The sequence below is a fragment of the Variovorax sp. GW822-FHT04A09 genome, from assembly GCF_058801005.1.
In genome coordinates, this window is record NZ_JBXAMV010000002.1 from 505,780 (window position 1) to 615,126 (window position 109,347).

At 67.1% G+C, this 109,347-nt stretch carries 115 protein-coding genes and 3 tRNA genes (2 of these 118 cut by a window edge); 76 read left to right on the top strand and 42 right to left on the bottom strand.

What is annotated here, in order from left to right; genetic code table 11:
• Positions 1–75 carry the end of a DUF6587 family protein gene (locus AC1RLW_RS13405; RefSeq protein ID WP_493193421.1) on the top strand. 228 nt of this gene lie to the left of the window's left edge, so 75 of the gene's 303 nt are visible here — the last part of the coding sequence; the start codon falls outside the window, past its left edge; its stop codon occupies positions 73–75.
• A gap of 5 nt (positions 76–80) precedes the next feature.
• Positions 81–1,265 carry an FAD-dependent monooxygenase gene (locus AC1RLW_RS13410; RefSeq protein WP_493193422.1) on the top strand — a complete coding sequence of 395 codons (1,185 nt, stop codon included), beginning with the start codon at positions 81–83 and terminating at the stop codon, positions 1,263–1,265.
• A gap of 265 nt (positions 1,266–1,530) precedes the next feature.
• On the opposite strand, the gene AC1RLW_RS13415 is transcribed toward AC1RLW_RS13410, so the two are convergent.
• The 4 genes from AC1RLW_RS13415 to kynB form a co-directional block, all read right to left on the bottom strand.
• Entirely contained in the window at positions 1,531–2,784 is a 1,254-nt protein-coding gene (locus AC1RLW_RS13415) for an SMI1/KNR4 family protein (RefSeq protein WP_493193423.1), read from the bottom strand.
• Between the two features lie 94 nt (positions 2,785–2,878).
• Positions 2,879–3,736, bottom strand: a complete 858-nt coding sequence (kynA, locus tag AC1RLW_RS13420) for a tryptophan 2,3-dioxygenase (protein ID WP_369629777.1) — start codon at positions 3,734–3,736, stop codon at positions 2,879–2,881.
• A complete protein-coding gene (kynU, locus tag AC1RLW_RS13425; protein ID WP_493193424.1) occupies positions 3,733–5,013 on the bottom strand; it encodes a kynureninase in 1,281 nt (426 codons plus the stop codon). Before kynU ends, kynA begins: the two co-directional genes overlap by 4 nt.
• A 13-nt stretch (positions 5,014–5,026) precedes the next feature.
• Positions 5,027–5,671: an arylformamidase gene (kynB, locus tag AC1RLW_RS13430; RefSeq protein ID WP_159273237.1), complete on the bottom strand. Its 645-nt coding sequence runs from the start codon at positions 5,669–5,671 to the stop codon at positions 5,027–5,029.
• Between the two features lie 175 nt (positions 5,672–5,846).
• Between kynB and AC1RLW_RS13435 the strand changes: the two genes are divergently transcribed.
• Positions 5,847–6,323, top strand: coding sequence for an Lrp/AsnC family transcriptional regulator (locus tag AC1RLW_RS13435; protein WP_493193426.1), 477 nt, complete (start codon positions 5,847–5,849; stop codon positions 6,321–6,323).
• A gap of 12 nt (positions 6,324–6,335) precedes the next feature.
• On the opposite strand, the gene AC1RLW_RS13440 is transcribed toward AC1RLW_RS13435, so the two are convergent.
• Genes AC1RLW_RS13440 through AC1RLW_RS13455 form a run of 4 tightly spaced genes read right to left on the bottom strand, consistent with a single transcriptional unit; the run spans position 6,336 to position 9,388 of the window.
• Positions 6,336–6,653 carry a YkgJ family cysteine cluster protein gene (locus tag AC1RLW_RS13440; protein WP_062477195.1) on the bottom strand — a complete coding sequence of 106 codons (318 nt, stop codon included), beginning with the start codon at positions 6,651–6,653 and terminating at the stop codon, positions 6,336–6,338.
• Complete coding sequence (locus AC1RLW_RS13445) at positions 6,650–7,210, bottom strand: hypothetical protein (protein WP_493193428.1); 561 nt, start codon at positions 7,208–7,210, stop codon at positions 6,650–6,652. The genes AC1RLW_RS13440 and AC1RLW_RS13445 overlap by 4 nt, the downstream gene beginning before the upstream one ends.
• Before the next feature lie 34 nt (positions 7,211–7,244).
• The gene (gene argF / locus AC1RLW_RS13450; RefSeq protein ID WP_489058009.1) at positions 7,245–8,180 is read right to left on the bottom strand and encodes an ornithine carbamoyltransferase; all 936 of its coding nucleotides are present in this window, start codon (positions 8,178–8,180) and stop codon (positions 7,245–7,247) included.
• Complete coding sequence (locus tag AC1RLW_RS13455) at positions 8,177–9,388, bottom strand: aspartate aminotransferase family protein (RefSeq protein ID WP_139706505.1); 1,212 nt, start codon at positions 9,386–9,388, stop codon at positions 8,177–8,179. The genes argF and AC1RLW_RS13455 overlap by 4 nt, the downstream gene beginning before the upstream one ends.
• A gap of 160 nt (positions 9,389–9,548) precedes the next feature.
• Here AC1RLW_RS13455 and AC1RLW_RS13460 point away from each other — a divergent pair, with 160 nt between their 5' ends.
• Positions 9,549–9,887 carry a DUF3579 domain-containing protein gene (locus AC1RLW_RS13460; protein WP_062477206.1) on the top strand — a complete coding sequence of 113 codons (339 nt, stop codon included), beginning with the start codon at positions 9,549–9,551 and terminating at the stop codon, positions 9,885–9,887.
• Between the two features lie 167 nt (positions 9,888–10,054).
• Here AC1RLW_RS13460 and rpsT read toward each other — a convergent pair whose 3' ends face one another.
• Positions 10,055–10,369 (bottom strand): 30S ribosomal protein S20, encoded by a 315-nt coding sequence (rpsT, locus tag AC1RLW_RS13465; protein WP_056571937.1) that lies wholly within the window; start codon positions 10,367–10,369, stop codon positions 10,055–10,057.
• 118 nt (positions 10,370–10,487) lie between these two features.
• On the opposite strand from rpsT, the gene murJ reads away from it, so the two are divergent.
• The 5 genes from murJ to AC1RLW_RS13490 all read left to right on the top strand — a co-directional run bounded on the left by murJ (position 10,488) and on the right by AC1RLW_RS13490 (position 14,406).
• On the top strand, positions 10,488–12,041 hold the full coding sequence (murJ, locus tag AC1RLW_RS13470; RefSeq protein ID WP_493193430.1) for a murein biosynthesis integral membrane protein MurJ: 1,554 nt from the start codon (positions 10,488–10,490) through the stop codon (positions 12,039–12,041).
• A gap of 64 nt (positions 12,042–12,105) precedes the next feature.
• Positions 12,106–12,957, top strand: a complete 852-nt coding sequence (locus tag AC1RLW_RS13475) for a SirB1 family protein (RefSeq protein WP_062477211.1) — start codon at positions 12,106–12,108, stop codon at positions 12,955–12,957.
• A gap of 23 nt (positions 12,958–12,980) precedes the next feature.
• The gene (locus AC1RLW_RS13480) at positions 12,981–13,409 is read left to right on the top strand and encodes a bleomycin resistance protein (RefSeq protein WP_056571928.1); all 429 of its coding nucleotides are present in this window, start codon (positions 12,981–12,983) and stop codon (positions 13,407–13,409) included.
• Between the two features lie 123 nt (positions 13,410–13,532).
• Positions 13,533–13,955: a YciI family protein gene (locus AC1RLW_RS13485; RefSeq protein ID WP_062477217.1), complete on the top strand. Its 423-nt coding sequence runs from the start codon at positions 13,533–13,535 to the stop codon at positions 13,953–13,955.
• A 31-nt stretch (positions 13,956–13,986) separates the two neighbouring features.
• Positions 13,987–14,406 carry a YciI family protein gene (locus AC1RLW_RS13490; RefSeq protein ID WP_493193432.1) on the top strand — a complete coding sequence of 140 codons (420 nt, stop codon included), beginning with the start codon at positions 13,987–13,989 and terminating at the stop codon, positions 14,404–14,406.
• Between the two features lie 7 nt (positions 14,407–14,413).
• Here AC1RLW_RS13490 and AC1RLW_RS13495 read toward each other — a convergent pair whose 3' ends face one another.
• Positions 14,414–15,409 (bottom strand): formylglycine-generating enzyme family protein, encoded by a 996-nt coding sequence (locus tag AC1RLW_RS13495; protein ID WP_493193433.1) that lies wholly within the window; start codon positions 15,407–15,409, stop codon positions 14,414–14,416.
• Between the two features lie 41 nt (positions 15,410–15,450).
• Between AC1RLW_RS13495 and AC1RLW_RS13500 the strand changes: the two genes are divergently transcribed.
• Positions 15,451–16,743, top strand: coding sequence for an RNA polymerase sigma factor (locus AC1RLW_RS13500; protein WP_493193435.1), 1,293 nt, complete (start codon positions 15,451–15,453; stop codon positions 16,741–16,743).
• Here AC1RLW_RS13500 and AC1RLW_RS13505 read toward each other — a convergent pair.
• The 5 genes from AC1RLW_RS13505 to purM form a co-directional block, all read right to left on the bottom strand.
• Entirely contained in the window at positions 16,740–17,735 is a 996-nt protein-coding gene (locus AC1RLW_RS13505; RefSeq protein ID WP_095950560.1) for a GlxA family transcriptional regulator, read from the bottom strand. The two genes, AC1RLW_RS13500 and AC1RLW_RS13505, sit on opposite strands and share 4 nt — an antisense overlap.
• Positions 17,705–18,334: a DJ-1/PfpI family protein gene (locus tag AC1RLW_RS13510; RefSeq protein WP_493193437.1), complete on the bottom strand. Its 630-nt coding sequence runs from the start codon at positions 18,332–18,334 to the stop codon at positions 17,705–17,707. Before AC1RLW_RS13510 ends, AC1RLW_RS13505 begins: the two co-directional genes overlap by 31 nt.
• 61 nt (positions 18,335–18,395) lie before the next feature.
• Positions 18,396–18,968 carry an isochorismatase family protein gene (locus AC1RLW_RS13515; RefSeq protein ID WP_493193439.1) on the bottom strand — a complete coding sequence of 191 codons (573 nt, stop codon included), beginning with the start codon at positions 18,966–18,968 and terminating at the stop codon, positions 18,396–18,398.
• A 106-nt stretch (positions 18,969–19,074) separates the two neighbouring features.
• Complete coding sequence (locus AC1RLW_RS13520; RefSeq protein WP_487848945.1) at positions 19,075–20,145, bottom strand: AI-2E family transporter; 1,071 nt, start codon at positions 20,143–20,145, stop codon at positions 19,075–19,077.
• A gap of 50 nt (positions 20,146–20,195) precedes the next feature.
• Positions 20,196–21,236 carry a phosphoribosylformylglycinamidine cyclo-ligase gene (gene purM, locus AC1RLW_RS13525; RefSeq protein ID WP_062475090.1) on the bottom strand — a complete coding sequence of 347 codons (1,041 nt, stop codon included), beginning with the start codon at positions 21,234–21,236 and terminating at the stop codon, positions 20,196–20,198.
• A gap of 152 nt (positions 21,237–21,388) precedes the next feature.
• On the opposite strand from purM, the gene hda reads away from it, so the two are divergent.
• From hda to AC1RLW_RS13550, 5 genes are all read left to right on the top strand, one after another.
• Complete coding sequence (gene hda / locus AC1RLW_RS13530) at positions 21,389–22,078, top strand: DnaA regulatory inactivator Hda (RefSeq protein ID WP_493193964.1); 690 nt, start codon at positions 21,389–21,391, stop codon at positions 22,076–22,078.
• A 39-nt stretch (positions 22,079–22,117) separates the two neighbouring features.
• Positions 22,118–23,755 (top strand): polynucleotide adenylyltransferase PcnB, encoded by a 1,638-nt coding sequence (pcnB, locus tag AC1RLW_RS13535; RefSeq protein WP_493193441.1) that lies wholly within the window; start codon positions 22,118–22,120, stop codon positions 23,753–23,755.
• Positions 23,752–24,387, top strand: a complete 636-nt coding sequence (gene folK, locus AC1RLW_RS13540) for a 2-amino-4-hydroxy-6-hydroxymethyldihydropteridine diphosphokinase (RefSeq protein ID WP_369629769.1) — start codon at positions 23,752–23,754, stop codon at positions 24,385–24,387. The genes pcnB and folK overlap by 4 nt, the downstream gene beginning before the upstream one ends.
• Before the next feature lie 221 nt (positions 24,388–24,608).
• Positions 24,609–25,253 (top strand): DUF47 domain-containing protein, encoded by a 645-nt coding sequence (locus AC1RLW_RS13545; protein ID WP_056571891.1) that lies wholly within the window; start codon positions 24,609–24,611, stop codon positions 25,251–25,253.
• Positions 25,254–25,269: 16 nt separating this feature from the next.
• Positions 25,270–26,280, top strand: a complete 1,011-nt coding sequence (locus AC1RLW_RS13550; protein ID WP_153282544.1) for an inorganic phosphate transporter — start codon at positions 25,270–25,272, stop codon at positions 26,278–26,280.
• A 51-nt stretch (positions 26,281–26,331) separates the two neighbouring features.
• On the opposite strand, the gene AC1RLW_RS13555 is transcribed toward AC1RLW_RS13550, so the two are convergent.
• Entirely contained in the window at positions 26,332–26,778 is a 447-nt protein-coding gene (locus AC1RLW_RS13555; protein WP_070062592.1) for a TM2 domain-containing protein, read from the bottom strand.
• 8 nt (positions 26,779–26,786) lie between these two features.
• Positions 26,787–27,311 carry a GNAT family N-acetyltransferase gene (locus tag AC1RLW_RS13560; protein ID WP_493193443.1) on the bottom strand — a complete coding sequence of 175 codons (525 nt, stop codon included), beginning with the start codon at positions 27,309–27,311 and terminating at the stop codon, positions 26,787–26,789.
• Positions 27,312–27,490: 179 nt separating this feature from the next.
• On the opposite strand from AC1RLW_RS13560, the gene rpsP reads away from it, so the two are divergent.
• The 8 genes from rpsP to AC1RLW_RS13600 all read left to right on the top strand — a co-directional run bounded on the left by rpsP (position 27,491) and on the right by AC1RLW_RS13600 (position 33,650).
• On the top strand, positions 27,491–27,754 hold the full coding sequence (gene rpsP / locus AC1RLW_RS13565) for a 30S ribosomal protein S16 (protein WP_007831311.1): 264 nt from the start codon (positions 27,491–27,493) through the stop codon (positions 27,752–27,754).
• 15 nt (positions 27,755–27,769) lie between these two features.
• The gene (rimM, locus tag AC1RLW_RS13570) at positions 27,770–28,324 is read left to right on the top strand and encodes a ribosome maturation factor RimM (RefSeq protein WP_095950554.1); all 555 of its coding nucleotides are present in this window, start codon (positions 27,770–27,772) and stop codon (positions 28,322–28,324) included.
• A gap of 16 nt (positions 28,325–28,340) precedes the next feature.
• On the top strand, positions 28,341–29,087 hold the full coding sequence (trmD, locus tag AC1RLW_RS13575) for a tRNA (guanosine(37)-N1)-methyltransferase TrmD (protein WP_095746395.1): 747 nt from the start codon (positions 28,341–28,343) through the stop codon (positions 29,085–29,087).
• A 110-nt stretch (positions 29,088–29,197) separates the two neighbouring features.
• Positions 29,198–29,581 carry a 50S ribosomal protein L19 gene (gene rplS / locus AC1RLW_RS13580; RefSeq protein WP_056572437.1) on the top strand — a complete coding sequence of 128 codons (384 nt, stop codon included), beginning with the start codon at positions 29,198–29,200 and terminating at the stop codon, positions 29,579–29,581.
• 127 nt (positions 29,582–29,708) lie between these two features.
• A complete protein-coding gene (locus AC1RLW_RS13585) occupies positions 29,709–30,452 on the top strand; it encodes a CoA pyrophosphatase (RefSeq protein ID WP_174250200.1) in 744 nt (247 codons plus the stop codon).
• A gap of 58 nt (positions 30,453–30,510) precedes the next feature.
• On the top strand, positions 30,511–31,512 hold the full coding sequence (locus tag AC1RLW_RS13590) for a CobD/CbiB family protein (RefSeq protein WP_062475069.1): 1,002 nt from the start codon (positions 30,511–30,513) through the stop codon (positions 31,510–31,512).
• A gap of 4 nt (positions 31,513–31,516) precedes the next feature.
• Positions 31,517–32,602 carry a histidinol-phosphate transaminase gene (hisC, locus tag AC1RLW_RS13595; protein ID WP_493193445.1) on the top strand — a complete coding sequence of 362 codons (1,086 nt, stop codon included), beginning with the start codon at positions 31,517–31,519 and terminating at the stop codon, positions 32,600–32,602.
• Positions 32,603–32,624: 22 nt separating this feature from the next.
• A complete protein-coding gene (locus AC1RLW_RS13600) occupies positions 32,625–33,650 on the top strand; it encodes a hypothetical protein (RefSeq protein ID WP_493193447.1) in 1,026 nt (341 codons plus the stop codon).
• A 25-nt stretch (positions 33,651–33,675) separates the two neighbouring features.
• On the opposite strand, the gene rsgA is transcribed toward AC1RLW_RS13600, so the two are convergent.
• The 3 genes from rsgA to AC1RLW_RS13615 are packed head-to-tail and all read right to left on the bottom strand — an operon-like array spanning position 33,676 to position 36,295.
• Entirely contained in the window at positions 33,676–34,635 is a 960-nt protein-coding gene (gene rsgA / locus AC1RLW_RS13605; RefSeq protein WP_493193449.1) for a ribosome small subunit-dependent GTPase A, read from the bottom strand.
• A gap of 12 nt (positions 34,636–34,647) precedes the next feature.
• Positions 34,648–34,998, bottom strand: a complete 351-nt coding sequence (locus AC1RLW_RS13610; RefSeq protein WP_095746391.1) for a 4a-hydroxytetrahydrobiopterin dehydratase — start codon at positions 34,996–34,998, stop codon at positions 34,648–34,650.
• A 31-nt stretch (positions 34,999–35,029) separates the two neighbouring features.
• On the bottom strand, positions 35,030–36,295 hold the full coding sequence (locus AC1RLW_RS13615) for a M48 family metallopeptidase (protein WP_493193450.1): 1,266 nt from the start codon (positions 36,293–36,295) through the stop codon (positions 35,030–35,032).
• 62 nt (positions 36,296–36,357) lie between these two features.
• Between AC1RLW_RS13615 and orn the strand changes: the two genes are divergently transcribed.
• The 6 genes from orn (at position 36,358) to AC1RLW_RS13645 (ending at position 43,069) form a co-directional block, all read left to right on the top strand.
• Positions 36,358–36,954, top strand: a complete 597-nt coding sequence (orn, locus tag AC1RLW_RS13620) for an oligoribonuclease (protein ID WP_493193451.1) — start codon at positions 36,358–36,360, stop codon at positions 36,952–36,954.
• Positions 36,955–37,202: 248 nt separating this feature from the next.
• Complete coding sequence (locus AC1RLW_RS13625) at positions 37,203–39,110, top strand: DEAD/DEAH box helicase (protein WP_070062330.1); 1,908 nt, start codon at positions 37,203–37,205, stop codon at positions 39,108–39,110.
• Positions 39,111–39,326: 216 nt separating this feature from the next.
• The gene (locus tag AC1RLW_RS13630) at positions 39,327–40,400 is read left to right on the top strand and encodes an NAD/NADP-dependent octopine/nopaline dehydrogenase family protein (RefSeq protein ID WP_307637405.1); all 1,074 of its coding nucleotides are present in this window, start codon (positions 39,327–39,329) and stop codon (positions 40,398–40,400) included.
• Complete coding sequence (locus AC1RLW_RS13635; RefSeq protein ID WP_354343916.1) at positions 40,390–41,394, top strand: 3-hydroxybutyryl-CoA dehydrogenase; 1,005 nt, start codon at positions 40,390–40,392, stop codon at positions 41,392–41,394. The genes AC1RLW_RS13630 and AC1RLW_RS13635 overlap by 11 nt, the downstream gene beginning before the upstream one ends.
• On the top strand, positions 41,391–42,194 hold the full coding sequence (locus tag AC1RLW_RS13640) for an alpha/beta fold hydrolase (RefSeq protein ID WP_493193452.1): 804 nt from the start codon (positions 41,391–41,393) through the stop codon (positions 42,192–42,194). Before AC1RLW_RS13635 ends, AC1RLW_RS13640 begins: the two co-directional genes overlap by 4 nt.
• Entirely contained in the window at positions 42,191–43,069 is an 879-nt protein-coding gene (locus tag AC1RLW_RS13645; protein ID WP_493193453.1) for a quinone oxidoreductase family protein, read from the top strand. The genes AC1RLW_RS13640 and AC1RLW_RS13645 overlap by 4 nt, the downstream gene beginning before the upstream one ends.
• A 21-nt stretch (positions 43,070–43,090) precedes the next feature.
• Here the strand turns inward: AC1RLW_RS13645 and AC1RLW_RS13650 are convergent, their stop codons facing one another.
• Entirely contained in the window at positions 43,091–43,567 is a 477-nt protein-coding gene (locus AC1RLW_RS13650; RefSeq protein WP_062475035.1) for a MarR family winged helix-turn-helix transcriptional regulator, read from the bottom strand.
• A 144-nt stretch (positions 43,568–43,711) separates the two neighbouring features.
• Between AC1RLW_RS13650 and AC1RLW_RS13655 the strand changes: the two genes are divergently transcribed.
• The 24 genes from AC1RLW_RS13655 to AC1RLW_RS13770 are packed head-to-tail and all read left to right on the top strand — an operon-like array spanning position 43,712 to position 71,551.
• Positions 43,712–45,904, top strand: a complete 2,193-nt coding sequence (locus AC1RLW_RS13655; protein ID WP_307637401.1) for a thiamine pyrophosphate-dependent enzyme — start codon at positions 43,712–43,714, stop codon at positions 45,902–45,904.
• A gap of 4 nt (positions 45,905–45,908) precedes the next feature.
• Positions 45,909–47,414, top strand: coding sequence for an indolepyruvate oxidoreductase subunit beta family protein (locus AC1RLW_RS13660; RefSeq protein ID WP_493193455.1), 1,506 nt, complete (start codon positions 45,909–45,911; stop codon positions 47,412–47,414).
• A gap of 13 nt (positions 47,415–47,427) precedes the next feature.
• Complete coding sequence (locus AC1RLW_RS13665; RefSeq protein WP_493193456.1) at positions 47,428–48,414, top strand: PDR/VanB family oxidoreductase; 987 nt, start codon at positions 47,428–47,430, stop codon at positions 48,412–48,414.
• A 32-nt stretch (positions 48,415–48,446) separates the two neighbouring features.
• Positions 48,447–49,760, top strand: coding sequence for an aromatic ring-hydroxylating dioxygenase subunit alpha (locus AC1RLW_RS13670; protein ID WP_492680855.1), 1,314 nt, complete (start codon positions 48,447–48,449; stop codon positions 49,758–49,760).
• On the top strand, positions 49,760–50,248 hold the full coding sequence (locus AC1RLW_RS13675) for an aromatic-ring-hydroxylating dioxygenase subunit beta (RefSeq protein ID WP_493193458.1): 489 nt from the start codon (positions 49,760–49,762) through the stop codon (positions 50,246–50,248). Before AC1RLW_RS13670 ends, AC1RLW_RS13675 begins: the two co-directional genes overlap by 1 nt.
• Before the next feature lie 7 nt (positions 50,249–50,255).
• Entirely contained in the window at positions 50,256–51,881 is a 1,626-nt protein-coding gene (locus AC1RLW_RS13680; protein ID WP_493193459.1) for an AMP-binding protein, read from the top strand.
• Positions 51,878–53,053, top strand: a complete 1,176-nt coding sequence (locus tag AC1RLW_RS13685; RefSeq protein WP_487848927.1) for a thiolase family protein — start codon at positions 51,878–51,880, stop codon at positions 53,051–53,053. Before AC1RLW_RS13680 ends, AC1RLW_RS13685 begins: the two co-directional genes overlap by 4 nt.
• On the top strand, positions 53,050–54,303 hold the full coding sequence (locus tag AC1RLW_RS13690) for an SDR family NAD(P)-dependent oxidoreductase (RefSeq protein ID WP_493193461.1): 1,254 nt from the start codon (positions 53,050–53,052) through the stop codon (positions 54,301–54,303). The genes AC1RLW_RS13685 and AC1RLW_RS13690 overlap by 4 nt, the downstream gene beginning before the upstream one ends.
• A 16-nt stretch (positions 54,304–54,319) precedes the next feature.
• Positions 54,320–55,135 carry a cyclase family protein gene (locus tag AC1RLW_RS13695; RefSeq protein ID WP_493193462.1) on the top strand — a complete coding sequence of 272 codons (816 nt, stop codon included), beginning with the start codon at positions 54,320–54,322 and terminating at the stop codon, positions 55,133–55,135.
• Complete coding sequence (locus AC1RLW_RS13700; protein WP_493193463.1) at positions 55,132–55,866, top strand: SDR family oxidoreductase; 735 nt, start codon at positions 55,132–55,134, stop codon at positions 55,864–55,866. Before AC1RLW_RS13695 ends, AC1RLW_RS13700 begins: the two co-directional genes overlap by 4 nt.
• A 56-nt stretch (positions 55,867–55,922) precedes the next feature.
• Complete coding sequence (locus tag AC1RLW_RS13705; protein ID WP_139701997.1) at positions 55,923–57,089, top strand: ABC transporter substrate-binding protein; 1,167 nt, start codon at positions 55,923–55,925, stop codon at positions 57,087–57,089.
• Positions 57,090–57,126: 37 nt separating this feature from the next.
• Positions 57,127–59,583: a penicillin acylase family protein gene (locus tag AC1RLW_RS13710; protein WP_493193464.1), complete on the top strand. Its 2,457-nt coding sequence runs from the start codon at positions 57,127–57,129 to the stop codon at positions 59,581–59,583.
• Positions 59,584–59,626: 43 nt separating this feature from the next.
• Entirely contained in the window at positions 59,627–60,769 is a 1,143-nt protein-coding gene (locus tag AC1RLW_RS13715; protein WP_062474995.1) for an ABC transporter substrate-binding protein, read from the top strand.
• Between the two features lie 26 nt (positions 60,770–60,795).
• A complete protein-coding gene (locus AC1RLW_RS13720) occupies positions 60,796–62,115 on the top strand; it encodes an aromatic ring-hydroxylating dioxygenase subunit alpha (protein ID WP_493193465.1) in 1,320 nt (439 codons plus the stop codon).
• Positions 62,112–62,576 carry an aromatic-ring-hydroxylating dioxygenase subunit beta gene (locus AC1RLW_RS13725; protein ID WP_493193466.1) on the top strand — a complete coding sequence of 155 codons (465 nt, stop codon included), beginning with the start codon at positions 62,112–62,114 and terminating at the stop codon, positions 62,574–62,576. Before AC1RLW_RS13720 ends, AC1RLW_RS13725 begins: the two co-directional genes overlap by 4 nt.
• Positions 62,577–62,615: 39 nt before the next feature.
• Positions 62,616–63,779, top strand: coding sequence for an ABC transporter substrate-binding protein (locus tag AC1RLW_RS13730; protein ID WP_070062348.1), 1,164 nt, complete (start codon positions 62,616–62,618; stop codon positions 63,777–63,779).
• Between the two features lie 55 nt (positions 63,780–63,834).
• Positions 63,835–64,890: a branched-chain amino acid ABC transporter permease gene (locus tag AC1RLW_RS13735; protein WP_070062349.1), complete on the top strand. Its 1,056-nt coding sequence runs from the start codon at positions 63,835–63,837 to the stop codon at positions 64,888–64,890.
• A complete protein-coding gene (locus tag AC1RLW_RS13740; RefSeq protein ID WP_095746373.1) occupies positions 64,887–66,674 on the top strand; it encodes a branched-chain amino acid ABC transporter ATP-binding protein/permease in 1,788 nt (595 codons plus the stop codon). The genes AC1RLW_RS13735 and AC1RLW_RS13740 overlap by 4 nt, the downstream gene beginning before the upstream one ends.
• Positions 66,671–67,402: an ABC transporter ATP-binding protein gene (locus AC1RLW_RS13745; protein WP_095950531.1), complete on the top strand. Its 732-nt coding sequence runs from the start codon at positions 66,671–66,673 to the stop codon at positions 67,400–67,402. The genes AC1RLW_RS13740 and AC1RLW_RS13745 overlap by 4 nt, the downstream gene beginning before the upstream one ends.
• On the top strand, positions 67,392–68,981 hold the full coding sequence (locus AC1RLW_RS13750) for an ATP-dependent acyl-CoA ligase (RefSeq protein ID WP_493193468.1): 1,590 nt from the start codon (positions 67,392–67,394) through the stop codon (positions 68,979–68,981). Before AC1RLW_RS13745 ends, AC1RLW_RS13750 begins: the two co-directional genes overlap by 11 nt.
• Complete coding sequence (locus AC1RLW_RS13755) at positions 68,978–69,727, top strand: SDR family NAD(P)-dependent oxidoreductase (protein WP_493193469.1); 750 nt, start codon at positions 68,978–68,980, stop codon at positions 69,725–69,727. The genes AC1RLW_RS13750 and AC1RLW_RS13755 overlap by 4 nt, the downstream gene beginning before the upstream one ends.
• 53 nt (positions 69,728–69,780) lie before the next feature.
• A complete protein-coding gene (locus tag AC1RLW_RS13760) occupies positions 69,781–70,557 on the top strand; it encodes an SDR family NAD(P)-dependent oxidoreductase (RefSeq protein WP_493193471.1) in 777 nt (258 codons plus the stop codon).
• On the top strand, positions 70,554–71,087 hold the full coding sequence (locus tag AC1RLW_RS13765; protein WP_062473285.1) for a MarR family winged helix-turn-helix transcriptional regulator: 534 nt from the start codon (positions 70,554–70,556) through the stop codon (positions 71,085–71,087). The genes AC1RLW_RS13760 and AC1RLW_RS13765 overlap by 4 nt, the downstream gene beginning before the upstream one ends.
• Positions 71,084–71,551, top strand: a complete 468-nt coding sequence (locus AC1RLW_RS13770; protein ID WP_493193472.1) for an acyl-CoA thioesterase — start codon at positions 71,084–71,086, stop codon at positions 71,549–71,551. Before AC1RLW_RS13765 ends, AC1RLW_RS13770 begins: the two co-directional genes overlap by 4 nt.
• A gap of 14 nt (positions 71,552–71,565) precedes the next feature.
• Here AC1RLW_RS13770 and AC1RLW_RS13775 read toward each other — a convergent pair whose 3' ends face one another.
• On the bottom strand, positions 71,566–71,982 hold the full coding sequence (locus AC1RLW_RS13775) for a hypothetical protein (protein ID WP_369629744.1): 417 nt from the start codon (positions 71,980–71,982) through the stop codon (positions 71,566–71,568).
• Positions 71,983–71,985: 3 nt separating this feature from the next.
• Complete coding sequence (locus AC1RLW_RS13780; RefSeq protein WP_493193473.1) at positions 71,986–72,315, bottom strand: hypothetical protein; 330 nt, start codon at positions 72,313–72,315, stop codon at positions 71,986–71,988.
• Between the two features lie 283 nt (positions 72,316–72,598).
• On the opposite strand from AC1RLW_RS13780, the gene AC1RLW_RS13785 reads away from it, so the two are divergent.
• From AC1RLW_RS13785 to AC1RLW_RS13800, 4 genes are all read left to right on the top strand, one after another.
• Positions 72,599–72,675 (top strand) — tRNA-Pro (locus tag AC1RLW_RS13785).
• Between the two features lie 116 nt (positions 72,676–72,791).
• The gene (locus tag AC1RLW_RS13790; RefSeq protein ID WP_493193475.1) at positions 72,792–73,028 is read left to right on the top strand and encodes a short-chain dehydrogenase; all 237 of its coding nucleotides are present in this window, start codon (positions 72,792–72,794) and stop codon (positions 73,026–73,028) included.
• Between the two features lie 35 nt (positions 73,029–73,063).
• Positions 73,064–73,137, top strand: a tRNA-His gene (locus tag AC1RLW_RS13795).
• A gap of 43 nt (positions 73,138–73,180) precedes the next feature.
• On the top strand, positions 73,181–73,744 hold the full coding sequence (locus AC1RLW_RS13800; protein ID WP_062473294.1) for an HNH endonuclease: 564 nt from the start codon (positions 73,181–73,183) through the stop codon (positions 73,742–73,744).
• A gap of 128 nt (positions 73,745–73,872) precedes the next feature.
• Here the strand turns inward: AC1RLW_RS13800 and AC1RLW_RS13805 are convergent, their stop codons facing one another.
• Complete coding sequence (locus tag AC1RLW_RS13805; protein ID WP_157627325.1) at positions 73,873–74,049, bottom strand: hypothetical protein; 177 nt, start codon at positions 74,047–74,049, stop codon at positions 73,873–73,875.
• Positions 74,050–74,158: 109 nt separating this feature from the next.
• Here AC1RLW_RS13805 and AC1RLW_RS13810 point away from each other — a divergent pair, with 109 nt between their 5' ends.
• From AC1RLW_RS13810 to AC1RLW_RS13825, 4 genes are all read left to right on the top strand, one after another.
• Positions 74,159–74,572 carry a hypothetical protein gene (locus tag AC1RLW_RS13810; RefSeq protein WP_493193477.1) on the top strand — a complete coding sequence of 138 codons (414 nt, stop codon included), beginning with the start codon at positions 74,159–74,161 and terminating at the stop codon, positions 74,570–74,572.
• Positions 74,573–74,832: 260 nt separating this feature from the next.
• Entirely contained in the window at positions 74,833–75,090 is a 258-nt protein-coding gene (locus AC1RLW_RS13815) for a hypothetical protein (RefSeq protein ID WP_493193479.1), read from the top strand.
• Between the two features lie 188 nt (positions 75,091–75,278).
• A complete protein-coding gene (gene dcm / locus AC1RLW_RS13820; protein ID WP_493193481.1) occupies positions 75,279–76,526 on the top strand; it encodes a DNA (cytosine-5-)-methyltransferase in 1,248 nt (415 codons plus the stop codon).
• Between the two features lies 1 nt (position 76,527).
• Positions 76,528–76,983: a very short patch repair endonuclease gene (locus AC1RLW_RS13825; protein WP_493193482.1), complete on the top strand. Its 456-nt coding sequence runs from the start codon at positions 76,528–76,530 to the stop codon at positions 76,981–76,983.
• Between the two features lie 72 nt (positions 76,984–77,055).
• Here AC1RLW_RS13825 and AC1RLW_RS13830 read toward each other — a convergent pair whose 3' ends face one another.
• On the bottom strand, positions 77,056–77,880 hold the full coding sequence (locus AC1RLW_RS13830; protein WP_493193483.1) for an HNH endonuclease: 825 nt from the start codon (positions 77,878–77,880) through the stop codon (positions 77,056–77,058).
• Positions 77,881–78,032: 152 nt separating this feature from the next.
• On the opposite strand from AC1RLW_RS13830, the gene AC1RLW_RS13835 reads away from it, so the two are divergent.
• The gene (locus tag AC1RLW_RS13835; RefSeq protein ID WP_493193484.1) at positions 78,033–80,147 is read left to right on the top strand and encodes an AIPR family protein; all 2,115 of its coding nucleotides are present in this window, start codon (positions 78,033–78,035) and stop codon (positions 80,145–80,147) included.
• Between the two features lie 20 nt (positions 80,148–80,167).
• On the opposite strand, the gene AC1RLW_RS13840 is transcribed toward AC1RLW_RS13835, so the two are convergent.
• The 10 genes from AC1RLW_RS13840 to AC1RLW_RS13885 all read right to left on the bottom strand — a co-directional run bounded on the left by AC1RLW_RS13840 (position 80,168) and on the right by AC1RLW_RS13885 (position 91,876).
• Complete coding sequence (locus tag AC1RLW_RS13840; protein ID WP_493193486.1) at positions 80,168–80,608, bottom strand: EcoRII N-terminal effector-binding domain-containing protein; 441 nt, start codon at positions 80,606–80,608, stop codon at positions 80,168–80,170.
• A complete protein-coding gene (locus AC1RLW_RS13845) occupies positions 80,605–82,428 on the bottom strand; it encodes a DEAD/DEAH box helicase (protein WP_493193487.1) in 1,824 nt (607 codons plus the stop codon). The genes AC1RLW_RS13840 and AC1RLW_RS13845 overlap by 4 nt, the downstream gene beginning before the upstream one ends.
• A complete protein-coding gene (locus AC1RLW_RS13850) occupies positions 82,421–83,245 on the bottom strand; it encodes an HNH endonuclease (protein WP_493193489.1) in 825 nt (274 codons plus the stop codon). Before AC1RLW_RS13850 ends, AC1RLW_RS13845 begins: the two co-directional genes overlap by 8 nt.
• Position 83,246: 1 nt before the next feature.
• Positions 83,247–84,872: an ATP-binding protein gene (locus AC1RLW_RS13855; protein ID WP_493193490.1), complete on the bottom strand. Its 1,626-nt coding sequence runs from the start codon at positions 84,870–84,872 to the stop codon at positions 83,247–83,249.
• Positions 84,873–85,307: 435 nt separating this feature from the next.
• Positions 85,308–85,383 (bottom strand) — tRNA-Thr (locus AC1RLW_RS13860).
• A gap of 25 nt (positions 85,384–85,408) precedes the next feature.
• Complete coding sequence (locus tag AC1RLW_RS13865) at positions 85,409–86,422, bottom strand: class 1 fructose-bisphosphatase (RefSeq protein WP_056571748.1); 1,014 nt, start codon at positions 86,420–86,422, stop codon at positions 85,409–85,411.
• A gap of 22 nt (positions 86,423–86,444) precedes the next feature.
• A complete protein-coding gene (pepN, locus tag AC1RLW_RS13870) occupies positions 86,445–89,144 on the bottom strand; it encodes an aminopeptidase N (RefSeq protein WP_139702014.1) in 2,700 nt (899 codons plus the stop codon).
• On the bottom strand, positions 89,128–89,817 hold the full coding sequence (locus AC1RLW_RS13875) for an HAD family hydrolase (RefSeq protein WP_070062371.1): 690 nt from the start codon (positions 89,815–89,817) through the stop codon (positions 89,128–89,130). The genes pepN and AC1RLW_RS13875 overlap by 17 nt, the downstream gene beginning before the upstream one ends.
• A 3-nt stretch (positions 89,818–89,820) precedes the next feature.
• Positions 89,821–90,925, bottom strand: a protein-coding gene (prfB, locus tag AC1RLW_RS13880) for a peptide chain release factor 2 (protein ID WP_095950518.1) whose coding sequence is annotated in 2 segments (ribosomal slippage) — positions 89,821–90,843 and positions 90,845–90,925 — 1,104 coding nt in all. Because the reading frame shifts where the segments join, the coding sequence is not laid out codon by codon here.
• Positions 90,926–91,051: 126 nt separating this feature from the next.
• Positions 91,052–91,876, bottom strand: a complete 825-nt coding sequence (locus tag AC1RLW_RS13885; protein ID WP_493193492.1) for a MetQ/NlpA family ABC transporter substrate-binding protein — start codon at positions 91,874–91,876, stop codon at positions 91,052–91,054.
• Positions 91,877–92,111: 235 nt separating this feature from the next.
• Here AC1RLW_RS13885 and AC1RLW_RS13890 point away from each other — a divergent pair, with 235 nt between their 5' ends.
• Genes AC1RLW_RS13890 through AC1RLW_RS13905 form a run of 4 tightly spaced genes read left to right on the top strand, consistent with a single transcriptional unit; the run spans position 92,112 to position 94,880 of the window.
• Positions 92,112–92,981 carry a methionine ABC transporter ATP-binding protein gene (locus AC1RLW_RS13890; protein ID WP_493193494.1) on the top strand — a complete coding sequence of 290 codons (870 nt, stop codon included), beginning with the start codon at positions 92,112–92,114 and terminating at the stop codon, positions 92,979–92,981.
• Complete coding sequence (locus AC1RLW_RS13895) at positions 92,974–93,636, top strand: methionine ABC transporter permease (protein ID WP_062473319.1); 663 nt, start codon at positions 92,974–92,976, stop codon at positions 93,634–93,636. Before AC1RLW_RS13890 ends, AC1RLW_RS13895 begins: the two co-directional genes overlap by 8 nt.
• A gap of 40 nt (positions 93,637–93,676) precedes the next feature.
• Positions 93,677–94,501 (top strand): MetQ/NlpA family ABC transporter substrate-binding protein, encoded by an 825-nt coding sequence (locus tag AC1RLW_RS13900; protein WP_070062374.1) that lies wholly within the window; start codon positions 93,677–93,679, stop codon positions 94,499–94,501.
• Positions 94,502–94,529: 28 nt separating this feature from the next.
• Entirely contained in the window at positions 94,530–94,880 is a 351-nt protein-coding gene (locus AC1RLW_RS13905; protein WP_390342121.1) for a hypothetical protein, read from the top strand.
• A gap of 43 nt (positions 94,881–94,923) precedes the next feature.
• Here the strand turns inward: AC1RLW_RS13905 and AC1RLW_RS13910 are convergent, their stop codons facing one another.
• Positions 94,924–96,225 carry a D-amino acid dehydrogenase gene (locus tag AC1RLW_RS13910; protein WP_493193497.1) on the bottom strand — a complete coding sequence of 434 codons (1,302 nt, stop codon included), beginning with the start codon at positions 96,223–96,225 and terminating at the stop codon, positions 94,924–94,926.
• Positions 96,226–96,353: 128 nt separating this feature from the next.
• Here AC1RLW_RS13910 and AC1RLW_RS13915 point away from each other — a divergent pair, with 128 nt between their 5' ends.
• The 3 genes from AC1RLW_RS13915 to AC1RLW_RS13925 are packed head-to-tail and all read left to right on the top strand — an operon-like array spanning position 96,354 to position 97,730.
• Positions 96,354–96,821, top strand: coding sequence for an Lrp/AsnC ligand binding domain-containing protein (locus AC1RLW_RS13915; protein WP_062473326.1), 468 nt, complete (start codon positions 96,354–96,356; stop codon positions 96,819–96,821).
• Positions 96,818–97,297, top strand: a complete 480-nt coding sequence (locus tag AC1RLW_RS13920) for a GNAT family N-acetyltransferase (protein WP_493193499.1) — start codon at positions 96,818–96,820, stop codon at positions 97,295–97,297. The genes AC1RLW_RS13915 and AC1RLW_RS13920 overlap by 4 nt, the downstream gene beginning before the upstream one ends.
• Positions 97,298–97,328: 31 nt before the next feature.
• Positions 97,329–97,730, top strand: a complete 402-nt coding sequence (locus AC1RLW_RS13925) for an OsmC family protein (RefSeq protein ID WP_070062377.1) — start codon at positions 97,329–97,331, stop codon at positions 97,728–97,730.
• 13 nt (positions 97,731–97,743) lie between these two features.
• Here the strand turns inward: AC1RLW_RS13925 and AC1RLW_RS13930 are convergent, their stop codons facing one another.
• Entirely contained in the window at positions 97,744–98,097 is a 354-nt protein-coding gene (locus AC1RLW_RS13930) for a winged helix-turn-helix transcriptional regulator (protein ID WP_493193502.1), read from the bottom strand.
• Between the two features lie 127 nt (positions 98,098–98,224).
• Between AC1RLW_RS13930 and AC1RLW_RS13935 the strand changes: the two genes are divergently transcribed.
• Positions 98,225–99,103 (top strand): NAD(P)-dependent oxidoreductase, encoded by an 879-nt coding sequence (locus AC1RLW_RS13935; protein ID WP_493193503.1) that lies wholly within the window; start codon positions 98,225–98,227, stop codon positions 99,101–99,103.
• Positions 99,104–99,106: 3 nt separating this feature from the next.
• Here the strand turns inward: AC1RLW_RS13935 and AC1RLW_RS13940 are convergent, their stop codons facing one another.
• Positions 99,107–100,243: an alpha/beta fold hydrolase gene (locus tag AC1RLW_RS13940; RefSeq protein ID WP_493193505.1), complete on the bottom strand. Its 1,137-nt coding sequence runs from the start codon at positions 100,241–100,243 to the stop codon at positions 99,107–99,109.
• 166 nt (positions 100,244–100,409) lie between these two features.
• On the opposite strand from AC1RLW_RS13940, the gene AC1RLW_RS13945 reads away from it, so the two are divergent.
• The 3 genes from AC1RLW_RS13945 to lpxO all read left to right on the top strand — a co-directional run bounded on the left by AC1RLW_RS13945 (position 100,410) and on the right by lpxO (position 103,510).
• On the top strand, positions 100,410–101,093 hold the full coding sequence (locus tag AC1RLW_RS13945; protein ID WP_062473337.1) for a response regulator: 684 nt from the start codon (positions 100,410–100,412) through the stop codon (positions 101,091–101,093).
• The gene (locus tag AC1RLW_RS13950) at positions 101,090–102,520 is read left to right on the top strand and encodes a sensor histidine kinase (protein WP_070062381.1); all 1,431 of its coding nucleotides are present in this window, start codon (positions 101,090–101,092) and stop codon (positions 102,518–102,520) included. The genes AC1RLW_RS13945 and AC1RLW_RS13950 overlap by 4 nt, the downstream gene beginning before the upstream one ends.
• 93 nt (positions 102,521–102,613) lie before the next feature.
• Complete coding sequence (gene lpxO, locus AC1RLW_RS13955) at positions 102,614–103,510, top strand: lipid A hydroxylase LpxO (RefSeq protein WP_159275736.1); 897 nt, start codon at positions 102,614–102,616, stop codon at positions 103,508–103,510.
• Between the two features lie 10 nt (positions 103,511–103,520).
• Here lpxO and AC1RLW_RS13960 read toward each other — a convergent pair whose 3' ends face one another.
• A complete protein-coding gene (locus AC1RLW_RS13960; protein WP_493193507.1) occupies positions 103,521–104,213 on the bottom strand; it encodes a phosphatase PAP2 family protein in 693 nt (230 codons plus the stop codon).
• 120 nt (positions 104,214–104,333) lie between these two features.
• Between AC1RLW_RS13960 and AC1RLW_RS13965 the strand changes: the two genes are divergently transcribed.
• Genes AC1RLW_RS13965 through AC1RLW_RS13975 form a run of 3 tightly spaced genes read left to right on the top strand, consistent with a single transcriptional unit; the run spans position 104,334 to position 106,601 of the window.
• Complete coding sequence (locus AC1RLW_RS13965; protein ID WP_062473345.1) at positions 104,334–105,014, top strand: response regulator; 681 nt, start codon at positions 104,334–104,336, stop codon at positions 105,012–105,014.
• Positions 105,011–106,363, top strand: a complete 1,353-nt coding sequence (locus AC1RLW_RS13970; RefSeq protein WP_062473387.1) for a sensor histidine kinase — start codon at positions 105,011–105,013, stop codon at positions 106,361–106,363. Before AC1RLW_RS13965 ends, AC1RLW_RS13970 begins: the two co-directional genes overlap by 4 nt.
• Positions 106,364–106,379: 16 nt before the next feature.
• The gene (locus AC1RLW_RS13975; RefSeq protein WP_062473346.1) at positions 106,380–106,601 is read left to right on the top strand and encodes an oxidoreductase-like domain-containing protein; all 222 of its coding nucleotides are present in this window, start codon (positions 106,380–106,382) and stop codon (positions 106,599–106,601) included.
• Here the strand turns inward: AC1RLW_RS13975 and AC1RLW_RS13980 are convergent.
• The 3 genes in view from AC1RLW_RS13980 to AC1RLW_RS13990 are tightly spaced (at most 14 nt apart) and all read right to left on the bottom strand, a layout consistent with a single transcriptional unit that may run on beyond the window.
• On the bottom strand, positions 106,565–108,076 hold the full coding sequence (locus AC1RLW_RS13980; protein WP_493193509.1) for a hypothetical protein: 1,512 nt from the start codon (positions 108,074–108,076) through the stop codon (positions 106,565–106,567). The genes AC1RLW_RS13975 and AC1RLW_RS13980 overlap by 37 nt on opposite strands.
• Before the next feature lie 10 nt (positions 108,077–108,086).
• Positions 108,087–108,890 (bottom strand): aminoglycoside phosphotransferase family protein, encoded by an 804-nt coding sequence (locus tag AC1RLW_RS13985; RefSeq protein WP_493193511.1) that lies wholly within the window; start codon positions 108,888–108,890, stop codon positions 108,087–108,089.
• Between the two features lie 14 nt (positions 108,891–108,904).
• On the bottom strand, positions 108,905–109,347 hold the 3' portion of the coding sequence (locus tag AC1RLW_RS13990) for a nucleoside deaminase (protein WP_159275739.1). Its footprint extends 34 nt past the window's final position; the window shows 443 of its 477 coding nt (coding positions 35–477); its start codon lies beyond the right edge, outside the window; it ends in the stop codon at positions 108,905–108,907.

Sequence of the window (109,347 nt, forward strand, 5' to 3'; positions counted from 1 at the left end):
CCCGCTGGCGCCGACCCGACCGACAGCCACAGCAGCCCCGCGCTGACTTCCACCACGCCCAGCACCGGACGCTGAGTCCGATGCCCGCGCACATCCTCGTCGCCGGGGGCGGGATCGGAGGGCTGGCCACGGCGCTGGCGCTGTCCCGTGCTCACCACCGTGCCGACGTCTTCGAGCAGGCCGCCGACTTCGGCGAAATCGGCGCCGGCGTGCAGCTCGGCCCCAACGCCACCCGCCGCCTTCAACAACTCGACCTCGGCCGCGGTCTCGCGGCCATCGCGGCGCGTCCGGAGGCGCTGGTGGTCCACAGTGCCGGAAGCGGCGCCGAACTGGCCCGCATGTCGCTGGGCGATGCCATGCAGCAGCGCTACGGCGCGCCGTACTGCTGCGTGCACCGCGCCGACCTGCACACGCTGCTGCTTGATGCCGTGCGCGCGCAGGGCACGGGCTCGCTGGTCACGGCCGCGCGCATCCGTCAGGTCGAGACCAGCGACGACCTGGTTTGCGTCTCGAGCACCGACGCGCGCGCGTGGGAGGGCGAGGCGCTGGTGGGGGCTGACGGTCTCTGGAGCCTGGTGCGGGCGCAGCTCGAATCCGAATCTGCTGAAGCGCCGCCGCGCGTGACCGGGCATACGGCGTGGCGTGCGCTGGTGCGTCAGGCCGATCTGCCTGCGGCGCTGCGCCGTTCGCGTGTGGATGTGTGGCTCGGGCCGCGTTTGCATGCGGTCGCGTACCCGGTGCGCGCGGGGGATGCGCTCAACGTCGTCGTGATTGCCGAATCTGCACCGGCCGGCGATGCGCGCGATTGGGATCAGGCCAGCAGCCTTGTCGCGCTGAAGCAGGCGATGGGGCGCAGCTGCGCGAGCCTTCAGTCATTGCTCGATGCGATGCCGAGTTGGCGCGCGTGGACGCTGAGCGACCGGGCGCCTGTGGCCGGGCCTGGCGACATGGCGCATGAGCGCGTGGCGCTGGTAGGCGATGCTGCGCATCCGATGGTGCCGTACCTCGCTCAAGGCGCTGGCATGGCGATCGAAGATGCGGTCGCGTTGGCGGATGCCTTGGGCGATGCCTCGGCGCTGGGTGTGCCGGCTGCGTTCGCGCGCTATGCCGAGGCGCGCTGGGAACGCAATGCGCAGGTGCAGGCGCGGGCGCGTCGCAATGGCGAGATCTTTCATGCCACGGGTGCTGTGCGCTTCGGGCGCGACATGGCGATGCGCTTGCTGGGCTCCCGGTTGCTCGATCAGCCCTGGTTGTACGGCGGCTGATTCAGGGCGCGTGCCCAGGCCACCGGGTACTTCCCTCCGCGAATGTCTCCCGGGGCTTCGCCCCTCCTCCTTGATTTCGCTGCGGGAAGCACCCAGTGTCCTGGGCACGATGGGCGCGGTCGTTGTGTTGGCCGATCAACGACTGCACTGCCCAACGCTCACGCCGATGGGGTGCCTTGCGCAGCGAAATCAAGGAGGAGGGCGAAGCCCGGGGGACATTCGCGGAGCAAGGTGCCCCGTCGGCGTGAGCGTCGCCCTGAAAGAATCAGAGCCGGAACGTCTGCAGATGCTCGATGCGCTCCGCGAGACCTTCCTGCCCCAGGTAATGCCCATGCGTCCCATCGCGCATCTGCGCGAGCGTGGTTTCCAGCTCGACCAACATCGCATCGCGATCCGCCACGAAGGCCGGCGGCACGTCGATGCCGATCTGCGTGCAGGCGTCGGCGATCAGGTGCGCGCTGGCGGGCGCACCGCAGGCCGCGCATTTCACGATGGCCGCCACGGTCGGCTCGGCGCCGTTGTCCAGCAGGGCGCTCGTGAGTTCGGGCGAGATCTGACCGTCGATGTTGCGCAGCACGTCGGATGCCACCGGCGCGCCTGCGCGCACCAGTGCTGCCGCGGCGGCGAAGGCGCTGTGTCCCACGGCCACGTCGGTGGCGAGTGCACTGCCTTCATGCGGCCCTTCGAAGTTCAGGCCTGCGGCGGCAAGTTCGGCGACCAGCGCAGCGTCGTCGGTGGCAATCGCGTGGCGCAGTGCCGCGCGTGCGAGCGCCGGGTGATGGCGCAGCGTGCCGTCTGCAAGCGGCGTGCGCCAGTCGACGATGGCGCGGCAATAGAAGGTGACCAGCTTGTCCATCAGGTCGAGGTCCAGCCCGTAGCCTTCATGGCGATCGTCGAGGTAGGCGAGCAGCGCCTGCCCCGAGAAGTAGTCGCCCGTCGGCGCCAGCGGGTCTTCGTCGAGATGCAGCGCCGCGAAGGCGCCATACAGGTCGGCCGCGACGGGGCTCAGGCCGTCTTCGTGCAGCGCGTGCGTCCAGGCCGGCGGCAGGCCCTGCTTCCACGCGATGACCTGGCCGTGCGCGGCGCCGGGCTCGACCACCGCGTAGACGCGGTCGCAGTACTCGAAGCCGCCGAAGGGCAGATGCGTGAGCTTGCCGCTCCAGGGCGTGCCGCTGTCTTCGGCCGCTTCCTCGGCGAGTTCCTGCTCATGCTCGATCCAGCCCTGCAGGTCGCGGTAGCCGTCGCTTCCGTCCCAGAACAGTTCCGACCAGCTGACGCTTTCGACATTGCCGTTCATCGGCAGCGCGAGGTCGTAGTCGAGGCGCCCGCCCGCCGTGTGCTGCCACAGCGCGACCAGCGCCTCGGGCAGCGGGCCGGCGCACAGGGCCTGCACCGCATCGATCTGCTGCTGCGGCATCGGCGGCTGCGCGTCGAAGATCACGCGTTCGGCGAACAGCACGACGCCATGTTCGCGCAGGGTGGAGAGCTCTTCGGCAGAGAACGAGGTGTTGTTGTTCATGGCGGCAGCCTCCGTGTTCTCCAAAATGTAGCGCTTTGCGCCGAGGGAGCAACCCTCGTTCGCCCGGGGCTGCTGCAAGCCCCTGCATGACGCACTACAGATCGGTGCGCAGCTTCCAGATCTCGGGGAACAGCACCACGTCGAGCATCTTGCGCAGGTAGCTCACGCCGCCCGTGCCGCCGGTGCCGCGCTTGAAGCCGATCACGCGCTCCACGGTGGTCACGTGGCGGAAGCGCCAGAGGCGGAAGGCGTCTTCGAGGTCGGTGAGTTTTTCGCCGAGCTGGTACAGGTCCCAGTGGTCGTGCGGGTTGCGGTAGACCGTGAGCCAGGCGGCTTCGACGCCGTCGCTCGATTCGTAGGGCTGGGTCCAGTCGCGCTCCAGGCGGTCGGCGGGCACCGGCAGGCCGTGGCGTGCGAGCAGGCGCAGCGATTCGTCGTACAGCGAGGGCGCGCGGTAGGCTGCGTCCACCTGCGCGAGCAGGTCAGCGCGGTGCGCGTGGGGCTTGAGCATGGCGGCGTTCTTGTTGCCGAGCAGGAACTCGATGCAGCGGTACTGCGCGCTCTGGAAGCCGCTGGAGTTGGCGAGGTAGGGGCGCATCGCCGTGTATTCGGGCGGCGTCATGGTCGAGAGCACGGTCCATGCGCTCACCAGCTGTTCCATGATGCGGCTCACGCGCGCGAGCATCTTGAAGGCGTCAGGCAGGCGCTCTTGCGCGATGCACTGCACGGCGGCGTGCAGCTCGTGCAGCATGAGCTTCATCCAGAGCTCACTGGTCTGGTGCTGCACGATGAACAGCATCTCGTCGTGCGCGGGCGACAGCGGATGCTGCGCGTTCAGGATCTCGTCGAGGTGCAGGTAGTCGCCATAGCTCATGGACTTGCTGAAGTCCAGCTGAGCCTTCTCTTCGTGGACGATGGACTCGGGGGTCTTGTTGTCGTTGTCGGTGCTCATGTCACTGCGTTCTTGCGGTTGAATTCGGCGCGTCGCCACTCGCCGGTCTCGAGCACCTGCACGAGGTGTTCGACCGAGTGCCACACATCCTCGAAGCCGACATACAGCGGCGTGAAGCCGAAGCGCAGGATGTCGGGCATCTGCGAATCGCCGGCGCGGTAGTCGCCGATCACGCCGCGCGCGATCAGCGCCTGCACGATGGCGTAGGCGCCTTCCTCGCGGCTGAGGCACACCTGCGAGCCGCGCAGTGCGTGGTCGCGCGGCGTGACGAGCGACAGGCCCTGGCCGGCGCAGCGTTCTTCGACGAGGCGGATGAACAGGTCGGTGAGCGCGAGCGACTTGGTGCGCAGCGCGGCCATCGCACCGCCGGTGCCGTTGAAGGCTTCGGCGGCCAGCACGGTGTCGAGTCCGCATTCGAGCCCGGCCAAGGCGATGACCGGTTGCGTGCCGCACAGGTAGCGGCCGACGCCCGGCGCGGGGCGGTAGTGCGGCGTGAACTCGAAGGGCGCCGCATGGCCCCACCAGCCGGACAGCGGCTGCTCGAACTGGCCTGCGTGCTTGGTGTTCACCCAGGCGAAGGCCGGCGCGCCGGGGCCGCCGTTGAGGTACTTGTAGCCGCAGCCGATGGCGTAGTCGGCGCCGCTGTCGTTGAGCGCGACGGGCACGGCGCCCGCGCTGTGCGCCAGGTCCCACACGGTGAGCGCGCCCGCGGCGTGCGCGGCGGCGGTGACGGCCTTCATGTCGTGCATGGCGCCGGTGCGGTAGTTGACGTGCGTGAGCATGAGCACGGCGACTTCGTCGGTCAGCGCAGCAGGCAGCTCGGCTGCATCGATGAGCTTCAGCGTGAAGCCGCGTTCACGGCACAGCGATTCGGCGATGTACAGGTCGGTGGGGAAGTTGCTGCGCTCGCTCACCACCAGCTTGCGGCCGCTTGCCTTCTGCTGCGAGAGCGCGGCGAACAGCACCTTGTAGAGATTGACGGAGGTGCTGTCGGTGCACACCACTTCGCCGGGCGCGGCGCCGATCAGGCGGGCCACCTTGTCGCCCAGGCGCTGCGGCAGGTCGAACCAGCTCGCGGTGTTCCACGAGCGGATCAGGCCTTCGCCCCATTCCTTGGCGACCACTTCGGCAATGCGCGCGGGCGCGGCCTTGGGCAGCACGCCGAGCGAGTTGCCGTCGAGGTAGAGCACGCCCTCGGGCAGGGTGAATTGGTCGCGCAGGGCGCGCAGCGGGTCTTGCGCGTCGAGGGCGCGGCAGTCGGCGAGGGTCGTCGTCATGGAAGGGAGGGTTTCAGCGGGGAAGTTCGCGCAGCACGGCGCGCACGGGTGAGGCATCGGCGCTCGTCAGCTTGAGCGGCAGCGCGATGAGTTCGTAGTCGCCCTCGGGCACGTCGTCGAGCACGAGGTTCTCGAGCACGCGCAGATCGAGGTGGCGGATGCGCTGGTGGCTGTCGAGCGTCTTGCTGTCGGCCGGGTCGATGCTGGCGGTGTCGATGCCGATGAGCTTCACGCCCATGGCCGCCAGGCGCTCGACGGTGGCGGGTGCATAGGCCGCGAGCTGCGGGTCCCAGCGGTCGACGGGCATGGCCGGGTAGGTGCGCACGAGCACGCGCGGGGGCAGCGTGTCGTTCACGGCATGCGCGATGTGCTCCCAGGTGACCAGCGGGCCGCGGCCGATCGCGTGGATCACGCGGCACGGGCCGAGGAAGGGCGTGAGGTCGACCTGGCCGATGGTCTGGCCTTCGGGGGCGTAGTGCAGCGGCGCGTCGGCATGGGTGCCCACATGCGGCGACAGCGTGATCGCGCTCACGTTGACCGGGCAGCCGGGGCCGATGGTGGCGCACCACTGCTGCGAATACGGCGTGTCGCCCGGGAACACCGGGCTGCCGGCGTGCACGGGGGCGGAAATGTCCCAGAGTCGGAGCGGGGCGGTCATGGCGGGCGGCAGGGCGAAGGAAGAAAAGGGCAGTGTGGGCCGGTTGGTGTCGGTCCACAAGGGGCCGTCGGGTGCCGAATGCTATGCGCAGTGGCTGCCTGGAGTCGAGAAGTTATCCATCAATCATCGAAAGATTGAATAATCTATTCAATCGACAGGAAATGGAGAACAAATCATGCAAGCCGACCTCGATCGAACCGACCTCCAGCTGCTGCGCGCGCTGCAGGACAACGCCCGCCTGACCTCGGGCGAGCTGGCGCAGATGGCGCACCTGTCGCAGTCGCCGTGCTGGCGCCGGGTGAAGAAGCTGGAGGACGACGGCGTGATCGGCGGCTACCACGCGGGCCTGAGCCGGCGCGCGCTGGGTTTCGGTGTGCTGGCCTTCGTGATGGTCGGCATCGACCACCAGACCGAGATCTCGTCGCGCGCTTTCGAGGACGCGGTGTGCGCGATTCCCGAGGTGGTGATGTTCCACGGCATCTCGGGGCCGGCGGACTTCATCCTCGTGGTGGTCGCGAAGGACCTCGATGCGTATTCCGACCTGCTGCAGCGCAAGCTGCACCGGCTGCCGGGCGTGCGCCATGTGCAGACGCATTTCTCGCTGCAGGAGTTCAAGGGGCAGCTCGGCGGGTTACCGGTGCCCGTGGCCTGAGCCGGCCTGTCGTCAGTGCAGTTCGTCGGACAGCATCGGCAGCCCATGCCGCAGGCGCGCGCGCTGGCAGGCGTCGCTGCCGGCCTGCAGTTCGTGGCAGGGGTTGGGTCGCCATTCGTAGATGCCGCAGGCCACCGACTGGCCGATCTTGCCGGTGAGCGCGGCGCAGCGCGCCGGCGTGTGGTCGGTGCCGCGCATGCGGCACAGGGCGTCGTTCACGTCGACCGCCAGGCCCGAGGGCACGCGGCCGCCGTGGTCGTCGAGCTCGTGCACGCTGAAGTCGACGCGGTAGCTGGCGCAGCAGGCGCCGCAGGTCTGGCAGGGATTCATGGGGCGAGCAGCGCGGCGTCACGCACGCGCTGCAGCATGCGGCGGCGGATCAGCCCGCTCGCGGGACGGATCAGCAGCCAGTAGGCGGTGAAGCGGCGCTGCGCGGCGGCATCGCCGCACCAGACCCGGGTACGCGTGGTGAGCCGTGTGCCCGTGCCTTCGGGCTCGGCCGTGAAGTGAAGCACCAGCTTGGCCAGGCCCGTGGCATCGAGCGCGGCGAAGGCCGGGCCGTCGGCCAGCGGGACCAGGCCGTAGTCGAAGCGCCAGAAGCGGCCGGCCAGGCCGAAGGCCAGTTCGCGCTTGCCGTCGCGCCCCAGCGGCGTGAAGTCGGCAAAACCGAAGGCCTCGCGCTGGCGCAGCGTGGGGGCGGCGAGGCCGAGCCGGCTGGCCAGCCGGTTCGGCAGTTCGCGCAGCGCGATCAGGCTGCGCGCCACGGGGTCGTCGGTGATCTCGGGCCGGGCCGCCACGTCGAGCACGCGCGCAGGCGACGCGGGCACGTGGAGGCTGTGCGTCTCCGCGAACTGGTAGCGCGGCAGGTAGCGGTTCATCAGCTCCATGCGGCGCCTGGGTGGGTCAGCGGTTCGGTGCCTGTCAGAGCCTGCCGAGCAGCAGGAACTCCATCAGCGCTTTTTGCGCGTGCAGGCGGTTCTCGGCCTCGTCCCACACGACCGACTGCGGGCCGTCGATGACCTCGGCCTGCACTTCCTCGCCGCGGTGCGCGGGCAGGCAGTGCATGAAGAGGGCGTCGGTCTGGGCGATGCGCATCATGTCCTCGTCGACGCACCAGTCGGCAAAAGCCTTGCGGCGCGCCTCGTTCTCGGCTTCGTAGCCCATGCTGGTCCACACGTCGGTGGTGACCAGGTCGGCGCCGCGGCAGGCTTCCATCGGGTCCTTGAAGACCTTGTAGCTGTCGCCCGAGCGGATGCCGGCGATCGACTGGTCGACCTCGTAGCCGCTGGGCGTGCTCACGTGCACGGTGAAGCCCAGGATCTCGGCGGCCTGCAGCCAGGTGTTGGCCATGTTGTTGCCGTCGCCCACCCACGCCACCGTCTTGCCCTGGATGGAGCCGCGGTGCTCGATGTAGGTGAAGATGTCCGCCAGGATCTGGCAGGGGTGGAACTCGTTGGTCAGGCCGTTGATGACGGGCACGCGCGAGTGCGCGGCGAAGGCGTCGATCTTGGTCTGCTCGTAGGTGCGGATCATCACCAGGTCGACCATGCGGCTGATGACCTTGGCGCTGTCCTCGATGGGCTCGGCGCGGCCGAGTTGGCTGTCGCCCGTGGTCAGGTGCACCACGCTGCCCCCGAGCTGGTACATGCCGGCCTCGAAGCTCACGCGGGTGCGCGTGCTGGCCTTCTCGAAGATCATGGCCAGCGTGCGGTCGACCAGCGGCTGGTGCTTTTCATACGTCTTGAACTTCTTCTTGATGATCGCCATGCGATCGAAGAGGTAGACGTACTCGTCGGCCGTGAAGTCCGAGAACTGCAGGTAGTGGCGCAGGGCGTTCGGTGCGGCGGCGGTCGTCATTGCGCAACGGGCTCCGAGAGGAAGGTTTTGACGATCGGCGCGAGGATCGCAACGATCTCGTCGGCTTCGGCAATGCTCAGGATGAGCGGCGGCACGAGGCGGATCACCTTGTCGGCCGTCACGCTCAGCAGCAGGCCGGCGTCGCAGGCGCGGTTCAGGATCGCGCCGCAGGGACGGTCGAGCTCGATGCCCAGCATCAGGCCCTGGCCGCGAATCTCCTTCACGCCGGGCAGGCTGCCGATTTCGCGCTCCAGCGCGGCCTTCAGGTGCGCGCCCACGGTGGCGGCGTTCTCGAGCAGCTTGTGCTCTTCCATGATGCGGATGGTTTCCACACCGGCGCGCATCGCCAGCGGGTTGCCGCCGAAGGTGGTGCCGTGGTTGCCCGGGCCGAAGATGTTGGCGGCCTTGGGGCCGGCCACGACGGCGCCGATCGGCACGCCCGAGCCCAGGCCCTTGGCCAGCGGCATCACGTCAGGCTTGATGCCCGCCCACTGGTGGGCGAACCACTTGCCGGTGCGGCCCATGCCGCATTGCACTTCGTCGATCATCATGAGCCAGTCGCGCTCGTCGCACAGCTGGCGCACCTGCTTGAGGTAGTCGACGCGCATCGGGTTGATGCCGCCTTCGCCCTGGATGGTTTCGAAGAACACGGCGACCACATTGGGGTTGCCTTCGGTGGCCTTCTTCAGCGCCTCGATGTCGTTCAGCGGCACGCGGATGAAGCCTTCGACCAGCGGGCCGAAGCCGGCCTGCACCTTGGGGTTGCCGGTGGCCGACAGGGTGGCGATGCTGCGGCCGTGGAAGGCGGCTTCGTAGACGACGATCTCGGGGCGCTCGATGCCCTTGTCGTGGCCGAACTTGCGCGCCAGCTTCAAGGCGGCTTCGTTGGCTTCCAGGCCGGTGCAGCAGAAGAAGGCGTTGGTCAGGCCCGACAGCTCGGTGAGCTTGGTGGCGAGCTGTTCCTGGCCGGTCACGTGGTAGTAGTTGGAGCTGTGGATCAGCTTGGTCAGCTGGTCCTGCAGGGCGGGCACCAGCTCGGGGTGGTTGTGGCCCAGCGTGTTGACGGCGATGCCGCCCAGGCCGTCGAGGTAGGCCTTGCCCGTGGTGTCCCAGACTCGGCAGCCCTGGCCGTGCGACAGCGCGATCGGCAGGCGACCGTAGGTGTTCATGACGTGGGGCGAGGTGGGTTGCTGGGCGGTGGCGCTCATTCGGTTCTCCAGATAGGGAACGCGAATTCTAGGCGTGCGATTTGACGGCTTCGTTGAGGATTCCGCATCACAGCAATGCCCCCCATTCAGGATGCAAAAAGGGCCCCGGATACAATCGCTTGCTGCACCGCAGCACCTGTTCCGGTCGCCTCACTTCACGATGATTTCCCCCAACGCCAAAGAAATCTTCATCCAGGGCATCACCCACGATGGCCGCACTTTTCGCCCCAGCGACTGGGCCGAACGCCTCGCCGGCGTCATGTGCTCCTTTCGCCCCGGCGGCGCCTACCCGGGCAGCCACCTGAGCTATTCGCCCTGGTGCATTCCCACGACCATCAACGGCGTGAAATGCGTGGTGGTGAACCGCGCCCTGCGCGACGCCGAGCCCATGGCCTGGGACTTCTGCGTGAACTTCGCGAAAGACAACAACCTCCAGGTGGCCGAGGCCTGCCTGGTGCCCGACCCGGCGGACACGCCGCCCCCTCCCAAAAAGACCTGACTTCCAGGTCTTTTTTTTGGGGCTGCACGGGTTGCTCGATCCTTTGGATGCTTTTCGAGCGCCCATGAAAAAACCGCCCGAAGGCGGTTTTTCACTTTTGCTTGCTGCAGCGCACCCCGATCAAACGGCGGACCGGAGAATTCCGATCCGGGCTTGCCTGACAGGTGTCAGGCGGCGGCCTTTTCAGGCGCCAGGGCGAGGGCCTTGACCTTGGCCGACAGGCGGCTCTTGTCGCGGGCGGCCTTGTTCTTGTGGAAGATGCCCTTGTCGGCGACGGTGTCGACGATGCTCTGGGCCTTCGCGAACAGTTCGCTTGCCTTGGTCTTGTCGCCAGCCAGAACAGCCTTTTCGACGTTCTTGACAGCGGTACGGTATTTGGAGCGCAGCGAGGTGTTCGCAGCGTTGAGCTTGACGTCCTGGCGGACGCGCTTGCGGCCCGACGCGAGGCGCGGGTTCTTCTTCTTGGGCTTGGCGGATGCCATATTTAGTGTTCCTTAGGTGTCTGAGGATGATGCAGCAAAGCTCTCCATTATAGGCCGGGTTCCGGTTTTTGCCGAATTGCCTGCTTTTGCCACCTTTCGCAGCCCTACACTCGCCCCCGTGTCCCTGTTCAAATCCGCCTCCACCGTCTCCCTGCTGACCCTCGCTTCGCGGATCACGGGCCTCGTGCGCGACGTGCTGTTTGCCTCGGTGTTCGGCGTCAGCGCGCTCACCGACGCCTTCAACGTCGCCTTTCGCATCCCCAACCTGTTTCGCCGCGTGTTCGGCGAAGGCGCCTTCAGCCAGGCCTTCGTGCCGGTGCTGGCCGCGCGCAAGACCGAGGCGGGGCAGGAGGGCGCCCGGGAGCTGGTCGACCACGTCGCCACGCTGCTGACCTGGGCCCTGGTGGTGCTGTGCGTGGCCGGCGTGGCCGGTGCGCCGCTGCTGGTCTGGGCCATGGCCAGCGGCCTGCAGGGCTTCGACGCCGCCGTGGTCATGACGCGCTGGATGTTCCCCTACATCGGCTTCATGTCGCTGGTGGCGCTGGCGGGCGGCATTCTCAACACCTGGCGCAAGTTCGCGGTGCCGGCGGCGTCGCCGGTGCTGCTCAACATCGCGCTGATCCTGTCGATCTCCATCGGCGCGCCGCTGTTCCGCCGCTACGGCATCGAGCCGATCTACGCCCAGTGCGTGGGCGTGATGGTCGGCGGCGTGCTGCAGCTGGCCCTGCAGATCCCGGCGCTGCGCGCATTGGGGCTCATGCCGCGCATCGGTGCCAGCTTCAAGGCGCTGCGCGCCGCGTGGACCGATCCGACCACCCGCAAGGTCATGAAGCTCATGCTGCCCGCGCTGCTGGGCGTGAGCGTGGCGCAGATCTCGCTGCTCATCAACACGCAGATCGCCTCGCACCTGGCCACCGGCAGCGTGACCTGGGTCACCAACGCCGACCGGCTGATGGAATTCCCCACCGCCATGCTCGGCGTGGCGCTGGGCGTGGTGCTGATGCCGCAGCTCGCGGGCGCCCGCGCCGCCAAGGACGACGCGCGCTATTCGTCGCTGCTCGACTGGGGCCTGCGCCTCGTGGTGCTGCTGGCGGCGCCGTGCGCGGTGGCGCTGCTGCTGTTCGCCAAGCCGCTCGTGGCCGTGCTGTTCCACAACGGCGCCTACACCGGCGAGGACGTGGGCCGCACCACCGTGGCGCTCATGGGCTACGGCGTGGGGCTGGTCGGCCTCGTGGCGGTCAAGGTGCTCGCGCCCGGCTACTACGCCAAGCACGACACGCGCACGCCCATGCTGATCGCCGTGACGGTGCTGGTGTTCACGCAGGTGCTCAACTTCTTCCTGGTGCCGCTGCTGCAGCACGCGGCGCTGACGCTGACCATCGGCATCGGCGCGCTGGTCAACGCGCTGTGGCTGCTGATCGGCCTGATCCGCCGCGGCAGCTACACCCCCGAGCCCGGCTGGGGCAAGTTCGCGCTGCAGGTGCTGCTGGGCACCGTGGTGCTGGCGGTTTTGCTGGCGTGGGGCGCGCACTATTTCGACTGGGTCGGCCTGCGCGCGCAGCGCCTGCACCGCATCGGCCTGCTGGCCGCGCTCATCGCCGGCGCCGCGCTGCTCTATTTCGCCGTGCTCACCGCCGCGGGCGTGCGCGTGCGCAGTTTCATGCGCCGCTGAAGCGCCGTTGGCGAGCCGGAAAACACTGCCTTGACGCTCCCTGCGGGCTCCTCTACAAAGCCATATGACGTTCAGCTACCAGGTTCCCACGGCACTGGAATATTTCGAGTCGCTGGTCGGCAGCGATGACCACTTTCCGCTGCTCGAAGCGGCCGCCAGCATCGCGCAGGACGAATACCCCGAACTCGACGTGCAGCAGGTGCTGGGCGACGTCGACCAGCTGCTCGCGCGCCTCAAGCGCCGCCTGCCGGCCGACGCCGCGCCGCTGGCCAGGCTGCGCGCGCTGAACCAGTTCTTCTTCAGCGACCTGAATTTCGGCGGCAACGTCAACGACTACTACGACCCCGACAACAGCTACCTGAACGCCGTGCTGCGCACCCGCCGCGGCATTCCGATCTCGCTGGCCGTGCTGTGGATGGAGCTGGCCCAGGGCCTGGGCCTGCAGACGCGCGGCATCAGCTTCCCGGGGCATTTCATGGTCAAGGTCACGCTGCCCAAGGGGCAGGTCGTGATCGACCCGTTCACCGGCAAGTCGCTCTCGCGCGAAGAGCTGGGCGAGCGGCTCGAACCCTACAAGCGCGGCAACGGGCTGGTCGGCGAGTTCGACGTGCCGCTGGGCCTGTACCTGCAGCCCGCGAGCCCGCGCGAGATCATCGCGCGCATGCTGCGCAACCTGAAGGAGGTGCACCACGCGCAGGAAGACTGGCCGCGCTACATCGCGGTGCAGAACCGCCTCATTGCCCTCCTGCCCACCGCCTGGGGCGAGCACCGCGACCGCGGCGTGGCGCATGCCGAGCAGGGCCATGCGGCGCTGGCCGTGCGCGACCTCGAAACCTACCTCGCCAACGCCGAAGACGCGCTCGACATCGACGCGATCGCCGAGCGCGTGGCGCTGCTGCGGCGCCTGGCCAACTGACCCGCCACAACAGCCCCAACGCCATGACCGACACCCGCACCGGCGTGAGCGCGGCGCCCGACCTGGGCACGCTGCACGAATTCCACGGCGTGCAGCCGGTGCTGCCGGTGTCCGACGTCTCGCGCGCCGCGCGCTGGTTTTCCGAGGTGCTCGGTTTCGAGATCGACTTCATCGCCGGCGAGCCGCCCAGCTACGCCCGCGTGATGAAGGGCGACCGCAGCTATGGCGACCCCGTGTACCTGCGCCTGTGGCAATGCGGCAGCCGCGAGGCCCGGCCGTGGCGCGGCGAAATCGTGATCCACGTCGGCAAGGACATCGACGGCCTGCACGCCGCCTACGTGAAGCGCGGCGTGACCATCATCGAGCCGCCCACTTCCCAGCCCTGGGGCCTGCGCGAATTCGCGATCCGCGAACCCGATGGCCACGTGCTGCGGTTCTGCGGCTATCTCTGAAACACAAAATTACAAGCAGATCGATGCGGCCGTGTCGATCCGTGGCCCGCTCGCGCGACGTGTGAACAGGAGCACGCAGATTCCGGCGTCTCCCGATCCCCACCCACTTTCAGGAGAAACGACATGCGATTCATGGTTCTGGTCAAGGCGAGCAAGGATTCCGAAGCCGGCGTGATGCCGAGCACCGAGCTCCTCACCGAGATGGGCCGGTTCAACGAGGAACTGGTCAAGGCCGGCGTGCTGCTGGCGGGCGAAGGGCTGCACCCGTCGTCCAAGGGCGCGCGCGTGCGCTGCGAAGGCAAGAAGCGCACCGTCATCGACGGCCCCTTCACCGAGACCAAGGAGCTGCTCGCGGGCTTCTGGCTGCTGCAGGTCAAGTCGAAGGAAGAAGCCATCGAGTGGATCAAGCGCAGCCCCTTCCAGGAAGGCGAGATCGAGATCCGCCAGGTCTTCGAGGCCACCGATTTCGGCGAGGCCATGACGCCCGAGCTGCTGGCCCAGGAAGACCGCCTGCGCGCCGAGTCGGCCGCCAAGGCCGGCCGTTGAACCTCATCCATTCCTCGAAGGAGAAACGACCATGCGATTCATGCTGCTGATGATTCCCTACGGCTACGAAAACGCCGCGCCAGGCACCGTGCCCGACGACGTCGAACGCGTGGGCTCGATGATGGCCTTCAACGAGTCCCTGCAGAAGGCCGGCGTGCTGATCGGCTGCGAGGGCCTGCACCCGCCGTCGATGGGCGCGCGCGTGAGCTTTCCGGGCGGCAAGCCGAAGGTGGTCGACGGCCCCTTCGCCGAGGCCAAGGAAGTGCTGGGCGGCTACTGGCTGATCGACGTCGCCTCGCGCGCCGAGGCCATCGAATGGGCGAGCCGCTGCCCGGGCAGCGAAGACGAGGTCATCGAAATCCGCCAGGTGCAGGAGATGGAGGACTTCTCGCCCGAGGTGCAGGACGTGGCGAGCGAGTTCACGTCGATGCAGCAGACCCTGAAGAAGTAAGCCGACCCTAGTCGTCCCGCACCAGCCGGATGCCCACCAGCGTGTAGCGCGTGTCCGGCGCATTCCAGTTGCGGTACGACGAGCGGGCATAGAAAGCCCAGGTGTGCCAGGAGCCGCCGCGGCGCACGCGCACGGTGCCCGTGGCGGGGCCCTGGGGGTCGTCGACCGGTGAGCGCGCGTAGTATTCGTCGCCATGCCAGTCGGCCACCCACTCCCACGCATTGCCGTGCATGTCGTAGAGGCCCCAGGCGTTCGGCGCGAAGCTGCCGACCGGGGCGGTGAAGGCAAAACCGTCGTCGCCCGCGAGCGCCATCGCGCGCCAGCGCGGCCAATGGGCGGCGCTGCGCGTGTCGAACACATTGGCCCCGCGCAGCAGCGTGGCCGGATCGTCCCCCGTGCTGTAGCGCGTGCGCGTGCCAGAGCGGCAGGCGTACTCCCACTCGGCCTCGGTCGGCAGGCGGTAGCGCCGGCCCTCCGTCTTGCTCAGCCAGGCGGCCAGCGCCTGCGCGTCGTTCCAGCTCACGTTGACGGCCGGGTGGTCGTCGCCCTGCGCGAAGCCCGGGTTGCGCCACGAGTAGCGCGGGTCGCGGCCCTCGAAGGCGTCGCCGCGCCGCGTGGTGGCGGGGTCGTAGTCGGCGCGCCAGCCGTAGCCGCCGGTGCCGTCGGCCACCGATTCGGGCACGTGGCCCGAGGCTTCGAGAAAGCGCCGGAACTGGCCCACCGTCACCTCGTGCCGGCCCATCCAGAACGCCCGCGTGATGCGCACCTTGTGCACTGGCCCTTCGTCGGCCAGCTGGGTGAAGCGTTCCTTGGGCAGTTGGGGGTAGTCGCGTGCCAGCGTCTCGGGCGGCTCGTCGCTGCCCATGAGGAATTCGCCGGCCGGCAATCGCACGAAGGCCATGCCCAGGCTGTTGCGTTCCACGGCGAGGTCGTCCGCCCCGGCGCCCCCGCAGGCGAGGCCGAACGCGAAACCCAGGCTCCACAAGACGAGGCGTGGTGTCATGGCCGCATGCTATCCGGCCCGCCGGGCCGCAGCGAGGCCGCATGAGCAGCGGACCAGACACAGCCGCCATCCACCGCGCCATCGAGGCGGTCTGGCGCATCGAGTCCGCGAAGATCATCGCCGCGCTCGCGCGCAAGGTGCGCGACGTGGGCCTGGCCGAAGAGCTGGCGCAGGACGCGCTGGTGGCCGCGCTCGAGCAGTGGCCCGTCGACGGCGTGCCCGACAACCCCGCCGCCTGGCTCATGCAGGTGGCCAAGCACCGCGCCCTCGACCGCCTGCGCCATGTGCAGCTGGCCGAGCGCAAGGCGCCCGAGATCGGCCGCGAACTCGACGCCCTGCACGCCATGGCCGAGGCCGACTTCGCGCAGGCGGTGGATGCGGCGCTCGACGACGACATCGGCGACGACCTGCTGCGCCTGGTGTTCACCGCCTGCCATCCGGTGCTCTCGACCGAGGCGCGCGTGGCGCTCACGCTGCGGCTGATGGGCGGCCTCACGACCGACGAGATCGCGCGCGCCTTTCTCGTGCCCGAGGCCACCGTGGCGCAGCGCATCGTGCGTGCCAAGCGCACGCTGGCCGAGGCGCACGTGCCCTTCGAGGTGCCACGCCGCCACGAGCTCGAAGCCCGGCTGGCCTCGGTGCTCGAGGTGCTCTACCTGATCTTCAACGAGGGCTACTCGGCCACCGCCGGCGACGACTGGATGCGCCCCGCGCTGTGCGACGAGGCGCTGCGTCTGGGCCGCATCGTGGCCGAGCTGGTGCCCGGCGAGGCCGAGGTGCACGGGCTGGTCGCGCTGATGGAAATCCAGGCCTCGCGCACCGCCGCGCGCGTGGGCGCCTCGGGCGAGCCGGTGCTGCTGCTCGACCAGAACCGCGCACGTTGGGACCCGATGCTGATCCGCCGCGGCCTCGCGGCGCTGGCGCGCGCCGAAGCGCTGGGCGGCGCGCTCGGCCCCTACGCGCTGCAGGCCGCCATCGCCGCCTGCCACGCCCGTGCGCGCACCGCGGGCGAGACCGACTGGGCCCGCATCGCGGCGCTGTACGACGCGCTGGCCGCGCTGTCGCCGTCGCCCATCGTCGAGCTGAACCGCGCGGTCGCGCTGTCGATGGCCTTCGGGCCGGCGGCCGGGCTGGAGGTGGTCGATGCGCTGCAGGACGAGCCCGCGCTGAAGGGCTACCACCTGCTGCCGACCGTGCGCGGCGACCTGCTCTTCAAGCTGGGCCGCCGCGACGAGGCGCGCCGGGAGTTCCAGCGCGCCGCCTCGCTCACGCGCAACACGCGCGAACAGGCGCTGCTGCGGGCGCGCGCCGAGGCCTGTGGCGACAAGCCTTAGCGGACGGGCGCAGACGTGCCCGCGGAAGGCGAACCCGGCAACCCGAACTGGTGCCACGCGCGGCGCAGCTGCGTGTCCGAGCCGAAGCCCGACAGCTCAGCCGCCCGCGTCACGCTGGCGCCCGAGGCCAGCGCCAGTTGCGCGGCGGCCAGCCGCAGCCGGCGCAGGTAGGCCAGCGGCGCCACGCCCGCATGCTCGACGAACAGGCGCGTCAGGTGCCGCGCCGAGGTGTGGGCGACTTCGGCCATGCGCGGCACGCTCCAGTCGGCCTGCGGTTGTTCGCTGACCGCGTCCTGCACCCGGTGCAGTGCCGCGTGCAGGTGGTTGCGGTAGGCGAGAAAGGGCGACAGCTCCGGGTCGTGCGGGCCGCGCCGCAGCGCCACCACCATCGCCTGCGCCACCTGGGCCGCCAGCGCCTCGCCGCAGGTGTCGGCGATGCGGTGCAGCATCAGGTCGATGCCCGTCGTGACGCCCGCACTGCTGTAGACCGGCGGGTCGATCACGAACACGCGGTTGCTCACCACCTCGCAGCGCGGCTCCACGGCGCGCAGCTCGTCCAGGTGATGGTGGTGCGTGGTGACGCGCCGCCCCGCGAGCGCGCCCGCATGCGCCGCGAGCAGCGCGCCCGCACAGACCGTGACCAGCTCGACGCCGCCGCGCGTGAAGCGCTGGCCGCGCAGCCAGTGCAGCAGGTCCTGCGCCTCGGGGGTGTCGGTCGCGATGGTGTCACCCGGCAGGCCGACCAGCACCACCCAGCCCGGGCCGTCCCACTGCGTCGGCAATGGCGACAGCCCCGAAAGCGCGACGCCGACGGAGCCTCTCATGCTCGGCCGCGGCCCCGCGAATTCGATGACAAAACGCTCGGGCTGGCCCGCCGCGCGCAGCCGCTGGTTGGCGATGCGCAACGCCTCGGCCGGCCCGGCCCAGTCGAGCACCAGGCTGTCGGGCAGGAGCACGAAGACTACGCGGACAGGGGCTCGTTGCGGGTCCATGCGTAGTCCATCTGGCGCGCGGTGCGCTCGGCCAGGTCGCGTCCGGCCAGGCGTTCGACCAGGTGCAGGCTCATGTCGATGCCCGCACTGATGCCGGCCGAGCTGACGATGCGGCCGGTGTCGACCCAGCGCACGCCCTCGTGCACGTCGAGCTGCGGAAACTGCGCGCGCAGGTCGGCGAGGTCTTCCCAGTGCGTGGTGACCGCCTCGCGCGTCACGACGCCGCTTTGCGCCAGCAGGAAGACGCCGGTGCAGACCGAGGCGACGAGCTGCGCGCCGGCCGCGCACCGGGCGATCCAGCGCAGGGTGTCGGGGCTCGCCATCGGCGCGTCGACCACGCCGCCGGGGACGACCAGCACGTCGGCGGTGGCGGCGGCATCGGCCAGCGTGTGGTCGGCGAGCAGCCGCAGGCCGGCGCGCGCCTGCACCGGTTCCCCGGCGCGGGTGTGGGCGACCGAGGCGACCTCGAACGGCGCGGGCGCACCCGGCTGCAGGCGCTGGTGGACGCGGGCCGCGGTGGTGAAGACCTCGAAAGGGCCGGCGAAATCGAGCGCCTCGACGCCGTCGTAGGCCAGGATGCGCACGCGCAGAGCGGTCATTGAAATACCTCCGTGCTTCGCACTTCGGTGCGAGCTTGCTTGGGGCGGCCCGGCGCGGCGCTCATGCGGCTGCGCCTTCCGTGGCGCGCTCAAGTGCCTGCGCCACGCTGCAGACCGTGGCGAAGCGCCCGTCCAGCACGGTCGCGGTGCGCGCCTTGATGTCGGCGGCCGACAGCGGCCGGCCGTCGGGCTGCACCATGTCGAAGGTGAGGGTGGCGTCGGTCACATAGTCGACCTCCCAGCCCAGGTCCGAGGCATGGCGCGTGGTGGTTTCGCAGCACTGCTCGGTGCGGATGCCGCTCACGATCAGGCGGCGGATGCCGTGCTGCGTGAGCCACACATCCAGCCCGCTGTTGACCAGCGCGCTGTGGCGGTGCTTGGTGAAGGTGGCGGCGGCTTCGAAGGGTGCGAGGCCGTCGATCGGGCGCACGTGGCCCGATTCGACCGCGAAGGGGTTGGACGCGGCCTGCGGCGCATCGACGTGGAAGACGCGCACGACCGGCAGTCCGGCCGCCACGGCGCCGGCGATCAGCGCGTTCTGGGCCTCGAGGTAGGGCGCGAGCAGGGCGGCGTTCCAGTAGGGGCGGTGGCGAAACGATTCCTGGGCGTCGATCACAATCAGACAGGTGGTCATGGCGGCGGCGGGCAAGGCAAAGTGGATGATGCCGCCTATTCTTGGGCGCCGCCAGCGCTTCGTCCGCGCCGATGCGGACCGGAACCGATCAGATCAGGACATCGCCCTAGACCAGGCCGCCTGCGTGCAGTTCTTTTTTCAGGTACGCGTAGTACAGCGGCGCCGCCACCAGCCCGGCGGGGCCGAACACCGCCTCGGCCACGAACATCACCGACAGCAGCTCCCACACGCGCATCTGCGTGCGCGCGCCGACCACCTTGGCGTTGATCACGTACTCGGCCTTGTGGATCAGGATCAGGAAGGCCAGGCAGGCCGCGGCCGTGACCGGCGACACCGACAGCGCCACCAGCGTGATCACCGAGTTGCAGACCAGGTTGCCCACGATCGGCACCAGCCCGGCCACGAAGGTCAGCGTGATGAGCGCGGGCGTGTAGGGCAGCTCGAGGCCCCACAGCGGCATCAGGAACAGCAGGAAGATCGCGGTCAGCAGCGTGTTGAAGGCGGCGATCCAGAACTGCGCCGCGACGATCTGGCCGAAGGCCTCGCCGAAGGTGGTGATGCGCTGGAACATCTGCTGCGCCAGCGGCCGGCGCTGGGCCGGCGCCGGCGCCACGGCGGCCAGCGCGCCGATGATCAGGCCCACGTAGGCGAACAGCAGCCCGCCCAGCCAGGCGCGCCCGGCCATGGCGAGCGAGCCGGCCTGCGTGCGCAGGTAGTTGGCGACGATGCGCTGCACCTCGGCCGCGCCCTCGGGCAGGTAGACGGCGATGTCGGGCGGCAGCTTGGAGCGCAACTCGAGCACCGTGCGGGCCGTGTAGTCGAGCAGTTCGCGGTACTGGTCGGGCGCATCGAGCACGTACTCGCGCGCCTGCGAGAACCCCAGCGTGACCAGGCCGATCGGGCCCAGCAGCACCAGCGTGACCGCCACCACCCGGGCCAGGCTGCCGGCGGCGGAACGCAGGGGCTTCAGGCGCGACAGCCAGCCGCCCAGCAGACGGGCGAACCAGCGTGCGACCAGGAAGCCGATGCACACGCACAGCAGCCCCGGCAGCAGGTGCTGCCACATCACGAGCATCAGCCCCGCGAGCATCAGCAGGTAGCTGGCCAGTACCACGTGGCGGGAGGCGGCGGCCGGGGGCGGGGCGGCGAGGGTGGCGTCGGGCAGCGGCGTGGCCATCCGGGGAGCGGGGCGTGCGGTGAGAAAAAGAAAAAAGAACGGGCGCGCGATCAGGCGACGACCACGGCCGCGCCGTCGCCGCGCTCGGCGATCACGCCGATCTCATGCACCGATTCACCGGCGGCGCGCAGCGTGGCGGCGCAGGCGGCGGCTTCGGCCGCATCGATCACCACGACCATGCCGATGCCGTTGTTGAAGGTGCGGTTCATCTCGATGTCGTCGATGCCGGCCACCTTCTGCAGCCAGGCGAAGAGCTCGGTCTGGGGCCAGCTGCCCTTCTTCAGGTGGGCGGCGGTGCCTTCGGGCAGTACGCGCGGGATGTTCTCGAGCAGGCCGCCACCGGTGATGTGGGCCAGGGCCTTGATCGGGTGCTTGCCCAGCGCCTCGAGCACGGGCTTCACGTACAGGTGGGTGGGCTCCATCACGGCTTCGCGGAAGGGCTTGCCGTCCAGGGTGGCGGGCAGGTCGGCGCCGGCGCGTTCGATCACCTTGCGCACGAGGCTGAAACCGTTGGAATGCACACCGGCCGAGGCCAGGCCCAGGACCACGTCACCGGGCTTGACGTTCTGGCCGGTGAGGATCTTCGACTTTTCGACCGCGCCGACCGCAAAGCCGGCCAGGTCGTATTCGCCGGCCGGGTACATGCCGGGCATTTCGGCGGTTTCGCCGCCGATGAGGGCGCAACCGGAGATTTCGCAGCCGCGGGCGATGCCGCCGACCACGGCCGCGGCCGTGTCCACGTCGAGCTTGCCGCAGGCGAAGTAATCCAGGAAGAACAGGGGCTCGGCGCCCTGCACCAGCACGTCGTTGACGCTCATGGCCACGAGGTCGATGCCGACCGTGTCGTGCATGTTCCATTCGAAAGCCAGCTTGAGCTTGGTGCCCACGCCGTCGGTGCCGCTCACCAGCACCGGTTCCTTGTAGCGCTTGGGCACTTCGAACAGCGCGCCGAAGCCGCCGATGCCGGCCAGCACGCCTTCGCGCATGGTTTTCTTCGCCAGCGGCTTGATGCGGTCGACCAGGGCGTCGCCTGCGTCGATATCGACACCGGCGTCCTTGTAGCTGAGCGGGGTGGGCGTGGAGGAGGTCATGGGCGGGCGGTGTCGAGAAGAAGGAGCGAAAAGGTTCGCGAAGCAGCGAGGAAGGGCGGGCAGGGGAGGCGCCGGCGACCGAGGCGGCCGGGCCGATAGAATTCCTCACGATTTTAAGGGCCCTCCGGGCCCCCTCCATGAACCTTCCCGGGATGAAACAGCTCGCGCTCGATATCGGCATTGCGACGGGCCCCAGCTTCGACGCCTTTTTTGCCGGCCCCAACGAGGCGGCGCTGCGACACCTGCAAGTGTGGGTCGGCGGCGCCGATGGCAGCCCCGCGCTGCACTCGCCGGTGCCGACCTACCTCTGGGGCGACAGCGGCAGTGGCAAGACCCACCTGCTCGAATCCGGGCGTGTCGCACTGGCCGAGCAGGGCGCAAGCGTGGGCTGGCTGCACGCCGGCCTGCTGGAGCCGCCCGAGTTCGACGAGCGCTGGGGCGCCGTCCTGCTCGACGACGTCCACCTCTACACCGCGGTGCAGCAGCACGCGGCCTTCAACTGGTTCGTCAACGCCCAGACCCTGCAGCGCGGCGTGGTCGCCGCCGGCGCCTTGCCGCCGGCCGACCTGCCGCTGCGCGAAGACCTGCGCACCCGCCTCGGCTGGGGCCATGTCTTCCACCTGCAGGTGCTGAGCGAAAGCGAACGCCGCGCGGTGCTGCGCCAGGCGGCCGACGCGCGTGGCGTGATGCTGTCCGACGACGTGCTCGACTTCATGCTGCACCGCTTCAGCCGCGACCTGGGCAGCCTGATGGAGCTGCTGTCGCAGCTGGACGGCTACGCCCTGCAGACCCAACGCGCGATCACCATTCCGCTGATCCGCTCCATGCTCGAAAACGAATAGACAGATAAGAAGCGCCTGCTCCTCCTCGAAAAACAACCAATGATCAAGAAATTCATCGACAAGCTGCTCGGCAAGTCCGCCGGCGGCACGCAGGGCAAGAGCCGCTTCGGCAAGCGCCAGGAGGTGCCGGCAGAGGTTCACAAGATCGATCCCGCCCTGGTCGACGAACGCGCGAAGAACGTGGTCACCACGCTGCAGCAGGCCGGCTACGAGGCCTACGTGGTGGGCGGCGCGGTGCGCGACCTGCTGCTGGGCCTGCGGCCGAAAGATTTCGACGTGGCCACCAACGCCACGCCCGAGCAGGTCAAGTCGCTGTTCCGCCGCGCCTTCATCATCGGCCGGCGTTTTCGCATCGTGCACGTGGTGTACGGCCGTGGCCGCGAGCACGAGGTGATCGAGGTCTCGACCTTCCGCGCCTACATGGACAGCGCCGCCGCCGAACAGGTGGCCGGCAACGAGCGCACCAGCAAGGGCGAACTCGCGAGCATGAAGCACGCCGTGGACGCCAGCGGCCGCGTGCTGCGCGACAACGTCTGGGGCCCGCAGGAAGAAGACGCGGCGCGCCGCGACTTCACCGTCAACGCCATGTACTACGACCCGGCCAACCAGGTGGTGGTCGACTATCACAACGGCATCAAGGACGCCCAGAAGCTCACGCTGCGCATGATCGGCGACCCGGTCACGCGCTACCGCGAAGACCCGGTGCGCATCATTCGCGCGATCCGTTTCTCGGCCAAGCTGGCTGCGCTCGGTTTCAAGATGGAAACCAAGACCGCCGCGCCGCTCATCGAGTCGAGCAAGCTGCTGGCCGACGTGCCGCAAAGCCGCATGTTCGACGAGATGCTCAAGCTCCTGCAGACCGGCCACGCCATCGCGACGGTCGAGCAGCTGCGCAAGCTGGGGCTCGCCACCGGCATCTATCCGCTGCTCGACGTGGTGGTGGAGCGCGCCGACCAGCCCTTCGTGAAGGCCGCCCTGCAGGACACCGACCGCCGCGTCGGCGAAGGCAAGCCCGTGGCGCCCAGCTTCCTCTTGGCCTGCGTGCTGTGGGCCGACGTGCGCGACGGCTGGGCCCAGCGCCAGGAAGGCCGCCACGGCCAGCGCCCGCAGCCGCCGTTCCCGGCGCTGCAGGACGCCATCGACGACGTGTTCAATTCGCGCATCGGCGACGTGTCGGGCCGCGGCAAGCTGGCCGCCGACATGCGCGAGATCTGGATGATGCAGCCGCGCTTCGACAAGCGCACCGGCTCCACGCCCTACAGTCTGGTCGAGCAGGCGCGCTTCCGCGCAGCCTTCGACTTCATGCGCCTGCGTGCCGACGTGGGCGAGGTCGGTGAAGCCATCGCCGAGTGGTGGCAAGAGTTCAGCACCGCCGACGACCTGCGCCGCCAGGACCTGCTCGAACAGGTCCGCGAAGAACAGAAGGTGCGCCAGCGCGTGCGCCTGCGCGACCCGGCCGCTGCGCCCAAGCCGCGCGGCGAGCAGCCGGCGCGCCAGAAACAGGCCGCGACCGAATCGGACGACGGCGACGGACCCGACATCGAGGCCGACGCCGTGCCGCCGGATGGCGAAGCCGCCGCGCCGCGCAAGCGCAAGCGCCGGCGCAAGCCGCGCCCCGTGGGCGGCGGTAGCGGTGGTGGTGGCAGCGAGGGCGGCGGGAGCGCCGCAGGCGAATGAGCACGCCCGACCGGCCGAAGGACGGCAAGAAGAGCGCCCCGGCAGCCAAGGCAGCCAAGGGGGGCAAGCCCGCGCCGCGCGCCGGAAGCAAGCCGCCATCGGCCGGCAGCAAGAGCGGCCCGCCCGCGCGCCGCGCGCCTTCGCGTCCACGCGGTCCGCGCGAGGACTACCCGACCGTGCAGGCCTTCGTCGCCATCGGCGCCAACCTGGGCGATGCCGAGGCGACCGTGAAGGAGGCCATGGCCGCCATCGGTGCGTTGCAACGCACCCAGGTCACGGCCCGCTCGTCGCTCTACCGCAGCGCGCCGGTCGATGCCGAAGGCCCCGACTTCATCAACGCCGTGGTGGCCGTGCGCACCGGGCTGGACGCAGAGCAACTGCTCATCGCGTTGCAGCGCCTGGAGACGCTGGCCGGCCGCGAGCGGCCCTTTCCCAATGCGCCGCGCACGCTCGACCTCGACCTGCTGATGCACGGCAATTCGGTGATCGAAAGCCCCACGCTGACCCTGCCGCACCCGCGCATGCGCGAGCGCGCCTTCGTGCTCAAGCCGCTGGCCGAGATTGCCCCCGACAAGGTGCCGCGCGCCGCGCTGGCACGCGTGACCGGCCAGGTCATCCAGAAAATCCGCTGACCCCCGAGGCCGCCGGCATGCGGCTGTCCCCGCCCGATCTCGCCGGCGTTGCCGCGTGCGTGCGGCTGGTCGTGGCACTGCAGCTGCCGGCCTGAGCGGGCCTGTCACGCCGGAGCCCGAAGGTCGGCCCGACCGGTCGTTCCGGTCGCGCCCGTTAAACTCGGGAAGTTTTCACGAAGGCGTCATGAAATTGTGATTGGCGCGTCCCAGGAGTTTTTTCCATGTTCGGCAAGCTGCTGCCCCGAGAGGGCAATTTTTTTGAAATGTTCAACCAGCATGCCGAGCGCATCGTGGAGGCGGCGCGTGCGTTCGAGCAGCTCGTCACCCACTATGCGGACGTGCACCTGCGCGAACAGTACAACCGCGACGTCGACAACGCCGAGCGCGCCGCCGACCGCGTGACGCACGACGTCAACCGCCTGATCCACAAGACCTTCATCACGCCCATCGACCGCGAGCAGATCCACAAGCTCATCAACACGATGGACGACGTGGCCGACCTGATCCAGGACTCGGCCGAGACCATGGCGCTGTACGACGTGCGCCACATGACCGACGAGATCGTGCGCCTCACGGCCCTGAGCGTGAAGTGCTGCGACCGCCTCAAGGATGCCGTGAAGTACCTCGGCAAGATCGCCGACCCGGCCGTGGCCGAGGCCACGCTCAAGACCTGCGAGGAAATCGACCGCCTCGAATCCGACGCCGACCGCGTGATGCGCAGCGCCATGAGCAAGCTGTTCCGCGAGGAGCCGGACGTGCGCGAGGTCATCAAGCTCAAGGCGATCTACGAGCTGCTCGAGACGATCACCGACAAGTGCGAGGACGTGGCCAACGTGATCGAGGGCATCGTCCTCGAGAATTCCTGAAAACGGGTAGCAGCCGATGACAACGGTGCAGGTCGCCCTCTGGGTGGTGGTGGTGCTGGTCGCGCTCGCGATCCTGTTCGACTTCATGAACGGCTTCCACGATGCCGCCAATTCGATCGCGACGGTGGTGTCCACCGGCGTGCTGAAGCCGGGGCAGGCCGTGGTGTTCGCGGCTTTCTTCAACCTGATCGCGATCTTCGTCTTCCACCTGAGCGTGGCCGCGACCGTGGGCAAGGGCATCGCCCAGCCCGGGGTGGTCGACGTGCACGTGGTGTTCGGGGCGCTCATCGGCGCGATCAGCTGGAACCTCGTCACCTGGTACTACGGAATCCCGAGCAGCTCGTCGCACGCGCTGATCGGCGGCATCGTGGGCGCCGTGATCGCCAAGACCGGCACCAGCGGCCTCGTGGCTTCCGGCATCTGGAAGACCGTGGCCTTCATCTTCGTGTCGCCGCTGCTGGGCTTCCTGCTGGGCTCGCTGATGATGATCGTGGTGGCATGGGGCTTCCGGCGTGCCACGCCGTCGCGCGTGGACCGGTGGTTCCGACGATTGCAGCTGGTCTCGGCCGGCGCCTATAGCCTGGGCCACGGCGGCAACGACGCGCAGAAGACCATCGGCATCATCTGGATGCTGCTGATCGCCACCGGCTATGCCTCGACCAGCGACGCGGTGCCGCCTACCTGGGTCATCGTGAGTTGCTATGCAGCCATTGCGCTGGGCACCATGTTCGGCGGCTGGCGCATCGTGAAGACCATGGGCCAGAAGATCACCAAGCTCAAGCCCGTGGGCGGCTTCTGCGCCGAGACCGGCGGGGCGCTGACCCTGTTCCTGGCCACCGCGCTGGGCATTCCGGTGTCGACCACGCACACCATCACGGGCGCCATCGTCGGCGTCGGTGCCACGCAGCGCGCCAGCGCGGTGCGCTGGGGCGTGGCGGGGAACATCGTCTGGGCCTGGGTCCTGACCATTCCCGCCTCGGCCTTTGTGGCGGCGATGGCTTACTGGTTCAGCTGGCAGATCTTCTGAAGCACTGAAGCGTCGGCGCCTCGTTCGCAGAGGTCGCCGCGCCCGATCCGGCTACTGTGAGATTTTTCGGCCTTCTTCGATCTGGTGTTCGAAGTAGTGCTGGAAGCTGTACACGATGCTCGCCATCAGGATCGAGCTCCCGAAGAACAAAGACGCGACCACGGCGCCGATCGTGAGCCAGTTGGTCTGGCCCGGCGCGGCGTCGGGCGCTGCGCCGGCGTTGAAGCGGGCATTCCATTTTTCGGGCGTCATCAGGCCGTAGATGATCGCCATCAACGCGCAGCCCGCGATCGTGAAGCCGAGCAGCGGGATCAGCGCCCAGCTCACGCCGTCGTCCACGCCGTACATGCGCAAGCGCTCGATGCCGTAGATGCCCAGCGCCGTGGGAATGGGCAGCAGCCAGCCGAGCCAGTCGCCCATGCCGCGCAGGTAGAAGCGGTGCAGGCCCAGCGGGCCGCCGAGGAAGGAGAGCCAGGCGGCCACGGTCTTGCTTTTCATCTTTTTCATCATTCGGGTTTGGTGCGGCTGCCTTCGCCGAGTACTTTTTCCATCAGGACCACGTCGCGCCAGGCGTCGAACTTCCAGCCGCAGTCTTTCAGCACGCCCACGTGCGTGAAGCCCTGACTGCGGTGCACGCCGACCGAGCCGGCGTTGGCCGAATCGCCGATCACCGCGATCAGCTTGCGCACGCCGGCCGCCTCGGCCGCCTGCGAAAGCGCCGCCAGCAGCTGCGCGCCCACGCCCTTGCCGCGCGCGGCCTCGGACATGTAGATCGAGTCTTCGGCCGAAAACCGGTAGGCCGGGCGGGGCTTGAACCAGTTGCAGTAGGCAAAACCCAACACTTCGCCGTTTTCTTCGGCCACGAGGTAGGGCAGGTTCTTGCCCAGCACGTCGGCGCGCCGGGCGGCCATTTCGGCCTCGGACGGGGGCTCGGTTTCGAAGGTGCCGGTGCCGTGCAGCACGTGGTGGGCATAGATGGCCGTGATGGCTGCGATGTCTTCGTCGCGGCTGGGGCGGAGGGTGAGGGTCATGCGGGTGGGGCAGGCGGCGCGGGGCCGGAATTCGGAGAAAAACCCGGGTCGGGCTATAATCGTGGGCTTTTCAGCGTGCGCTGGCCGGGTGGCCATGTCGCGTGTCTCGACGCTGGAAGAACATCGTGAGCGGGCCTCTTTCTATTTGAACTGGCTCGCTGACCACCCAAGGATAAATCATGGTCGTCATTCGACTCTCCCGCGGCGGCTCCAAAGGCCGTCCGTTCTTCAACATCGTCGTGTCGGACAAGCGCGTTCGCCGCGATGGCCGCTTCATCGAGCGCCTGGGTTTCTACAACCCGACCGCCAAGGAAAACGAAGAAAGCATCCGCATCGCCCAGGACCGCCTCGCGTACTGGAAGAGCGTCGGTGCCCAGGCTTCGCCTACGGTGCTGCGCCTGATCAAGCAAGCCGCTGCCGCGGCCCCCAAGGCGGCCGCCTAAGCCGCCCGCACGGCGATGCTGCCCACACTCGAAGCCGCCGAACTGCCGGCGGATGCGATCGAGGTCGGACGCATCGCCGATGCCTGGGGCATCAAGGGCTGGTTCAAGGTCCTGCCCCACAGCGCCCAGCCCGAGGCGCTTTTTTCTTCCAAGCGCTGGTTCTTGCAGGCTCCCGGAGCCTCCACGCCCGCCGCTTTCCGGCTCGCGGTCCGCGAAGCCAAAGAACATTCCGACTGCATCGTCGCCTCGTCTGAGGACGTGCCTGACCGCAATGCGGCCGAGGCCCTGCGCGGCGCGCGCGTGTTCGTGCCGCGCTCGAGCTTCCCGACCGCCGGCGACGATGAGTACTACTGGGTCGACCTGATCGGCCTGTCGGTCGTCAACCGCGAAGGCGTCGTGCTCGGCACGGTGCGCGAACTGCTCGCCACCGGCCCGCAGACCACGCTGGTGCTGACGGCCGAAGAAGACGGCAAGGCCATCGAGCGCATGGTGCCGTTCGTTTCGGTCTTCGTCGACAAGGTCGACCTGCCCGGCCGCCTCATCACGGTCGACTGGCAACCCGATTTCTGATCCGGGCCGCGCGCGCATGCGCTTCGACGTCCTCACGCTTTTTCCCGAACTGTTCGCGCCCTTCATGGCCAGCGGCGTGACGCGTCGCGCCTACGAGTCCAAGCAGGTCGAGGTCGTGCTGTGGAACCCGCGCGATTTCGCCCAGGGCAACTACAAGCGCGTGGACGACCGCCCGTTCGGCGGCGGGCCCGGCATGGTGATGATGGCCGAGCCCCTGGCTGCCTGCCTCGATGCCGCGCTGGCGGCCCGCGGCGCACTGGCGCCGGTGGTGCTGTTCTCGCCCATCGGCGAGGCGTTGCGCCACGAGGCCGTCGAGCGCTGGTCGGCGAGCGAGGGCGCGGTGCTGGTCTGCGGACGCTACGAAGGCATCGACCAGCGCTTCATCGACGCGCGTGTCACCCATCAGGTCAGCCTCGGCGACTTCGTGCTGTCGGGCGGCGAGATCGCGGCGATGGCGCTGCTCGACGCCGTGGCTCGCCTGCAGCCCGGCGTGCTGGGCGACGAGGCCAGCCATGTGCAGGACAGCTTCAATCCGGCGCTCGACGGGCTGCTCGATTGCCCTCACTACACCCGGCCCGAGCAGTGGAACGGGCAGGGCGTTCCGGCGCCGTTGCTTTCGGGCCACCATGCGCAGATCGAGCGCTGGCGGCGCGACCAGCGCCTGGCCATCACGGCCGCGCGGCGCCCCGAACTGATCGATGCTGCCCGGGCGGCAGGCAAGCTCAACAAGGCCGATGAGGCCGCGCTGAAAAAAAAGCTATAATCCGCGGTTCCCCGATCCTCTGTCCGGCCGCGCCCGGTTTCTTGGTGGCTCTTCCGCCAAAGCCCACGGCGCCTTTAGTGCAGCCCGAAACGATCGATATCCAGGAAATCATGAACCTCATCCAGACCCTCGAGCAGGAAGAAATTTCCCGTCTCGGCAAGACCATCCCCGATTTCATGCCCGGTGACACGGTCATCGTCAGCGTGAACGTCGTCGAAGGCAGCCGCAAGCGCGTGCAGGCCTACGAAGGCGTCGTGATCGCCAAGCGCAACCGTGGCCTCAACAGCGGCTTCACCGTGCGCAAGATCTCCAGCGGCGAAGGCGTGGAGCGTACGTTCCAGACCTACAGCCCGCTGATCGCCGGCATCGAAGTCAAGCGCCGCGGCGACGTGCGCCGTGCCAAGCTGTACTACCTGCGCGAGCGCAGCGGTCGTTCGGCACGCATCAAGGAAAAGCTGCCGGGCAAGTCGCAGAAGGCTGCGTCGGCCGCTTAATCAGCCGCCGTCCTTTCTGCTCAAAAAGCCGCCGCTCTGGCGGCTTTTTGCGTTGGCGCTGCGCTTCAAGACAGTTTTCCATTTTTACGCTCTACTCCTTTCATCCCGCCACAGGCCGCATCCTCTCTTGACCTCCTCCACTTCCGCCCCCACGTCCTCCGCCGTCGTCGAGCCCGTCAATGCCGTGGTGCCGCCCGCGTTGCTGCAGATCGACCCGCGCCAGGCGCCCTTCGTGGACGGAAGCGATGGTCTGCCGGCGGTGGCGCCGGCGCAGCTGACGGCAACGGCCCTGCGCGCGCGCTTTGCCTCGCCGCCCGTGTGGACGCCCGAGCTGCGCCGCGAGCCCCGCATGACCGACCGCGTGCCCGCCCAGGCCGCCGTGCTGGTGCCGATCGTGCAGCGACCGCAAGGCGCGACCGTGCTGCTCACCGAGCGCACCACGCACCTGTCGACCCATTCGGGCCAAGTGGCCTTTCCCGGCGGGCGCGTCGATCCTGAAGACGCCAACATCCAGGCCGCCGCGCTGCGCGAAGCCTGGGAAGAGGTGGGCCTGTCGGCGCAGTTCATCGAAGTGCTCGGCACCTTGCCGACCTACACGACCGTCACGTCCTTCGTCGTGACCCCGGTGGTCGCGCTGGTGCAGCCCGACTTCGTGCTGGACATCAATCCGTTCGAGGTGGCCGAGGCCTTCGAGGTGCCGCTGGCCTGGCTGATGGACCCGGCCAACCACCGTCGCCACGCGGTCAGCGCCACCGATGGCGTCCGTCGCGAGTGGTACTCGATGCCGTACGTCGATGGCCCGCACGAGCGCTTCGTCTGGGGCGCCACCGCGGGCATGCTGCGCAACCTCTACCGTTTCCTCGCCGCCTGAGCTGGATCGGGCGCCACCTGGGGTCAAAACCTTCAGGTGCTCTCGCTATCATCGAAGGATGAGCTTCTTTGCCATCCTGTGCGCGTTGCTGATCGAGCAGGTGCGGCCCTTGGGCCCGCACAACCCCGTGTACGGCGGCGTTCTGGCGTGGACGCGCTGGACCAGCCGCAATTTCGATGCGGGCAAGCCGCACCATGGATGGATCGCCTGGGGGCTCGCGGTGTTCGTGCCCACGCTGCTGTCGCTGGGCGTGCACTGGCTGCTGGTGCTCACGCTGGGCCTGCCGTTCGCCGTGCTGTGGAGCGTCGCGGTGCTCTACATGACGCTCGGCTTTCGCCAGTTCAGCCACCACTTCACCGACATCCGCGACGCGCTCGACGAGGGCGACGAGCCGCTCGCGCGCTCGCTGCTGGCGCACTGGCAGGGCGTCGATGCCGCCGAGCTGCCGCGCAGCGAAATCGTGCGCCACGTGATCGAGCATTCGGTCATTGCTGCGCACCGGCATGTCTTCGGCGTGCTGGCCTGGTTCTCGGTGCTCGCCGCTCTCGGCCTGGGGCCGGCGGGCGCGGTGTTCTATCGCATGAGCGAGTTCGTCGCGCGCTACTGGGCCCACAAGAACGGCGCGCCGGTGCAGCCTTCGAGCGTGGCGGTGCAGGACGCGGCCGAGCGGGCCTGGCATGCCGTCGACTGGCTGCCCGCGCGCATCACGGCGCTCGGCTTCGCCGTGGTCGGCAGCTTCGAAGAGGCCATCGACTGCTGGCGCAACGATGCGCGGCGCTTCCCCAACGAGAACGACGGCGTGATCCTCGCGGCCACGTCCGGCGCGGTGAACGTGCGCCTGGGCGGTGGCTCGCTGAGCCCGATCCCGGTGGCCGATCCGCTGCCGCGCGCGCAGGCCGGCGAGTCGCCGAGCGTCGGCCGGCGCCTGGACAGCGGCAGCACGCCGGGTCGCGAGCCCGAGCCCGGCCACCTGCGCAGCGTGGTCGGCCTGGTCTGGCGCTCGGTCGTGATGTGGATGGTGCTGCTGGCCTTGCTCACGCTCGCGCGGCTGTTGGGCTGAGGCCATGACCACCCCGCCCGCACCGGCCTTCTGGAGCCCGCGCATCGGCGCGCTCGAGCCCTATGTGCCCGGCGAGCAGCCGCGCATCGCCAACCTCGTCAAGCTCAACACCAACGAGAACCCGTACCCGCCGTCGCCAGAGGCCATCGCGGCGATCCAGCGCGCGGCGGCCGACGGGCTGGAGCGCTACCCCGACCCCACGTCGCTCGCGCTGCGCGAAGCCGTGGCGCGCCGCCACGGCCTGCAGGTCGGCGAAGTGTTCGCGGGCAACGGCTCGGACGAAGTGCTCGCGCACGCGTTCTTCGCCTTCTTCCAGCAAGCGCAGCCGCTGCTGATGCCCGACGTGAGCTACAGCTTCTACAAGGTCTATGCCCAGCTCTACGGCATCGCCTGCGAGCAACTGCCGGTCGACGAAGGCCTGCGCATCGACATCGATGCGTTCGCGGTGCGCGCCCGCCAGGGCTGCGGCGGCATCGTCATCGCCAACCCGAACGCGCCGACCGGCATCGGCCAGCCGCTGGCGCGCATCGAGCAGCTGCTGGCCGCCTGCCCCGATCGCGTCGTGCTGGTCGATGAGGCCTATGTCGATTTCGGCGGCGAGAGCGCGCTGTCGCTCGTCGGCCGATATCCGAACCTGCTCGTGGTGCAGACCCTGTCCAAGTCGCGCTCGCTGGCCGGCCTGCGCGTCGGTTTCGCTTGCGGGCAGGCGCACCTGATCGACGCGCTGGTGCGGGTCAAGGACAGCTTCAATTCCTACCCGATCGATCGCTTGGCCTCCGCCGGCGCCGTGGCCTCGCTCGACGACGAGGCGTGGTTTCGCAAGACACGCGACCAGGTCGTCGACACGCGCGAAGGCCTGACGCTGCAGCTCGAAGACCTGGGCTTCGAGGTGCTGCCGTCGCAGGCCAACTTCGTGTTCGCGCGCCACCCGCAGCGCGACGCGGCCGAACTGGCTGCCTTGCTGCGTGAGCGCGCGGTGCTTGTGCGGCATTTCAGGCAGCCGCGCATCGCGCAGTACCTGCGCATCAGCATCGGCACGCGGGATCAGTGCAGCACGCTCGTGCAGTGCTTGAGCGAAATCCTCGCCTGAAACCCTGAGAGAAATCCTGTCGATGTCGACCCTTCACGCCGACCCGCGCGCTGTTGCCTGCGCATCGTTCTGGCAAGCCTTGAGCGACAAGCTCGAGAGCCTGCAGTCCTTGTCCGGCCACGCGCTCGTGGGCGAATTGAACGCGCTGCTGCAGCCCTTCTTTCCGAACCTGGCGGCCGAAGTGCTGGGCGACCCGCCGGCTTTCACGCTCGTGCTGACAGCGCACGGCGCTGAAGACGATTTCGAAGACCTCATGGCGCTGGTGCACAGCGCGCCCGCATTGCCGCAGGTCGAGGTGGAGGCCTTCCGGCAGCGCATGCGCGAAGGTTTCAGCATGCGCATGAACGACTTCGAACTGGCCAGCGCGGACGTTCTCGTGAAGCACGAGCCCTACAGGGGGCGGGTGGCGCTGGAGATCGGCTTTGCCAAGCCCATTCCGATGGACATGCAGGACCACGCGCGCCACATGAGCCTGATCATGCTCGATCACATCCTGGGCGAGTACGACTTCGCCGTGAAGGTCGGGCCGGTCGATCATGTCGAGGCCGATGCGCAAGCGGATTTCGATGGCGTGCCGCTCGATGACTTCGTGCCTCTGTTCGACGCATGCTGGCGCGAGGACCTGGGCCACACCGGCGTGTTTCCCTCAGGCGAGCATGGCTGGTCCGGCCTGACCGCTACGCGCACCGCCGAGGACGGCAGCGAGGTCGAGGCGGTCGTCATGCGAAACGATGCCGCGAATGCGCTGCTCGGTCGCGCCGACCTGGGGCATCGGCTCTCGGCCGCCGTTCCCGTCGAATCGGGCGAAGAACTGGACGAGGCCCGTGTCTACGAAGACCGGCTGACCGCACTGCTGCAGACGCACGGCGAAGGCTGCTGCACGCACATCGTGCTGGAGGAGGGCGTTCGCACCGTGCACTTCCATGTGGCCGATCCGCAGGCGGCCATTGCGCATGCGCAATCGGTTCAGGAAGCGTTGGAGTTGCCGGTGACGCTGGCCCTGGCCTTTGACCCGACCTGGAAGTCGTACCGCACCTGGCTGGCCTGAGCGCGGCCGGGCCCCCGGTGCTGCGTCAGTAGCGCGTCTGGCTCAGCTCGGCGAACAGCTCGCCGTAGATCTTGTAGCGCGAAGCGCTGATCGGTCCGGGTTGCGTCGCGGTTTCGACGTTCGAGATCACGCCGCAGCCGGGCTCGTGCAGATGGGTGCAGTTGTAGAACTTGCAGTCGCCCGTGTGCTCGGCGATGTCGGGCATGAGGCCGGCGAGCTGCATCGGCTCGATGTGGTTCAGGCCGAATTCCTGGAAGCCCGGCGAGTCGATGAGGCCGGTGGTGCGGGCCTCGTCGATCCAGTACCAGGTGGTGCTGGTGGTCGTGTGCTTGCCCGAGTTGAGCGCCTGCGAAATCTCTTGCGTCAGCACGCTCGCACCGGGCACCAGCAGGTTGGTGAGCGTGCTCTTGCCCGAGCCCGACGGGCCGAGCACCAGGGTCGACTTGCCCGCCAGCAGCTTCATCAACGAGGCGTAGTCCGCCTCGCCCGAGGCCTTGAGCGACAGCGGCAGCACGCCGTGGTGCATGCGGCGGTAGGGCGCCAGCTTGGTCCAGGCGCGCGCAAAGGGTTCGACGAGGTCGCTCTTGTTGAGCGCGATGATGGGCGTGATGCGTTGGGCCTCGGCCGCGATCAGCGCGCGTGCCAGCTGGTGTTCGGAAAACTCCGGCTCGGCCGCGATCAGGATCAGCACATGGTCGAGGTTGGCCGCGAAAGACTTGGTGCGGATCTCGTCCTGCCGGTAGAAGAGGTTGCGGCGCGGCAGCACCTCTTCGATGGTGCCTTCGTCTTCGGTGGCCTGCCAGCGCACGCGGTCGCCGACCACGGCCTGGCTCTTCTTGCCGCGCGGGTGGCAGATCAGCCGCTCGCCCGTGGGCGTTTCGACGAGGCAGTGACGCCCGTGGCTGGCGACGACGAGGCCGTCGTGGAGCGCCTTCCCCGTGTTGTGCGCAGCGGGGGTGAAGGCGGCGCGGCCCGGCTTAGCCACAGGCGTGTGTCCTCATGCGGCGGGGCTCGCAACCAGCGCGTCGGCCTGCCGAGCGCAATCGAAATCGGTGATCGAGAGGCCGTTCACGTCGTGCGTATTGAAGCGCACCACGCAGCGGTTGTAGTGCACCGACAGGTCGGGGTGGTGGTCCTGCGTGTGGGCCACCATGGCCAGTGCATTCACGAAGGCGATGGTCTCGAAGTAGTTCGCGAAGGTGAAGGTCTTCTCGATCGCGACATCGGCGCCGTCGCCGGTGAGCTTCCAGCCGTCGAGCTGTGCCAGGCCCGAGACGATCTCGGTGGCGCTCAGGGCCTTGCGGGGCGGAAGGTTCTTCCAGTCCTTGGGTTTGAACATGCTGCTCATGAGGGGCTTCGCTGAAAAGGTGGGTCGAGGGTCACGCCGCGGCCATGCGCGCAAGGCGCTCGGAGGCGGGCGGGTGGGAGTAGTAGAACTTGACGAACACCGGGTCGGGCGTGAGCGTCGAGGCGTTGTCCTGGTAGAGCTTGAGCAGGGCGGCCGACAGGTCGGCGCCGCTGGTCTGCGCCACGGCGTAGGCGTCGGCCTCGAACTCGTGCTTGCGCGACAGGCGCGCCGGCAGCGGGGCGACGAAGAAGCTGAACACCGGCACGGCCAGCATGAACAGCAGCAGCGCCAGCGCGTTGTTGGGCGCGGCCGGCGACAGGTTGGGCTGCACGCCCAGGCCGGCGTAGAACCAGACCTGGGTCGACACCCAGCCCAGCAACGCAAAACCGGCCAGGCTCAGCGCGAACATCGCGATGAGTCGCTTCACGATGTGGCGGTGCTTGAAGTGGCCGAGTTCGTGCGCGAGCACGGCCTCGACTTCGCCGGCGTTGAGCTGGCGCAGCAGCGTGTCGTAGAACACCACGCGCTTGCTGGCGCCGAAGCCGGTGAAGTACGCATTCGCGTGTGCGCTGCGCGTGCTGCCGTCCATCACGAACAGGCCCTTGGCCGCGAAGCCGCAGCGCTTCATGAGCGCGGTGACGCGCGCCTTGAGCGTCGGGTCGTCCAGCGGCTTGAACTTGTTGAACAGCGGCGCGATGAAGGTCGGGTAGATCAGCATCAACAGCAGGTTGAAGCCCATCCACGCGCCCCAGGCCCAGAGCCACCACAGCGTGCCGGCCGCGCCCATGAGCCACAGGATGAGCGCTGCAATCGGCAGCCCGATCAGCGCGCCGAGCAGCGTCGACTTGAGGGTGTCGGTGAGCCAGAGCTTCCAGGTCATCTTGTTGAAGCCGAAGCGCTCCTCGAGCCGGAAGGTCTGCCACAGCGTGAACGGCAGCTCCAGCAGGCCGCCGATGAGCGCAAAGGCCGCCAGCAGCGCCAGCTGCTGCACCATGCCGCCGCCGAGCCACACCAGCAGCAGCTTGTTCAGCATGTCGAGCCCGCCGAGCAGCGTCCAGCCCAGCAGCAGGGCGGTGCCCCAGGCCATCTCGATGAGCCCGAAGCGCGCCTTGGCGATGGTGTAGTCGGCGGCCTTCTGGTGCGCGGCCAGCGTGATGGTCTGGGCGAAGGCGGCCGGCACGGCGCCGCGGTGGCGCGCCACGTGGCGCACCTGGCGGGTGGCCAGCCAGAACTTCACGAGCAGGCCCGCCACGAGCGCCGCCGCGAAGGCAAGGGTGAAGATGAGCGAATAAGACATCATGAAGCGGCGAGTTTAGTCCCCGGTATATCGGGGCGCAGGCCTTCGACGACAATCCTGCGATGCCCGAATCCCTTGACCCGACGCCCCCCGCAGCCGCCCCCACCCTGAAGAAAAGCGACCAGAACCTGGTCTGGCTCGACTGCGAAATGAGCGGCCTCGACCCCGAGAAAGAGCGCCTGCTCGAGATCGCCGTGGTCGTCACCGGCCCCGACCTCACGCCCCGCATCGACGGCCCCGTGCTCGTCATTCACCAGAGCGACGCTGTGCTCGACGCCATGGACGCCTGGAACAAGGGCACCCACGGCCGCAGCGGCCTGATCGACAAGGTGAAAGCCTCCACGCTGGACGAAGCCGCGGCCGAGCAGCAACTGCTCGAATTCGTCGCCAAGTACATCCCCAGGAGCGGCTCGCCGATGTGCGGCAACACCATCGGGCAGGACCGGCGCTTCCTGGTCAAGTTCATGCCCAAGCTCGAGGCGTACTTCCACTACCGCAACCTCGACGTCAGCACCCTCAAGGAGCTGGCCAAGCGCTGGAAGCCCGCGGCCTACACCGCCTTCAAGAAACAGCAGGCGCACACCGCGCTGGCCGACGTGCACGAGTCCATCGAGGAGCTCGCGCACTACCGGGAAACCTTCCTGCGCTTGGTAGATTGACAGCAATTAGGTAAAAACCCGAAGCCGTGCCATAATCGCAGGCTTCGCTGATTTGAACGCGTCTTTGGACACAGATCAGCGTCTCTCGCATCTCCCTATCTTGCACACCGCGCCCGATCGCATTCGCTGATCAAAAAGGGCCGCAGCCTCCGACGAAAGCCGGAAGTTGAATGTCGTTGGATGGTTGATGTTTTTAACCACCAACGGGGCGCCGCCTACGGCAGCGCTCGCGTTTGAGATTGATATTCATGACCGACGCTTTTGAAGCGCAGGGCGAACTCGCGCCTGTGCAATCCGCTACCCATAACGAATTCACCGCTGTCGCGGAAACCGTGTCCGAGGCCCCGATCCTCGACGCACTGGACGCCGCAGCCCCCGAGGCCGCCGAAGCCGAAGCGCCTGCCGCGCCCAACGGTTTCATCAAGCTGGGCCTCGCCCCCGAACTGATCGCCGCCGTGGCAGACATGGGTTTCACCCAGCCGACCACCGTGCAGGAAAAGGTCGTGCCGATCGCCATGGGCGAAGCCGGTTCGGCCCGTTTCGTCGACCTGATGGTCTCGAGCCAGACCGGCTCGGGCAAGACCGCCGCCTTTCTGCTGCCCGTGCTGCACACGCTGATCAAGCGCCAGGCCGAAGCCGAAGCCGAAGCCAAGGCCGAGTTCCAGCGCCTGGCCGCTGAAGCTGCTGCCCGTGGCGAAGCGCCGCTCAAGAAGCCCAAGCGCAAGGACCCGACCAACGCCCGTCATTTCAAGGCCGCCACACCCGGCGCCCTGATCCTGTGCCCGACGCGCGAACTCGCGCAGCAAGTCGCACACGACGCCATCGAACTGGTTCGCCATTGCCGCGGCCTGCGCGTTGCCAACGTGGTGGGCGGCATGCCTTACCAGCTGCAGATCGCCAAGCTGCAGAACGCCGACCTCGTGGTTGCCACGCCGGGCCGCCTGCTCGACCTGCAGCGCTCGCAGCAGCTCAAGCTCGACCAGGTCAAGTTCCTGGTCGTCGACGAAGCCGACCGCATGCTCGACCTCGGCTTTGCCGACGATCTGGCTGAAGTCAACCAGCTCACCATCGAGCGCCAGCAGACCATGATGTTCAGCGCCACCTTTGCGCCGCGCATCCAGCAGCTGGCCCAGCGCGTCATGCGCGAGCCGCAGCGCATCACCATCGACAGCCCGCAAGAAAAGCACGCCAACATCAAGCAGTCGCTGTACTGGGCCGACAACAGCCAGCACAAGCGCAAGCTGCTCGACCACTGGCTGCGCGACACCAGCATCAACCAGGCCATCGTGTTCGCCAGCACGCAAGTCGAGTGCGACGGCCTCGCCAACGACCTGCAGCAAGAAGGCTTCAGTGCCGTCGCGCTGCACGGCGCCCTGAGCCAGGGCCTGCGCAACCGCCGCCTGATGGCACTGCGCCAGGGCCAGGTGCAGATCCTGGTGGCCACCGACGTTGCCGCCCGCGGCATCGACGTGCCGACCATCACCCACGTCTTCAACTTCGGCCTGCCGATGAAGGCCGAGGACTACACCCACCGCATCGGCCGCACCGGCCGTGCCGGCCGCGATGGCCTGGCCATCACGTTCGCCGAGTTCCGCGATCGCCGCAAGATCATGGACATCGAGCACTACAGCCGCCAGCAGTTCAAGGCGGAAGTGGTGGCCGGCCTCGAGCCGCAACAGCGCATGCCGCAATCGCGTCCCCCGATGGGCGAGTACCGCGGTGGCCGTGGCGACAACTTCTCGCGCGATCGCAAGTTCGGCAACGGCGGTGCGGGCGGCGGCGGTGGCTACCGCGGCAACAACAACGGTGGCGGCTATGCCGGCGCCAGCGGCTTCAACGACCGCAATTCGCGCGGCCCGGCCCAAGGCCAAGGCCCGCGCGGCTTCCAGGGCGGCCAGAACGCCGGCTTCGGCGGCGGCCGTGACGAAGGCGGCAACGGCGGCGGCTACGGTCGCAAGCCGGGCTGGGGCGACAGCGCCCCGCGCGGCGGCCACGGCCATGGCGGCGGTCGCGGCGACGGCGGTTTCGCACCCCGTGAAGGCTTTGCGCCCCGCGAAGGTTTCGCACCGCGCGGCAACGGCGCCGGTCACGGTGGCCCGGGCAAGGTGTTCGTGCCCCGCGACGCGCAAAAGCGCGCGTTCAAGCCCAGCCGCTGATCGCCCCCGCAAGCGGCCCTGAAAAGGGCTGCTTCCCCCCAAAAAGCCCGCGCTTCTCACGAACGCGGGCTTTTTCGTTGTCGGGTTTCCGAGCAGTCCGGCGCTCATGAAGTTGGTTGACACCTGAATCGATGAAAAGTAATGTAATGGCGCATTGCTTCTCCCCGGTCCGTTCGCGGCTGCCGGTTCATCGACACCTGTTCTCGACTTTCGATCATGAAAATTGCGATCCTTGGGGGTGGCCACGGCGCCTATGCGGCTGCCGCGGACCTGTCTGAAACCGGCCATGAAGTGCGCCTGTGGCGCCGCGACGCCGCCGCGCTCGAACCCGTCGTGCAGGCCGGCGCGATCACGCTGAAAGACGCCGCCGGGGCGCGCGAGGTGCCCATTGCGCTGGCCACTGCCGACATCGGTGCCGCGCTGAAGGGCGCCGAGCTCATCGTCATTCCCACTCCCGCCATTGCCCAGCACGACATCGCGCTGGCCATGGCGCCGCACCTGGTCGACGGCCAGGTCGTGTTCCTGCCGCCGGGCACCTTCGGCAGCTACGTGATGGCACAGGCGGTGAAGGCCGCCGGCAACCGCGCCGACGTGGCCTGGGCCGAGACCGGCACCTTGCCGTACCTTGCGCGCAAGCACGGCGAGCGCGAAGTCAACGTCACCATCCGCGCGATCCGCCTGCCCACCGGCGTCTACCCGGCACGCAAGGAGGCGCAGGCCATCGAGGTGATCCGCCGCGCCTACCCGGCCGTGCACGGTTGCGGCGATGCGCTCTCGGGCGCGCTGATGAACGCCGGCCCCGTCATCCACCCGCCGCTGATGGTGATGAACGCCGCCCCGCTGCAGCACTTCGAGCGCTGGGACATCCACAACGAAGGCACCCAGCGTGCGGTGCGCGACGTGACCGACCGCCTTGACCGCGAGCGCATGGCCGTGCGCGAAGCGTTCGGACAGGGCGCGCCGCACTATCCGCTGGCCGACCACTACAACAACGACCAGTGGATGTACGGCGACGCACACAAGCAGCTCGTCAAGTCGGGCGACTGGCGCGAGAACATCGACCTGCACACGCACCGCTACATCACCGAAGACACCGAACTCGGCCTGGCCTTCCTGGCCTCGGCCGCGCGCCATGCGGGCGTGGATGCGCCCATCGCCCACGGCCTGCTGGCCATCGTGGGCGGCTTCCTCGGGCGCGACCTGCGCCAGGGCCCGCGCACTTTCGAAAGCCTGGGCCTGGCCAGCCTGAGCGCGAGCCAACTCAAGCAGAGGCTGCACGATGGCGAATGAGCCCGCGCCGCCGCGCTTCGCCGCCGTGGGCGCCGGCCGCATGGGGCGTGGCATCGCCATCGCATTCGCCTATGCGGGCCACCGCATCGCGTTGATCGACCTGCGCCCGCGTACGCCCGAGGCCTGGCAGCGGCTGCGCGACGAGGCGCAAGCGGAAATCGCGGCAAGCCTTTCGGGCCTCGCGCAGCTCGGCGTGATCGATGCCTCGCAGGTCGAGCGCATCGCCGCGCGCGTGGACTTCGTGAATGCAGCAGACGCACCGCACGCGCTGGCCGCCGCCGAGCTGGTGTTCGAAGGCGTGCCCGAAACCATGGACGCCAAGCGCGAGGCCTTCGAGCAGCTCAACCGCCATTGCCGCGACGACGCGATCCTCACCTCGACCACCAGCAGCATCCTCGTGACGCAGCTGGCCGCGCTCGTGCGCCGGCCCGAGCGCTTCCTGAACATGCACTGGCTCAACCCGGCCTACGTGATTCCGGTGGTCGAACTGAGCTGCCATCCCGGCACCGACGCCGGCGTGCTCGCACGCACCAAGGCACTGATGGAGGCCATCGGCAAGTTGCCCGTGGTCTGCGGCGCCTCGCCTGGCTACATCGTGCCGCGCCTGCAGGCGCTGGTGATGAACGAGGCGGCCCGCATGATCGAAGAAGGCGCTGCCACAGCGGAAGAAATCGACAAGGCCACGCGCTACGGCCTGGGCCTGCGCTTCGCGGCGCTCGGCGTGGTCGAGTTCATCGACTTCGGCGGCTGCGACATCCTGCATCACGCGAGCCGCGAGATGTCGGCCTCGCTCGACGCGGGGCGCTACACGGCGCCGGCCATCGTCGGACGCATGGTCGAGGAAGGGCGGCTGGGCCTGAAGAGCGGCAGCGGCTTCTACGACTACGCGGGCCGCGACACCGCCGCCTACCGCCGCGACGTGCTCTCGCGCACGCTCGGCGAACTGAAGCACGCCGGCCTGTGGCGTGCGCCGGCCGACGAGACGCTGTCATGACGATCCGCCGCGCCTTCGCCGACCTGTCGGTGGGGCAGGTGCACCACGCCATGTGCGGCGACGCGCAGGCACCGGCCGTGCTGCTGCTGCACCAGTCGCCGCGCAGCTGGGCCGAGTACCGCGAGGTACTGCCGCTGATCGCCGGCGCGGGCTACCGCGTCATCGCCATGGACACGGCGGGCTTCGGCGATTCAGCCGACGGCGGCGTGCCGGCAAGCATTGCGCAGTGGGCGCGCGTCGCATGCGAGCTGCTCGATGCGCTCGGCATCGCGCAGGCCGACGTGGTGGGGCACCACACCGGCGGCGTGATCGCGATCGAGCTGGCCGCGTCGTTTCCTGAACGCGTGCGCAGCCTCGTGCTCTCGTCCACGCCGTACACCGACGAGGTGTTTCGCCGCGCCCGCGCGCAGCGTCCGCCCATCGACGAAGTGGCGCCCAGCGACGATGGCAGCCACCTCGCCGCGCTGTGGCAGAAGCGGCAGGCCTTCTATCCGCCGGGACGTCCCGACCTGCTCGAGGCCTTTGTGCGCGATGCGATGAAGGTCGGTCACCGCGTGGAAGAAGGGCACCGCGCCGTGGCCTCGTACCGCATGGAAGAGCGCATCGGTCGCGTGACGCAACCGACGCTCATCGTGCGCGCCACGCTCGACCCTTTCGCTGCGCCGCATGCGGCGGAGTTGCAGCACCACCTGCCGCAGGCGCGCATCGTCGACATCGACGGCGGCATGGTGCCCTTGCCCGACCAGATGCCCGAGGCCTTCGCGCGCACGGTGCTCGACTTTCTGGCGACGCGGCCATGAAGGCCGTTCGCATCCATGGCTTCGATGCGGTGCCGGTGCTCGAGGACGTGGCCGACCCCGTGGCGCGACCTGGCCGCACCCTCGTGCGCATGCAGGCCGCCACTGTGGGCCACATCGATCGCACCGTGTGGCAAGGCCGCTTCCTGCGGCATCCGCCGCTGCCGTACACGCCGGGCGTGGAAGCGGCGGGCGTGGTCGTCGCGAGCGAGCGGTATGCAGAAGGGCAACGCGTGTGGTTGCGCGGCAGTGGCTTGGGCACGCTGTTCGACGGCACCTGGTGCGAGCTGATCGATGCGCCTGACGATGCACTCGGCGTGTTGCCCGATGCCGTGCCAATGGCACTCGGTGCAGCGTTCTTCTCGCCCACCACATCGGCGTGGGTCGCCTTGCATGAGGTCGCCCGATTGCAGTCTGGAGAGCAAGTGTTGGTGACGGGCGCGAGCGGCGCGGTGGGTTCTCTGGTGATGCAGCTGGCACGCGATGCAGGCTGCATCGCAACGCCTGTCGATCCGAAAGCCGCACCGCCTGAAGTCGCCAGCGCCGACCTGCTCATCGACACCGTCGGCGGCGACGTGCTCGCCGCCGCCTTGCCTGCCGTGCGCCCCGGCGGTCGCGCCGTGCTGATCGGCTACACCGCCGGTCCGACGCTGCAGCTGGACATCGCACACTTCCTGCAGCGCGACGTGGCGCTGCTGCCGCTCAACATGTTCCGGCGCGAAGCCGCAGGCCGCGCAGCCGCTCCAGAGTTGCTTGCGCGGCTGGCCGACGGCCGACTGCATCTCGATGTGCAGCCCTTCGCGCTCACCGATGCAGCCCTCGCACTCGACTGGATCGCGCAACGCGGCCATCGCGGCCGCGCGGTGCTCGTGCCCTAGTCAGGCCTCAGGCCACGCGCTTCAGTCTTCGTCCGGCACCTCGACCGGCACATGCACATGCAGGTCGATCATCTGCCGCAGCGTCTGCTTGAGCTCTTCGGCGCGTCGCAGGCCGAAGGGTTCGAGCACGCGGCGCTCGTGTTCGCGCGCCAGTTCCATTAGGTGCTCGACCGCCTTCAGCCCCGCGGGCGTGATGCGCACCAGCGTGATGCGGCGATCACTTTCATGGGGCAGGCGTTCGACCTGGCCACGCGCTTCCATGCGGTCGAGCAGCCGCGTCACCGTCGGCTGCTTGGTCACCGTCACCTGCGCGAGCTGGCCGATGCTGACCGCGTCGCTGCCGGCCAGCGACGCCATCACGCGCCACTCCGACACCGAAAAACCCTGCTGCCGCGCCACCTCGTGGAACTCCGAAGAGATCAGCTGGCTGGCCTGCGCGAGCAGCGCGGGCAGGTAGTCATCGACGAAGCGATGCGTTTCCTTGGATGGTTCAGACATGAAGGCGCCTCCTGTTTGCCGCAGGCATGCGGATTGCATGGCTAGGGTAATTCATGATTGTGGATACATTCATTTCTAAACATTATAGGAGCCGTGATGTGACCCCGGGGCCGCATCCTCCCACGAGAAAGAAGAAGGACATCCATGGCTGAGCGTTCGTTCGTCGAAGAAGTCAAGAAGCTGAGACTTACTGGTGGAGAAGTGTTCCGCGGCGAAGGCATTCTGGCCGTCACCAAGGCCCTGCTGGAGTCGGGCGTGTCGTATGTGGCGGGCTACCAGGGCGCTCCCATCTCGCATCTGATGGATGTGCTGGCCGATGCGCAGGACATCCTGGCCGACCACGGCATCCGCTTCGAGAACAGCGCCAGCGAAGCCACTGCTGCCGCCACGCTGGCCGCCTCCGTCAACTATCCGCTGCGCGGCGCCGTCACCTTCAAGGCGACCGTGGGCACCAACGTGGCGTCCGATGCATTGGCCAACCTGGCCTCGGGCGGCGTCACCGGCGGCGCGCTCATCATCGTGGGCGAGGACTACGGCGAAGGCTCGTCGATCATGCAGGAGCGCAGCCATGCGTTCGCCATGAAGTCGCAGATCTGGCTGCTCGATCCGCGGCCCAACCTGCCCAGCATCGTCGATGCGGTGAAGACCGGCTTCGACCTCTCCGAGGCCAGCAACACGCCCGTGATGCTGCAGCTGCGCATCCGCGCCTGCCACGTACACGGTCACTTCATTGCCGGCGACAACAAGCGCGCCAAGTTCACGCTGAAAGAGGCGCTGGAGAACCCGCAGCGCGACGTCAGCCGCATCGTGCTGCCGCCCGCGAGCTTCGTGCACGAGCAAGAGAAGGTGAAGGACCGCTGGCCCGCCGCCGTGCGCTTCATCGAGGAGCGCCAGCTCAACGAGTTCTTCTCCGAAGACGCCGACGACATCGGCATCATCGTGCAGGGCGGCAGCTACAACACGCTGCTGCGTGCGCTCGAACGCCTGGGCCTGGCCGACGTGTACGGCGAGACCCGCGTGCCGCTGTACGTGATGAACGTGGCCTATCCCGTCATCGAGAGCGAAGTCATCCGCTTCTGCGAAGGCAAGCGCGCCGTGCTCATCGTGGAGGAAGGCCAACCCAACTTCGTCGAGCAGAACCTCGCGACCATCCTGCGCCAGGCCGGCTCCACCACCGCGCTGCACGGCAAGGACATGCTGCCCGTGGCCGGCGAGTACACGACGCTTGAACTGCTCAAGGGAACGCGCACCTTCTGCGAGCGCTACGAACGCCTCGCGCCGCTGCCCGTGCCCGCACCGGTGCGCAAGGTGATCCCGCTGAAGGAAGTTGCGGCCATCGGCGTCGATGCCGCGCCTGAACCCGCTGAGCCGTCGAGCGCGCTCGGCGACGTGGTGCATTCGCGTCCGCCGGGTTTTTGCACCGGCTGCCCCGAGCGCCCCATCTTCAGCGCGATGAAGCTGGTCGAGCGCGAACTCGGTGCGCACCACGTGAGCGCCGACATCGGCTGCCACCTGTTCTCGATCCTGCCGCCCTTCAACATCGGCAACACGACGATGGGCTACGGCCTCGGCGGTGCGGGCGCCTCGGCACTCAACGCACCGGCCGGCAAGCGCGCGATCTCGATGATGGGCGACGGCGGCTTCTGGCACAACGGCCTGACGAGCGGCGTGGCCAACGCGGTCTTCAACAAGAGCGACAACCTCACCATCATCGTCGACAACAACTACACCTCGGCCACGGGCGGGCAGGACATCCTGTCCTCGACCGCCGTCAACAAGACGCGCAGCACCGGCCACGAGATCGAACGCGCCGTGCGCGGCGTGGGCGTCGAGTGGGTGAAGACGATGCGCCGCACCTACGACGTCGCCGGCATGCGCGACGCGCTGAAAGACGCACTCACCACCACCAAGAAGGGCCCCAAGGTCCTCATCGCGCAGTCGGAGTGCATGCTCAACAAGCAGCGCCGCGAGAAGCCGCTGGTGCGCAAGGCCATCGCCGACGGCAAGCGCATGGTGCGCGACAAGTTCGGCGTCGATGCCGACACCTGCACCGGCGACCACTCGTGCATCCGCCTGTCGGGCTGCCCGTCGCTCTCGATCAAGCCGAACCCCGATCCGCTGCGCATCGACCCCGTCGCCACCGTGCTCGACAGCTGCGTGGGCTGCGGCAACTGCGGCGACGTCTCGCACGCCGCCGTGCTGTGCCCCTCGTTCTACAAGGCGCAGGTCGTGAGCAACCCGACCGCCTGGGACCGTTTCCGCCAGCGCGTGCGCACCACCGTCATCGGCTGGCTGCAGCGCGGCGATGCGCGCCGCCGTGACGCCTATGCCTTCTGACGCCATGACGAACAAGGTTCAACCGATAAAGATCGCCATCCTCGCCATGGGCGGCGAGGGCGGCGGCGTGCTCGCCGACTGGATCGTCGACATGGGCGAGGCCAACGGCTACGTCGCCCAGACCACCTCCGTGCCGGGCGTGGCCCAGCGCACCGGCGCGACCATCTACTACGTCGAGCTGTACCCCGACGCACAGGCGCAGTCCGACGGCGGACGCCCCGTGCTCGCGCTGATGCCGCTGCCGGGCGACGTCGACGTGGTGCTTGCCTCCGAGCTCATGGAAGCCGGCCGCGCGGTGCAGCGCGGGCTGGTCACGCGCGACCGCACCACGCTCATCGCCTCCACGCACCGCGTCTTCTCCATCGCCGAAAAGAGCGCCATGGGTGACGGCCGCGTCGACAGCGACCAGCTGCTCGCCCACACCGCGCGCGCCGCCAAGCGCTTCATCCGCTTCGACATGGCGCAGGCCGCCGAAGCCTCGGGCAGCGTGATCAGCGCCGTGCTGTTCGGCACGCTCGCGGGCTCGGGCGTGCTGCCCTTCGGCCGCGCGCAGTTCGAGGCCACCATCGAGCGCGGCGGCGTGGGCGTGAAGCCCAGCCTCAAGGCCTTCGGTGCAGCATTCGATCGCGCACAGGACGGCGACGACGGCGAACCCGCCAAGGTCGCACCGGCCGCCACGCCCGCACCGCAGCCGCGCCATCCGGCCGTGCGCGCGCTGGTCGAGCGCGTGCAGCGCGACTTTCCGCAGCCCGCGCACGACTTCCTGCTCGAAGGCGTGCGCCGCCTCATCGACTACCAGGACCTGGCCTACGCCGGCCTCTACCTCGACCGCATGGACGCCGTTGCCAAGTTGCCCGACGACGCCCACCGCCTGCTGCGAGAAACCGCGCGCCACCTCGCGCTGTGGATGTCCTACGAAGACACGGCGCGCGTCGCCGCCCTGAAGACCCGCGCCACCCGCTTCGAGCGCGTGCACGGCGAGGCCGGCGTGCAGCCGGGCCAGCTGCTCGCCATCCACGAGTACATGCACCCGCGCCTGCAGGAAATCTGCGAGACGCTGCCCGGCGGCCTTGGCCGCTGGCTCATGCACTCCACGGTGCCCAAGAAGATCGTCGAGCGCTTCACGCAGCACGGCCGCGTGATCCGCACCAGCTCGCTGCGCGGCTACCTGATGCTGCGCATGGTCGCGGCCTGCAAGGGCTGGCGCCGCTCGACGATGCGCTACGCCGACGAAAACCGCCGCATCGAAGAGTGGCTGCAACGCATCGCCGCCACCGCGCCACGCAACCCCGCGCTCGCCGTCGAACTCGCCCAGTGCCAGCGCCTGGTCAAGGGCTACAGCGACACGCACGAGCGCGGCTTGCGCAACTACGACACCGTGATGCGCGCGTTCGAACGTGCGGGTGCCGCGCTGGCGCCCGCCACCCTGCGCGAACTGCGCGACGCGGCGCTCGCCGACGAACACGGCCACAAGCTGCAGGCCGCGCTGGTGCAGCACGCCTTGGCCTGAAGGGACCCGAACCATGACCGCCCCCACGCTCCAGCTTCGCGTCGCCGAAGCGCGCGCCCTCAACCCGCTGATCCGCCTGCTGCGCCTGCGCGCCGAAGACGGCCGCGCGCTGCCCGGCTTCGCCGCCGGCGCGCACATCCGCGTGCAGGTGACGCTGGCCGACGGCACCACCGACTGGCGCCACTACTCGCTCATCAACTTCGCCACCGAGCGCAACGCGACCAACGCCCCGACCGACTACGTGATCGCCGTGCGCAAGGAGGCCGACGGCCGCGGCGGCTCGCGCTTCATGCACGAAGGGCTGGCCGAGGGCAGCGTGCTCACCATCGAGCCGCCGAAGAACGACTTTCCGCTGCACACCGGCCCCGGCGGCACGGTGCTGGTGGCCGGCGGCATCGGCGTGACGCCGCTGGCGTCGATGGCCGCGCGCCGCCGTGCCGAAGGCGCCGCCGTGCGCATGCACTACGCCGGCCGCAGCCGCGACCTGATGGCCTTCCTGCCCGAGCTGCAGGCGCTGCTGGGCGACGACCTGCGCGTGCATGCCGACGCCGAAGCCGGCGCGCCGCTGGACATCGACGCGCTGCTCGACGCCGTGCCCGTCGGCGACCGCCTCTACGTGTGCGGCCCCAAGGTCATGCTCGACGCCGTGCTCGCCCGCACCCAGGCCCGCGGCTGGGAGCACGATCGCGTGCACTTCGAGCTCTTCACCGAACCCGTCGTGGAGGAGGGCGACCAGCCCTTCGAGGTGGAACTCGCCCAGTCGGGCCAGCGTTTCACCGTGCCCGTCGGCCAGAGCATCCTCGACTGCCTCATCGAACACGGCTGCGACCCGATGTTCGATTGCAAGCGCGGCGAATGCGGCGTGTGCGCCGTGCCCGTGATCGAGGGCGAGATCGACCACCGCGACTACGTGCTCACCGCCCGCGAGAAGGCGGAAGGCACCGTCATGCAGATCTGCATCTCGCGCGCCAAGGGTGCGCGCCTGGTGCTCGACCTCTGAGAAAAGCCAGCCAGGAAGGAGCCAGGAGAACCATGCCTTCGTACCGAGACAACCCCGATGCCGTTCGCGCGCTCGTGCAGAACGACCGCGTGCACCGCGACCTGTACACCAGCCAGGAGCTCTTCGAGCTGGAGCAGGAGCACTTCTTCGCCAACACCTGGAACTACGTCGGTCACGAAAGCCAGCTGCCGAAGTCGGGCGACTGGATCACCAACGAGATCGCGGGCCGCCCGCTGATCGTCGTGCGCCACAGCGACGGCAGCGTGCGCGTCATGATGAACCGCTGCGCCCACAAGGGCTCGCGCCTGGTGAACGGGCCCTGCGGCAACACCGGCAAGTTCTTTCGCTGCCCGTACCACGCCTGGACCTTCAAGACCGACGGCGCGCCGCTGGCCATTCCGCTGAAGACCGGCTACGAGCACACGCAGCTGCACGAGTGCGAGTCGGGCAAGGGCCTCACCCCGGTGAAGCACGTGCGCAGCCACCGCGGCTTCATCTTCGTGAAGATCAACGATGCGGGTCCCGACTTCGATGAGTACTTCGGCGATTCGCTCAGCTCCATCGACAACATGGCCGACCGCTCGCCCGAGGGCGAACTGGAAATTGCCGGTGGCTGCCTGCGCTTCATGCACCAGTGCAACTGGAAGATGTTCGTCGAGAACCTCAACGACACCATGCACCCCATGGTGGCGCACGAGTCGTCGGCCGGCACCGCCAAGCGCATGTGGGCCGACAAGCCCGAGGACGAACCCAAGCCCATGGCCGTGGAGCAGTTCGTGCCCTTCATGTCCGACTACAAGTTCTTCGAGGACATGGGCATCCGCACCTACGACCACGGCCACAGCTTCACGGGCGTGCACTTCAGCATCCACAGCAAGTACAAGGCGATCCCCGAATACGACGACGCCATGAAGGCGCGCTACGGCGAAGAGAAGACGGCGCAGATTTTGGGCATGGCGCGGCACAACACCGTGTACTACCCGAACCTCACGATCAAGGGCGCGATCCAGGCGATCCGCGTGGTCAAACCGATCTCGGCCGACAAGACCCTCATCGAGAGCTGGACCTTCCGCCTCAAGGGCGCGCCGCCCGAGCTGCTGCAGCGCACCACCATGTACAACCGCCTCATCAACTCGCCGTTCTCGGTGGTGGGCCACGACGACCTGCAGGCCTACCGCGGCATGCAGGCCGGCCTGCATGCCAGCGGCAACGAGTGGGTGAGCCTGCACCGCGACTACGACGCATCGGAGTTGAAGGGCGGCGAGATCACCACGGGCGGCACCAACGAGCTGCCCATGCGCAACCAGTACCGCAGCTGGGTGCAGCGCATGACGGAGACGATGTAATGGCCGCCGCCGATATCACCCGCCAGGACCTCATCGACTTCGTCGTCAACGAAGCGCGCCTGCTCGACACCCGCCGCTACGAGGCGTGGAACGCGCTCTTCACCGACGACGCGTTCTACTGGATTCCGCTCGTGCCCGACCAGGAAGACGGCCTGAACCACACCTCGCACCTGTACGAAGACAAGCTGCTGCGCGAGCTGCGCATCGAGCGCCTGAAGAGCCCGCGCGCGTTCTCGCAGCAGCCCCAAAGCCGCTGCCACCACCTGCTGCAGGTGCCCGTGGTCGAGACCTTCGACACCGAGGCCCGCCGCTTCGTGGTGCGCACCGAGTTCCACTACACCGAATCGCAGGGCGACGAGCTGCAGTTCTACGTCGGCACCTTCTTCCACCACCTCACGGTGCAGGACGGCGCGCTGCGCATGACGCTCAAGCGCGTCGACCTGCTCAACTGCGACGCGGCGCTTCCGGCCGTGCAGCTTTTCATCTGAGGACGCGATGACCCACGCCACCGTCCACCAGGTGTTCGCCGCCACGGCCGCGCGCACCCCGCAGGCCGAATTCCTCTTCACCGAATCGGTGACCGCCGCCGCCTACGGCATCCCCGCCGGCGCCATCCGCTGGGGCGAAGCCGCCGAGCAGATCGAACGACTGCGCACCGCCTACGCACAGGCCGGCTACGGCCACGGCCACCGCGTCGGTCTGCTGCTGGAGAACCGACCCGCCTTCATCTTCCACTGGCTCGCGCTGAACGCGCTGGGCGCGAGCGTGGTGCCGATCAACGCCGAGATGCGCTCGGCCGAGCTGGTCTACCTCATCGGCCACAGCGAGATCGGCCTGGCCGTGACGCTGCCCGAGCGCGCCGCCGACCTGCAGGCCGCCGCCGCGCAGGCCGGCGTGGCCTTCGAGACCATGGGCCCCGACGACGCCGTGCCGCCCGCGAAGACCGCTGCGCCGCGCGCCGGCGAGCCCGTGGGCACCGACACCGAATGCGGCCTGCTCTACACCTCGGGCACCACGGGCCGGCCCAAGGGCTGCATCCTGAGCAACGCGTACTTCCTGCGCGCGGGCGAGTGGTATGCGGCGCTGGACGGCGTGTGCAGCATCCGCCCCGATGCCGAGCGCGTGATCACACCGCTGCCGCTCAACCACATGAACGCGATGGCGTTCTCGACCATGGTCGTGCTCATTGCCGGCGGCTGCCTCGTGCAGCTCGACCGCTTCCATCCGAAGAGCTGGCTGGCCAGCGCGAAGGAAAGCGGCGCGACCATCGTCCACTACCTGGGCGTGATGCCCGCGATGCTGCTGTCGGCCCTCGCGTCGGCGGCCGACCGCGACCACGCGATCCGCTGGGGCTTCGGCGCCGGTGTCGACCGCAAGAACCACGCGCCCTTCGAGGAACGCTTCGGCTTCCCGCTGGTCGAGGCCTGGGCCATGACCGAGACCGGCGCCGCCGCCTGCATCATGGCCAACCGCGAGCCGCGCCTCGTGGGCACCAGCTGCTTCGGACGGCAGGAAGACTTCGTTGAGATCCGCCTCATGGGCGAGGACGGCAGTGACGTGGGCACCGACATGCCCGGCGAACTGCTGGTGCGCTCGGCCGGCGCCGATCCGCGCCGCTACTTCTTCTCCGGCTACCTGAAGGACGAAGAGGCGACGCGCGAAGCCTGGGCCGACGGCTGGTTCCACACCGGCGATCTCGTGCGCCGCGACGCCGACGGCAATTTCTTCTTCGTCGACCGCAAGAAGAACGTGATCCGCCGCAGCGGCGAGAACATCTCGGCCGTCGAGGTCGAGTGCGTGCTCAACCAACACCCGGCCGTGAAGACCTCGGCCGTGGCCGCCACGCCCGACGCGGTGCGCGGCGACGAGGTGCTGGCCTGCATCGTGCTGCGCGACGACAGCGACGCGTCGCAGCGCGAAGCGGTCGCGGCCAGCATCGTCCAGCATGCGCTCGCGCAGCTGGCGTACTACAAGGCGCCGGGCTACGTGGCCTTCGTCGACGCGCTGCCGCTCACACCCTCGCAGAAGATCCAGCGCGGCCAGCTGCGCGAGATGGCGCAGTCGCTGCCGGGCCAGGGCCATTGCATCGACACGCGCTCCATGAAAAAGAGGCAGGCATGACGAAACGCAACCGGCTTTCCTACGAAGGCGTCGCGGTCGCGGTGCCCGTCACCGTGCCCTACGTGCGCTACTCCACGCGCACCGCGCACTGGTTCGTCGGCCAGGCCATCGACGCGCTGGTGCAGGCCAGCGGCGTGGCCAAGGAACAGATCGACGGCCTGTGCCTGAGCAGCTTCTCGCTGGCGCCCGACACGGCCGTGGGCGTCACGCAGCACCTGGGCCTGTCGCCGCGCTGGCTCGACCACATGCCCACCGGCGGCGCCTCGGGCGTGATGTGCCTGCGCCGCGCGGCTCGCGCCGTGCAGGCGGGCGATGCCGACATCGTCGCCTGCGTGGGCGCCGACACCAATCATGTCGATTCCTTCCGCCAGACGCTGGGCAGCTTCAGCAACTTCGCGCGCGATGCGAGCTACCCCTACGGCTCGGGCGGCCCGAACTCGATCTTCGCGTTCATCACCGCCAACTACATGCGCACCTACGGCGCCACGCGCGAAGACTTCGGCCGCATCTGCGTGGACCAGCGCACCAACGCGCTGGGCAACCCCAACGCCATGTTCAAGAAGGGCCTCACGCTCGACGAGTACATGGCCGCGCGGCCGATCTCCGACCCGATCCACCTGTTCGACTGCGTGATGCCCTGCGCCGGCGCCGACGCCTTCCTCGTGATGAGCGAGGAGCGCGCGCGCGACCTGGGCCTGGCGCACGTCGTGATCCGTGGCGCCATCGAGCGCCACAACGCCTACGCCGAAGACCCGGTGATGGTGCAGGGCGGCTGGCGCAAGGACCGCGACGACCTCTATGCGCAGGCCGGCGTGCAGCCCGCCGCGCTCGACTTCGTGCAGACCTACGACGACTACCCCGTCATCGTGATGATGCAGTTCGAAGACCTGGGGTTCTGCGAGAAGGGCGAAGGTTCGGCCTTCGTGCAGGCGAACACCATGACCTTCGACGGCAGCTTTCCGAACAACACCAGCGGCGGCCAGCTCTCGGCCGGGCAGGCCGGTGCGGCGGGTGGCTTCCTCGGCATGGTCGAGGCGATCCGCCAATTGACCGACCAGGCCGGTGCCCGCGCCGTACCCAACGCCCAGCTGGGCCTCGTCGCCGGCTTCGGCATGGTGACCTACGACCGCTGCCTCTGTACGGGTGCGGTCATTCTGGGGAGACCCGCATGACGATGCCGATGATGCGCCCCCCGCGCAAGAACCCGGTGCTGCGCACCCGGCAGATGAACCTGCCTCCCGGCGCGCGCGGCCGTGTCGCGCTCGGCCTCACGGCCGCCGCCGCCGAAGGCCGCTTCGAGCTGCAGACCTGCGAGGACTGCGGCACGGTGCAGTACCCGCCGCGCGAGGTCTGCCACAAGTGCCTGTCGTCGGCGCTGCGCTGGCGCCAGCAGAGCGGCGAGGGCGCGCTGCTCGGCAGCACCACGCTGCACCACAGCAACGACCTGTTCTTTCGCGAGCGGCTGCCCTGGCGGCTGGGCCTGGTGCACCTGGATGCCGGCCCCACGCTCATGGTCCACCTGCACGGCGAGGTCGGCGATGCGCCCACGCGCGTGCGTGTCGGCGCCCGGCTCGACCGCGCCGGCCAGGCCGTCCTCATTGCTTTTCCGACTGAAGGGAGTCCCCACATGGCCGACGACAAGATGCTGCGCGAAATGACCAGCGACCCCAAGTTCCGCAAGGTGCTGGTGACCGACGGCAAGACCGAGACGGGCCAGGCCCTCGTGCGTGCGCTGGTGAAGGCCGGCGCCGACATCGTCTGGGTCGGCCATGCCGAACCGTGGAAGAAGATGGGCGACGGCCTGGACGACATCTCGGCCCTGCCGCAGGTCACGCTCGTGCCGCTGGACCTCACCAACGGCCGCCAGGTGACCGAGCTGGCCGGCTCCATCGGCGGCAAGGTCGACATCGTGATCAACAACGCCGAGGTGCACCGCACCTTCGGCATCGGCGCGCGCCGCGGCACCGACGTGGCCAAGGCCGAGATGGACATCAACTACTTCGGCCTGCTGCGCCTGGCGCAGGAGTTCGGCCCCGCGCTCAAGGGCCGCTCGGCCGACGGCGCGACCGGTGCGACGGCGTGGGTCAACCTGCTGTCGATCTACGCGCTGAGCAACTTCCCGCCGCACGGCACCTTCAGCGCCTCGAAGGCCGCGGCGCATTCGCTCGCGCAGTGCCTGCGCGCCGAGATGCGGCCCGCCGGCATCCGCGTGATCAACGTGTTCCCCGGCCCCATCGACGACGAATGGAACCAGCACACGCCGCCGCCCAAGCTGGCACCCACCACGCTGGCCAACGCCATCGTGAAGGGACTGCGCGACGGCGTGGAAGACGTGTACCCGGGCGACGTGGCGCAGGAGTGGCTGGAGCGCTGGCGCGACAACCCCAAGGTGCTCGAACGCGAACTCGCGGCGGGCGGCTGAGCAGAGGAATCACACGATGACCACGACCACCAACGAATTGATGTCCGCCGTCGAAGTTCTCGGCAGCCTCGTGACCGCCATGGCCAGCGGCCGCATCCGCGTGATCGACCTCACGCAGACGCTCACGCCCGAGTTCCCGCAGATCGCGCTGCCGCCCGAGATGGGCCAGTGCTGGCCCTTCCGCATCGAGGAAGTGTCGAAGTACGACGAGCGCGGCCCGGGCTGGTACTGGAACAACTTCTCCTGTGGCGAGCACACCGGCACGCACTTCGACGCGCCGATCCACTGGATCTCGGGCCGCGACCTGCCGAACAACTCGGTCGACACCATCCCCGTGCAGCACTTCGTCGCACCGGCCTGCGTGATCGACTGCTCGCCGCAGGTGAAGGACGACCCCGACTACCTGCTGACGCTCGAAGACATCGAGGCCTACGAGGCCGCGCACGGCCGCATCCCCAAGGGCGCGTGGGTGCTCATGCGCACCGACTGGTCCAAGCGCAGCGACCCCGAGGCCTACCAGAACTTCGACGAGACCGGCCAGCACACGCCCGGCCCGAGCACCGAGGCCGTGCGCTTCCTGGTCGAGCAGCGCGACGTGCTGGGCTTCGGCTCCGAAGCCATCGGCACCGACGCCGGGCAGGGCTACCACCTGCGCCCGCCGTACCCCTGCCACTACTACATGCACGGCGCGGGCCGCTACGGCCTGCAGTGCCTGAGCAACCTCGACCTGCTGCCAGCATCGGGCGCGGTGCTGATCTGCCCGCCGCTGAAGATCGAGAAGGGCAGCGGCAGCCCGCTGCGCGTGCTGGCCCTGGTGGGAGCCACGGCATGAGCGCCGCCGCCTCCAAGGTCGCGGCCGTCACCGGCGGCAGCGCCGGCATCGGCAAGGCCATCTGCGAAGACCTGCTCGCGCAAGGCTACGAGGTGGTTTCGCTCGCGCGCCGCAAGGCCGAGATCGACCACCCCAAGATGCACAGCCTCGAGGTCGACCTGGCCGACCGCGCCGCCACCGGCCAGGCCGTGCGCGAACTGGTCGAGCGCTTCGCACCGACCACCATCGTCCACAACGCCGGTGTCATCCGCGCCGCGTTGCTGCCCGAGGTGAAGCTCGACGACCTCGATGCGCTGGTCGACCTGCACCTGGGCTGCGCCATCCAGCTCGTGCAGGGCGCACTGCCCGCGATGCGTGCGCAGCGCTTCGGCCGCGTGGTGCTGCTGTCGTCGCGCGCCGCGCTGGGCCTGGCCACGCGCACCAGCTACTCGGCCACCAAGGCCGGCATGTTGGGCATGGCGCGCACCTGGGCGCTGGAGCTCGCGGCCGACGGCATCACGGTGAACGTGGTGGCGCCGGGCCCCATCCGCACCGACATGTTCTACGACGTGGTCGAGGCCGGCAGCGAGAAGGAGCGCGCGCTCGCGGCCTCGGTGCCCGTCAAGCGCCTGGGCGAATCGGCCGACGTGGCACGCGCCGTGCGTTTCTTCGCCGCGCCCGAGAACAGCTTCGTCACCGGCCAGGTCCTCTACGTCTGCGGCGGCACCAGCGTCGGCAGCCTGGCCCTCTAGTTTCATTTCAGCGTCCGTTTCGTTCCGTTCAAAAACATCACCTCTGGAGCATCGCCATGAAAGTCCTGAACCGAATTCGCACCCTCGCGGCCGTCGCCGCGGGCCTCGGCGCGCTGAGCGCCGCCAGCGCGTGGGCCGCCGATCTGAAGGTCGGCTTCATCACCTCGCTGTCGGGGCCGGTGTCGTCGCTGGGCATTCCGTACGAAAAGGGCATGAAGGCCGCGCTCGCCTACAAGGCCGACGTAGGCGGCCGCAAGATCCAGCTGGTGCAGCTCGATGACGCGTCCGACCCCACCACGGCCGCGCGCAACGCACGCAAGATGATCGACGAGGACAAGGTCGACGTCATCATCGGCACGGCCGGTTCGCCCGGCGCGCTGGCCATTGCCGGCGTGGCACGCGAAACCAAGACGCCGCTGATCTCCATCGCCAATGCCAACCTGCCGGGCGAAGAGGGCGCGTGGATGGTCACGCTGCCGCAGCCCGCGCCGCTCATGGTGAGCGCGGTGGTCGAGCGCATGAAGAAGTCGGGGGTGAAGACGGTCGGCTACATCGGTTTCTCCGACGCCTGGGGCGACCTGGTGTACGGCGCGCTGCAAAAGAGCGCCGAGCCGGCCGGCATCAAGATCGTGTCGAACGAGCGCTATGCGCGCGGCGACGCCTCGGTGACCGGGCAGGTGCTCAAGATCGTGGCGCTGCGCCCCGACGCGGTGATCACCGGCACCTCGGGCACGCCCGGCGCGCTGCCGTACCTGGCGCTCTCGGAGCGCGGCTACAAGGGCCAGATCTACGGCATGCACGCGCTCATCAACCCCGACTTCGTGCGCGTGGGCGGTGCGTCGGTCGAAGGCCTGCTGGCCCCCACCGGCCCCGTGATCGTGGCCGAGCAGCTGCCCGCCGACAACCCGATCCGCAAGGTGTCGATGGACTTCCGCGCGGCCTACCAGAAGGCCAACGGCGCACCGCCGACCGACGCCTTCTCGGCCTACACCTTCGATGCATGGCTGGTGTACCTGGACGCCGCCCAGCGCGCGCTGGCCACCAAGGCCGAGCCCGGCACGCCGCAGTTCCGCCTGGCGCTGCGCGACGCCATCGTGAGCACCAAGGAGCTGGTGGGCACGCACAGCGTCTACAACTTCAAGCCGACCGAGCGCTACGGCTCGGACGACCGTTCGCGCGTCGTCGTGAAGCTCGAGAAGGGCCAGTGGAAGCTGGTGCCCTGAACGCCCTCGCGTCGATCCGATGAACGCCGCCCACCCCATGTACCCGCTGCTTCGTTCCCTGCGCCGCCGGCGCGCGACCGGCACCGTGCTGTTCGCCGCCGCGCTGCTGGCCGGCTGCGCCGCGACCGCCCCCGGCGGCAGAGGAGAAGTCACCATCAAGCGCGACCGCTACGGCGTGCCGCACGTCTACGCCAGCGACACGCGCGGCCTGTTCCACGGCTTCGGCTATGCCGTCGCCGAAGACCGGCTCTACCAGCTGGAGATGGCGCGGCGCTCGGGCAACGGCAGCGTGGCCGAGGTGCTGGGGGCCGAGTTCGTCGCGACCGACAAGGCCACGCGCGCCAACATCGATCCGGTGTCGATCCGCCGCCAGATCGATGCGCTGAACGCAGACGACCGCGCCATGTTCGAAGGCTATGCCGCGGGCGTCAACGCGCGCATCCGCGACGTGCTGGCCGACCGCGCGAAGTTGATGCCGCGCGAGTTCATCGACAACGGCTTCGAGCCCGCGCCCTGGACCGCGGACGACGTGGCCATGGTCTGGATCGGCCTGATCCTCAACCGCTTCTTCGCGGGCACGGCGGAGGTCGCGAACCTCTCGCTGCTCAACCAGCTCAAGGCCGCGCGCGGCGACGTGGCCGGCCTGCAGCTGTACGAGCAGCTGCGCTGGCTCGAAGACCCGACCGCGCCGACCATCGTGCCGCGCGGCAACGCGAACCGGCTGGCGAGCGCCGAGCCCGGCGATGCCGCGCTCGCGCCGGTCTCCACGCAGGCCGCCGCCGACTTCCGCGCCACGCAGGTCGCCCGCATGGGCCTGGCTGCCACCGAAGGCATGCCGACCGCCAGCAACGCCTGGGTGCTCGGCCCCTCGCGCACCAAGGAAGGCGTGGCCGTTCTGTACAACGGCCCGCAGCAGGGCTTCAACAACCCGTCGTTCGTGCACGGCATCGGCCTGCACGGCGCGGGCTACGACCTCACGGGCCTCACGCCCATCGGCTTGCTGCCCGTGCTGTTCGGCACCAACGGCACCATCGCCTGGGGATCGACGGTGGGCTCGCTCGACACCAACGACATCTACCAGGAAGAACTGAACCCGGCCAACCGCCACGAATACAGGTACGACGGCGCCTACCGGCCGATGACCCGGCGCACCGACGTGATCCGCGTGAAGGGCGCCGCGCCGCAGAGCGTGGACATCTACGCCACGGTGCACGGCTTCGTGCAGAGCTGGGACGTGGACAACGCCCGCGCCTACACCGCGCGCAGCACCTGGCAGGGCCGCGAGGTCGAGACCATGCTCGGCTGGGCGCGTGCCGCGCGAGCGCGCGACTGGTCGGGCTTTCTTGCGCAGGGCGAGCGCGTGGCCGCGTCCATCACCTGGTTCTATGCCGACGTGGCGGGCAACATCGGCGCCGTGGGCCTGGGCCGCATGCCGCGCCGCCCGGCCACGCAGGACATCCGCTTTCCCGCGCGCGGCGACGGCAGCATGGAGTGGCAGGGCAGCCTGCCGTTCAGCGCCAACCCGCGCGCCTACAACCCCGCGCAGGGCTACCTCGCGAGCTGGAACAACCAGATCGCCGAAGGCCTGCGCGCGGACGGCGCGAACTTCTCGCACGTCGACCGCGTGGCCGAAATCCATGCGCAGCTGCAGGGCACGGCCAAGCTGGGCGCCGACGAGGTCTGGCGCGTGAGCCAGGGCGCGGCATTGGCCGACCTGAACGCGCGCTACTTCGTGCCCCTCATCGTCGACGCGGCGAAGGGCCTGCCGGCCGGCGACCCCGCGCGCCGCGCGGCCGACCTGCTCGCGAACTGGGACCTGAAGAACCGCGTCGCCCCGGGCGGCGAGGTGTACGACAACCGCGCCACCACCGTGCTGCGCGCGTGGCTGGGTGCGATGTCGCGGCGCCTGCTGGCCGACGAGCTGCCGCCGGCCGTGTTCGCCACCTACGCCAACCTCGGCTACCCCACGCTCACGCCGCGCGGCTCGCCGGGCAGCGCCCAGCCCGCGGCCGTGGCCAAGCTGCTGTGGAACGCGCTGAGCGGCCCGGCCTCGGGCGTGCCGCAGCGCCAGGACTTCTTCAACGGGCAGGACCCGCGCACGATGGTGCGCGCCGCGCTGACCGATGCGGTGGGCGAACTGCGCACCCGCCTCGGGCCCGACATGGCCGCGTGGACCACGCCCGTGGTCCGGCACCGCTTCTCGCGCATCAACGCCATCGGCGTGCCGTGGGCCGGTGCGGGCGACGAGCCCGAGGTCAGCCCCTACATGAACCGCGGCACGCTCAACTACCGCGTCGTGCTGCGCCCGGGCGCGCTCGACATGTGCTCGGTCGCCGCGCCGGGGCAGAGCGGCTTCGTGAGCCCGGCCGGCGTGCGCGACCGCCACTACGCCGACCAGTTGGCGCTGTTCGAGCGCTTCGAATGCAAGCCGGAGCGGCTCACGCCCGCGCAGGTCGATGCCGACCTCGAATCGCGCCGCACCTTGCGCTACTGACCCGTCCCTCGTTCCCATTCCAACCCCCGAAGAGGAAGCTCCCATGAAGAAAATCTCCCGCCTTGGCCTCGCGCTGCTGGCCGCCTTCACCGCCGTCGGTGCGGCGGCGGCAGACCTCAAGATCGGCTTCATCAGCTCGCTCTCGGGGCCGGTCGCGGCGCTGGGCGTGCCCTACGAGAAGGGCATCCGCGCGGCCATCGCCGAGCGGCCCGAGATCGGCGGGCGCAAGGTGCAGCTCATCGTGCTCGACGATGCGTCCGACCCGACCACCGCCGGGCGCAACGCGCGCAAGCTGGTGACGGAAGACAAGGTCGACGTGCTCATCGGCACCTCGGGCGTGCCGGGCGCGATGGCCATCGCCTCGGTGGCGCGCGAGCTCAACACGCCGCTCATCTCGCCCACGCCCGTGACCATTCCGGGCGCGGACGGCGCATGGACCGTCACCGTGTCGCAGCCGTTCCCGCTCATGGTGGCGGGCGTGGTCGAGCGCATGCAGAAGTCGGGTGTGAAGACGGTGGCCTTCATCGGCTTCTCCGACGCGCTGGGCGACCTGGCCTACGACTCGCTCGTGAAGAGCGCCGCCACCGCCGGCATCAAGGTGGTGGCCAACGAGCGCTATGCGCGCAGCGATTCGTCGGTGGCCGGGCAGATCCTGAAGATCGTCGCGGCGCGGCCCGACGCCGTGTTCGCGGGCAACTCCGGCACGCCGGGCGCGCTGCCCTACCTGGCACTGGCCGAGCGCGGCTACAAGGGCAAGATCTACGGCACGCACGGCCTCATCAACGCCGACTTCGTGCGCGTGGGCGGCACGGCCATCGACGGCCTGCAGGTGCCCAGCGGCCCGGTGCTGGTGGCCGACCAGCTGCCCGAGAGCAATCCCATCAAGAAGGTCGCGATGGGCTTTCGCGCTGCGTACCAGAAGGCGAACGGCGCGGTGCCCACCGATGCGTTCTCGTCGTACACCTACGACGCCTACCTGCTGCTGGCCGACGCGGCCTCGCGCACCAAGGGCGAGCCCGGCACGCCGCAGTACCGCACGGCGCTGCGCGATGCCATCGTGGGCACGAAGGAGCTGGTGGGCACGCACGGCATCTACACCTTCAAGCCCGACGACCGCTACGGCTCGGACCAGCGCGGCGTGGTCATCGTGCAGATGAACAAGGGCCAGTGGAAGCTGGTCCCCTGACCTCGGTCTAACCGAAGCCCACCGCCATGACCGCCTACCGCAACCGCCCCGATCTCGTCGCGGCGCTGGTCCGCGACGACCGGGTGCACCGCGACCTGTACCTCAGCGACGAATTGTTCGCGCTGGAGCAGGAGCGCCTGTTCGCCCGCACCTGGGTCTTCCTGGGCCATGCCAGCCAGGTGCCGGCGGCGGGCGATTTCGTCACGCAGGAGATCGCGGGCCGCCCGCTGCTCATGGTGCGCCAGCCCGACGGCGCGGTGCACGTCATGTACAACCGCTGCGCCCACAAGGGCACGCAGCTGGTGACCGACGAGAGCGGTAACACCGGCCGCTTCTTTCGCTGCCCGTACCACGCGTGGACCTACAAGCTCGACGGCGCGCCATTGGGCCTGCCGCTGAAGAACGGCTACGAGGGCACGCAGCTCAAGGCCTGCGAGTCGGGGCAGGGGCTGTCGGTGGTGAAGCACGTGAAGGTGTACCGCGACTTCGTGTTCGTGCGGTTGTCGGACACGGGCCCGTCGTTCGAGGACTACTTCGGCGAGGTGCTGGGCGCCCTCGACAACATGGTCGACCGCTCGCCCGAGGGCAGGCTCACGGTGGGCGGCGGCGTGCTGCGCAACATCGTCCATTGCAACTGGAAGATGTACCTGGAGAACATCAACGACACGGTGCACCCGATGTCGACGCACGAGTCGGCCACCAAGGCCGCCGAGGCGCTGTGGGAAGGGCATGCGCCCACCGACCCCAAGCCGATGGCGATGGAGCAGATCCTGCCCTTCGGCTCGGGCTACGAGTTCTTCGACCAGATGGGCGGGCGCGTGTTCGCCAACGGCCACAGCGTGCTGGGCGTGAACTTCAGCATCCATTCCAACTACGCGCAGCTGCCCGAGTACGAGGCCGCGATGCAGGCCGCGCACGGCGTAGAGCGCGCCGCCGACATCCTGCAGCGCTCGCCGCAGAACTCGGTGCTGTACCCGAGCCTGTCGGTCAAGGGCTCGCCGCAGGCCATCCGCGTGATCCGCCCGCTGGCGGCCGACCGCACGCTCATCGAGGCCTGGAGCTTCCGCGCGGCCGGTACGCCCGCGCTCTTGTTCGAGCGCGCCATGAGCTACAACCGGCTCGTGTTCTCGCCCATGTCGGTGGTGGCGCACGACGACGTGCACCTGTTCGAGAGCATCCAGAAGGGCCTGCGTGCCGGCGGCAACGAATGGATCAGCCTGCACCGCAACCACGACCCGGCCGAGACGCAGCAGGCCACGGTGACCACCAATGGCACCAACGAGCTGCTCATGCGCAACCAGTTCCGCGCCTGGGCCCGGGCCATGACGCCGGAGGCTGCGGCATGAACGATCCGCGCGACTTCATCGCCCACGAAGCGGCCCTGCTCGACGCGCGCCGCTTCGACGACTGGCTGGCCCTGTTCGCCGACGACGGCCACTACTGGGTGCCGCTGCTCGGCGCGGCGCAGGCCGATCCGTTCTCGCACAACTCGCTGGCCTACGAAGACCGGCTGCTGCTGCAGCTGCGCGTGGAGCGGCTGAAGAACCCGCGCGCGCATTCGCAGCACCCGGCCAGCCACAGCCAGCATGTGCTGCAGCCCTCGCGCATCGAGGAAGAGGGCGCCGACGACGTGCGCCTGCGCACGCCCTTTCTCTACATCGAGGCGCGCGGCGACGACCAGTTGCTGCTGAGCGGCACTGCTCGCCACCACCTCGTCCGCACCCCCACGGGCTGGTCCATCCGCGAGAAGCGCATCGACCTGCTCAACGCCACGCGCGCCTTGCCCGCGATCCAGTTGTTCATCTGAGTTACCTGTCCTTCTAACCATCCTCACTGGAGCTACGACATGAAGAACCTGATGCAGACCTTGACGCGCGGTGCCCTCGCCGCGGCGCTGACCGCCTGTGGTGTGGCGAGCGCACTGGCGGCCGACCTCAAGGTCGGACTCAGCGTGTCGCTGTCGGGGCCCAACTCCTCGCTGGGCGTGCCGTACGCCAAGGGCATGCAGGCTGCGCTGGCCTACAAGGGCGAGGTCAACGGCCGCAAGATCCAGCTCGTGGTGCTGGACGACGGCTCCGACCCGACCACGGCCGGGCGCAACGCGCGCAAGCTCATCGAGGACGAAAAGGTCGACGTGCTCATGGGCACCTCGGGCGTGCCGTCGGCCATCGCGATGGCGCAGGTGGGCAAGGAGGCGAAGACGCCGATGATCGGCCTCACGCCCATCCTGCTCGACCCCAACGAGAACCCGTGGGTGATGACGGTGGCGCAGCCCACGCAGCTCATGATCGACGCGGTGGTCGAGCGCATGAAGCGCAACAACGTCAAGACCGTGGGCTACATCGGCTTTTCCGACGCCTGGGGCGACCTGGTGTACGAGGCCCTCATGAAGGCCGCGCCGGGCGCCGGCATCAAGGTGGTGAGCAACGAGCGCTACGCACGCGCCGACGCTTCGGTGACCGGCCAGGTGCTGAAGATCGTGGCGCTGCGCCCCGACGCGGTGATGACCGGCGGCGCCGGCACGCCGGGCGCGCTGCCGTTCCTGGCGCTGCAGGAGCGCGGCTTCAAGGGCGGCGTGTACGGCCAGCACGGCCTGATCAACCCCGACTTCGTGCGCGTGGTCGGCGCGGCCGGCCAGAACGCGCTGATGCCCACGGGCCCGGTGATCGTCGCCGAGCAGCTGCCGGCCGACTACCCGACCAAGAAGATCGCGACCGACTTCCGCGCCGTGTTCCAGAAGGTCAACAACGCACCCACCAGCGACGCCTTCTCGGCCTACTCGTTCGACGGCTGGCTGGTGTTCGCCGACGCCGCTTCGCGTGCCATGAAGAAGGCCGAGCCGGGCACGCCCGAGTTCCGCGTGGCGCTGCGCGACGCCATCTTCAGCACCAAGGAAGTGGTCGGCACGCACGGCGTCTACACCTTCAAGCCCGGCAGCCTGTACGGCGTGGACGAGCGCGCCCGCGTGATCGTCAAGCTCGACAACGGCCAGTGGAAGCTCGCCCCTTGAATCTCCTGTTTTCCTTCACGACAACGACAACGATGACTCCGACAGAGGTTTTTCTATGAACTGGGACGTGGCGCTGATCCTCGTCACCGACGGCCTGGCCAACGGTGCCGTCTATCTGCTCGCCGGCCTCGGGCTGGTGCTGATCTTCTCGGTCACGCGGGTGGTGTTCGTGCCGTTCGGCGACATCGCGGCCTTTGCCGCCCTGTCGCTGGCGGCCTTCGAAACCGGCCGCGTGCCGCCGACCATCGGCATGGTCGCGGTGCTGGCCGCGCTGGCGCTGGCCACCGAAATCGGCAGCCTGCTGCGGCGCGGCGAGGCCGCACGCATACCGAAGGCGGTGCTGATGTGGGGCGTGCTGCCCGCCATTCCGTGCGTGCTCGCCTGGCTGGCGGCGCGGCCCGGCGTGCCGGTGGCCGTGCACATCGCGGTGGCGGTGCTGCTGGTGGTGCCCATCGCGCCGCTGCTGGCGCGCGTGGTGTTCCAGCCGATCGCCGATGCCTCGGTGCTGGTGCTGCTGATCGTGTCGCTCGCGCTGCACTTCCTGCTCTCGGGCCTGGGCCTGCTGTTCTTCGGGCCGGAAGGCTCGCGCACCACGCCGCTCACGAGCGCGGTGTTCACGCTGGGCGACGGCTTCACGGTCAGCGGCCAGGTGGTGCTGATGGTGGGGGCGGCCGTGGTGCTGAGCGGGCTGTTCTTCCTGGTGTTCGAGCGCACGGTGGCCGGCAAGGCGCTGCGCGCCACGGCCGTGAACCGCGTGGGCGCGCGGCTGGTCGGCATCCGGCCGGTGCGCACGGCGCTGCTGGCCTACGGCTGCGCCTCGCTGCTGGCGGGGCTCATCGGCGTGCTGATCGCGCCGGTGACCACCATGTACTACGACTCGGGTTTCATCATCGGCCTGAAGGCTTTCGTGGCCGCGATCATCGGCGGGCTCGTGAGCTACCCGATGACGGCCATCGGCGCGCTGGCGGTCGGCGTGGTCGAGAGCTTCGCGTCGTTCTGGAGCGGCGCGCTCAAAGACGTGATCGTGTTCAGCCTGCTGATCCCGGTGCTCATGCTGCGCTCCTTCATGGCGGCCCATTCGGAAGAGGAAGAAGACGAGGTGGACCAATGAACGGCAACACCAAACGCATGGCGTGGATCGCGGGCGTGATCGTCGTGCTGGCCCTGGTGCCGGCCGTGGCGGGCAGCTTCACGGTTTCGCTGCTGAACGACATCGGCATCGGCGCGCTGGTGGCACTGGGCCTCGTGCTGCTCACCGGCGTGGGCGGCGCCACCTCGTTCGGCCAGGCGGCCTTCGTGGGCATCGCGGCCTACGCCACGGCGTGGCTCACCACCGCGCAGGGCCTGTCGCCGTGGCTGGGGCTCTTGTTCGCGCTGCTGCTCACGGGCCTGTCGGCGCTGGCGATCGGCATGCTCACCTTGCGGCTGGGCGGGCACTTCCTGCCGCTGAGCACCATCGCCTGGGGGCTGTCGATCGCGATGCTGTTCGGCAACGTCGATGCGCTCGGGCGCCACACGGGCCTGTCGAACATCCCGGCGCTGCAGATCGGCGGCTGGTCGCTGGCCGATCCGCGCGCGATGTACTACCTGATCTGGGTGGTGGTCGGGCTGGCCTGCCTGTTCAGCCACAACCTGCTGCAGTCGCGCCCCGGCCGCGCGATTCGCGGGCTGCGCGGCGGCGCCACGCTGCTGGCCAGCGTGGGGGCGGATGCGTACCGCGTGCGGCTGTCGCTGTTCGTCACGGCCGCGCTGTTCGCGGGGCTGGCGGGCTGGCTCTATGCGCACATGAACCGCTTCGTGAGCCCGTCGCCCTTCGACGTGCGCGCCAGCATCGAGTACCTGCTGATGGCCGTGGCCGGCGGGCTCGGGCAGCTGGCGGGCGCGCTGGTGGGTGCGGCGCTGGTGCTGGTGCTGAAGAACGGCCTGCAGGACGTGCTGCCGATGCTCACGCAGCGCGCGGGCCAGCTGGAGGCCGTGGCCTTCGCGGCGCTGTTCATCCTGCTGCTGCACTTTGCGCGCGGCGGCGTGATGGGCCTGCTGCGGCGCTGGACGCGCCGGCGCGCCGCGCCGCAGGGCGCCTCGCGCTACACCGGTGCGCCGGTCGAGCCGCTGCCGCACCGGCAGCTGCCGGCGCGCGGCACGCAGGTGCTGTCGGTCAACGGCGCGGTGAAGCGCTTCGGCGGGCTGGTGGCGGTGAACGACGTGAGCTTCGACGTCAAGGCGGGCGAGATCATCGGCCTCATCGGGCCCAACGGCGCGGGCAAGTCGACCATGTTCAACCTGCTGACCTGCACGCTGCCGATGAGCGCGGGCCAGGTGCGCTTTCTCGAGCACGACATCGCCGGCATGCCGCAGCGCGCGGTGGCGCGGCTCGGGCTGGCGCGCACCTTCCAGCACGTGAAGCTGCGCCCGCACATGAGCCTGCTGGACAACGTGGCGCTGGGCGCGCACTCGCGCACGCGCTCGGGCATCCTGAAGGCGGGCCTGCGGCTGGACCGCACGGAAGAAAGCCAGATCCTGCAGGAGGCGCAGCGCCAGCTCGACCGCATCGGCCTGGGCGACCGCGCGCACGAGCTCGCGGGCAGCCTGCCGCTGGGCACGCAACGCATTCTGGAGATTGCGCGTGCGCTCGCTGCCGACCCCGTGCTGCTGGTGCTCGACGAGCCCGCGGCCGGCCTGCGCCGCAAGGAAAAGATGGCCTTGGGCGACCTGCTGCGCAAGCTGCGCGAGGAGGGCGTGACCATCCTGATCGTTGAACACGACATGGACTTCGTGATGAAACTGGTGGACCGTTTGGTGGTGATGAACTTCGGCTCCAAGCTCGTGGAGGGCGTGCCGTCGGCGGTGCGCGCCGACGAGCGTGTGCAGGCGGCTTACCTGGGGAGCGTTGTATGACCGCGATGCTGGAGATCGGTGATCTGCACGTGTCTTACGGGCAGGTGGAGGCCGTGCGCGGCGTGTCGCTCGACGTGCAGCGGGGCCAGATCATCTCGGTGATCGGCCCCAACGGCGCGGGCAAGACCACGCTGCTGGCTGCGGCCATGGGCCTGCTGCCGTGCAAGGGCACGCTGCGCTTCGAAGGTGAAGACCTGCAGGGGCTCGATGTGGAGTCGCGCGTGGAGCGCGGGCTGTGCCTCGTGCCCGAGCGGCGCGAGCTGTTCGGCGAACTCACCGTACTCGACAACCTGCAGCTGGGCGCCTACGCCAAGCGGCTGCGCGGCGATGCGATGAAGCGGCAGCTGCAATCGGTGTACGACCGCTTCCCACGCCTGGCCGAGCGCCGCGCGCAACGCGCCGACACGCTCTCGGGCGGCGAGCGGCAGATGCTGGCCGTGGGCCGCGCGCTCATGTCGGCGCCGCGCCTGTTGATGCTCGACGAGCCCAGCCTGGGCCTGGCGCCGCTGATCGTGCGCGACATCCTCACCATCGTGCGCAAGCTGCGCGACGACGGCGTGTCGATCCTGCTGGTGGAGCAGAACGCGCGCGCCGCGCTCGAAAGCTCGGACGAAGGCTATGTGCTGGAGACCGGCGAGATCGCACTGTCGGGTGCTTCCGGTGACCTCGCCAGCGACCCGCGCGTGCAGGCCACCTACCTCGGCGGAGGCACGCACGATGACGAGTGACCCGCGCGCGGTGCCGCCGGCGCAGCGCACGCTGCCCGCCATGCTGCAGCGGCAGGCGGCGCTGTTCGGCGGCCGACCGCTGCTGCGCATCGCGGGCCGGCAATGGACGCACGCCGACGCGGCCGATGCGGCGGCCACGCGCGCCGGTGCGCTCGCGCAGCACGGCGTGGCGCGCGGCGACCGCATCGCCGTCATGTGCGGCAACCGCATCGAGTTCCTCGACACTTTTCTCGGTGCGGGCTGGCTCGGCGCGTCGGTCGTGCCGGTCAACACGGCGTCGATGGGGCCGCAGATCGAATACTTCCTCGCGAACAGCGAGGCAAAGCTGTTGGTGATCGAGGCAGGCTTTCTCGATCGGTTGGCGACGGCCGACCTGGCCCGCACGGCGCTGCGCGAGGTGTGGGTGGTCGGCGAGGCCGAAACGCCGTGGACGCCGCCCGCCGGCGTGCGCGTGTCGGCCTACCCGCCGGGCGCGCAGGCCCTGCCGCCCGCCACGGTGCAGCCGGGCGACCCGCTCGCCATCCTCTACACCTCGGGCACCACGGGCCCGGCCAAGGGCGTCATCTGCCCGCAGGCGCAGTACTTCTGGTGGGGCGTGAACAGCGCCGAGGTGCTCGGCGTCGGCCGCGACGACGTGCTGTGCACCACGCTGCCGCTGTTTCACATCAACGCGCTCAACACCTTCGCGCAGGCCGCGCTCACCGGGGCCGAGGTGGTGTTCGAGTCGCGCTTCTCCGCCTCGGGCTTCTGGCCGGCGATGCGCGCCAACGGCGCGACCGTGGTCTACCTGCTCGGCGCGATGGTGCCCATCCTGCTGGCCCAGCCCGAAGGCGAGGGCGAGCGCAACCACCGCGTGCGCACCGGCCTCGGGCCCGGCGTGCCCGCCGCGGCGGGGCAGGCCTTCAAGGCGCGCACGGGCGTGGCGCTGCTCGAAGGCTACGGCTCGACCGAAACCAACTTCGCCATTGCCACCGCGCCCGATTCGCCGCGCGGCGGCGTCATGGGCTGGCTGCGCCCCGGCTTCCAGGCCTGCGTGGCCGACGAAGACGACGTGCCGCTGCCACCCGGCGAGGCCGGCGAACTGCTGCTGCGCGCCGACGAGCCCTATGCCTTTGCCAGCGGCTACTTCCACATGCCCGAGAAGACCGTCGAGGCCTGGCGCAACCTGTGGTTCCACACCGGCGACCGCGTGGTGCGCGATGCCGACGGCGCGTTCCGCTTTGTCGACCGCATCAAGGACGCGATCCGCCGGCGCGGCGAGAACATCTCGTCCTTCGAGGTCGAGCAGGTGCTGCTGAGCCACCCCGGCGTGGCCTCGTGCGCCGTGTACCCCGTGCGCTCCGAGCTGGCCGAAGACGAGGTGATGGCCGCGCTGGTGGCGCGCGAGGGCGTGGCCATCGACCCGGCCGAGCTGGCGCGCTTCTGCGAAGGCCGCCTGCCGTACTTCGCGGTGCCGCGCTACATCGACCTCTTGCCCGACCTGCCGCGCACCGAGAACGGCAAGGTGCAGAAGTTCAAGCTGCGCGAGCGCGGCGTGGGGCCGCAGACCTGGGACGGTCGGCCCGCCAAAGCCGGATGACGCACGCCACCGCGCTTCCACTGGCAGGGCGCGTGGCCTTCGTGACCGGCGCGGGGCAGGGGCTGGGTGCGGCCATCGCGCGCGGGCTGGCACAGGCCGGTGCGCGCGTGGCGGTGGCGGACATCGACGAAGCCAATGCCCAGGCCGTTGCCGCCGAGGTGAACGGCCTCGCGCTGCCACTCGACGTACGCGATGAGCAGTGCTTCAGCGACCGCTTCGCGCAGGCCGTGGCGCACTTCGGCGCCGTCGACATCCTGGTCAACAACGCGGCGCGCACGCCGACCACCTCGCTGTGGGACATCACGCCCGCCGAGTGGGACGACGTGCTCGCCATCAACCTGCGCGGCAGCTTCTTCGGCTGCCGCATCGCGGGAAGGCACATGCGCGAACGCGGTGCGGGTCGCATCGTCAACCTGGCCTCGCTGGCCGGGCAGCAGGTCAGCAGCGCCACCGGCGTGCACTACGCGGCCAGCAAGGCCGGCCTGCTGGCGCTGACGCGTGCCTTTGCGCAGGAACTGGCGCCGCACGGCGTGACCGTGAACGCGCTGGCCCCCGCCGTCATCGACAGCCCCGCGCTCGCCGCGCTGTCACCCGAGCGGCAGCAGGCGCTGAAGGCCGGTATCCCGCTGGGCCGCTTCGGGCTGGCCGACGAGGTGGCGGCCGCCGTCGTCTACCTGGCCTCGCCGGCCGCGGCCTTCATGACGGGCGCGACGCTGGACCTCAACGGCGGCCGTTTCATGCGGTAGCACCCTGCTGGTGCGCAAATGGCTAAAATGATTCAGAACTAAACCATTCAGGTATGCACACAAATTCGCTCACTGGCCGTCATGCCCTCGTCACCGGCGCCGCTCGCGGCATTGGCGCAGAGATCGCCCGCACCCTTGCCGCCCAGGGCGCTGTGCTGACCTTGCTGGGCCGCGACGCGCAGGCCCTGCAACGCGTGGCCGAGACCCTGGCGGGCAGCGGCCACGGCGTGGTGGCGGCCGACGTGGCCGACCCGCAGGCCGTGCAGTCGGCCTTTGCGCAGGCGCGGGCCGAACGCGGGGCGGTGACCGTGCTGGTCAACAACGCGGGCGCCGCCGAGAGCGCGCCGTTCCTGAAGACCTCGGTCGAGCTGTGGCAGCGCATGCTGTCGGTCAACCTCACCGGCAGCTTCCTGTGCGCACAGGCCGCGCTGCCCGACATGCTCGACGCCGGCTGGGGCCGCATCGTCAACATCGCCAGCACCGCGGGCCAGAAGGGCTACGCCTACGTGTCGGCCTACACCGCCGCCAAGCACGGCGTGATCGGCCTCACGCGCGCGCTGGCACTCGAGGTGGCGCGCAAGGGCATCACCGTGAACGCCGTGTGCCCGGGCTACACCGACACCGACATCCTGCGCAACAGCGTCGCCAACGTGGTCGGCAAGACCGGCCGCAGCGAAGCCGATGCGCTGGCCGAGTTCTCCAGCGTGAACCCGCAAAAGCGCATCGTGCAGCCCGCCGAAGTGGCCGACACCGTGCGCTGGCTGTGCGGCGAGGGCGCCGCATCGGTCACGGGCCAGTCGATCTCCGTTTCCGGAGGAGAAGTCACATGAGTCGCAACGATGCCTCCCACGCCGTGCTGAGCGACGCCGAAGAACTCGGCCACGAAGCCCGCGCCGGCCATGAAGACCACGCCATGCTCAAGCTGTGGCTGCGCATGCTCGCGAGCACCACGCAGATCGAGGCCGAGATCCGGCGCCGGCTGCGCGAGCGCTTCGGCATCTCGCTGGCGCGCTTCGACTACATGGCGCAGCTGTACCGCTACGAAGACGGCCTGAAGATGCGCGTGCTCTCGCGCTACCTGATGGTGACCGGCGGCAACGTCACAGGCCTGACCGACGAACTCGAGCGCGAAGGCATGGTGGCGCGAGCGCCCAGCCCCGACGACCGCCGCGCCTGGATCGTGAGCCTCACGCCCGAAGGCCGCAATGCCTTCGAAGCCATGGCCACCGAGCACGAGCAGTGGATCCTCGAGATGTTCTCGGGTCTGGACATGAAGACCGTCAAGCAGATGCACAACCAGCTCGGGTTGCTGCGCGTGCACGTGATGCGCGGCGACGGCGCGGTCGAGGACCGCGCATGAGCGGCGAGGGCGGTGGTGTGGAGTTCCAGCGCCCGCGCCTGATCCGCTTCTCCGACTGCGACCCGGCGGGCATCGTCTTCTATCCGCAGTACTTCGTGATGCTCAACGGCCTGGTCGAAGACTGGGTGAGCGAGGGGCTCGGCGTGGGCTACCACGCACTGATCGGCGAGCGCCGCGTCGGCCTGCCGACTGTGAAGCTCGACGCCGACTTCCGCGCCGTGAGCCGCATGGGCGACCGCGTGATGCTCGGCCTGTCGGTCGCGCAACTGGGTTCGCGCTCGATCACGCTGTCGCTGCGTTGCTTCGAGCCCACCTCGGGCGAAGTGCGCATGCAGGTGCGGCAGGTGCTGGTGACGACCTCGCTCGACACCCACCGCGCCATCGCCGTGCCGGACGACATGCGCGGGGCCATCCTGCGCGATGCGCCGGCGCTGGCTGCTGCCGAGCCCGCTGGCAAGGCCTGAAGGCCTGAGCAAGGCTAGGGTGCCGGCGCAGCGCCGTCGGCAGGCTCGAGCGCCTTCTTCTCCTGCGCGTGCTTCTTCAGCCAGCCGCTGAGCTCCCGCTTTCCCTTCGCATTGGCCTGTCGCCACGCCTCACGCGCGGCCGCCACGAAGCGCTCTTCCGCCGCATCGGGCGGTGCTTCCGAAGGTGGTGTGTTGTCTTCGTCGAGCCAGCCGGCGGCCACGTCGCAATGCCGTTCGATCTGCCGTGCGAGCTTGTCGCCGATGGGCCGCGCACTCTTGATCTGGCTCCACATGCTCGGAGAGATTTCGAGCTTGCGTGCGAACGCCTGGTCGAGCCCCTTGGCGGGCAGGCCCGCCGCGACGGCGTCCTCGAGAAAGCGGCGATGCAGCACAAGCGCATTGCGGCGGCGCGCGACGGTGGTATGGGGCACTGTTCAAAAACAACAACAAGACAAGAAAAGATTGTCCCGGTTGTTGACGTTGCCGTAAACACTCTTTACAGTTGCCTCCAATTCACGGCACAAGCCGTCCCCTTTTTCCAACCCCTTACAGCCGACAGCGGCAATTTTTGACCAGGAACCATCGTGAACACCGCACTGACCCTCACCAGCCATCGACCCGCCTCGGGCCGACCGCTCGTGCGCGTCGGGTTCTGCCATGGTTTCGACATGCCGTCGCCCCTGTCGTTGTCTTCGCACCTGAACACCGCGTACGCCGCCAAAGCCGCAGCCCGTCTGCGCGTGGGTGGTCAGTTCGAGGCTCATCAGGTGCCCCCGGGTGGAGGTCGCGCGTAGGCGCGCATCTCTCAAGCTCTCTCGCAAAGAGGCCCGGACACCGCAAGGTTCCGGGCCTTTTTGTTTTGCCGCTTTCCATTTCGGGTGTGCCTTCACCCCACCGCCAGAAATTGCCGCGTCGACGGTCTGGCGGGATGTGCATGAGTTGATCACTCCTGTGCAGCGACGTTCGACGGGGCCGCGCCCAGCGCGCGGCCCGTCGCGTGAGGACACAACCGAAATGGAAGCGCGGCAGGCTTCTTTTGTTTTTCTTCCGTGTGTGGCGCAGCCTGGTAGCGCATCTGGTTTGGGACCAGAGGGTCGCAGGTTCAACTCCTGCCACACGGACCACACCCGAGCGGGACCGGGCCATGCCAACGCATGGCCCTCCCGTGGAAACCGGCCGCAAAGATAGGGCGGCGCCGGAACCCGTCACCGGACATTTTTCGAGTCATTACTTTCTTTTTTTGTCACCCACCAAGGAGGCCCTCATGCGCAAGCGCAACACACCGATCCGGATGATCGCCGTGCACCCGGCACCACTGCCGCGCAGGCACATGGTGTGGTCGCTGGCCCAGCGCTTCGGCGTGGGGCTCGGGACACGCTACGTGGCGGATCGCGCGTCGGCACTGCCGGGCGGCAGCGAGGCGCCGCTCGACAGCCTCGACCTCGACCAGCGCGTGCGCGCGTCGGGTGAGTGGTAGCCGCTCAGCACTGCTCGTCTTCTGTTTCTTCAATGGTGCGTGTAGCTCAATGGCAGAGCCGCGGGTTGTGGTCCCGCTGACAACGGTTCGATTCCGTTCGTGCACCCCATCCGTTCACCACAAGCCATCGCCGCGAAGGGAGGCGATTCGTCATGCATTCACACGTCCTGCAACTCGATATTCAGGGCACGCCGCAAGCCTGGATCTCGCTGGAGCAGGCGGTGTTGCACTACGCCACCGGCAACGTGGCCTGGGAAGACGGCGCGCTGCCGCTGGCCACGCTGCGCGGCGGCTTCAACGTGGCGCGCGGTGTGCAGTCGCGCATCGACGTCGCGCCCATCATCGCGCTGCGCGGTGCGTCGAAGATCAACCTCTTCGACGTCGTGCCCGGCGTGACCAAGGCCAAGCTGCTGCGCCGCGACCGCCACACCTGCGCCTACTGCGCACAGGTGTTCGCCGACCGCGACCTGCAGTGCGAACACGTCATGCCCGAGTCGCGCGGCGGCCCGTGGAGCTGGACCAACCTCGTCAGCGCCTGCGCCGTCTGCAACAACCGCAAGGCCGCGCGCACGCCCGAAGAAGCGGGCATGCCGCTGGTCTACCTGCCGTACGTGCCGAGCCGCTTCGAGAACTTCCTGCTCGAAGGCCGCAACATCCGCGCGGACGTGCACGAGTGGCTGGCCAAGCGCCTGCCGCGCGGCTCGCGGCTGCAGTAGCGCCACGCGCACAAAGAGAGAAGCCCGCTGCCCGTTGGATCAACGGACAGCGGGCTTTGCCTTGTGCGGCTCGCGGTGCGCGAGCGATGCGTATGTGAGTGAATGAAGGCGCGAGTGGCTTGTTGTGTTCAGCGCCCCGCGCCGAAGAAGCTGTAAGCCACTGCTGTGGCTGCTGCGAGCCCGCCGAGCAAGATGAAGAGCACCTTCGTCGTACGGCGAGGGCCGCGCCGTGAACGGACCCAATGTTCCGGCCCGATCAGATCGATCGGAACCGTGGGTTTGCCTATGTCGGATGCCTTTTCCATGCCAAGAAATATAGCGCAGGCGCCAAGGCAAGAAGTTACAACGGCTTTTTGGCCCCATCGCACCGTGGCCCCTTGCCGACACCAGACAGAAACGTGTGAAATATTCCTCATGAACCAACAAATCATTCTCGAGAGCCTGGTCCGCGCCCTGGAGAGCTGGGTCCGCAACGCCTCCGCGGCCGAGCTGTGGCGTGTGCACCGCGAGGGCGGCCTTGGCGCATCGATCCACACCGAAGGCGAGAGCGTCGTGCACGTGCGCATCGCGCTCGACGGCCCGCCCGATGCGCTGTCGAGCATCGGCAAGACCGACGGCCGCCTGCCCGTGACCGAAGCGTTCAGAGGCGCCAACGGTGAAGCAGGGTGGGGCACCCCGCCACCGCAAGGCAGCGCCGAGCGCGAGCAGTGGTTTCTGTCGAGCGACGTGGCGCAAGAGCAGGCGCGGCAGTACCTGTTGGCGGAGGTGGTGGCGCGGCGGGATGCGTTGGTGCGGCGGGTGGAGGCGTGGGCCTCGGGTGCTGGTTGAGGCAGGCGAGTGGCTCGCAAGGGGATCGTCTTCGCGTGCGCCACTACAAGTCGACGCGAGTCCTCATTTGTTCACCGTGAGAGGCTTCCGCTGACGCGCTTCTCTCCCTACATTTGAACGACCGCCGCGCCTCACGGCGGGACATCGATGCACACCGCAGCGATGTCGATGTGAGGCACAAAAGGCGACGGCCAGGGTGCGCTAACACCCTGACCGTCTGACCAAGCGACGTGCATTACTTTGGAAAGAGAGCACACCAAATGGCTGATCAAATTATCGCCGGGCGGAATACGCCTGCCTCCCACGACGCGAACCACCAGCCGGACGCGTCAGACATCCTCGAGAACAAGTTGACCCAGCTGCAATCGCTGCTGAGTTGTTGTTATGGCGATGAGGGCGAGTGGTTCGAGGCGATCGGAGCCAAGCATCGGGACAACATCATGTGGATTGCTGCAGATTTGGCGGGCGAGGCAGCGGGCCTCCTGCAGTTCGCGATGAGGGCGGCGGCCAAGGGCTAACCTCAAGCACCTGCTGGCCGCCTTGAACTGGTGGCAGGCGGGCTTGAGGATGGGTGAAATCCCGCGCCTGTTATGGGGCTTGGGAAGGGCTGTCGAGCGACCTCTTCCCTTGGGTACTGGAAAAAAATACAGTCGGACGTAAAAAAGACACCCTGTCTGCTATTCTTCCCAGATCACGGAGAATACATATGGGCGACCCGAACGACTTCCTCGACATCCTGCGCGACGCGTTGACGCGATTCAACAAGAAAGAATTGGCCGAGCTTCTCGATCTCGATCCCAAAACAATCGGTCGCTGGGAGCGACAGGAGACGCATCCTTCTGCACTGGAGATGCCGGCCATCCGCAGCATTCTGGCTGCTGAAAAACGGAAGGCAAGCAGCCCTGCTGCGGACTTCACCTTCATCGACCTCTTTGCAGGCATCGGCGGCAACCGGAAGGCGTTCGAGATGGCTGGCGGGAAGTGCGTTTTCACCAGTGAATGGAATCCCTTCGCGGTGAAAACCTACAAAGCGAATTTCTCGCACGATCACCACTTTGAGGGTGACATTACCAAGGTTGATGAGTACAGCATTCCCGATCACGATGTGTTGCTGGCGGGTTTTCCTTGTCAAGCATTCTCGATTGCAGGAGTTTCAAAGAAGAACTCTCTGGGGCGCGATCACGGTTTCAAGGACAAGACGCAAGGCACGCTTTTCTTCGATGTGGCACGCATTCTTGCGGCTAAACAACCCAAGGCGTTTCTTCTTGAAAACGTCAAGAACCTCGTCAGTCATGACAAGGGAAACACCTTTCGCGTCATCCGGGAGACGCTGGAGAAGGAACTCGGATATCACATCGAATACCGGGTGGTTGATGGTCAGCATTTCGTGCCGCAACATCGCGAGCGCATCCTGATCGCCGGCTTCCGCCGCGACGCAGGTTTTCGATGGAATGATGTTCATCTGCCGGAGCACGGTCCCCGACTGAAATCGATCTTGCATCCTCAGGACGGCAGTGAAGAAGCTGAGGAGCCATATACGACTGGACTGAAGGGCAAGGTCGCTGAGCGCTATACGCTGACAGACAACCTCTGGACCTATCTTCAAGCCTACGCGGCAAAGCACAAAGCGGCCGGTAATGGCTTCGGTTTCGGTCTTGTTGACGGACGTTCCGTCACTCGGACACTATCGGCTAGGTATCACAAGGATGGCTCTGAAATTCTCGTGTCGCAGGGCAGTGGAAAAAACCCTCGCCGACTGACGCCGCGTGAATGCGCGCGTCTCATGGGGTTTCCAAAAAACTTCATCATCCCGGTGAGTGATACGCAGGCTTATCGGCAGTTCGGCAATTCAGTGGTGATGCCAGTGATGGCTGCAGCTGCAGTGGCAATGAAGCCAGCGATCGTGACGCTCATCGAAGAACAGAAGAACGCAGCCCAACTTACATTGGCTTGAAGTGGATATCGTCGATCGGGCCACGCGCAGCCGGATGATGTCCGGCATCCGGGGCCGCGACACCAAAATCGAACTGGTGGTGCGTAGGGCACTGCACTCCCGGGGTCTACGCTATCGGTTGCACAACCGCACACTGCCTGGCAGACCAGACATGGCGTTCATCGGAGCAAAGATTGCGATCTTCATGAATGGGTGTTTCTGGCATGGGCATGATTGCCCGCTCTTTCGTTTGCCTGCTTCGAACACCGAGTTCTGGGAGGCAAAGATAGGTGCCAATCGCGAGCGTGACCAGAGGTCTCTTGAGGCGTTGCATACGCTGGGATGGCGCACTGCGGTCGTTTGGGAATGCTCAATTCGCAACCGACCTGTGGAAAGCTTTGCTGACCTGCTCGATCAACTTGAAGAATGGATACGCGAGGGTTCAGGCAATCTGGATCTCCGGGGGGCTTCATATTGAGCGACTGAGGACGCCTTTGAACACGGCTCCGTCAGGAGCGGTACTCATTGGCAAGCTGCGAGGGCAGACCATCTAACTTGCTATGTCATCTCTGGCATGTGTTCGCAGGAGCGCCTTGATCTCGCTGTAGTCGGCGCCGGTATTTTTCATGTGAATATGAACAGCCTTGTGACAGTTCGGGCAGAGTAGAGCAAGGTCTTCGGTGCGGACAACATGACTCGCGGAGTACGTCGCGAGTGCCACCTTGTGATGGGCTTCGATGTATTTCATACCGTACCTTGTCAAAAAGTCCAAGTGGCAGATGTCGCATACCCACGAAGTTGTGCTCTTCAATACCTCAACGACCCCTCGGTTCCGTTCCGCCATAAGGTGTGCCACGTACTTTCTTCCACCCTCTGTGAAAGTCTGTTCTTCTTGCGATGCTGGAAAGGGGCCGAGCAGAGATTGCGGTGCACGAGTTAGTACAACGAACTTTTCTGCAAGCTCGGAGACGGAAAAATGGCCTTCGAAGGACCAGCCGTCAGAGTTCTCGGTGAAAAGAAGAATGGGGTAGCGGTACTGCTGCTGCCCAAGGAGGACCTGGTTTGCCTTCTCCTTCGCGGAAATTTCACCCTTCCGGGCCTTGAACGAGTAGTGATAGGCCGACTTTTCTTCATCCGCCCAGCCATCATCAGCGTAAGAGCCGGGGCGTGTCTTGATGAGAACACCCTGGACTTCGGGAGACTGACCTATCCAGTTAATCCCTTGTTGAGGCGTGTTTCCAATGATTCCATCCTTGCCGGACCAATAGTCAGAGCCTACGACTTTAGAAAACTGAATCAAGTCGTACAGATTTCTTTTGGAAACCGTATCTCCTACAGGGATGGAAAAGAGATCCTTTGTTTTCTCTAGCAGCATGGGGATTTTTGCGTGTCGAGGAAGAGAACGGTCAAGCGAAAAGAGCCGTGCCGCGATCGGAGCGAGAGAGAAGGACTAGTGAGGCTTTGCAATTCCCAGATGGCGTTGCAAAATACAACTTCTTTGTACGTTTCGATGCATCTGGAGGCCACTTGAGCACCATCGCGGAATTTGGGGAAGCACTTCTGGAGGATATTTCTCGGGAGGCTACAGATAGCGGTATCGATCCCGAAGAGATTTTCTTCGAACACATGGCCGCGCGACTTGAATCGGCAGCAGAGATCGACACAGTCGAACGTGCCGGTTTTGAAAGAGCTAGCGGTGCCAAGACCATTCGTGTTGATGGCAGTGGAGGAGATCCGCGGGATGCTGATGGCGTGCTGAGCATCATGATCTGCGAGTTCCAAGGCTCGGGAGATCCAATGACGCTGAATGCGGCGGATACGAAGCGCCTTTTCGGCCATCTGGTCAACTTTCTGGTTGCTTGTCGCCAAGAGGATTTTCGTACCTCACTTCCTGTGGGTAGCCCAGTGTCAGGCCTCGCAGAGACGATCGCGCTGACATGGACCGCAATCTCCAAAGTCAAGCTGATCCTCGTCACCAATGCCATATACAGCGCCCGGACAGATGCAGTCCATGCGGGCCTTCTGAACGGCGTGGCGGTGACGTACAACGTGTGGGACCTTTCGCGTTTTCATAGATATGAGTTATCCGGGCAAGCGCATGAAGGGCTTGTGATTAACTTCCGTAGTGACTATGGGGGGGCGGTCCCGGCGCTAGCTGCGTCTAGGCATAACGACGAGTTAGAAAGCTACCTAATGGTCATCCCAGGTACGCAATTGTCTGACATTTATGAAAAATGGGGCGCACGTCTCCTTGAGTCAAATGTCCGCAGCTTTTTGCAAGCCAGAGGAAAAGTGAATCAAGGGATTCGGGATACGATTAAGAATGAGCCCGAAATGTTTTTCTCTTATAACAACGGAATTTCAGCAACTGCAGAAGAGGTCACGACCGAAAAATCCGAAGGGGGGCTGGCCATCGTGTCGGCAAAAAATCTGCAAATAGTGAATGGCGGGCAGACGACCGCCTCACTTCATGCCGCTAAAAGACTGTCACCGGTCAGCCTGAAGAACCTTCATGTGCAGATGAAGTTGACAGTGGTGCCTCCTTCGCGGGCTGAGGAAATAGTTCCCAGAATTTCCCAAAATGCAAACAGTCAGAATAAGGTTAGTGCAGCAGATTTTTTCTCGAACCATCCATTTCACATTCGCATCGAAGAGTACTCTCGCAAAGTACTTGCTCCTGCGCTACAAGGCTCTAACAGGGAGACGCGTTGGTTTTATGAACGAGCTCGCGGCCAATATCTTGTGGAGCGTTCCAAGCGTTCGGATATAGAGAAACGCCAGTTTGATATTAATTTTCCCAAAGGGCAATTTTTTTCAAAAACAGATCTTGCAAAAGTGGAGTTTTCATTCCGAGGCAGGCCTGAAACAGTAAGCAAGGGCGCGCAGAAGAATTTTTCAGAATTTGCCAAAGATACAGGTGAATCTTGGACTAAAAGCAATGCCCGATTTGATGAGATGTGGTATCGCAGATTGATTTCAAAGTTGATTGTTTTCCGTCATCTCGAAAAAACTATTCCCAAGCAAAATTGGTATCCTGGCGGATACCGCGCGAACATCGTGACCTATGCAATTGCGAAGTTTTCTGCGGACGCTGAGGCGGCTGGCTGCGTCGTGGATCTGGAAGCTGTATGGAAAATTCAAGCCGTCGCAGAGCCTCTCGATACCGTGCTTTTGAAGGCGGCTGAGGCTGCATCCGCAGTCCTTACCGAGCCGATTCTTGGGATCAAGAACACCACTGAATGGGCGAAGAAACAGGCATGTTGGGAGCGGCTGAAGCAGCTCCAGATCGCGTACGGACCATCACTGCAGAATTGCCTTATAGAGGCAGAGGAGGCACGAGCGGTGGCGAAGGAGGGGCGCCGCGAGGCTGCATTCGTATCCGGTATCGAAGCCCAGTCGAGAGTCGTATCAGCAGGACACGACTTTTGGATTCGATTGCGCACATGGGGGGAAGGCAATGGGTCGTTCTCCCCGCGCGACCTCAGTATTGTCCGAGCATGCTCGGCCACAAACGGGCGTATTCCTTCAGAACGGCAGTCCATTGCGGCGTTGCAAATTCTGGGGCAGGCGCGGGCGAACGGGTATCGGGATGAGAACGAGGCGCCTAGGGTCAGGATTGGAGGATGGAATCGTGTCCATTAACAATCATCAATGGACCACCATCAATGCACGCGCTGCCAGGTAGAGGAAATCTTGATGCGGATTTGGTCACCCTCGGACGTCGGGATTTTTGTGGCTCCCTGCTTTAGCACTCTTATCGAGTAGAGCGATTGACCTGCACTTCGGGAAATTTCGAACACGTCGCCCGTGCGTGCATTGCATTCTCGGAAGTAGCTGGTCATGTAAGTAATGCGATATTCGTTGCGTGTGCCACTCTCTTCGTGCAACGAGTTGTTGTAGTAGACGAATCTAAACCGTCGGGTTTCGTCAGCTTCGTCAACACAGTCGATCCAAGCGTCAGGATTCTTGGTGGTCGGATCGAGCACAGGGAGGAAGGCCAGAAGTTCCATATTGGTTTTAGGGATGAGGATTCCGCCCTGATGCCCTCCAGTCGCACCTACATCATTGGCACTTAGTGTCTTTCGGAATGCAATGATCGTCATGACCTTCCTGGTTCTATTTCGAGAGCTCGCTTGATGTCGCCTGCATCTCTCGTTGAGACAGGGACGCTTTCATTCGCCAGCTCTGTTTTCCAGAGCGAACGGTCGACCATTACTTCTTCCACTGTGTCCTTATAGAAAAGACGGAAGACTGTAACCGGGAGGGTTTGTCCACGGCGGTGTGCACGCGCACTTGCTTGCGCTTCGATGGCTGGGTTCCAAACGGGGGTGAAATGAACCACTATCGTGGCCGCGGTGATATTCAATCCTGCGCCTGCTGCTTTGGGGTTGAGAACTAGGCAAGCAGGACCTTCATGCGAGGTGAACCGATCAACGATAGGTTGACGTTCCTCTTGGGGAGTAGATCCATTGATTGCGTCCCAATGAATTCGGGAGCTGGTCGGCATCGCTTCACGAATGAGTTCACCAATACGGTTGAACAGCGCGAATACGATCACTTTTTGCCGATTGAAGAAGGCCTCATCAAGTATTGCTAGCAGCCGCTCCATTTTGGGTGTCATCAGTGGATAGGCACGCGAGCGAATGACGCTGGCATTCTCTGCTTGCGGATCTGCATCCTCATCAGTCGTGCGCAGCCATGGATGAGCGCAGATAAGCTGCAGCTGTAGGGTCGCTACTAGCGCGCCGGCTGTGGGGTACTTGGCCATCGTGGCCTTCCTCACATTGCGATAGTGCTCTGCAAGCTCACCGTCCAGCTCTAGCGGCACGTCGACATCGATACGCTCGGGTAGATCGCTAGCCACATCGGCTACCTTGCGTTTGAGCAAAACAGGATCAGTCAGGACTGCTAGCGCTTGGGCAGATTCGATGCTGTCTGGATAGCTGGCTTCGAAATCCCGACGCGAGCCTAAAATCCCAGGAATACAAAAATCTGTAAGCGACCAGAGGTCCAATAGGCTATTTTCTACAGGCGTACCTGTCATGGGAATCGATCTGCGGCGTGGTATCCGAATAATTGCTCTTCTACGGTTTGAGTCGGGATTTTTTATTGCTTGCGCTTCATCACAAATCAGCCACGACCATTCAAAGGAGGAGAAGATGGATATGTCATTCACCATCGTATCGTATGTCGTGATTACGACATTTGCCACTTGGAGATCGCGATAAACTCCTGCTCTATTGGCGCCCCGATGAATCATCACACTGAGGGTGGGGGCGAATTTTGAAATTTCCCGAACCCAATTTGCGATCAGACTGGTAGGGCAAATAATTAATGCAGGTGCTGAAATCGGTGGGATATCCAACTGCAGTAGGGCGATAATCTGCAGGGTTTTTCCAAGGCCCATTTCATCCGCAAGTATCAGTCCACCCATTTGACTGATGGTCTCCTTCATCCAAAGCACGCCACGCGCTTGATAAGGGAATAATTTCGCATTCAGGCCTGGTACTAAAACTTCCGCGTCGTACCGTTCTGACGCAGTTCGTCCAGATTCAAGAAGGTTCCCATGAATCTCTGCCGGAATACTGCTTACTCCCCGCTCGACGAGCCGCAGCGATTCACTATAGGAAAGGCTATTCGGATTCGCTTCTCCTAGCATACTGAAAAATTGGGTGACCGAGTCACGTGGTAGAGGACGGATAGTGGTTCCGTCTGCCACCCAAGTATGGAGATTGCTGGGGGTCGGGTAGATTTTTCGCTCTCCGCGGGACGTACGCGCTCCCGCAAGGCAAGCCACGATATTGCCTCCACGCCTATCAATAGAAATCACTGGATCGAGCAGGCGCTCAGAAAGAGAGAAGCCTTCCGGAATAGCGATGCGAAGCTCATCGAAAGAATACGGAAGTGCCAACAGATCAACCATTTGCTGCCTCCATTAATGCCCCTAATTCTTTCAGTGAAAATGGAATAGGTCGCCTTGTGTGAAGAGCCCTATGGCAGCTTGGACATAAGGGAACCAAGTCGACCCGGGGGTCATAGGGCCTCGGCGCTGTTATTAAGGAGAGAGGCTCAAGGTGATGGACCTCGATGATGTCTCCGGCGTTTCCGTAGATTTTTTTTGGTTCTAAATTGCAGACTAAGCATTTCTCGCCATGAATGCGAATGCAAAGTAGTCGGTTGCGGGGATTCCTCTCTCTACGCTTCACGACGGACTGAAGGATCGCGCCTTCAATCGCAGACGACTCGTCCTGCGGCGAATCAATTACCTCGTCGTATCCAATGAGTTCTGCCATTGCAGCCATTATCGGAACAATTACGTCATTGCAGGTCTTGACCAGTGCAGCATCACCGCTCGGCTGGCCCCTAAGGCGAATGATCGCGATCATCCGAAATGCTCCGTCGTTGACGGTCCAGTTGGAGAGATTCTGATTTGGGATTTGGACTTCAACGTCGCTTCGGATGGACTCCACCAATGCTCTGGCAAGCTGCACATCCTCGAGCGAGGCACATTGAATCTTGTCGATCACCTGTCTCGAATAGCCTCCAAAGGTGAGCTCGACACGATAGCCTCCTAAACCGTAAGGACGCAGTTCGGCCACCGGCCCATGTCTGTCGTCCAGGTCGCCAAACCAGATCTTAATCCCGGTGCGCAGGCCTCCGTGCTTTAGAGCTGCTTCGATCGCAGCGCCAGTTCCCTGCTGAAGGGCTTGAACGATCAGATCTTTCTTGCCGAGCAGCATCTCATTCCTCGTCAGTGGCGGTCAAGTCCCCTGGCTCAAGATCAGGAATATTGCGCAGCAGCTTTCTAAGGTTGTTCGAAATTTCAGTCCGAATATCTTCAAATATCGGCTCCATCTCCGCGTTTGTATTATTTTGCTCTGCAATGGCAAAAGCCCAGAGCAACAAGTCCATTCCCTCAACGGCAAATCCGTTTGCAGCAGCGCGCTGGTAGATTTTTTGATAAAAATCGTGATGTTTGTTAAGCAGTACTGCTGGAACGTGGCCTATCTCCCCCGCACTACGCATTGCTGGCTGCCAAAGTTCTCCGGTAGTGATGCTGTCAACTGCGTCTACGTGTATCGTCTCGGGACTTACGTGGTTTTGGACTGCAAGCTTGATTTTTATCTTGGGGCCAAGATTATTGGAAATAACTGCGGACTGGGTTGCATTGTCGACTGACGTAACTTGCGGCTTGTCTGCATTTGTCGTGTCCGAAATATTTTTGTTAGCGCTGGTGTGATCGATTTGCTGGGTATTTTTGTCGCGCGTCTGTCGTCGATATCGCCGTCCAGCTTCGCGGTAGACAGGTTGCAAGAGTTCACGTAGGCCATCTTCGAGGTCAGGATGAAAAAGGATGCGCGACTTTTTAACATCAATACGAAACGCATCGTCCAAGGCATGGCCAAAATCGAATTCAATTCTCAATAATGAGGTGTGAGGCTCGGGTGCACCAAATACATCCATCCAACTGCCATCTTGAATAAGTCGACCCTCGCGATAGACATAAAAGCCTTGTGCTTTATTCGAAATCCGAGCGTACAGCTGCTCTTCGCTTTTGGTCATTTCACTTCGGTGCGGAAGAATCCACGCGCGAATTTTTGCAACTTGCTCTGAGCCATCTGGCAACTCCACTACCAAGTTTTGCTTTTTTTCTGAAAGAACTTGCTCGGCTCTTTCTGGGTAAAATGGATTCCATGGAGCAACCAGAACTTGATTGACCAGAATTTCAATATTCCGTTCTCGTGCGTCCTTCTTGTCTAGAAAACGATGATAAACAAGAGCAAGGTGCTTGCTCAATGTTTCGCCAAGCCGCTTGATTGCTGCTTGTTCTCGGGTGCCTCCCGCATCGTAATCTTTGGATAATATTCGGTCGCATTTTTCCCAGATAACCAAGGTTCCATGGTCTCCGCAAAAATCTTCAAACGCCTCTTGCTCATCAGGCGTTATCGGTTCTTGGAGCATCTCCCATCGTCGTTGCTTCGCAACATGATCCAAGTCCCATGCGAGCTTTCTTAATTCTTGATCCCCTGATTTTCTTGAGATCAACGTGAATTTAAGACATATTGAGCTTGAGGCCGTTTTTAGCCCTAGGCCGAACTTTCCGAGGCTTTCCGGGTTGTCTCGCTCGGGCGCACCATAGCGCATTGCACGATGGACCCCATCTGCATCCATACCTTCGCCGTTGTCACCGAAATAAACAAGCTTTCGCCCATCCGGGCGCAAAATGATTTCGACGTTAATACGATCGGCTTTCGCAGCGATCGAGTTGTCGATGATGTCTGCTGCAGCGGTGCGTACGTTGTAGCCGGTGTCGCGCAAACCAAAGATCAGTCTGGAGGGATCCGGTTCGTTGATGAGATCAGGCATGCTGGGTTGTTCCATCTTCTCCAAAACTCCATTTGTTGTTCGAAACACTGCTCGTTCCAGAGCATCATCAAGCCCAAAAGCTTCTCGAATCATTGCGAGGAGTGCCTTGGCAATCTGCGATTGATCTGGTCGGTGAGCCTTCTGTGGGCCTTGTCGCCCGACTCAGTCAATGCGTTCGGCGGGCAAGAAACAAACATCTTACGTTCACTTTCAGAACGTGGCGTGATGTGCCTCATCTCCTAGGGTCGTTCCCTATGTATCTGCTTGGGTGCTCTGAATGTGGGGCGTGGCATTAAGAATGCGTACCGAATTTCGCAAAGGATCTGAAAGGAAGCGAGAGTCTTCCGAGACATTTGCCAAATTTGCCGGGTGCCGACTGACTGTGGGGTGCAAATAAAAAAACCCCGCTATCAAGAGATAGCGGGGTTTTTAGATTGGTGCCGGAGAGATGAATCGAACACCCGACCTTCTCATTACGAATGAGCTGCTCTACCGACTGAGCTACACCGGCGAAGCCTCAGATTATAGCCAAGAAATCAAGGCTTCTCGGCGTGGTACTGCGTCAAACGCTCCACTTCGTGACGCGAACCCAACATCACGCTCACGCGCTCGTGCAGTTTGGTGGGCTTCAGGTCGAGGATGCGCTGCTTGCCGTTGGTGGCGGCGCCGCCGGCCTGCTCGACGAGCCAGCTCATGGGGTTGGCCTCGTACATCAGGCGCAGCTTGCCGGCCTTTTCGGGCTCGCGCTTGTCCCACGGGTACATGAAGACGCCGCCGCGCATCAGGATGCGGTGCACGTCGGCCACCATGCTGGCAATCCAGCGCATGTTGAAGTCCTTGCCGCGCGGGCCTTCCTTGCCGGCCAGGCATTCGTCGATGTAGCGCTTCACGGGCTCGTCCCAGTGGCGCATGTTGCTCATGTTGATCGCAAATTCCTTGGTGTCGGCCGGAATCTGGATGTCTTCCTGCGTGAGCACGAAGCTGCCTTGCTCGCGGTCGAGCGTGAACATGGCCACGCCGTTGCCCACGGTGAGCACCAGGGTGGTCTGCGGGCCGTAGATGCAGTAGCCCGCCGCCACCTGCTGGGTGCCGGGCTGCAGAAAGTCGGCTTCCTGCACGCCGGGGGTGTCGTCGGGCTTCTTCAGCACGCTGAAGATGGTGCCGATGCTCACGTTGACGTCGATGTTGCTGCTGCCGTCGAGCGGGTCGAACATGAGCAGGTATTCGCCCTGCGGGTAGCGGTTGGGCACCACGTGGATGGTTTCCATCTCTTCGCTGGCCATGGCCGCGAGGTGGCCGCCCCATTCGTTGGCTTCAATGAGCACTTCGTTGGCGATGATGTCCAGCTTCTTCTGGATTTCGCCCTGCACGTTCTCGCTCTCGGCGGTGCCGAGCACGCCACCCAGCGCACCCTTGTTGACGGCCTGGCTGATGCTCTTGCAGGCGCGGGCGACCACTTCGAGCAACAGGCGCAGCTGGCCGGGAATGAGGCCGTCGGCGCGTTGCTGCTCGACGAGGTAGCGGGTGAAGGAGATTTTTTGTTGAGCCATGGATCTTGTGGGTTCAGTGGGTTCAGTTTCCGGCGAGGGCGCGCGTCACGACTTCGTGGGTGTCTTTGCTGAGGTCGGGCTTGGCGGCCACGCGGGCAATCGCTTCGCGTGCGGCGCTGCGGTAGGGCTCGGCCAGCTTGCTCCAGCGGTCGAGCGCGCGCGCGAGGCGGGCGGCCACCTGGGGGTTGATGGCGTCGAGCTCGATCACGCGCTCGCTCCAGAACACGTAGCCGGCCGCGTCGGCGCGGTGGAAGGCGCCGGGGTTGCCGCTGCAGTAGCTGAAGATCACGCTGCGCGCGCGGTTGGGGTTCTTCAGCGAGAAGTCGGGGTGCTTCATGAGCTGCTTGACCAGCGGCAGGATGTCGCCGCCGCGGTCGCTGGCGCCGGCCTGCAGCGAGAACCACTTGTCGATGACCAGCGCCTCGTCCTTGAACATGGCGTGGAAGCGCGCGAGCGCCTGCGCCGCCAGGGTGTGGCCCGACGACACGAGCGCGTTGAGTGCGTTGAAGCGGTCGGTCATGTTGCCCGCGTCCTTGAAGCGCTGCAGCGTCTTGCCGGGCCACACGGTGTCGCCCGAGGCGCGCGCCGCCAGGCACAGGAAGTTGAGCGCCATGCCGGCCAGCGCGCGGCGGCCCGACGAGGTCGGGTCGGGCGTGTAGGCTCCGGTGTCCTTGTTGTCTTCGTAGGCCTGTTCCCAGTCGGCGAAGAGGGCGGTGGCGAGCTGGGCGCGCATGGCTTCGCGCACGAGGTGCACGCGTTGCGGATCGACCACGTCGAGCTGCTCGGCAATATAGGTTTCCGACGGCAGCGTGAGCACCAGTTCCTTGAAGGCGGCGTCGAGTTGCGGGTGGCGCAGCACGCCGCGCATGGCGTCGAGGTAGGCGTCGTTCAGCACCGGCGTGGTGTCGGTGGCGTGCGCGGCAATGGCTTGCAGCGCGGCGCGCAGGCCCAGGCGCTGGCCGGCTTCCCAGCGGTTGAACGGATCGGGGTCGTTGGCCAGCAGGGTGAGCAGCTGGGCGTCGGTGTACGCAAAGTCGAGGATCACCGGCGCGCTGAAGCCGCGCAAGATGGACGGCACGGGCTCGGCGTCCAGGCCCACGAAGGTGATCTGCTCGCCGGCGCGCGACAGCACGATGGTGCGGGTGCCGCGTGCCACGTCGCTTTCGCCCTCGAGTTGCATGGGCAGCTCGCGGCCGGTGGCGGCGTCGAGCAGGCCGATGTTCAGCGGGATGACGAAGGGTTCTTTGGTCTGCTGGCCCGGCGTGGGCGGGCAGCTTTGCACCACGCTCAGGGTGTAGCTGCGGTTCTGCGCGTCGTACACGCCGTGCGCGGCCAGGCGGGGCGTGCCGGCCTGGCTGTACCAGCGCTTGAACTGGGGCAGCAGGCGGGCCAGTTCGGAATCGGGGTTGGCGTCGGCAATGGCCTGGGCGAAGTCGTCGCAGGTCACGGCCTGGCCGTCGTGGCGCTCGAAGTACAGGGTGATGCCCTTTTCGAAGCCCTTGCGGCCGACCAGCGTCTGCATCATGCGAACGACCTCGGCACCCTTTTCGTAGATGGTGACGGTGTAGAAGTTGCTGATCTCGATGTAGCTGTCGGGCCGCACCGGGTGGGCCATGGGGCCGGCGTCTTCGGGGAACTGGGCGGTGCGCAGCACGCGCACGTCTTCGATGCGCTTCACGGCGCGGGCCGAGGCGTCGGCGCACAGGTCCTGGCTGAACTCCTGGTCGCGGAAGACGGTGAGGCCTTCCTTCAGCGACAGCTGGAACCAGTCGCGGCAGGTCACGCGGTCGCCGCTCCAGTTGTGGAAGTACTCGTGGCCGACCACGCTTTCGATGTTGCTGTAGTCGGCGTCGGTGGCGGTGGCCTGGTTGGCCAGAACGTACTTCGTGTTGAAGATGTTCAGGCCCTTGTTCTCCATGGCGCCCATGTTGAAGTCGCTGGTGGCCACGATCATGAAGCGGTCGAGGTCCAGCGGCAGGCCGAAGCGGGCTTCGTCCCACAGCACGGAGTTGACCAGCGAGTTCATGGCGTGCTCGGTCTTGTCGAGGTCGCCGGCGCGCACGTACACCTGCAGCAGATGCTCCTTGCCGCTGCGCGCGGTGATGCGCTGCTCGCGCGCCACGAGCTTGCCCGCCACCAGGGCGAACAGGTAGCTGGGTTTCTTGAAGGGGTCGACCCACTTGGCGAAGTGGCGGCCCTCGGGCAACTCGCCCTGGTCGACCAGGTTGCCGTTCGACAGCAGCACCGGGTAGGCGGCCTTGCTGGCGCGCAGCGTGACGGTGTACATCGCCATCACGTCGGGACGGTCGAGGAAGTAGGTGATGCGGCGGAAGCCCTCGGCCTCGCACTGCGTGAAGAAGGTGTCTTCGCTCACGAACAGGCCCATCAGCTTGGTGTTCTTGATGGGGCAGCAGGTGGTGAAGAGTTCGAGCTCGAACGCGTCGGGCAGGCCGTCGATGACGAGCTGGTCGCCTTCCATGCGGAACGAGGCGCCCTGGCCGTTCACGAGCACGCGCGCCAGGTTGAGCTCGTCGCCGTCCAGGCGCAGCGGCTGGGCCGGCACCTCGGGGTTGCGGCGCAGCTGCATGCGGTTGAGCACGCGGGTCTTGGCGGGGTCGAGGTCGAAGGTCAGGTCGACGGTGTCGATCCAGAACGCCGGCGCGGCATAGTCTTCGCGGCGGATGGCAATGGGTTGCCCTTGGGCGTCACGCTGAAGCAGCATCGAGGGTCTCCAGAAAATTCGAATGGGCCAGTTCGTTGTAGTCGCGAACGGCGGCGATCACGTGGGGGCCGGCCAGCTCGGCGGCCGTATGGGTGCTGCACACGGCCACGGCGCGCATGCCGCCGCGGCGGGCGGCTTCGATGCCGAAGGGCGCGTCTTCGAAGACGATGCAGCGCTCGGGCGCCACGCCGATGCGGCGCGCGGCTTCCAGGAAGATCGCGGGCGTGGGCTTGCCCGAAAAGCCTTCGTCGCCGCCGACGATGGCCAGCGGCAGCGGGTCCATCTTCAGGCGCGACATGGCGAACGCGATGTTGTGCCTGTCGCCGGCCGTGCCCACCGCCACCTTCAGGCCGCGTGCCACCGCGGCCTTGGCGAAGGCGGTGAAGCCCGCCACTTCGGTGAAGTTGTCGTGGAAGAGCTCGCGGTAGATCTCTTCCTTCTCGTGCACCATCGCCTGGCACTCGGCATCGGAGAGCTCGCGCTCGAACAGCTCGCGCATGCTCTCGGTGCCGGTGCGGCCCGTGGTGCGCGCGAGGATCTCGCTCACGTCGAGCTGCACGCCGTGGCGCTGCGCGAAGGTCACCCACGAGCGCGCATGCCAGGGCATGGAGTCGATCATGGTGCCGTCCATGTCGAAGATCAGGGCTTCGACCCTGCCGGTGTTCAGGCTCATCGGTCAGACGCCTTGCTTGAGCGAGGCTTCGATGAACACGTCGAGGTCGCCGTCGAGCACCTTCTGCGTGGCCGAGACTTCGACGTTGGTGCGCAGGTCCTTGATGCGGCTGTTGTCCAGCACGTAGCTGCGGATCTGGTGGCCCCAGCCCACGTCGGTCTTGCTGTCCTCGAGCTTTTGCTGCTCTTCCTGGCGCTTGCGCATCTCGTGGTCGTACAGGCGCGAGCGCAGGCGCTTCCACGCCACGTCGCGGTTGCTGTGCTGGCTGCGGCCGTCCTGGCACTGCACGACGATGCCGGTCGGGATGTGCGTCAGGCGCACGGCCGAGTCGGTCTTGTTGATGTGCTGGCCGCCGGCGCCCGAGGCGCGGAAGGTGTCGGTGCGCACGTCCGAAGGGTTGATCTCGATCTCGATCGAGTCGTCGATCTCGGGGTACACGAAGATCGATGCGAAGCTGGTGTGGCGCCCGCCCGACGAGTCGAACGGCGACTTGCGCACCAGGCGGTGCACGCCGGTCTCGGTGCGCAGCAGGCCGAAGGCGTAGTCGCCCTCGACCTTGATGGTCGCGCCCTTGATGCCGGCGGTGTCGCCGGGCGTTTCGTCTTCGATCTGCGTCTTGAAGCCCTTGCGCTCGGCGTACTTCAGGTACTGGCGCAGCAGCATGCTGGCCCAGTCGCAGGCCTCGGTGCCACCGGCGCCGGCCTGGATGTCGACAAAGGCGTTCAGCGGGTCGGCCGGGTTGTTGAACATCCGGCGGAATTCGAGCTGCTTGATGTCGGCTTCGAGCGTGGCGGCGTCATCGGCAATGGCCTGCAGGCCGTCGAGGTCGCCGTCTTCCTTCGACATTTCGAAGAGCTCGGTGTTGTCCGACAGCCCGTTGGTGAGCCGGTCGAGCGTGACGACCACGTCGTCGAGCGACTTCTTTTCCTTGCCCAGTTCCTGGGCCTTCTTCGGGTCGTTCCAGACGTTCGGGTCTTCGAGCGATGCGTTGACTGTCCTCAGTCGTTCAGCTTTGGCATCGTAGTCAAAGATACCTCCGTAAATCGACCGTACGGACGCTCAGGTCCGCGAGCATTGCGCCGATTTGGTTGATCTGTTCTGCGTCCATGGGGTGTCCTGACTGTGTGAGGTTGGTGTTCGGGGGAACCCGTCATTTTCTCACGGTCCGCCAACCCGCCAGGCAGCGCCCCTGTATTGCGCCTTCCCTCTCGGGGGGAAGGCGCGGGCGCCGAAATCAGAACGCCGGAATCAGCGACCCCTTGAACTGCGTCTCGATGAAGCTGCGCACCTCCGGCGACTGGTAGGCCGCCACGAGGCGCTTGGCCCAGGGCTTGTCCTTGTCCGCGCGGCGCACGGCGATCAGGTTGGCGTACGGGCTCTGGGCCGATTCCTTGATGACGGCGTCCTTGCCGAACGACAGGCCGGCCTTCTCGGCGTAGTCGTTGTTGATGGCCGAAATGGCCAGGTCGTCGAGCGAGCGCGGCAGCTGGGCGGCGTCCAGCGACACCAGCTTGAGTTTCTTGGGGTTGGTCACCACGTCCAGCGGCGTGGCGTTGTTGTTCTTCACGGCCTCGGGCTTGAGGGTGATGAGCTTGGCCTGTTGCAGCAGCAGCAGGGCGCGGTTGCCGTTCGAGGGGTCGTTCTGGATGCCGACCGAGGCGCCGTCGGCCAGCTGGTCGATCGACTTGATCTTGCGCGAGTAGAAGCCCAGCGGCGCGGTGATGGTCAGGCCCACGGGCACGAGGTCGAAGCCGCGTGCCTTGATCTGGTTGTCCAGGAAGGGCTGGTGCTGGAAGGCGTTGGCGTCCAGGTCGCCGGCGGCCAGCGCCGCGTTGGGCAGCTGGTAGTCGTTGAACACCACGACCTGGACGGTCAGGCCGTCCTTGGCGGCGACCTTCTTGACCACCTCGAACACCTGCTCGGCGCTGCCGACGGAAATGCCGACCTTGACGGTGTTCTTGTTGTCCTGCGCGAAGGCGGCGTTGCCAGCGAAAAGGGCGGTGGCGAGGGTGGCGAGGGTGGCGAGCGTGAGGCCGCGGCGGCGGAAAGTGGAATGCATGGTGGCGCGAAATCGAAGAAATGAAGGCGCCGAATGTGGCATTGCCGCCGCGGATCGGGAACGAACCAATCCTCATATCGATATGGCGTCCACTCGCTCCATGTGGTCTTTCTTATCTGATTTTTCATATAAGCACGAGCCGATTTGTTCGTTCCCTTTCGGCTTGTTTCTTTTCATACTCGGCACCTTTTTGCGAACCTGCGCGGTCGCGCCTGTGCGGCCCGCGCCTTCTTTCATGACCTTCCCTTCGCCTGATGCGGCACGCGGCAACGCAGCGCCGGTCATCCGTCTTCAATCGGTGCAGAAGTCGTTTGCCTTGCCCAGCGGCGAGGTGTTCGACGCCGTGCAATCGCTCTCGATCGAGATCCAGCAGGGCGACGTGTTCGGCCTCATCGGCAAGAGCGGCGCCGGCAAGTCGACCTTGTTGCGCCTCATCAACCTGCTGGAGCGGCCCGACGGGGGCCACGTGTTCGTCGGCGGGCGCGACCTCACGACGCTGTCGCGCCGCGAGCTGCGCGACACGCGCCAGAACATCGGCATGATCTTCCAGCAGTTCAACCTGCTGCAGAACGCCACGGTGTTCGACAACGTGGCCTTCCCGCTGAAGATCCATGGTCGCCACTCCAAGGCCGAGATCAACGAGCGGGTGCGCGAGTGCCTCGACCTCGTGGGCCTGGCCGAAAAGATCGACACCTACCCGGCCCAGCTCTCGGGCGGCCAGAAGCAGCGCGTGGCCATCGCCCGCGCGCTGGCGCCGCGCCCGCAGGTGCTGCTGTGCGACGAGCCCACCTCGGCGCTCGACACCGAAACCACCCGCGCGCTGCTCGAAACGCTGCGCGACATCAACCAGAAGATCGGCGTGACCATCGTGATCGTCACGCACGAGCTCTCGGTGGTCGAGGTGCTGTGCCGCAACGTGGCCATCCTCGAAAAGGGCCGCCTCATCGAGCAGTTCGCTGTCGATGCCTCGAGCGAGGAACGCAAGACCGCGCTGGGCCGCGAGATCGATGAACTGGTGCGCCGCCGCGAACGTGAGGCGCGCGAACCCGTGGCGCCGCGCGTGGCGACCGCACAGCGCAACGCGCAGGAGCTGGCCTATGTTTGAGAACATCACCCCCATCCTTCCCGAGCTGTGGACGGCCACGGGCCAGACCTTCCTGATGCTGGCGATCGGCCTGTCGGCGGCGGTGCTCATCGGCGGGCCGCTGGGCATCCTGCTGTTCCTGCTGGGGCCGGGCCAGTCGCTCGAGAACAAGCCGGCGTTCCACATCCTCAACTGGATCGTGAACACGGTGCGTTCCTTCCCGTTCATCATCTTGCTGGTGGCGCTGGTGCCGTTCACGCGGATCATCGCGGGCACCTCCATCGGTCCGCTGGCGGCCGCGGTGCCGCTGTCGTTCGCGGCCATTCCGTACTTTGCGCGGCTGGTCGACCAGTGCCTGCGCGAGGTGCCGCGCGGCGTGATCGAGGCGGCGCATGCCATGGGCGCCTCGGAGCTGCAGATCGTCTGGCGCGTGCTGATCGTCGAGGCGCGCTCGGGCCTGGTGCTCGCGCTCACCGTGCTGGCCGTGAGCTTCCTGTCGTACTCGGCGATTGCCGGCGTGGTGGGCGGCGGCGGCATCGGCGACCTGGCGATCCGCTACGGCTACTACCGCTTCCAGACCGACGTGATGGTGCTCACCGTGGCGCTGCTCGTGGTGCTGGTGCAGATCCTGCAGTTCGTGGGCAACACCACGGCGCGCCGGCTCGACAAGCGTTGATTCGTTTCCTTCTTTTCCCCTTCATTTTTCTGCTCATTCCATGAAAACCGCACTGCTGCGCCGTTCCGTCCTCGCCGTTTCCCTCGTCGCGCTGTCGCTCGGCGGCCTCTCGCTGTCGGCGCAGGCGCAGGACGCCAAGAAGAACCTCGTGATCGGCGGCACCGCCGGCTCCAATGCCGACCAGCTCAAGGCCGGCATCATTCCGATCCTCGAGAAGAAGGGCTACAAGGTGAAGCTGGTCGAGTTCAACGACTACGTGCAGCCCAACCTCGCGCTGGCCCAGGGCTCGCTCGACGCCAATTTCTTCCAGCATCGGGTCTACCTGCAGAAGTTCTCGGCCGACCAGAAGCTGGACCTCGCCGAGCTGGTGCAGGGCCCGATCGCGCCCATGGGCGTGTACTCGACCAAGCGCAAGACGCTGGCCGACGTGAAGGAAGGCGACCGCGTGACGCTGCCGAACGACCCGAGCAACCTGGCGCGCGCGCTGGTGCTGCTGGAGCAGAACAAGCTGGTCACGATCAAGGCCGGCATCGATCCGCTGCGCGCGTCCGAGAAGGACGTGGCCGAGAACCCGAAGAAGCTCAAGTTCATTCCGCTCGAGGCCGCGCAGCTGCCGCGTTCGCTGGGTGACACCGAGTACGCCATCGTCAACGGCAACTTCGCGATCTCGTCGGGCCTGAAGCTCACCGAGGCCGTGGTGCTCGAGAAGACGCCCGACTACTACCTGAATGTGGTCGCCGTGAAGAGCGCCGACAAGAACGCCGCCTGGGCCAAGGACATCGCCGACGCCTACCGCTCGAAGGAATTCAAGACGGTGGTCGACAGCAAGTTTCAGGGCTACGCCAAGCCCAGCTTCCTGCAGTAATCCATCAGGCTTCAGCGAAGGACGCCCCATGCCCGTGCTCGCCGTATTCGATGGCCAGGCCAATTGGCGCGACACGCACGTGTGCGACGGCTGGATCAGCGACCACCTCGCGCGCCACGGCGTGCGCTGGGGGCGCGGCGAAGCCGAAGGCCAGCGCACGCTCGACAGCGCGGGGCTGTTCTATCTGCCGACGGCGGAGGGGTATCTGGGGTTGTTGGTCGAAGGCGGGGAATGGGTCGCCATTCCCGCCGATGCGCCGCATTTCTTCGATGCGGGCGAGGCCGCTTCGCTCGACGGGCTGCCTGCCGCGTTGCCGCGCTTCGAGGCCTTTGTCGAAGAGGTGCTCGCGATGACGGGCAACGACGCCAGCGACGAGTAAGTCAGCGACGGGCCTGCGCGGCCCGTCGCATCCCCGGCGTCGGTCAGGCCGGCGCCGTCGTCGGGCTCGGGCGCGCCGAACGCGACGGCCCTTGCGTGTAGCGGTCCATCGCCAATCCATCTGTGCGGATCTCCGGCCGCTGGCCCGTCACCAGGTCCGAGATCAGCTTGCCCGAGCCGCAGGCCATGGTCCAGCCCAGCGTGCCGTGGCCGGTGTTCAGGAACAGGTTCGGGTAGCGCGTGGCGCCGACGATGGGCGTGCTGTCGGGCGTCATCGGGCGCAGGCCGGTCCAGAAGCTGGCGTTGGGCAGGTCGCCGCCCGGGAACAGGTCGCTCACCACCTTCTCGAGCGTGGCGCGGCGCGCCGGGTTCAGGCGCAGGTCGAAGCCGCCGAGCTCGGCCATGCCGCCCACGCGGATGCGGTTGTCGAAGCGCGTGACGGCCACCTTGTAGGTTTCGTCGAGCACGGTCGATTGCGGGGCGAGCGATTCGTCGAGCAGCGGCACCGTGAGCGAGTAGCCCTTGACCGGGTACACCGGAATGTCCAGCCCCAGCGAGGCGATGGCGGCGCGCGAGTAGCTGCCGAAGGCCATCACGTAGCGGTCGGCCGTGAGGATCTTGCCGGCACGCGTGCGCACGCCGGTGATGCGGCCGCCGTCGGTCTCCAGGCCGTCGATGGTCTGGCCGAAGCGGAAGTCCACGCCCAGGCCGTGCGCGATCTCGGCCAGGCCGCGCGTGAACAGGTGGCAGTCGCCGGTTTCGTCGTTGGGCAGGCGCAGGCCGCCCGTGAGGCGGTCGCGCGCGCCGGCCAGGCCGGGTTCGACGCGCGCCAGGGCGTCGCGGTCGAGCAGTTCATAGGGCACGCCGCATTCCTCGAGCACGGCGATGTCGCGCTGCACCGCGCCCAGCTGCGCCTGCGTGCGGAACAGCTGCAGCGTGCCGCCGGTGCGGTGCTCGTACTGCAGGCCGGTGTCGGCGCGCAGCTGCTGCAGGCAGCCGCGGCTGTATTCGGCCACGCGCATCATGCGTTCTTTGTTGACCGCATAGCGCTCGGGCGAGCAGTTGCGCAGCATGGCGGCCATCCAGCGCAGCTGGAACAGCGTGCCGTCGGGGCGGATCGACAGCGGCGCGTGCTTCTGGAACATCCACTTGATCGCCTTCAGCGGAATGCCGGGCGCGGCCCACGGCGTCGAGTAGCCGGGCGACACCTGGCCGGCGTTGCCGAAGCTCGTTTCCTCGGCCGGGCCGGCCTGCCGGTCGAGCAAGGTGACTTCGGCGCCGGAGCGCGCGAGGTAGTACGCCGTGGTGGTGCCGATCACGCCGCCGCCGAGAACGATGACTTTCATGGTGTATCCGCTGATCTGAATGGAATGATGTGAATCTAAAGTGCACAATGCAGTGGATTCCATTGTTTTTAGATCTTTGGCCGTGAAAATCGCTGCCGAAAACCATCCAAGGCCCCGCGCGGAGTGAAATGCCCGAACTCGACCGAATCGACCGCAAGATCCTCGACCTGCTGCAGCGCCAGGGCCGCATTTCCATGACCGAACTCGCCGAGCGCATCGGCCTGTCGGCCTCGCCCTGCGCCGAGCGCGTCAAGCGCATGGAGCGCGACGGCGTCATCACCGGCTACCACGCGCACGTGTCGCCCGAGGCGCTGGGCAAGACGCTGCTGGTGTTCGTGGAGATCAAGCTCTCGGCCAAGTCGGGCGACGTGTTCGACAAGGTCAAGCAGGAGCTGCTGCACATGCCCGAGGTGCTCGAATGCCACCTGGTGTCGGGCAGCTTCGACTACCTCGTGAAGGCGCGCCTGAGCGGCATGAGCGAGTACCGGCACCTGCTGGGCGACATCCTCAAGAAGCTGCCGGTGGCGGCCGAGTCGCACAGCTACGTGGTGATGGAAGAGATCAAGGAAACGCTGATGTTGGCGGTGGACCGGTGAGCGCCGGCGCTATCGTCATCCGGCCTTGGCGCCTGGCCGACTTCGACGCCGTGAAGGCCATCCTCGACGACACCTTCGCGAGCACCTGGCTGCCGCAGCTCACGCCCGAGGCCGCGAAGGCCTATGCCGACAGCGGTGAGCCCGTGGGCTACATCGACGAGAGCGGCCCGGCCTTCTTCGTGGCGGAACTCGAGGGCGAGGTGGTCGGCATGGTGCACTGGGAGCACGACTTCGTTCAGGCCCTGCACGTGCCCGCCGCGCACCAGCGCAAGGGTATCGCCCGCGCGCTCATGGCCTTTGCCGAAGCCGGCATGCGCGCCGACGGCGTGGCGCAGGCGCGGCTCGAGACCGACACCTTCAACACGCAGAGCCAGGGCCTGTATCGCGCGCTCGGCTACCGCGAAGCCGGCCGCTACCCCGACCTCGAATGGCACAGCGGATTCACGACCATCCTGTATGTGAAAGACTTGGCCTGAGCTTTCTTTCCACCCCTTCAAGGACATCGGCATGACCCTCTCGATCCGCCGCGACGGCACCACCGGCACGCGCCACATCCTCAAGATCCGCAACCACGAGATCCCGGTCGATGCCTCGCCCGCGGGCGGCGGCAGCGACGGTGGTGCCGAGCCGCACGACCTGTACGACGCGTCGCTGGCGGCCTGCAAGGCGCTCACGGTGCTGCTCTACGCGCGCCGCAAGGGCATTCCGGTGGAAGACATCGAGGTCGTGGTCGACCGCGACGACAGCGAGGAACGCAAGGGCATCTACCGCCTGAAGTCGGGCCTGCGCCTGACCGGCGACCTGACCGAGGCGCAGCGCGACGAGCTGCTGCGCGTGGCGGGCAAGTGCCCGGTGCACAAGCTCATGACCGAGGTCAAGACCGAGATCGAAACCGGCTGGGCCGACTGAACGCGCTGCGTTCCTACTTCGCCGCTTCGGCCTGCTTGCGCGCCGCCGCCACGCGCATGGCATAGCGGTCGCCCCAATCGGCCAGCGGCCCCAGCGCCGCATTGAGCGTGGCGCCGAGCGAGGTCTCGGAATACTCCACGCGCGGCGGCACTTCGTGGAACACCTCGCGGTGCACGAGGCCGTCGGTTTCCATCTCGCGCAGCTGCTGGATCAGCATCTTCTCGCTGACTTCGGGCAGCAACCGCTTCAGCTCGCCGAAGCGGTAGGGCTGCAGGTGCAGCTCCCACAGGATGACGGCTTTCCACTTGCCGCCGATGACCTCGAACGCGGGGCCGATGCCGCAGTTGTAGGGCTTCTTCGCTGCCATCTCTTGCTCCTTGTGGTTTCAATACTTCCTATTTGGTAAGTACCTTACTTTATCGTAGGTACTTGACCATATGGAAGTGCAATTTCTACCATGCAGGTGTCATCAACCACCACTGCATCGGATTGCCATGAGCAACACCAACAAGGAAGTTTCGGTTCTGGGCCTGGGCGCCATGGGCGTCGTCATCGCGCGGCTCTTTCTCGACCAGGGCTACAAGGTCACGCTGTGGAATCGCACGGCCGACAAGGCCGACGCGCTGGTCGCCCGCGGCGCCGTGCTGGCGCGCAGCGCGGCCGAGGCCTTGCGCGCGAGCCGCATGGCCGTGATGTGCGTGTACGACTACCGCGCCGCCGACGCGATCTTCGCGATGGACGGCGTGGCCGCCGCCATGGACGGGCGCCTGCTCGCGCAGCTCACCACCGGCAGCCCGAAGGACGCGCGCGAGGCCGAAGCCTGGGCGCACCGCCACGGCGCCGCGTACCTCGAAGGCGCGATCCAGGCCGCGCCGGACCAGATGGGCCGGCCCGACACGCCGCTGCTGGTGTCGGGTGCGCAGGCCGTGTTCGCCGAGGCCGAGCCCTTTCTGAAGGTGCTGGCCGGCGGCATCGTCTACCTCGGCGAGAAGGCCAGCGCGGCCGCGGCCATGGACCTGGCCACGCTGTCCAGCATCTACGGCACGATGCTCGGCTTCCTGCACGGCGCGCGCATCGCCGAGCACGAAGGCTTCGACGTGGCCGAGTACGGCCGAATCGTGGCTGGCATCATGCCGACCTTCGCGGGCTTTCTCCAGCACGAGGGCGCGGTCATCCAGTCGGGCGACTTCGCGATCACGCAGAGCCCGATGCGCATCTCGGTCGAGGCCACGCAGCGCATCCTGCAGACCGCGCAGGAGGCGGGCATCAACACCGAGTTCCCGGCCTTTGCCGCGGGCCTGTTCCGGCGCGCCGATGCGGCGGGGCTCGGCGGCGAGGAACTGGCGGCGCTGATCAAGCTGCTGCGCAAGTAAGGATCAGGCCCAGCGCATCGACTGGATCGCGCGCACCACCTCGGCCTCGCGTTCCATGAAGAAGTCGGTGTGGTTGCAGTGGTCCAGCGTGAGCCGGTGCGAGGTCTGCAGCGCGGCGGCCAGGCGGTCGGCGTCGGTGCGGCGCACGCGGCGGAAGATGCGCAGGAAGTCGGCGGCGTCCTGGCCGGTCTGCGCATCGAGCGGTCGTTCGAGCCAGGGGAAGAGGTCGCGCTGGTCGAACGGCAGCGCGGTCACCACCAGCGCCGGCGCGCGCACCGGCCGGTAGTCGGGCGAGAAGCGGTGGGCCGCGGTGTCCATCGCCGTTTCCACGGCGTCGGGCGTGTTGGGCCGCACGCTGCCGTCGGCCAGCTCGTCGAGCGCGTCGCGCAGGTTGGCCTCGAGCGCGGGCCACCAGTTCTTGGACTTGCGCCGCAGGTAAGCGATGGCCGCCTTCATCGAGCGGCCATCCTCGGGCGTGGGCGCGGGCTCGTCGAGCCGGCGGTTCAGCGGCGGGTCTTCGCCGCCGGTGTCGGCGTCCTTCGTGTAGTCGAAGGTGGTATCGAGGTACACGAGGCCGCGCACCCGCTCGGGAAAGCGGCCCGCGAAACGCGTGAGTTCGTTGCCCGCGATCGAGTGGCCGCCGAGCACCACGCGCGTGAGGCCGAGCGCATCGCACAGCGCGGCCAGGTCGTCGACCAGCGTGTCGACCTCGTAGTGCTGCGTGGCGCTCTTCACCGGCAGCGGCTTGTCCGACAGGCCGTAGCCGCGCCGGCTCACCGCGAGCACGCGCGAGGCGGCGCCGGCCGCGACGAGCGCGGGCGCCAGGCTGTCGAAGCAGCGCGCGTTGCCGCCCAGGCCGGCGAGCAGCACGAGCACGGGACCGCCGTCGTCGCTGCGCTGCCAGTCGCGCACCTGCAGCGAGACCTCGGGCGTGGTCGACACTTTCACGCGGCGGTCGGTGGCCGCCACGGGAAGGTCGTTGCCGATGGGGCCGGTGTTGCCACCGCCACCACCTCCGCCGCCGCAAGCGGCCAGCCCGGCCGCGCTGCCCAGGAGCACGGCGCGCAGCAGGTCGCGGCGCTGGAAGTGAAGCGGGTTCGCCCAGTGCGGGCGGACCGTGGAAAGACAGGGGCGAGGCACGTCGATGCTCCAGGCAGGAAGAAGAAAGTAAGAGCCTTGCAGTGTGGGCATGCCGCCTGAAGAAGCCCTGCAGCCTTCATGAAGGCTTCCTGAAGCAGGGCGACGGGGTGTGGCAGATACTTCGGCCACTTCCCGGAACCGGGCTTGTTCGCTTGGAATCCTTCCCATGAATCTTTTGCTTGTTGAGGACGATCTTGATCTTGGCAACGGCGTGCGCATTGCGCTCGCCAACCAGGGCCTGGACGTGGTGTGGGTCCGCCGGCTCGACGACGCCTTGCGCACCCTCGACAACGGCGCCTTCGACATGGTGTTGCTCGACCTGGGCCTGCCCGACGGCGACGGGCTCGACCTGTTGCTGCGCCTGCGCCGCACCCGCCAGATATTGCCGGTGCTGGTGCTGAGCGCGCGCGATGCGCTCAACGACCGCCTGCGCAGCCTGGACGACGGCGCCGACGACTACCTCGTGAAGCCCTTCGCGCTGGCCGAGTTGCTGTCGCGCGTGCGGGCCCTGGCGCGGCGCAGCTACGGCTTCAACGACGAGACCATCCGCATGCGCGGCCTGGCGCTGCACGAACCCACGCGCGGCGTGATCGTCGACGGCGAGCCGGTCGAGCTGTCGCGCTGCGAGTTCGACCTGCTGGCGCTCTTGCTCAAGCGCACCGGCCGCGTGGTCACGCGCCGCGTGATGGAAGAGCAGGTGCTGCCCGGCGGCCAGGCCAACGGCAGCAATTCGCTCGAGGTGCACATCTCCAACCTGCGCAAGAAGATCGGGCAGGGCTACATCCGCACGGTGCGCGGCATCGGCTACGTGATCGACACCCAGTCGCTGGTGCGGAGCCCGTCGAAATGATGCGTCAGCTGGCGCGCGGCTGGAAGAACTGGAACCAGCCGTCCCTGATGCGCCGCCTGCTGGTGGCGCAGATGGCCGTGGTCGCACTGCTGTGGACCTCGGCCGTGGGGCTGCTGCTGTACGACTCGTACAAGGACCCGGGGTTGCTCCGGTTCACCAGCATCTTCAAGGCGGCGATCTCCATCGCGCAGAAGCTGGAGGACCAACCCGAGCGGCAACGGGAGGCGCTCGAGGCCTTCGACGCCGCGCTCATCGAGGCGCTCAGCGACGGCGACGAAACCAACGAAGCCCTGGCGGTGATGCAGGTGTGGCAGCACGGCAAGCTGATCTACAACTCGCGCGCCGGTGTGCCCGTGCTGCTGAATTCGGTGCCCGACCGCAACGAGACCGTGGTCGCGGGAGGCCGCGAGTGGCGCGCGCGCACGATGGCCTCGCCCATCGCCGACACCCGCGTGGTGCTGGCCGAGCCCAGCGTGTGGCGGCTGGCCGTCACCGTGCTGTCGCGCGGCTACTACCTGCTGCCGCTGGTGATCAGCCTGCCGTTCCTGGTCTTTCCCGCGTGGCTGTCGGTGCGGCTGGCGCTGCGTCCGTGGCGCCAGGTGAGCCGCGAGACCGCCGAGCGCGGGCCCGACGACCTGACGCCGCTGTCGTACACGCCGCCGCACAAGGAGCTCAAGCCGATGGTGCAGAGCATCAACAGCCTGCTGCTGCGGGTGCGCGACAGCACCACGCGCGAGCGCAGCCTGATCGCCGATGCGGCGCACGAGCTGCGCACGCCGCTGGCGGCCATGCGCGTGAACGTCGAGGCGCTGAAGGAGCAGAGCAGCGACGAAGGCCAGCGCGAACTCATGGCCAACCTGCTGCGCAGCAACGACCGCGCGGCGCGGCTGGTGGGGCAGCTGCTGCAGCTCATGCGCAGCGACGCGGTGGCCACCAACGCGCTGCCCGTGATGCTGTCGCTCGACGGGCTGGTGCAGGACCGGCTGGCCATGATCGAGGGCCTGGCGCGTGCGCGCGGCGTGGAGCTCGAACTGGTGTGCGACGACGCCGTGCCGGTGCTCGGCGAGCGCGAGAGCCTGGTCTCGATGATCGACAACCTGATCGACAACGCGATCAAGTACAGCCCCTGCGGCGCCACCGTGACGGTGCACGTGGCGCGCGAGGGCGCGCGGGCGCTGCTGACCGTGGCCGACACGGGCCCGGGCATTCCGCCCGCGCTGCGCGAGCGCGTGTTCGACCGCTTCTTCCGCAACCCCGACCAGACGCAAAGCGGCAGCGGGCTGGGCCTGGCGATCGTCAAGTCGGTGGTCGACCGGCACGGCGGCGACGCGGTGCTGGGCGAGGCCCCGGGTGGCGGCCTGCTGGCCACGGTGCGGCTGCCGCTGGCGCAGGCCGACGTGCCGCAGCCTTTGCTCGTCGGCGCCTGAGCCCGGGGGAAAAGGCCCCGGCCGGGCCTGTTTCGGGGCAAGGATTTACACTAGCCGGCTCCCCCGGCGCTCGTCTACAGGACACTTTCACCAATGAAGTGGGTCATTCTTGCCATCTTCGTGCTCAGCGCACTCTACGTTCACTTCCGCGGCCAGGTCCGGCACAAGTTCTTCAGACAGCTCTCTGATCACTCGACCTTCCTGGCGCCGCTGAACGTCTTCATGTACCTTTTCTCGAAGGTGCCCGGTACGCCGTACCTGTCGCCCGCGCAGTTCCCCGAGATGCGCATCCTCGAGGAAAACTGGGAAGTGATCCGCGAAGAAGCGCTGGCCATGCGCAACGGCGGCAGCATCAAGGCCTCGAGCCAGTTCAACGACGTGGGCTTCAACTCCTTCTTCAAGAGCGGCTGGAAGCGCTTCTATCTGAAGTGGTACGACGATGCGCACCCCTCGGCCGCCGTGCTGTGCCCGCGCACCACCGAGCTGCTCAAGGGCATCGGCACCATCAAGGCCGCGATGTTCGCCGAGCTGCCCCCGGGCAGCCGCCTCGTGCGCCACCGCGACCCGTTCGCCGGTTCGCTGCGCTACCACCTGGGCCTGTGGACGCCGGGCGTCGAAGGCTGCTACATCGACGTGGACGGCCAGCGCTATCACTGGCGCGACGGCGAGGCCGTGGTGTTCGACGAGACCTACATCCACTACGCCGAGAACACCACCGACCACGACCGCGTGATCCTGTTCTGCGACATCGAGCGTCCGCTGAAGTACCGCTGGGCCAGCGCCGTGAACCGCTGGTTCGCCAAGAACTTGCTGGCCGCCGCCGCCTCGCCCAACGACGCGGGCGACAAGACGGGCGGCCTGAACCGCGCCTTCAAGTACATCTACCAGATCCGCGTGGTCGGCAAGCGCCTGAAGGCCTGGGACAAGCGCGCGTACTACCTGGTCAAGTGGACGATCTTCGGCGGTCTCGCCCTCTGGATCTTCTGGTAACCGACGGCGCTCACGCCTCGGCCAGCACCAAACGGGCACGCGGCGCGCGGCGCCAGCACACCAGGCCCGCCAGCAGCACACCGCCAAGCACGTCGAGCAGCACGTGCTGGCGCGTGGCCAGTGTCGAATAGACGATTCCCGCGGCCCACAGCACGTTCACCCATTGCGTCCACGCGGGCGCCTGCACGCTGCGCAGCTGGCGGCCGAGCCACACGGCCGCGAACACGGCGAAGGCCACATGCAGCGACGGGAAGGCATTGCCGCCCGCATCGGCGCTCTTGAGGAACTGCAGCGCCGGGTACTGCGACCAGTCGATCGCGAAGCTCGGCACCACCGTCGGAAAGCACCAGAACACCGCCAGGCCGATGGCCGCCATGAGCGCGGCCCCGCGCGCGCAGGCCCACAGTTCGGCCTTGTTCTGCGTGAAGGCCGGTGCGAGCGAGATGTAGAACCACAGCGAGCTGTACAGCAGCATCGCGTCGTCGCTCACGTCCACCCAGTGGTCGATGGCGGTGAGCGGCATCACCGTGGGCACCGAGGGCGGGTGGTGCATCACCCAGAAGTACAGGACGAAGAAGCCCGAGATGCCGAGCGTGGTGCCGATCATCTTCACGACCCACAGCGTGGCGAAGCGCTGCCCCAGCGCCAGGTGCCAGGGCGTGACGGGGAGGGCGGCGGGGTTCGGGCGGGAGGGCAGCGTCACCGGTGCGCTTTCAGGAGAGAGAAGCGCCACAGCGTAGGCGCATGCATTGCGTGAACATTGCGTTACCTCATGTGGGGCTCTCTAGAATCACCCGCCTGTCCGGTCTCTCCCCATCCCCCCATGAGAATCCTGCTTGTCGAAGACGAAGCCGACCTGGCGCAGGCGCTCGCGTCGGCGCTGCGCCAGAACCAGGCGGTGGTCGATGTGGCGAGCTCGCTGCGCGCAGCCGAGGAGGCCGCGCTCGGTGCGCCCTACGACGTGGTCGTGCTCGACCGCGGGCTGCCCGACGGCGACGGCCTCTCGCTCGTCGCGTTCCTTGCGCAGAACCACATCGCCTGCGCCGTGCTCGTGCTCACCGCCATGACCGACGTGGCCGAGCGCGTGCTGAGCCTGGACGGCGGCGCCGACGACTACCTGGCCAAGCCCTTCTCGATGGACGAACTGCTGGCCCGCGTGCGCGCACTGGCACGCCGCCCCGCGGTGCGCGCCAACTTCATCATGACGCTCGGGCAGCTGCGCTTCGACCATCACACGCGCCAGGCCCATGTGGGCGAGGCCTGCCTCACGCTGCCGCGGCGCGAGCTGCTGGTGCTCGAGACGCTGCTCGAACACCGCGGCCGCACCGTGCTGCGCGAGGCGCTGCAAGACCGCGTGTACGGCCACAAGGACGACATCCAGTCGAACGCGCTCGACACGCACGTCTCGCGCCTGCGCTCCAAGCTCGACAAGGCGGGCGCGCAGGTCGAGATCCATGCGATCCGCGGTGTGGGCTACCTGATGTGCGCGCCGCAGTCGGCATGAGCCTCAGCCTGCTTTCGCTGCGCTGGCGGCTGATCTGGAGCCTGATCCTCTTGCAGGTGGTGGTCGGCCTGCTGGTGATGGGCGGCTTCCTCGGCTTGGCGTGGGCGTTGGGCCGCGTGGTCGACGAGACCGGCCACGAGACGGTGGCGGCCATCCAGCGCGCCTTGATGCGGGGCGCCGATGGCCAGCTGGTGGTCGAGCCCACGAGCGCGCTGCGGCGGCTGCAGAAGGCCGACCCGCAGTTCTGGTTCATCGTGCGCGACCCGCGCGGCGTGCAGCTGCGCCACGGCGAGGTGCCGCCCGCCTACCTGCGGCTGCTCGATGCACTCGACGACACCGAGCGCGTGGCCATCGACCCCGAGAGCGACGGCACCCGCCCCAAGGCCCGCTTCGAGCGCATCGAATCGCGCGCCGGCCCGGTGGCCGTGATGGCGCAGACCGGCGGCCCGCTCACGGTGGAGAACACGCTCAAGGGCACCGGCATCGCCTTCCTGTTCCTGGTGGCACCGATGGCGCTCGTCACCTGCCTGGGCGTGATCCTGGCCACGCCGTTCGTCGTGAAGCGCGGCCTGAAGGGCGTGGTGGCCACGGCGGAGCATGCCGAGGGCATCGACGTGCACGAGCGCACCACGCGCCTGCCGCTGGCCAACGTGGCCAGCGAGATCCGTCCGCTGGTCAATGCGGTCAACCGCGCCTTCGACCGGCTCAACGAAGGCTACGACCGGCAGGAGCGCTTCCTGGCCGATGCCGCGCACGAGCTGCGCACGCCGATCACCACGCTGCAGATCCACCTCGAAGGCCTGCCCAACGACCCGCTGAAGATGAAGCTCATGCAGGCCTCGGCGCGGCTGGCCACGCTGGCCGAGCAGCTGCTCGACCTGCAGCGCCTCGACCACGGCCTGTCGCTGGACCAGCAGGTGGAGCTGAAGTCGCTGTGCGAGCGCGTGGCGGCCGACATCGCGCCGCTCGCCATCCGCAGCCGCTGCACGCTGTCGGTCGATGCGCCGCAACCGCTCACGGTGCGAGGCGACGCGCCCTCGCTGGAACGCGCGCTCACCAACCTGATCCAGAACGCCATCGAGCACGGCGGGCCGGGCTGCGACATCCAGGTGCGGCTGTGCGAGCCCTCGTGCATCGAGGTGCGCGACTCGGGCCCCGGCATTCCCGAGGCTGACCGCGAGCGCGTGGTGGCGCCGTTCCACCGGCTCGTGCCGCGCGGGCGCGGCGCCGGGCTGGGCCTGCACCTCGTGGCCGAGGTGGCGCGGCTGCATCGCGGCCAGCTGAGCATCGGCTCGAGCGAATCGGGCGGCGCGAAGATGCGGCTCGAACTGATGAACCTCGAGGCCTGAAGAGGACCCGCCCACCATGAACGCCATCGACCGGCTGCCCGAACCCACGAACCTCGCCGGCGCGCAGGCGCTGATCGCGCGCGTGCAGGCGATGCTCGATGCCGAAGGTGTGGCGATGCGCGCGCCGCCGCCGGAGCCGACCACCTGCTGCGGGCGCGGCTGCAATGGGTGCGTGTGGGAAGGGTGGCTGGCGGCGGTGGCTTATTGGCGGGATGAGGCGTCGCTGCTGCTGGGTTGAGGAGGCGTCTCGTCGGTCGCGGAAACCGAAGGGGCTGAGTCGGACCTCATGTCGCTGTAGGGCGCTGGAATCTCCAGCGCTTGCGCGCCCGGCAGGCGTCGGACAAAGAGGTTGGTTGCCACGAGGTAGCGTGCCACGGTGCTGCGCAGATCGGTCGACTCATACAGCGACTCGGTCCACCAGCGTTCGGTGAACATCACCTTGTAGGCAGAGCCTTCCTTCAGCAGGTAGTAGGAGCTGTCGCCGCCGACTCGCTCGGTCTTGATCTTGCCTTCGTACCAAGCAGTGGCCATCGCGTGGTCCACCACTGCCTCGGCGTCGACCGTGAACACTGCCCGGATATCTTCCGGCGTGAAGTCGTCGAAGAATGCCCTGCTGCCTTCTCTGCCGTAGGCCGTGCGGGCCAACTCAAACTCATCGTCGTGCAGCAGGGCATTGAGCTGTGCCAGGCGATCCGGCGGTTGCACCACCCGATGGGGCGTGATCAAGGGCGGCGTAGCGAGGCTGGTGACATAGAACGGCTCGGTTTCCGCCTCCTGGCTGGCGGACAACGCCAGGTGCCAGCGCTCCTGTGCCTTGCGCGGCATGTTGCGCGAGGCCGTCACGGTGCCGGCATAGTGCACGTGGCGTTCGCCTGTGCCGGTGAGCGTCGATGAAACGCAGTCGGCGGGGTCCGCGTCCCACGCCCAATCGTTCACCGACCAACTGCCATCCTCCTTGTCGTTCACCGTCTGGACGACCAAGCGAGCGAAGACTTGGGGCGGCGGTTCCGCGGGTTGATCGCCCACTGACGCTGGCACCGTGGCATCCACGCGAAACGCCAGGGGTTCGCCGATGCGAAAGCGCTCGTCGCGACTGACATCGATCGCGTTCAGGGCCTGGCGCGGTGGCACCGCAGTTCGGAAAAGGCCGTAGGCGGTCGACAGTGTCAGCACGGTGAAGACCGGAAACACCGGCAGCCCCACCAGCAGCCACAGCAGGTTCCAGCCTCCTTCCAACGACCAGCGCAGTGCGTTGAACCCGAAGGCGGCAAAGAAGGCCAGCACCGCCAGCGCGACCAGCGATCCCAGCCAGTCGGTGATGCTGGTTCGTGAAGGGGCATTTGAAGGCGGCGGCGCCGGAGACGTCCACGCCGTGTCATGCCGCTGCACGATGCGCGGCAGGCCGATCACGCGCGGGTCGGGCAGCGGTGTCCAGAAGCTGTCGTCCTGGGCGGCCAGCGCGATCGTGCGGATGCCATCGCGGTGTTCAAGCTGCAGCGCGGCCTGCGTGACGCCGTCCTGCGCCGCGTCTTCAAAGCTCAGAGGACGCGCATCGGGCACGCGGTGGTAGCGGCGCTTCTCGACATCGACGATCAATGCGTCTTCACCCGCCGATGCCGCGTGAAAGCGCTCGTCAGAAGACGCAAGGCCTTCCAATATCGGCAGCGCCAGGACCCGCGCAAGGACGTCGAGGTAGGAGTGAGGGCGAGACATGCGTCCGAATCTAGCCGGCGGTCCCGAGCGCCGCGGCCGCCAGCTTCGCCACCTCCAGCGTGCTCCCTGGCGCCTCGCCATCTTCCAGCATCCACACCGACGACAGTCCGGCCCACGCCAGCACCCATTGCAACAGTCGCCGCCGCTCGATGCCCGTGGCCTCCGCGATGACCTCGATGCGGCGCGCAAAGCGCCCCGGCACCAGCGCGCTTTCGCCATCCGGGTTGCACAGGATGTTCGCGTGGTCGAAGCCGCGCTCGCCGTGCAGGCCCTTGGGGTCGATGGCGAGCCAGCCGGCCGGGCCGAAGTCGAGCACGTTGCCGTGGTGAATGTCGCCATGCAGCACGACCACGTCGCGCGGCGCCGCCAGCAATTCGCGTGCGGTGCGTGCGCTGTGGCCGAAGACGCCGCCGTGCGTGGCCGCGCCGGCCCACAGCGATTCGAACCAGCGCGGGAGCGGCACCAGCGTCGGGGGCGGCGGCGTGTCGCGCGGGGCATGCAGGCGCGCGGCGGCGGCGCACAGGATGCGCGTGGCCTCGTCGTCGCGGCCGTCTTCAACCATCTGCGCCAGCGAGTCCGTGCCTTGCGCGCGCACCATCAGCAGGGCTTCGTCGCTATGCGCCAGCACGGGCGCGGCGCCGTCGCCGTTCCACCAGGCCATCAGCAGGCTGCCCGCCTGTTCCTCGGCCTCGCGCGACACCTTGAGCATGGCCGCAACGCCCTGCTGGCGCACGGGCAGCAGCGTGCCGCTCAGCGAGGTGAAGGCCTCGCCGTCGGGCGTGAGCTGCCAGCGTTGCAGGTAAGGCGCGAACACGCCGTGCGGGACCACTAGCGCGATTCCCAGAACCCCCGGTGCGTGGCGATCATCTCGTCGGCCACCTCGGGCACGGGGCCGATCACCTCGACGGGTTTCTGTCCGCGCGCGAAGACCTCGCGGCAGGGCAGGCTCAGCGTGGGGTTCTCGGGGTGGTCGCCGGTGAGGGCGAGCAGCGCCGATTCTTCCGCGCCGTACACCACGCGCCCGATGTTGGCCCAGTAGCTCGTGCCCGCGCACATGGCGCAGGGCTCGAAGGTGGTCACCAGCGTGCACTGCCACAGGTACTCGGGCGGCCAGTTCTGCGCGGCGTGGCGCGCGAGCGTGGCCTCCGCGTGGTGCACCGTGTCGATGTTGCCCTGCTCGGCGAGAACGGTCTCGCCGTCGGGTGCGACGAGCACCGCACCGAAGGGGTGGCGGCCCATGGCCATGGCGCGTCGCGCCACGGCGTCGGCGC

Coding starts and splice junctions, on each gene's coding strand:
- AC1RLW_RS13410 (WP_493193422.1), top strand. CDS start 81: ATGCCCGCGCACATCCTCGTCGCCGGGGGCGGGATCGGAGGGCTGGCC.
- AC1RLW_RS13415 (WP_493193423.1), bottom strand. CDS start 2,784: ATGAACAACAACACCTCGTTCTCTGCCGAAGAGCTCTCCACCCTGCGC.
- kynA (WP_369629777.1), bottom strand. CDS start 3,736: ATGAGCACCGACAACGACAACAAGACCCCCGAGTCCATCGTCCACGAA.
- kynU (WP_493193424.1), bottom strand. CDS start 5,013: ATGACGACGACCCTCGCCGACTGCCGCGCCCTCGACGCGCAAGACCCG.
- kynB (WP_159273237.1), bottom strand. CDS start 5,671: ATGACCGCCCCGCTCCGACTCTGGGACATTTCCGCCCCCGTGCACGCC.
- AC1RLW_RS13435 (WP_493193426.1), top strand. CDS start 5,847: ATGCAAGCCGACCTCGATCGAACCGACCTCCAGCTGCTGCGCGCGCTG.
- AC1RLW_RS13440 (WP_062477195.1), bottom strand. CDS start 6,653: ATGAATCCCTGCCAGACCTGCGGCGCCTGCTGCGCCAGCTACCGCGTC.
- AC1RLW_RS13445 (WP_493193428.1), bottom strand. CDS start 7,210: ATGGAGCTGATGAACCGCTACCTGCCGCGCTACCAGTTCGCGGAGACG.
- argF (WP_489058009.1), bottom strand. CDS start 8,180: ATGACGACCGCCGCCGCACCGAACGCCCTGCGCCACTACCTGCAGTTC.
- AC1RLW_RS13455 (WP_139706505.1), bottom strand. CDS start 9,388: ATGAGCGCCACCGCCCAGCAACCCACCTCGCCCCACGTCATGAACACC.
- AC1RLW_RS13460 (WP_062477206.1), top strand. CDS start 9,549: ATGATTTCCCCCAACGCCAAAGAAATCTTCATCCAGGGCATCACCCAC.
- rpsT (WP_056571937.1), bottom strand. CDS start 10,369: ATGGCATCCGCCAAGCCCAAGAAGAAGAACCCGCGCCTCGCGTCGGGC.
- AC1RLW_RS13475 (WP_062477211.1), top strand. CDS start 12,106: ATGACGTTCAGCTACCAGGTTCCCACGGCACTGGAATATTTCGAGTCG.
- AC1RLW_RS13480 (WP_056571928.1), top strand. CDS start 12,981: ATGACCGACACCCGCACCGGCGTGAGCGCGGCGCCCGACCTGGGCACG.
- AC1RLW_RS13485 (WP_062477217.1), top strand. CDS start 13,533: ATGCGATTCATGGTTCTGGTCAAGGCGAGCAAGGATTCCGAAGCCGGC.
- AC1RLW_RS13490 (WP_493193432.1), top strand. CDS start 13,987: ATGCGATTCATGCTGCTGATGATTCCCTACGGCTACGAAAACGCCGCG.
- AC1RLW_RS13495 (WP_493193433.1), bottom strand. CDS start 15,409: ATGACACCACGCCTCGTCTTGTGGAGCCTGGGTTTCGCGTTCGGCCTC.
- AC1RLW_RS13500 (WP_493193435.1), top strand. CDS start 15,451: ATGAGCAGCGGACCAGACACAGCCGCCATCCACCGCGCCATCGAGGCG.
- AC1RLW_RS13505 (WP_095950560.1), bottom strand. CDS start 17,735: ATGGACCCGCAACGAGCCCCTGTCCGCGTAGTCTTCGTGCTCCTGCCC.
- AC1RLW_RS13510 (WP_493193437.1), bottom strand. CDS start 18,334: ATGACCGCTCTGCGCGTGCGCATCCTGGCCTACGACGGCGTCGAGGCG.
- AC1RLW_RS13515 (WP_493193439.1), bottom strand. CDS start 18,968: ATGACCACCTGTCTGATTGTGATCGACGCCCAGGAATCGTTTCGCCAC.
- AC1RLW_RS13520 (WP_487848945.1), bottom strand. CDS start 20,145: ATGGCCACGCCGCTGCCCGACGCCACCCTCGCCGCCCCGCCCCCGGCC.
- purM (WP_062475090.1), bottom strand. CDS start 21,236: ATGACCTCCTCCACGCCCACCCCGCTCAGCTACAAGGACGCCGGTGTC.
- hda (WP_493193964.1), top strand. CDS start 21,389: ATGAAACAGCTCGCGCTCGATATCGGCATTGCGACGGGCCCCAGCTTC.
- pcnB (WP_493193441.1), top strand. CDS start 22,118: ATGATCAAGAAATTCATCGACAAGCTGCTCGGCAAGTCCGCCGGCGGC.
- folK (WP_369629769.1), top strand. CDS start 23,752: ATGAGCACGCCCGACCGGCCGAAGGACGGCAAGAAGAGCGCCCCGGCA.
- AC1RLW_RS13545 (WP_056571891.1), top strand. CDS start 24,609: ATGTTCGGCAAGCTGCTGCCCCGAGAGGGCAATTTTTTTGAAATGTTC.
- AC1RLW_RS13550 (WP_153282544.1), top strand. CDS start 25,270: ATGACAACGGTGCAGGTCGCCCTCTGGGTGGTGGTGGTGCTGGTCGCG.
- AC1RLW_RS13555 (WP_070062592.1), bottom strand. CDS start 26,778: ATGAAAAGCAAGACCGTGGCCGCCTGGCTCTCCTTCCTCGGCGGCCCG.
- AC1RLW_RS13560 (WP_493193443.1), bottom strand. CDS start 27,311: ATGACCCTCACCCTCCGCCCCAGCCGCGACGAAGACATCGCAGCCATC.
- rpsP (WP_007831311.1), top strand. CDS start 27,491: ATGGTCGTCATTCGACTCTCCCGCGGCGGCTCCAAAGGCCGTCCGTTC.
- rimM (WP_095950554.1), top strand. CDS start 27,770: ATGCTGCCCACACTCGAAGCCGCCGAACTGCCGGCGGATGCGATCGAG.
- trmD (WP_095746395.1), top strand. CDS start 28,341: ATGCGCTTCGACGTCCTCACGCTTTTTCCCGAACTGTTCGCGCCCTTC.
- rplS (WP_056572437.1), top strand. CDS start 29,198: ATGAACCTCATCCAGACCCTCGAGCAGGAAGAAATTTCCCGTCTCGGC.
- AC1RLW_RS13590 (WP_062475069.1), top strand. CDS start 30,511: ATGAGCTTCTTTGCCATCCTGTGCGCGTTGCTGATCGAGCAGGTGCGG.
- hisC (WP_493193445.1), top strand. CDS start 31,517: ATGACCACCCCGCCCGCACCGGCCTTCTGGAGCCCGCGCATCGGCGCG.
- AC1RLW_RS13600 (WP_493193447.1), top strand. CDS start 32,625: ATGTCGACCCTTCACGCCGACCCGCGCGCTGTTGCCTGCGCATCGTTC.
- AC1RLW_RS13610 (WP_095746391.1), bottom strand. CDS start 34,998: ATGAGCAGCATGTTCAAACCCAAGGACTGGAAGAACCTTCCGCCCCGC.
- AC1RLW_RS13615 (WP_493193450.1), bottom strand. CDS start 36,295: ATGTCTTATTCGCTCATCTTCACCCTTGCCTTCGCGGCGGCGCTCGTG.
- orn (WP_493193451.1), top strand. CDS start 36,358: ATGCCCGAATCCCTTGACCCGACGCCCCCCGCAGCCGCCCCCACCCTG.
- AC1RLW_RS13625 (WP_070062330.1), top strand. CDS start 37,203: ATGACCGACGCTTTTGAAGCGCAGGGCGAACTCGCGCCTGTGCAATCC.
- AC1RLW_RS13630 (WP_307637405.1), top strand. CDS start 39,327: ATGAAAATTGCGATCCTTGGGGGTGGCCACGGCGCCTATGCGGCTGCC.
- AC1RLW_RS13635 (WP_354343916.1), top strand. CDS start 40,390: ATGGCGAATGAGCCCGCGCCGCCGCGCTTCGCCGCCGTGGGCGCCGGC.
- AC1RLW_RS13640 (WP_493193452.1), top strand. CDS start 41,391: ATGACGATCCGCCGCGCCTTCGCCGACCTGTCGGTGGGGCAGGTGCAC.
- AC1RLW_RS13645 (WP_493193453.1), top strand. CDS start 42,191: ATGAAGGCCGTTCGCATCCATGGCTTCGATGCGGTGCCGGTGCTCGAG.
- AC1RLW_RS13650 (WP_062475035.1), bottom strand. CDS start 43,567: ATGTCTGAACCATCCAAGGAAACGCATCGCTTCGTCGATGACTACCTG.
- AC1RLW_RS13655 (WP_307637401.1), top strand. CDS start 43,712: ATGGCTGAGCGTTCGTTCGTCGAAGAAGTCAAGAAGCTGAGACTTACT.
- AC1RLW_RS13660 (WP_493193455.1), top strand. CDS start 45,909: ATGACGAACAAGGTTCAACCGATAAAGATCGCCATCCTCGCCATGGGC.
- AC1RLW_RS13665 (WP_493193456.1), top strand. CDS start 47,428: ATGACCGCCCCCACGCTCCAGCTTCGCGTCGCCGAAGCGCGCGCCCTC.
- AC1RLW_RS13670 (WP_492680855.1), top strand. CDS start 48,447: ATGCCTTCGTACCGAGACAACCCCGATGCCGTTCGCGCGCTCGTGCAG.
- AC1RLW_RS13675 (WP_493193458.1), top strand. CDS start 49,760: ATGGCCGCCGCCGATATCACCCGCCAGGACCTCATCGACTTCGTCGTC.
- AC1RLW_RS13680 (WP_493193459.1), top strand. CDS start 50,256: ATGACCCACGCCACCGTCCACCAGGTGTTCGCCGCCACGGCCGCGCGC.
- AC1RLW_RS13685 (WP_487848927.1), top strand. CDS start 51,878: ATGACGAAACGCAACCGGCTTTCCTACGAAGGCGTCGCGGTCGCGGTG.
- AC1RLW_RS13690 (WP_493193461.1), top strand. CDS start 53,050: ATGACGATGCCGATGATGCGCCCCCCGCGCAAGAACCCGGTGCTGCGC.
- AC1RLW_RS13695 (WP_493193462.1), top strand. CDS start 54,320: ATGACCACGACCACCAACGAATTGATGTCCGCCGTCGAAGTTCTCGGC.
- AC1RLW_RS13700 (WP_493193463.1), top strand. CDS start 55,132: ATGAGCGCCGCCGCCTCCAAGGTCGCGGCCGTCACCGGCGGCAGCGCC.
- AC1RLW_RS13705 (WP_139701997.1), top strand. CDS start 55,923: ATGAAAGTCCTGAACCGAATTCGCACCCTCGCGGCCGTCGCCGCGGGC.
- AC1RLW_RS13710 (WP_493193464.1), top strand. CDS start 57,127: ATGTACCCGCTGCTTCGTTCCCTGCGCCGCCGGCGCGCGACCGGCACC.
- AC1RLW_RS13715 (WP_062474995.1), top strand. CDS start 59,627: ATGAAGAAAATCTCCCGCCTTGGCCTCGCGCTGCTGGCCGCCTTCACC.
- AC1RLW_RS13720 (WP_493193465.1), top strand. CDS start 60,796: ATGACCGCCTACCGCAACCGCCCCGATCTCGTCGCGGCGCTGGTCCGC.
- AC1RLW_RS13725 (WP_493193466.1), top strand. CDS start 62,112: ATGAACGATCCGCGCGACTTCATCGCCCACGAAGCGGCCCTGCTCGAC.
- AC1RLW_RS13730 (WP_070062348.1), top strand. CDS start 62,616: ATGAAGAACCTGATGCAGACCTTGACGCGCGGTGCCCTCGCCGCGGCG.
- AC1RLW_RS13735 (WP_070062349.1), top strand. CDS start 63,835: ATGAACTGGGACGTGGCGCTGATCCTCGTCACCGACGGCCTGGCCAAC.
- AC1RLW_RS13740 (WP_095746373.1), top strand. CDS start 64,887: ATGAACGGCAACACCAAACGCATGGCGTGGATCGCGGGCGTGATCGTC.
- AC1RLW_RS13745 (WP_095950531.1), top strand. CDS start 66,671: ATGACCGCGATGCTGGAGATCGGTGATCTGCACGTGTCTTACGGGCAG.
- AC1RLW_RS13750 (WP_493193468.1), top strand. CDS start 67,392: ATGACGAGTGACCCGCGCGCGGTGCCGCCGGCGCAGCGCACGCTGCCC.
- AC1RLW_RS13755 (WP_493193469.1), top strand. CDS start 68,978: ATGACGCACGCCACCGCGCTTCCACTGGCAGGGCGCGTGGCCTTCGTG.
- AC1RLW_RS13760 (WP_493193471.1), top strand. CDS start 69,781: ATGCACACAAATTCGCTCACTGGCCGTCATGCCCTCGTCACCGGCGCC.
- AC1RLW_RS13765 (WP_062473285.1), top strand. CDS start 70,554: ATGAGTCGCAACGATGCCTCCCACGCCGTGCTGAGCGACGCCGAAGAA.
- AC1RLW_RS13770 (WP_493193472.1), top strand. CDS start 71,084: ATGAGCGGCGAGGGCGGTGGTGTGGAGTTCCAGCGCCCGCGCCTGATC.
- AC1RLW_RS13780 (WP_493193473.1), bottom strand. CDS start 72,315: ATGAGCCTCGAACTGACCACCCACGCGCAGACGGGCTGCGGCTTTGGC.
- AC1RLW_RS13800 (WP_062473294.1), top strand. CDS start 73,181: ATGCATTCACACGTCCTGCAACTCGATATTCAGGGCACGCCGCAAGCC.
- AC1RLW_RS13805 (WP_157627325.1), bottom strand. CDS start 74,049: ATGGAAAAGGCATCCGACATAGGCAAACCCACGGTTCCGATCGATCTG.
- AC1RLW_RS13810 (WP_493193477.1), top strand. CDS start 74,159: ATGAACCAACAAATCATTCTCGAGAGCCTGGTCCGCGCCCTGGAGAGC.
- AC1RLW_RS13815 (WP_493193479.1), top strand. CDS start 74,833: ATGGCTGATCAAATTATCGCCGGGCGGAATACGCCTGCCTCCCACGAC.
- dcm (WP_493193481.1), top strand. CDS start 75,279: ATGGGCGACCCGAACGACTTCCTCGACATCCTGCGCGACGCGTTGACG.
- AC1RLW_RS13830 (WP_493193483.1), bottom strand. CDS start 77,880: ATGCTGCTAGAGAAAACAAAGGATCTCTTTTCCATCCCTGTAGGAGAT.
- AC1RLW_RS13840 (WP_493193486.1), bottom strand. CDS start 80,608: ATGACGATCATTGCATTCCGAAAGACACTAAGTGCCAATGATGTAGGT.
- AC1RLW_RS13845 (WP_493193487.1), bottom strand. CDS start 82,428: ATGGTTGATCTGTTGGCACTTCCGTATTCTTTCGATGAGCTTCGCATC.
- AC1RLW_RS13850 (WP_493193489.1), bottom strand. CDS start 83,245: ATGCTGCTCGGCAAGAAAGATCTGATCGTTCAAGCCCTTCAGCAGGGA.
- AC1RLW_RS13855 (WP_493193490.1), bottom strand. CDS start 84,872: ATGCCTGATCTCATCAACGAACCGGATCCCTCCAGACTGATCTTTGGT.
- AC1RLW_RS13865 (WP_056571748.1), bottom strand. CDS start 86,422: ATGGCTCAACAAAAAATCTCCTTCACCCGCTACCTCGTCGAGCAGCAA.
- pepN (WP_139702014.1), bottom strand. CDS start 89,144: ATGCTGCTTCAGCGTGACGCCCAAGGGCAACCCATTGCCATCCGCCGC.
- AC1RLW_RS13875 (WP_070062371.1), bottom strand. CDS start 89,817: ATGAGCCTGAACACCGGCAGGGTCGAAGCCCTGATCTTCGACATGGAC.
- AC1RLW_RS13885 (WP_493193492.1), bottom strand. CDS start 91,876: ATGCATTCCACTTTCCGCCGCCGCGGCCTCACGCTCGCCACCCTCGCC.
- AC1RLW_RS13890 (WP_493193494.1), top strand. CDS start 92,112: ATGACCTTCCCTTCGCCTGATGCGGCACGCGGCAACGCAGCGCCGGTC.
- AC1RLW_RS13895 (WP_062473319.1), top strand. CDS start 92,974: ATGTTTGAGAACATCACCCCCATCCTTCCCGAGCTGTGGACGGCCACG.
- AC1RLW_RS13900 (WP_070062374.1), top strand. CDS start 93,677: ATGAAAACCGCACTGCTGCGCCGTTCCGTCCTCGCCGTTTCCCTCGTC.
- AC1RLW_RS13905 (WP_390342121.1), top strand. CDS start 94,530: ATGCCCGTGCTCGCCGTATTCGATGGCCAGGCCAATTGGCGCGACACG.
- AC1RLW_RS13910 (WP_493193497.1), bottom strand. CDS start 96,225: ATGAAAGTCATCGTTCTCGGCGGCGGCGTGATCGGCACCACCACGGCG.
- AC1RLW_RS13915 (WP_062473326.1), top strand. CDS start 96,354: ATGCCCGAACTCGACCGAATCGACCGCAAGATCCTCGACCTGCTGCAG.
- AC1RLW_RS13925 (WP_070062377.1), top strand. CDS start 97,329: ATGACCCTCTCGATCCGCCGCGACGGCACCACCGGCACGCGCCACATC.
- AC1RLW_RS13930 (WP_493193502.1), bottom strand. CDS start 98,097: ATGGCAGCGAAGAAGCCCTACAACTGCGGCATCGGCCCCGCGTTCGAG.
- AC1RLW_RS13935 (WP_493193503.1), top strand. CDS start 98,225: ATGAGCAACACCAACAAGGAAGTTTCGGTTCTGGGCCTGGGCGCCATG.
- AC1RLW_RS13945 (WP_062473337.1), top strand. CDS start 100,410: ATGAATCTTTTGCTTGTTGAGGACGATCTTGATCTTGGCAACGGCGTG.
- AC1RLW_RS13950 (WP_070062381.1), top strand. CDS start 101,090: ATGATGCGTCAGCTGGCGCGCGGCTGGAAGAACTGGAACCAGCCGTCC.
- lpxO (WP_159275736.1), top strand. CDS start 102,614: ATGAAGTGGGTCATTCTTGCCATCTTCGTGCTCAGCGCACTCTACGTT.
- AC1RLW_RS13965 (WP_062473345.1), top strand. CDS start 104,334: ATGAGAATCCTGCTTGTCGAAGACGAAGCCGACCTGGCGCAGGCGCTC.
- AC1RLW_RS13970 (WP_062473387.1), top strand. CDS start 105,011: ATGAGCCTCAGCCTGCTTTCGCTGCGCTGGCGGCTGATCTGGAGCCTG.
- AC1RLW_RS13975 (WP_062473346.1), top strand. CDS start 106,380: ATGAACGCCATCGACCGGCTGCCCGAACCCACGAACCTCGCCGGCGCG.
- AC1RLW_RS13980 (WP_493193509.1), bottom strand. CDS start 108,076: ATGTCTCGCCCTCACTCCTACCTCGACGTCCTTGCGCGGGTCCTGGCG.